106 protein-coding genes and 5 pseudogenes (1 of these 111 running past the window's edge) are annotated in these 112097 nt (G+C 65.3%); 55 read left to right on the top strand and 56 right to left on the bottom strand.

Going from position 1 to position 112097, the window contains the following annotated elements:
* On the bottom strand, positions 1–265 hold the 5' portion of the coding sequence (locus M3I54_RS15590) for a DUF1488 domain-containing protein (protein ID WP_028202589.1). The gene continues 26 nt to the left of window position 1, outside the view; 265 of the gene's 291 nt are visible here — the first part of the coding sequence; the start codon lies at positions 263–265; its stop codon lies off the left edge, out of view.
* Positions 266–608: 343 nt separating this feature from the next.
* A complete protein-coding gene (locus tag M3I54_RS15585; protein ID WP_254337292.1) occupies positions 609–830 on the bottom strand; it encodes a DUF2964 family protein in 222 nt (73 codons plus the stop codon).
* A 279-nt stretch (positions 831–1109) separates the two neighbouring features.
* Between M3I54_RS15585 and M3I54_RS15580 the strand changes: the two genes are divergently transcribed.
* The 3 genes from M3I54_RS15580 to M3I54_RS15570 all read left to right on the top strand — a co-directional run bounded on the left by M3I54_RS15580 (position 1110) and on the right by M3I54_RS15570 (position 4637).
* Complete coding sequence (locus M3I54_RS15580; protein WP_254337290.1) at positions 1110–3095, top strand: sigma-54-dependent Fis family transcriptional regulator; 1986 nt, start codon at positions 1110–1112, stop codon at positions 3093–3095.
* Positions 3096–3183: 88 nt separating this feature from the next.
* Positions 3184–4314 (top strand): VIT1/CCC1 transporter family protein, encoded by a 1131-nt coding sequence (locus M3I54_RS15575; RefSeq protein WP_254337288.1) that lies wholly within the window; start codon positions 3184–3186, stop codon positions 4312–4314.
* Positions 4311–4637 carry a 2Fe-2S iron-sulfur cluster-binding protein gene (locus M3I54_RS15570; protein WP_254337286.1) on the top strand — a complete coding sequence of 109 codons (327 nt, stop codon included), beginning with the start codon at positions 4311–4313 and terminating at the stop codon, positions 4635–4637. The genes M3I54_RS15575 and M3I54_RS15570 overlap by 4 nt, the downstream gene beginning before the upstream one ends.
* 85 nt (positions 4638–4722) lie before the next feature.
* On the opposite strand, the gene M3I54_RS15565 is transcribed toward M3I54_RS15570, so the two are convergent.
* Positions 4723–5013 (bottom strand): DUF4148 domain-containing protein, encoded by a 291-nt coding sequence (locus tag M3I54_RS15565; protein WP_254337284.1) that lies wholly within the window; start codon positions 5011–5013, stop codon positions 4723–4725.
* 390 nt (positions 5014–5403) lie between these two features.
* Here M3I54_RS15565 and M3I54_RS15560 point away from each other — a divergent pair, with 390 nt between their 5' ends.
* Positions 5404–5667, top strand: coding sequence for a DUF4148 domain-containing protein (locus tag M3I54_RS15560; protein ID WP_254337281.1), 264 nt, complete (start codon positions 5404–5406; stop codon positions 5665–5667).
* A gap of 160 nt (positions 5668–5827) precedes the next feature.
* On the opposite strand, the gene M3I54_RS15555 is transcribed toward M3I54_RS15560, so the two are convergent.
* The 4 genes from M3I54_RS15555 to M3I54_RS15540 form a co-directional block, all read right to left on the bottom strand.
* Positions 5828–6193 (bottom strand): hypothetical protein, encoded by a 366-nt coding sequence (locus M3I54_RS15555; RefSeq protein WP_254337279.1) that lies wholly within the window; start codon positions 6191–6193, stop codon positions 5828–5830.
* A 127-nt stretch (positions 6194–6320) separates the two neighbouring features.
* Positions 6321–6515, bottom strand: a complete 195-nt coding sequence (locus M3I54_RS15550; protein ID WP_254337277.1) for a YqaE/Pmp3 family membrane protein — start codon at positions 6513–6515, stop codon at positions 6321–6323.
* Between the two features lie 44 nt (positions 6516–6559).
* The gene (locus M3I54_RS15545; protein WP_254337275.1) at positions 6560–6754 is read right to left on the bottom strand and encodes a DUF1653 domain-containing protein; all 195 of its coding nucleotides are present in this window, start codon (positions 6752–6754) and stop codon (positions 6560–6562) included.
* A 115-nt stretch (positions 6755–6869) separates the two neighbouring features.
* On the bottom strand, positions 6870–7538 hold the full coding sequence (locus M3I54_RS15540) for a TetR/AcrR family transcriptional regulator (protein ID WP_254337273.1): 669 nt from the start codon (positions 7536–7538) through the stop codon (positions 6870–6872).
* Between the two features lie 79 nt (positions 7539–7617).
* Here M3I54_RS15540 and M3I54_RS15535 point away from each other — a divergent pair, with 79 nt between their 5' ends.
* Together M3I54_RS15535 and M3I54_RS15530 are read left to right on the top strand one after the other, a co-directional pair.
* Complete coding sequence (locus M3I54_RS15535) at positions 7618–8241, top strand: glutathione binding-like protein (RefSeq protein ID WP_254337271.1); 624 nt, start codon at positions 7618–7620, stop codon at positions 8239–8241.
* 90 nt (positions 8242–8331) lie between these two features.
* Positions 8332–8544, top strand: coding sequence for a hypothetical protein (locus M3I54_RS15530; RefSeq protein ID WP_069261722.1), 213 nt, complete (start codon positions 8332–8334; stop codon positions 8542–8544).
* A gap of 16 nt (positions 8545–8560) precedes the next feature.
* Here the strand turns inward: M3I54_RS15530 and M3I54_RS15525 are convergent, their stop codons facing one another.
* A complete protein-coding gene (locus tag M3I54_RS15525; protein ID WP_254337269.1) occupies positions 8561–9286 on the bottom strand; it encodes a GntR family transcriptional regulator in 726 nt (241 codons plus the stop codon).
* A 240-nt stretch (positions 9287–9526) separates the two neighbouring features.
* On the opposite strand from M3I54_RS15525, the gene M3I54_RS15520 reads away from it, so the two are divergent.
* The 10 genes and pseudogenes from M3I54_RS15520 to M3I54_RS15475 all read left to right on the top strand — a co-directional run bounded on the left by M3I54_RS15520 (position 9527) and on the right by M3I54_RS15475 (position 18701).
* Complete coding sequence (locus M3I54_RS15520) at positions 9527–10774, top strand: cyanate transporter (protein ID WP_254337338.1); 1248 nt, start codon at positions 9527–9529, stop codon at positions 10772–10774.
* A 246-nt stretch (positions 10775–11020) separates the two neighbouring features.
* The gene (locus M3I54_RS15515; RefSeq protein WP_254337267.1) at positions 11021–11353 is read left to right on the top strand and encodes a hypothetical protein; all 333 of its coding nucleotides are present in this window, start codon (positions 11021–11023) and stop codon (positions 11351–11353) included.
* Between the two features lie 412 nt (positions 11354–11765).
* Positions 11766–12458, top strand: coding sequence for an NADPH-dependent FMN reductase (locus M3I54_RS15510; RefSeq protein ID WP_254337265.1), 693 nt, complete (start codon positions 11766–11768; stop codon positions 12456–12458).
* 355 nt (positions 12459–12813) lie between these two features.
* On the top strand, positions 12814–13029 hold the full coding sequence (locus tag M3I54_RS15505) for a transcriptional regulator (RefSeq protein WP_254337263.1): 216 nt from the start codon (positions 12814–12816) through the stop codon (positions 13027–13029).
* Positions 13030–13092: 63 nt separating this feature from the next.
* Positions 13093–13583, top strand: a pseudogene (locus M3I54_RS15500) (hypothetical protein).
* Between the two features lie 98 nt (positions 13584–13681).
* Positions 13682–15136, top strand: coding sequence for an indoleacetamide hydrolase (gene iaaH, locus M3I54_RS15495; protein ID WP_254337261.1), 1455 nt, complete (start codon positions 13682–13684; stop codon positions 15134–15136).
* Positions 15137–15400: 264 nt separating this feature from the next.
* Positions 15401–15652, top strand: a complete 252-nt coding sequence (locus M3I54_RS15490) for a FeoA family protein (protein ID WP_254337259.1) — start codon at positions 15401–15403, stop codon at positions 15650–15652.
* On the top strand, positions 15649–17502 hold the full coding sequence (locus M3I54_RS15485; protein ID WP_254337257.1) for a ferrous iron transporter B: 1854 nt from the start codon (positions 15649–15651) through the stop codon (positions 17500–17502). Before M3I54_RS15490 ends, M3I54_RS15485 begins: the two co-directional genes overlap by 4 nt.
* Positions 17499–17801 (top strand): DUF6587 family protein, encoded by a 303-nt coding sequence (locus M3I54_RS15480; protein WP_254337255.1) that lies wholly within the window; start codon positions 17499–17501, stop codon positions 17799–17801. Before M3I54_RS15485 ends, M3I54_RS15480 begins: the two co-directional genes overlap by 4 nt.
* A gap of 105 nt (positions 17802–17906) precedes the next feature.
* A complete protein-coding gene (locus tag M3I54_RS15475; protein ID WP_254337336.1) occupies positions 17907–18701 on the top strand; it encodes a CDP-diacylglycerol diphosphatase in 795 nt (264 codons plus the stop codon).
* 23 nt (positions 18702–18724) lie between these two features.
* Here the strand turns inward: M3I54_RS15475 and M3I54_RS15470 are convergent, their stop codons facing one another.
* Positions 18725–19231, bottom strand: a complete 507-nt coding sequence (locus M3I54_RS15470; RefSeq protein ID WP_254337253.1) for a MarR family winged helix-turn-helix transcriptional regulator — start codon at positions 19229–19231, stop codon at positions 18725–18727.
* Between the two features lie 66 nt (positions 19232–19297).
* On the opposite strand from M3I54_RS15470, the gene M3I54_RS15465 reads away from it, so the two are divergent.
* Both M3I54_RS15465 and M3I54_RS15460 read left to right on the top strand, forming a co-directional pair.
* Positions 19298–19774, top strand: coding sequence for a carboxymuconolactone decarboxylase family protein (locus M3I54_RS15465; protein WP_254337251.1), 477 nt, complete (start codon positions 19298–19300; stop codon positions 19772–19774).
* Positions 19775–20028: 254 nt separating this feature from the next.
* Positions 20029–20775: a hypothetical protein gene (locus M3I54_RS15460; RefSeq protein WP_254337249.1), complete on the top strand. Its 747-nt coding sequence runs from the start codon at positions 20029–20031 to the stop codon at positions 20773–20775.
* 94 nt (positions 20776–20869) lie between these two features.
* Here M3I54_RS15460 and M3I54_RS15455 read toward each other — a convergent pair whose 3' ends face one another.
* The 3 genes from M3I54_RS15455 to galU all read right to left on the bottom strand — a co-directional run bounded on the left by M3I54_RS15455 (position 20870) and on the right by galU (position 24057).
* Positions 20870–22198 carry an ATP-binding protein gene (locus M3I54_RS15455; protein ID WP_254337248.1) on the bottom strand — a complete coding sequence of 443 codons (1329 nt, stop codon included), beginning with the start codon at positions 22196–22198 and terminating at the stop codon, positions 20870–20872.
* Positions 22195–22932, bottom strand: a complete 738-nt coding sequence (locus M3I54_RS15450) for a response regulator (protein WP_028202613.1) — start codon at positions 22930–22932, stop codon at positions 22195–22197. The genes M3I54_RS15455 and M3I54_RS15450 overlap by 4 nt, the downstream gene beginning before the upstream one ends.
* A gap of 180 nt (positions 22933–23112) precedes the next feature.
* Positions 23113–24057 carry a UTP--glucose-1-phosphate uridylyltransferase GalU gene (gene galU, locus M3I54_RS15445; RefSeq protein ID WP_254337246.1) on the bottom strand — a complete coding sequence of 315 codons (945 nt, stop codon included), beginning with the start codon at positions 24055–24057 and terminating at the stop codon, positions 23113–23115.
* 315 nt (positions 24058–24372) lie between these two features.
* Here galU and M3I54_RS15440 point away from each other — a divergent pair, with 315 nt between their 5' ends.
* Positions 24373–25218, top strand: a complete 846-nt coding sequence (locus M3I54_RS15440) for a helix-turn-helix domain-containing protein (RefSeq protein ID WP_254337335.1) — start codon at positions 24373–24375, stop codon at positions 25216–25218.
* A gap of 153 nt (positions 25219–25371) precedes the next feature.
* On the opposite strand, the gene M3I54_RS15435 is transcribed toward M3I54_RS15440, so the two are convergent.
* The 4 genes from M3I54_RS15435 to M3I54_RS15420 are packed head-to-tail and all read right to left on the bottom strand — an operon-like array spanning position 25372 to position 31046.
* Positions 25372–27381 carry an acetyl/propionyl/methylcrotonyl-CoA carboxylase subunit alpha gene (locus tag M3I54_RS15435; protein ID WP_254337245.1) on the bottom strand — a complete coding sequence of 670 codons (2010 nt, stop codon included), beginning with the start codon at positions 27379–27381 and terminating at the stop codon, positions 25372–25374.
* A 33-nt stretch (positions 27382–27414) separates the two neighbouring features.
* Complete coding sequence (locus tag M3I54_RS15430; protein ID WP_254337242.1) at positions 27415–28203, bottom strand: enoyl-CoA hydratase/isomerase family protein; 789 nt, start codon at positions 28201–28203, stop codon at positions 27415–27417.
* A gap of 18 nt (positions 28204–28221) precedes the next feature.
* Positions 28222–29829 carry a carboxyl transferase domain-containing protein gene (locus M3I54_RS15425; RefSeq protein WP_254337240.1) on the bottom strand — a complete coding sequence of 536 codons (1608 nt, stop codon included), beginning with the start codon at positions 29827–29829 and terminating at the stop codon, positions 28222–28224.
* 35 nt (positions 29830–29864) lie between these two features.
* Positions 29865–31046, bottom strand: coding sequence for an isovaleryl-CoA dehydrogenase (locus M3I54_RS15420; RefSeq protein WP_254337238.1), 1182 nt, complete (start codon positions 31044–31046; stop codon positions 29865–29867).
* A 194-nt stretch (positions 31047–31240) separates the two neighbouring features.
* On the opposite strand from M3I54_RS15420, the gene M3I54_RS15415 reads away from it, so the two are divergent.
* Entirely contained in the window at positions 31241–31966 is a 726-nt protein-coding gene (locus M3I54_RS15415) for a TetR/AcrR family transcriptional regulator (RefSeq protein ID WP_254337236.1), read from the top strand.
* A 21-nt stretch (positions 31967–31987) separates the two neighbouring features.
* Here M3I54_RS15415 and M3I54_RS15410 read toward each other — a convergent pair whose 3' ends face one another.
* Genes M3I54_RS15410 through M3I54_RS15395 form a run of 4 tightly spaced genes read right to left on the bottom strand, consistent with a single transcriptional unit; the run spans position 31988 to position 35638 of the window.
* Complete coding sequence (locus M3I54_RS15410) at positions 31988–32683, bottom strand: chemotaxis protein CheW (RefSeq protein WP_254337234.1); 696 nt, start codon at positions 32681–32683, stop codon at positions 31988–31990.
* Positions 32684–32694: 11 nt separating this feature from the next.
* A complete protein-coding gene (locus tag M3I54_RS15405; RefSeq protein WP_375542150.1) occupies positions 32695–33015 on the bottom strand; it encodes a hypothetical protein in 321 nt (106 codons plus the stop codon).
* Positions 33008–33904, bottom strand: a complete 897-nt coding sequence (locus M3I54_RS15400) for a protein-glutamate O-methyltransferase CheR (RefSeq protein WP_254337232.1) — start codon at positions 33902–33904, stop codon at positions 33008–33010. Before M3I54_RS15400 ends, M3I54_RS15405 begins: the two co-directional genes overlap by 8 nt.
* A gap of 15 nt (positions 33905–33919) precedes the next feature.
* Positions 33920–35638, bottom strand: coding sequence for a PAS domain-containing methyl-accepting chemotaxis protein (locus M3I54_RS15395; RefSeq protein ID WP_254337230.1), 1719 nt, complete (start codon positions 35636–35638; stop codon positions 33920–33922).
* Positions 35639–36474: 836 nt separating this feature from the next.
* Here M3I54_RS15395 and M3I54_RS15390 point away from each other — a divergent pair.
* Complete coding sequence (locus M3I54_RS15390; protein ID WP_254337228.1) at positions 36475–36873, top strand: hypothetical protein; 399 nt, start codon at positions 36475–36477, stop codon at positions 36871–36873.
* A gap of 25 nt (positions 36874–36898) precedes the next feature.
* Positions 36899–37447: a glycine zipper family protein gene (locus M3I54_RS15385; RefSeq protein ID WP_254337226.1), complete on the top strand. Its 549-nt coding sequence runs from the start codon at positions 36899–36901 to the stop codon at positions 37445–37447.
* Positions 37448–37524: 77 nt separating this feature from the next.
* On the opposite strand, the gene M3I54_RS15380 is transcribed toward M3I54_RS15385, so the two are convergent.
* On the bottom strand, positions 37525–40695 hold the full coding sequence (locus M3I54_RS15380) for a transglycosylase domain-containing protein (RefSeq protein WP_254337223.1): 3171 nt from the start codon (positions 40693–40695) through the stop codon (positions 37525–37527).
* 225 nt (positions 40696–40920) lie between these two features.
* Between M3I54_RS15380 and M3I54_RS15375 the strand changes: the two genes are divergently transcribed.
* From M3I54_RS15375 to M3I54_RS15360, 4 genes are all read left to right on the top strand, one after another.
* The gene (locus M3I54_RS15375) at positions 40921–41253 is read left to right on the top strand and encodes a hypothetical protein (protein ID WP_254337221.1); all 333 of its coding nucleotides are present in this window, start codon (positions 40921–40923) and stop codon (positions 41251–41253) included.
* Between the two features lie 207 nt (positions 41254–41460).
* On the top strand, positions 41461–41730 hold the full coding sequence (locus M3I54_RS15370; protein WP_254337331.1) for a hypothetical protein: 270 nt from the start codon (positions 41461–41463) through the stop codon (positions 41728–41730).
* Between the two features lie 433 nt (positions 41731–42163).
* On the top strand, positions 42164–43465 hold the full coding sequence (locus M3I54_RS15365) for an MFS transporter (protein ID WP_254337219.1): 1302 nt from the start codon (positions 42164–42166) through the stop codon (positions 43463–43465).
* A gap of 127 nt (positions 43466–43592) precedes the next feature.
* Positions 43593–45062: an MFS transporter gene (locus M3I54_RS15360; RefSeq protein ID WP_254337217.1), complete on the top strand. Its 1470-nt coding sequence runs from the start codon at positions 43593–43595 to the stop codon at positions 45060–45062.
* Between the two features lie 25 nt (positions 45063–45087).
* Here M3I54_RS15360 and M3I54_RS15355 read toward each other — a convergent pair whose 3' ends face one another.
* The 3 genes from M3I54_RS15355 to M3I54_RS15345 all read right to left on the bottom strand — a co-directional run bounded on the left by M3I54_RS15355 (position 45088) and on the right by M3I54_RS15345 (position 46258).
* A complete protein-coding gene (locus tag M3I54_RS15355) occupies positions 45088–45357 on the bottom strand; it encodes a hypothetical protein (RefSeq protein ID WP_254337215.1) in 270 nt (89 codons plus the stop codon).
* Positions 45358–45427: 70 nt separating this feature from the next.
* On the bottom strand, positions 45428–45862 hold the full coding sequence (locus tag M3I54_RS15350) for a DoxX family protein (protein WP_254337213.1): 435 nt from the start codon (positions 45860–45862) through the stop codon (positions 45428–45430).
* Between the two features lie 234 nt (positions 45863–46096).
* Positions 46097–46258: a hypothetical protein gene (locus M3I54_RS15345; protein ID WP_254337211.1), complete on the bottom strand. Its 162-nt coding sequence runs from the start codon at positions 46256–46258 to the stop codon at positions 46097–46099.
* 198 nt (positions 46259–46456) lie between these two features.
* Between M3I54_RS15345 and M3I54_RS15340 the strand changes: the two genes are divergently transcribed.
* From M3I54_RS15340 to M3I54_RS15330, 3 genes and pseudogenes are all read left to right on the top strand, one after another.
* Entirely contained in the window at positions 46457–47293 is an 837-nt protein-coding gene (locus M3I54_RS15340; protein ID WP_254337209.1) for a helix-turn-helix domain-containing protein, read from the top strand.
* A 234-nt stretch (positions 47294–47527) separates the two neighbouring features.
* Positions 47528–48211, top strand: a pseudogene (locus tag M3I54_RS15335) (molybdopterin-dependent oxidoreductase); the annotation flags it as partial.
* Positions 48212–49075: pseudogene (locus M3I54_RS15330) on the top strand (nitrate/nitrite transporter); the annotation flags it as partial.
* 42 nt (positions 49076–49117) lie between these two features.
* On the opposite strand, the gene M3I54_RS15325 reads toward M3I54_RS15330, so the two are convergent.
* The gene (locus M3I54_RS15325; protein ID WP_254337207.1) at positions 49118–49579 is read right to left on the bottom strand and encodes a universal stress protein; all 462 of its coding nucleotides are present in this window, start codon (positions 49577–49579) and stop codon (positions 49118–49120) included.
* Between the two features lie 860 nt (positions 49580–50439).
* On the opposite strand from M3I54_RS15325, the gene flhD reads away from it, so the two are divergent.
* Together flhD and flhC are read left to right on the top strand one after the other, a co-directional pair.
* Positions 50440–50760, top strand: coding sequence for a flagellar transcriptional regulator FlhD (gene flhD / locus M3I54_RS15320; protein ID WP_042266670.1), 321 nt, complete (start codon positions 50440–50442; stop codon positions 50758–50760).
* Positions 50761–50771: 11 nt separating this feature from the next.
* Entirely contained in the window at positions 50772–51374 is a 603-nt protein-coding gene (gene flhC, locus M3I54_RS15315) for a flagellar transcriptional regulator FlhC (protein WP_254337205.1), read from the top strand.
* Positions 51375–51509: 135 nt separating this feature from the next.
* Here flhC and M3I54_RS15310 read toward each other — a convergent pair whose 3' ends face one another.
* From M3I54_RS15310 to M3I54_RS15270, 9 genes are all read right to left on the bottom strand, one after another.
* Positions 51510–52835 carry an Nramp family divalent metal transporter gene (locus M3I54_RS15310; protein ID WP_254337203.1) on the bottom strand — a complete coding sequence of 442 codons (1326 nt, stop codon included), beginning with the start codon at positions 52833–52835 and terminating at the stop codon, positions 51510–51512.
* Positions 52836–52887: 52 nt separating this feature from the next.
* Entirely contained in the window at positions 52888–54084 is a 1197-nt protein-coding gene (locus M3I54_RS15305) for an acyl-CoA dehydrogenase family protein (RefSeq protein WP_375542149.1), read from the bottom strand.
* A gap of 78 nt (positions 54085–54162) precedes the next feature.
* Entirely contained in the window at positions 54163–54819 is a 657-nt protein-coding gene (locus M3I54_RS15300) for a methionine ABC transporter permease (RefSeq protein ID WP_254337199.1), read from the bottom strand.
* Positions 54812–55927 carry a methionine ABC transporter ATP-binding protein gene (locus M3I54_RS15295; protein ID WP_254337197.1) on the bottom strand — a complete coding sequence of 372 codons (1116 nt, stop codon included), beginning with the start codon at positions 55925–55927 and terminating at the stop codon, positions 54812–54814. The genes M3I54_RS15300 and M3I54_RS15295 overlap by 8 nt, the downstream gene beginning before the upstream one ends.
* Before the next feature lie 31 nt (positions 55928–55958).
* Positions 55959–56795 (bottom strand): MetQ/NlpA family ABC transporter substrate-binding protein, encoded by an 837-nt coding sequence (locus M3I54_RS15290; RefSeq protein ID WP_254337194.1) that lies wholly within the window; start codon positions 56793–56795, stop codon positions 55959–55961.
* Positions 56796–56986: 191 nt separating this feature from the next.
* Positions 56987–58555 carry an efflux transporter outer membrane subunit gene (locus M3I54_RS15285; RefSeq protein ID WP_254337192.1) on the bottom strand — a complete coding sequence of 523 codons (1569 nt, stop codon included), beginning with the start codon at positions 58553–58555 and terminating at the stop codon, positions 56987–56989.
* Positions 58556–58578: 23 nt separating this feature from the next.
* Positions 58579–61764: an efflux RND transporter permease subunit gene (locus M3I54_RS15280; RefSeq protein ID WP_254337189.1), complete on the bottom strand. Its 3186-nt coding sequence runs from the start codon at positions 61762–61764 to the stop codon at positions 58579–58581.
* A gap of 114 nt (positions 61765–61878) precedes the next feature.
* Positions 61879–63096, bottom strand: a complete 1218-nt coding sequence (locus tag M3I54_RS15275) for an efflux RND transporter periplasmic adaptor subunit (protein WP_254337187.1) — start codon at positions 63094–63096, stop codon at positions 61879–61881.
* A gap of 69 nt (positions 63097–63165) precedes the next feature.
* Positions 63166–64059 carry an alpha/beta hydrolase gene (locus tag M3I54_RS15270; protein WP_254337185.1) on the bottom strand — a complete coding sequence of 298 codons (894 nt, stop codon included), beginning with the start codon at positions 64057–64059 and terminating at the stop codon, positions 63166–63168.
* 188 nt (positions 64060–64247) lie between these two features.
* Between M3I54_RS15270 and M3I54_RS15265 the strand changes: the two genes are divergently transcribed.
* Both M3I54_RS15265 and M3I54_RS15260 read left to right on the top strand, forming a co-directional pair.
* Entirely contained in the window at positions 64248–65252 is a 1005-nt protein-coding gene (locus tag M3I54_RS15265) for a LysR family transcriptional regulator (protein ID WP_254337183.1), read from the top strand.
* A 212-nt stretch (positions 65253–65464) separates the two neighbouring features.
* Positions 65465–65737, top strand: coding sequence for a DUF4148 domain-containing protein (locus M3I54_RS15260; protein WP_254337181.1), 273 nt, complete (start codon positions 65465–65467; stop codon positions 65735–65737).
* 178 nt (positions 65738–65915) lie between these two features.
* Here the strand turns inward: M3I54_RS15260 and M3I54_RS15255 are convergent, their stop codons facing one another.
* The 4 genes from M3I54_RS15255 to M3I54_RS15240 form a co-directional block, all read right to left on the bottom strand.
* Positions 65916–66821 carry a cation diffusion facilitator family transporter gene (locus M3I54_RS15255; protein WP_254337179.1) on the bottom strand — a complete coding sequence of 302 codons (906 nt, stop codon included), beginning with the start codon at positions 66819–66821 and terminating at the stop codon, positions 65916–65918.
* Between the two features lie 7 nt (positions 66822–66828).
* The gene (selD, locus tag M3I54_RS15250) at positions 66829–67896 is read right to left on the bottom strand and encodes a selenide, water dikinase SelD (RefSeq protein WP_254337177.1); all 1068 of its coding nucleotides are present in this window, start codon (positions 67894–67896) and stop codon (positions 66829–66831) included.
* A 97-nt stretch (positions 67897–67993) separates the two neighbouring features.
* Positions 67994–68776, bottom strand: a complete 783-nt coding sequence (locus tag M3I54_RS15245; protein ID WP_254337175.1) for an alpha/beta fold hydrolase — start codon at positions 68774–68776, stop codon at positions 67994–67996.
* A complete protein-coding gene (locus M3I54_RS15240) occupies positions 68773–69807 on the bottom strand; it encodes a M14 family zinc carboxypeptidase (RefSeq protein ID WP_028202649.1) in 1035 nt (344 codons plus the stop codon). The genes M3I54_RS15245 and M3I54_RS15240 overlap by 4 nt, the downstream gene beginning before the upstream one ends.
* 360 nt (positions 69808–70167) lie before the next feature.
* Here M3I54_RS15240 and phnC point away from each other — a divergent pair, with 360 nt between their 5' ends.
* From phnC to M3I54_RS15220, 4 genes and pseudogenes are all read left to right on the top strand, one after another.
* Positions 70168–70995, top strand: a complete 828-nt coding sequence (gene phnC / locus M3I54_RS15235; RefSeq protein ID WP_254337172.1) for a phosphonate ABC transporter ATP-binding protein — start codon at positions 70168–70170, stop codon at positions 70993–70995.
* Positions 70996–71053: 58 nt separating this feature from the next.
* Entirely contained in the window at positions 71054–72040 is a 987-nt protein-coding gene (phnD, locus tag M3I54_RS15230) for a phosphonate ABC transporter substrate-binding protein (RefSeq protein ID WP_254337169.1), read from the top strand.
* The gene (gene phnE / locus M3I54_RS15225; protein ID WP_375542148.1) at positions 72040–72930 is read left to right on the top strand and encodes a phosphonate ABC transporter, permease protein PhnE; all 891 of its coding nucleotides are present in this window, start codon (positions 72040–72042) and stop codon (positions 72928–72930) included. The genes phnD and phnE overlap by 1 nt, the downstream gene beginning before the upstream one ends.
* Before the next feature lie 157 nt (positions 72931–73087).
* Positions 73088–73790, top strand: a pseudogene (locus M3I54_RS15220) (EamA family transporter).
* 27 nt (positions 73791–73817) lie between these two features.
* On the opposite strand, the gene M3I54_RS15215 reads toward M3I54_RS15220, so the two are convergent.
* Positions 73818–75455 (bottom strand): PLP-dependent aminotransferase family protein, encoded by a 1638-nt coding sequence (locus M3I54_RS15215; protein ID WP_254337166.1) that lies wholly within the window; start codon positions 75453–75455, stop codon positions 73818–73820.
* Between the two features lie 127 nt (positions 75456–75582).
* On the opposite strand from M3I54_RS15215, the gene gabT reads away from it, so the two are divergent.
* Together gabT and gabD are read left to right on the top strand one after the other, a co-directional pair.
* Positions 75583–76875 (top strand): 4-aminobutyrate--2-oxoglutarate transaminase, encoded by a 1293-nt coding sequence (gene gabT / locus M3I54_RS15210; protein ID WP_254337164.1) that lies wholly within the window; start codon positions 75583–75585, stop codon positions 76873–76875.
* 120 nt (positions 76876–76995) lie between these two features.
* Entirely contained in the window at positions 76996–78447 is a 1452-nt protein-coding gene (gene gabD / locus M3I54_RS15205; RefSeq protein WP_254337162.1) for an NADP-dependent succinate-semialdehyde dehydrogenase, read from the top strand.
* A 90-nt stretch (positions 78448–78537) separates the two neighbouring features.
* Here gabD and M3I54_RS15200 read toward each other — a convergent pair whose 3' ends face one another.
* From M3I54_RS15200 to M3I54_RS15170, 7 genes are all read right to left on the bottom strand, one after another.
* Entirely contained in the window at positions 78538–79155 is a 618-nt protein-coding gene (locus tag M3I54_RS15200) for a hypothetical protein (RefSeq protein WP_254337160.1), read from the bottom strand.
* A gap of 376 nt (positions 79156–79531) precedes the next feature.
* The gene (gene pcaF / locus M3I54_RS15195; RefSeq protein WP_254337158.1) at positions 79532–80734 is read right to left on the bottom strand and encodes a 3-oxoadipyl-CoA thiolase; all 1203 of its coding nucleotides are present in this window, start codon (positions 80732–80734) and stop codon (positions 79532–79534) included.
* Between the two features lie 292 nt (positions 80735–81026).
* Complete coding sequence (gene cyoD / locus M3I54_RS15190; RefSeq protein ID WP_254337155.1) at positions 81027–81347, bottom strand: cytochrome o ubiquinol oxidase subunit IV; 321 nt, start codon at positions 81345–81347, stop codon at positions 81027–81029.
* A complete protein-coding gene (cyoC, locus tag M3I54_RS15185) occupies positions 81348–81959 on the bottom strand; it encodes a cytochrome o ubiquinol oxidase subunit III (protein WP_254337153.1) in 612 nt (203 codons plus the stop codon).
* Positions 81959–83968 carry a cytochrome o ubiquinol oxidase subunit I gene (gene cyoB, locus M3I54_RS15180; protein WP_254337151.1) on the bottom strand — a complete coding sequence of 670 codons (2010 nt, stop codon included), beginning with the start codon at positions 83966–83968 and terminating at the stop codon, positions 81959–81961. The genes cyoC and cyoB overlap by 1 nt, the downstream gene beginning before the upstream one ends.
* Positions 83969–83973: 5 nt before the next feature.
* Positions 83974–84867 carry a ubiquinol oxidase subunit II gene (gene cyoA / locus M3I54_RS15175; RefSeq protein ID WP_254337148.1) on the bottom strand — a complete coding sequence of 298 codons (894 nt, stop codon included), beginning with the start codon at positions 84865–84867 and terminating at the stop codon, positions 83974–83976.
* 447 nt (positions 84868–85314) lie between these two features.
* Positions 85315–85512 (bottom strand): hypothetical protein, encoded by a 198-nt coding sequence (locus M3I54_RS15170; RefSeq protein WP_254337146.1) that lies wholly within the window; start codon positions 85510–85512, stop codon positions 85315–85317.
* Between M3I54_RS15170 and M3I54_RS15165 the strand changes: the two genes are divergently transcribed.
* Entirely contained in the window at positions 85511–86335 is an 825-nt protein-coding gene (locus tag M3I54_RS15165; RefSeq protein WP_254337144.1) for an IclR family transcriptional regulator, read from the top strand. The two genes, M3I54_RS15170 and M3I54_RS15165, sit on opposite strands and share 2 nt — an antisense overlap.
* A gap of 59 nt (positions 86336–86394) precedes the next feature.
* Here the strand turns inward: M3I54_RS15165 and M3I54_RS15160 are convergent, their stop codons facing one another.
* The 4 genes from M3I54_RS15160 to phnF all read right to left on the bottom strand — a co-directional run bounded on the left by M3I54_RS15160 (position 86395) and on the right by phnF (position 89478).
* On the bottom strand, positions 86395–87324 hold the full coding sequence (locus tag M3I54_RS15160; protein WP_254337142.1) for a LysR family transcriptional regulator: 930 nt from the start codon (positions 87322–87324) through the stop codon (positions 86395–86397).
* A 125-nt stretch (positions 87325–87449) separates the two neighbouring features.
* On the bottom strand, positions 87450–88001 hold the full coding sequence (gene phnN, locus M3I54_RS15155; RefSeq protein WP_254337140.1) for a phosphonate metabolism protein/1,5-bisphosphokinase (PRPP-forming) PhnN: 552 nt from the start codon (positions 87999–88001) through the stop codon (positions 87450–87452).
* Positions 87998–88726, bottom strand: coding sequence for a DUF1045 domain-containing protein (locus M3I54_RS15150; protein ID WP_254337138.1), 729 nt, complete (start codon positions 88724–88726; stop codon positions 87998–88000). Before M3I54_RS15150 ends, phnN begins: the two co-directional genes overlap by 4 nt.
* Positions 88723–89478: a phosphonate metabolism transcriptional regulator PhnF gene (gene phnF, locus M3I54_RS15145; protein WP_254337135.1), complete on the bottom strand. Its 756-nt coding sequence runs from the start codon at positions 89476–89478 to the stop codon at positions 88723–88725. Before phnF ends, M3I54_RS15150 begins: the two co-directional genes overlap by 4 nt.
* Positions 89479–89697: 219 nt before the next feature.
* Here phnF and phnG point away from each other — a divergent pair, with 219 nt between their 5' ends.
* The 10 genes from phnG (at position 89698) to M3I54_RS15095 (ending at position 99928) form a co-directional block, all read left to right on the top strand.
* A complete protein-coding gene (gene phnG / locus M3I54_RS15140) occupies positions 89698–90225 on the top strand; it encodes a phosphonate C-P lyase system protein PhnG (RefSeq protein WP_254337133.1) in 528 nt (175 codons plus the stop codon).
* Positions 90222–90863: a phosphonate C-P lyase system protein PhnH gene (gene phnH / locus M3I54_RS15135; RefSeq protein WP_254337131.1), complete on the top strand. Its 642-nt coding sequence runs from the start codon at positions 90222–90224 to the stop codon at positions 90861–90863. The genes phnG and phnH overlap by 4 nt, the downstream gene beginning before the upstream one ends.
* A complete protein-coding gene (locus M3I54_RS15130; protein ID WP_254337129.1) occupies positions 90863–91999 on the top strand; it encodes a carbon-phosphorus lyase complex subunit PhnI in 1137 nt (378 codons plus the stop codon). Before phnH ends, M3I54_RS15130 begins: the two co-directional genes overlap by 1 nt.
* Positions 91996–92925, top strand: a complete 930-nt coding sequence (locus M3I54_RS15125) for an alpha-D-ribose 1-methylphosphonate 5-phosphate C-P-lyase PhnJ (protein ID WP_302058965.1) — start codon at positions 91996–91998, stop codon at positions 92923–92925. Before M3I54_RS15130 ends, M3I54_RS15125 begins: the two co-directional genes overlap by 4 nt.
* Positions 92922–93692: a phosphonate C-P lyase system protein PhnK gene (phnK, locus tag M3I54_RS15120; RefSeq protein WP_254337127.1), complete on the top strand. Its 771-nt coding sequence runs from the start codon at positions 92922–92924 to the stop codon at positions 93690–93692. Before M3I54_RS15125 ends, phnK begins: the two co-directional genes overlap by 4 nt.
* Before the next feature lie 10 nt (positions 93693–93702).
* A complete protein-coding gene (gene phnL / locus M3I54_RS15115; protein WP_254337125.1) occupies positions 93703–94473 on the top strand; it encodes a phosphonate C-P lyase system protein PhnL in 771 nt (256 codons plus the stop codon).
* Between the two features lie 46 nt (positions 94474–94519).
* On the top strand, positions 94520–95653 hold the full coding sequence (locus M3I54_RS15110; protein WP_254337123.1) for an alpha-D-ribose 1-methylphosphonate 5-triphosphate diphosphatase: 1134 nt from the start codon (positions 94520–94522) through the stop codon (positions 95651–95653).
* A gap of 479 nt (positions 95654–96132) precedes the next feature.
* The gene (locus tag M3I54_RS15105; RefSeq protein ID WP_254337121.1) at positions 96133–96900 is read left to right on the top strand and encodes an ABC transporter substrate-binding protein; all 768 of its coding nucleotides are present in this window, start codon (positions 96133–96135) and stop codon (positions 96898–96900) included.
* A 244-nt stretch (positions 96901–97144) separates the two neighbouring features.
* A complete protein-coding gene (locus tag M3I54_RS15100) occupies positions 97145–98263 on the top strand; it encodes a succinylglutamate desuccinylase/aspartoacylase family protein (RefSeq protein ID WP_254337119.1) in 1119 nt (372 codons plus the stop codon).
* A 501-nt stretch (positions 98264–98764) separates the two neighbouring features.
* Complete coding sequence (locus tag M3I54_RS15095; protein ID WP_254337117.1) at positions 98765–99928, top strand: porin; 1164 nt, start codon at positions 98765–98767, stop codon at positions 99926–99928.
* Positions 99929–100087: 159 nt separating this feature from the next.
* Here the strand turns inward: M3I54_RS15095 and M3I54_RS15090 are convergent, their stop codons facing one another.
* Positions 100088–100429 carry a zinc ribbon domain-containing protein YjdM gene (locus M3I54_RS15090; protein WP_254337115.1) on the bottom strand — a complete coding sequence of 114 codons (342 nt, stop codon included), beginning with the start codon at positions 100427–100429 and terminating at the stop codon, positions 100088–100090.
* A gap of 167 nt (positions 100430–100596) precedes the next feature.
* On the opposite strand from M3I54_RS15090, the gene M3I54_RS15085 reads away from it, so the two are divergent.
* A complete protein-coding gene (locus tag M3I54_RS15085) occupies positions 100597–101013 on the top strand; it encodes a DUF6232 family protein (protein ID WP_254337113.1) in 417 nt (138 codons plus the stop codon).
* 43 nt (positions 101014–101056) lie between these two features.
* Here M3I54_RS15085 and M3I54_RS15080 read toward each other — a convergent pair whose 3' ends face one another.
* The gene (locus M3I54_RS15080) at positions 101057–103510 is read right to left on the bottom strand and encodes a glycogen/starch/alpha-glucan phosphorylase (RefSeq protein ID WP_254337111.1); all 2454 of its coding nucleotides are present in this window, start codon (positions 103508–103510) and stop codon (positions 101057–101059) included.
* A 653-nt stretch (positions 103511–104163) separates the two neighbouring features.
* On the opposite strand from M3I54_RS15080, the gene M3I54_RS15075 reads away from it, so the two are divergent.
* A complete protein-coding gene (locus tag M3I54_RS15075; protein ID WP_254337328.1) occupies positions 104164–105516 on the top strand; it encodes an MFS transporter in 1353 nt (450 codons plus the stop codon).
* A 78-nt stretch (positions 105517–105594) separates the two neighbouring features.
* On the opposite strand, the gene ltaE is transcribed toward M3I54_RS15075, so the two are convergent.
* Positions 105595–106599, bottom strand: coding sequence for a low-specificity L-threonine aldolase (gene ltaE, locus M3I54_RS15070; protein ID WP_254337109.1), 1005 nt, complete (start codon positions 106597–106599; stop codon positions 105595–105597).
* A gap of 166 nt (positions 106600–106765) precedes the next feature.
* On the bottom strand, positions 106766–107488 hold the full coding sequence (locus tag M3I54_RS15065) for a peptidoglycan DD-metalloendopeptidase family protein (RefSeq protein WP_254337107.1): 723 nt from the start codon (positions 107486–107488) through the stop codon (positions 106766–106768).
* A 277-nt stretch (positions 107489–107765) separates the two neighbouring features.
* Between M3I54_RS15065 and M3I54_RS15060 the strand changes: the two genes are divergently transcribed.
* A complete protein-coding gene (locus tag M3I54_RS15060; protein WP_028202694.1) occupies positions 107766–108086 on the top strand; it encodes a hypothetical protein in 321 nt (106 codons plus the stop codon).
* 130 nt (positions 108087–108216) lie between these two features.
* A complete protein-coding gene (locus M3I54_RS15055) occupies positions 108217–109029 on the top strand; it encodes a DUF2968 domain-containing protein (protein ID WP_254337105.1) in 813 nt (270 codons plus the stop codon).
* Here the strand turns inward: M3I54_RS15055 and M3I54_RS15050 are convergent, their stop codons facing one another.
* Together M3I54_RS15050 and M3I54_RS15045 are read right to left on the bottom strand one after the other, a co-directional pair.
* Positions 109030–109953 carry a dihydrodipicolinate synthase family protein gene (locus tag M3I54_RS15050; protein WP_254337103.1) on the bottom strand — a complete coding sequence of 308 codons (924 nt, stop codon included), beginning with the start codon at positions 109951–109953 and terminating at the stop codon, positions 109030–109032.
* Between the two features lie 17 nt (positions 109954–109970).
* Positions 109971–111698 (bottom strand): IlvD/Edd family dehydratase, encoded by a 1728-nt coding sequence (locus tag M3I54_RS15045; protein WP_254337101.1) that lies wholly within the window; start codon positions 111696–111698, stop codon positions 109971–109973.
* A gap of 205 nt (positions 111699–111903) precedes the next feature.
* On the opposite strand from M3I54_RS15045, the pseudogene M3I54_RS15040 reads away from it, so the two are divergent.
* Positions 111904–112097 (top strand): annotated as a pseudogene (locus M3I54_RS15040) (IS256 family transposase); the annotation flags it as partial.

Here is a 112097-nt window from a genome sequence, read left to right as displayed (position 1 = left end):
AACGCACGTAGCCGCTGCGCAGCACGAGACACTGCGCACGTGTTTCGGAGAGCAAACGGCGCGCGCAAGCTTCGATGCGGTCGCGATGATGGTCGAACGCGCTGAGCATATCTTCGGCGCGCGGCGAAGCCGCCCCGAAGTGATCCTCCAGCGCCGCCGCCGTGATCAGACACTCCACCCGCTCGCCATCGATCATCGCCGGAAACGCCAAGGTCAGGTCTGGGCCCGAATACTCGGGCACCTCATTCGGAAACATGATCTGCATGGGGGGTCGCCTTTGGTGGAGGGTGAAAAGGCCGCGTTCAACCTTCCTCGGGCCGCCCCAGCCTGGTGCCTGGGAACACCCCGATCCGGCACGCGCGGATCAACATCGACCATCGCGAACGACACGTTCGCGCAGGTTGATTTGATTCACTTTAGACGACTTCCTGCCGCCCGCAAGGTCGACGTTGTCACACACCTGAAATAGCCAGCGACGCCCTTGTCTGGTCCCCTTTTTGCGGATGCAGCATCCGCGTGCCGTTGCGCGCACAAACACTCTCCTACCAGCCCTGCGCCAACGCGCTGGGCCGGTTGCCGCATCGCACCATGCGCGCCGCTCGGACGCGTCAGGATTCGCGATGCCGGTGCTGATCGAGATGTTCGAGGTCTTTCGGGTGCAGGGTGAGCATCACCACGAACGCGACGATCCCAAGGGCCACGGTCACCATTCCGGACAGCACGACGTTGTTCTCGTCGAAGATCAATCCATCAATCGCATACCCGAGGCCAAAGAGCGCAACGAACGTGGCGAGCACCGCCACCAGGATCCTCAATTCGCCGTGCACCATGACGGACTCCGCTGCGGAGCGGGCGGCGCAGTTGCGAACCGCAGTTGCCAACAACGCCCGCCGCCGGGGGCGCGACACGAATGCGCCCTCACCTTCATCATGGCACCCGCGCCAGTAAACTCAAGGCGTAGTTGGGGTGGCCCCGCCGCGGCTTCAACCCGGCTTCAACCCGAATTGGCAGCCGCCGCGTATCCTGTACCATGAACTGCCCCAGAGGCGCCGCTCGCGCACTTGCCATGCTGCGCCGCAGCGTAGCGCCCAAAACGACTGGAGACACGAGTGACCCGACGCCCCGTCACGCCGCACGACGCGGCCCGCGCGGACGCCATCGCGCAGGCTCATGCGCGCTCGCGCGCACTCGGGCTGCGCGCCACCGAGGCGCCCGAATTCGACGCGCTGGCCGCCGCCGACCTGCGCGAGCTGATCGACACGAACCGCACGCTCTATCACCAGGCGCGGCCCGTCATGGACGTCCTGCACGCGCAGATCGTCGATACGCAGAGCATGGTGCTGCTCACCGATCGCAACGGCGTGATCCTCCATAGCTTCGCCGACAGTGACTTTGTCGAGAAAGCGCACCGCGTCGCGCTGCGCCCGGGCGTTTCGTGGGCCGAGCAGCATCGCGGCACGAATGCCATCGGCACGGCGCTCGTGGAAGGCCAGCCAACCACGGTGCATGCGGGCGAGCACTTTTTGCGCGCCAATCACATCCTCACTTGCTCTTGCGCGCCGATCGCGGATCCGTACGGGCGCACGCTCGGCGCACTCGACGTGAGCGGCGAGTCGCGCGGTTTTCACAAGCACACGCTCGCGCTCGTGCGCATGTCGGCGCAGATGATCGAGAACCATCTGTTCAACACCGAATTCGCCGAAGCCATCCGGCTCCAGTTTCATGCGCGTGCGGAATTCATCGGTACGCTCTACGAAGGATTGGCCGCATTCTCAGCCGACGGCACGCTGCTCTGCGCAAACCGCAGCGCCCTGTTCCAGTTCGGCGCGCCGCTCGCCGAGCTGCAGCAGCGCGAGTTCGCAGCGCTCTTCGGCCAGCCGTTCACGGCGTTCATGCAACAGCTCATGCGCGCGAGTGGCGAGCCGCTCACGCTCACACTGCCAAGCGGCGTGCGCGTGATCGCGCGTGCCACGCCCGGCGCAGCCACGTCGGGCGTCGCTACGTCGGGCGTCGCTACGTTCGCGCGCACCGCCGTACCTGAAACGTCCCGCTCGCCATACACGCCTGCGCCCGCCCAGGCGAAAGCGCCCAACGCCACCGACACCACGCCGCAACCCACGCTCGCCGAACTCGACACCGGCGACGAGCGGCTCGCCGCCGCCCTGCAGCGCGTGGCGCGCGTGCGCGGCCGCGACATTCCCGTACTCGTGCTCGGCCGCACCGGCACCGGCAAGGAATGGCTCGCACGGGCGCTGCATCGCGATTCGCCGCGCCGCGACGGGCCGTTCGTCGCGCTCAACTGCGCCGCACTGCCCGACACGCTGATCGAAGCGGAGCTGTTCGGCTACGAGGAAGGCGCGTTCACGGGCGCGAAGCGCCGTGGCAGCGCCGGCAAGATCGCGCAAGCGCATGGCGGCACGCTCTTTCTCGACGAGATAGGTGACATGCCGCTCGCGCAGCAGGTGCGGCTCATGCGCGTGTTGCAGGAGCGCGCCGTCGTGCCGCTCGGCGGGACGCGCGCGGTACCGGTGGATTTGCGCATCGTGTGCGCGACGCACCGCGATCTGCGCGCGATGATCGCCGAAGGCACGTTCCGCGAAGATCTCTACTACCGCATCAACGGCCTCGTCGTCACGCTGCCGGCGCTGGCCGAGCGCACCGACCTCGACGCGCTCGTCGCCCGCATGCTCGAGCTCGTGCGGCGCGAGGTGCCGGGCGCGCCCGCTCGTCTCACGCCGGCCGTTCGGGCGTGCTTCGCGCGCTGCCGCTGGCCGGGCAATCTGCGTCAGCTCGCGAGCGTGCTGCGCACGGCCGCGATCATGGCCGAAGGCGAGGACGCCATCGACATGGAGCATCTGCCCGAGGACCTCATGCACGATTGCGACCCCGCGAGCGAATGCGCGGAGCAGTCCGCCGGTGCCACGGCTGAAGACCAGACGGGCGACACGGAACACGAACCCGCGCGCCTTTCCGTCTGGCAATCGCGGCTCATCGAAGAGACCCTCGCGCGCCACAGCGGTAACGTTTCGGCGGCGGCTCGCGAACTCGGGCTCGCGCGCAACACGGTCTATCGGCATCTGCGTCAGCGCCGCTGAGCGCACTGGCCGGGCGGGATCGAGGCGCGGCTTCTGGCCACAGCGGCGCCAGGGTAAGCTTGACGGATCGCTTCCCGCACCGCGCCCCATGGCCTCCGCTCAGGAAATCAGCCGCTTCCGGCGCAATCTCGCCGACGAACTCGACAGCGCCGCCGTCTACGACACGCTATCCGCGGTCGAGAAAGACGACGAGCGCCGCCGCATCTTCGCCGAACTCGCCGCTTCCGAGCGCGAGCACGCGAGCGTCTGGCGCGAGAAGCTCGCGGCCAACGGCGTCACGCCCCGGCCGCATCGGCGCAGCGCAAAAACGCGCTTGCTGCAAACGCTCACGCGCACGTTTGGCCCTTCGCTCGTGCTGCCCACCGTCGCCGCCGCCGAATACGCCGACCGCGACCGCTACGCGCGCGAACCCGGAGCCGAGAAGCTTTCCGCCCAGGAGCAGCAGCACGCCACCATCGTGCAGGCGATCGTCGCGAAGAAGCGCGAGCCCGAACACGCCCACGGCGAAGCGATCGGCGCCGCCGAGTCGTGGCACAAAAGCGTGACGTCGGGCAACGACCTGCGCGCAGCGGTGCTGGGTGCGAACGACGGGCTCGTCTCGAACTTCTGCCTGATCATGGGCGTGGCGGGCGCGGGCAGCGTCAATCGCACGATCTTGCTCACGGGGCTTGCGGGCCTCGTGGCGGGCGCATGCTCCATGGCGCTCGGCGAATGGCTCTCGGTGACCAACGCGCGGGAGCTTGCGCGCACGCAACTCGCGAAGGAAGCCGACGAACTCGAGCACACGCCCGACGCCGAGCGCCACGAACTGGCGCTCATCTATCAGGCGAAGGGCATCGATCCCGAGGAAGCGCGCCGCGTGGCCGCCCAGATCATGCGCAACAAGGACGAGGCGCTCAACACGCTTGCGCGCGAGGAGCTTGGCATCGACCCTAAAGAGTTGGGCGGCAATCCGTGGTCGGCCGCTGCCGTCTCGTTTTGCCTCTTCTCGCTCGGCGCGGCGTTTCCGACCGCCCCGTTCCTGTGGGCGCACGGCGTCACGGCCATCGCGCAATCGGTCGCGCTGAGCGCGTGCGGGCTCGCCCTCGTCGGCGTGTTCACTTCGCTCTTCAACGGGCGCAGCGCAACCTTCTCGGCGTTCCGGCAGATCGTGATCGGGCTCGCCGCGGCGGCGTTCACGGCGGGCGCGGGACGGCTGCTCGGGGTGTCGCTTTCATGAGCGACATGAACCACGAAAGCATGCAGGACGACCCGCCGCACGTGCCCGTCGTCCGCGTGGAGCCGCTCGGGCGCAGCTTCGAAGCGCCGCCCGAGCTGACCTTGCTCGAAGCGGCGGCGTTCGAGGGCATCCGTCTGCCGCGCATGTGCCGCAACGGCACCTGCCGCGCCTGCCTGTGCCGAGTGGTGAGCGGCGAAGTGAGCTTCACGATCGAGTGGCCCGGATTGAGCCGCGAGGAAAAAGCCGAGGGCTATGTGCTGACCTGCGTGGCCGTCGCGCGCACGGATCTCGTGCTCGACGTGCCGGACGCGGAAGAAATGTAGCGGCTACAGGACGGGGAGCCCAAATGCGAAACGGCCCGCGAAGCAAAGTCGCGGGCCGTTTTTTATCTGCTTACTGCCGTCAGGCTTACTGACCGCCGAAATACACCGATTGCGGACCGGTGCGAGCCGCTTCCGACACGTAGCGAGCGCCCGCAACCGACGTCGAGTTGCTGACGCCACCGAACGAGCCATCGGTCTGGGCGACAGGCGCGGCCGTCTGGGTGGCGACTGCAGCCTGATTGCGGCTCGTTTGCTGGAATTCGACGAGTTGCGCGCGCACTTGCTCGCGGGTCAGACCTTGGTCGGCCTGAGCGAAAGCGGCTAGCGGAGCAGCCAGAGCAACGGTAAGGGCAACAGCCTTGAGAAGCGACTTCATGATTACAACCTCCGGAATTATTTAACGTCGATGCGCAACGACGGTGCATACCCTGTCGTGCTCGGCCGGCTCGCTGCGACTCGCCGCATCGGCTGGCTGTGAGTGGATTCTAGGCAAGCGCCCCGGCCGGATACAGACCGATTCGGGCGAATTGGAATTGCGGATTTCGCAATAATCCGATGAGAATTTAGGGCCAGGCAATCTGCGGCCTTCTCGCCTTATTGCAAGCGTGTGGCGCAATACTTCAGGAGATTTCACGCTCGATTGTTGTCCTCAGGAGAACACTGAATTCGTTTTCTAAGTATTTACCCTGACCCTCCGACCACATACATTGTTGACATGGGCCACGCCGATGCGATGGCTCCTCACAAAAAACATCGGAGGTTCGTCATGAAGTCGTTTCTGAAGGCAGCTGTGCTCGCCGCCATTGTTACCGTGCCCGCCGCTGCGTTCGCGCAGGCACAACCCCAGCAACAACCCGTGACCCGCGCCGAAGTTCGCGCCGATCTCGCGCAACTGCGCGCCGCCGGCTACGATCCGAGCGACTGGATGCACTACCCGGAAAACATTCAGGCTGCCGAAGCCAAGGTCGCAACGCAGCGCGCTACGGCTTACGGCCCTTCGACGAACGGAACGTCGCAGTCGAGCCAGTAAGTTTCGCGACAACCCCGGCTGCGACGCCGGGTTCTCGCGCAAAGCATCAGGCCCGCCCTCGTGAGAGTGGCGGGCCTGATTCGTTTTGAAACGGATTTCCCGCCTCCGCGCGGATCATGGAGCGCCACGGAACCGCGCCAGTGTGCGCGGCGAGCCCGCATCAACGGCCGCCACCCGGTCCGCCGCCACCGTGACCGCCACCGCCGGGGCCGGGGCCGCCTCCATGACTACCGCCCGGCGGCCCCCACGGTCCGCCGTGTCCACCGCCGTGACCGCCCGGACCGCCACCGTGCCAACCACCACCGCCGCCGTGCCAGTCCCCGCCGTGATAATCGCGACCGCCGCCACCGCCCCAGACGCCGATGTTCACGCTGCCATATACCGGCGCATAGCCCGGCGCGTAGCCGCTGTAATAACCGGTGGAGTACGGCTGGCCGTAGCCGCCGTAGCCATAGTCGTAGCCGGGTGCCACCGCACACCCGGCAAGAAGCGCGATGGCGCCCATCGTGAGAACGAACTTGAACATAGCCAACTCTCCTTTCCATTTGTAAGAAAGAAGAATCGGCGTTAAGTTCTTACAGAATTGTGAGCACGGGTTACCGCTGTAACGCGGAACACGCCTCTAGGCGGCGCGCAGGCGCCCACTCCGAGATTTAGCCGCGGCGACCGAGCGCGTCCTCTATTTTCCGGTCGGTCTTGTACTGGCTGAGCGAATACATGGCCCAGATCGCGGCCGGAATCCAGCCGATCAGCGTGATCTGCAGGATCAGGCAGACGATGCCTGCAATCGGACGCCCAATGGTGAAGAACAGGAGCCAGGGCAAGATCAGCGCAATCAGTAAACGCATTCGGCGAAACCTCTAAAGCGTGGAAAAGACGAGTGTGAAAAGAATCAGTTGACGGGCGCGAAGCGCGGCACGCGTCCGCCTTCATACTCGACGAGTTCGAAGAACACGGTGGAGGGTCGCGTCCAGATCGTACCGTTCGCAGCGCGATACACGATCATCGTGACGGAAGGATCCGACTCGAGCGTCGCCTCGCAAACCAGTTCGTAAATGCCACCCTTGTAGTGCCTGTAGCGCACCATCGTGTTCCCCTCTTCGAGTGCGCAAGCCGTCCCTGCGCGACTGCGCCAGTGTAACAAGGGAAAGCGGCGCGCGGACCCGTGTAGCGGACGCCAGCAGGCAATGTTCAGCGTAACGTCACTTCGCGCGCCGCCGCGCCGGACGCGTATCGGCGGCAGCCGGCGCTTCGCCGCAAATCAGCGCGACGCCCGCCATCGCCATGGCGCGAAGCGAGGCCCGCGAATCGCCGGCCCGCGCGCGCAGCGCCATGCTGTGCAATAGCGCGGAGGCGAGGCGCGCCAGCATCGGCGCGCTAGCATCGGGTGGCAGCTCGCCTTGCGCGAGCGCCGCGCGCAAGCGCCGCTCGAACGCCTTGTCGAAGGTGCGCAATCCTGCGGCAAGACGCTCGCGTACCGCGTCGTCGTTGACGGCTTCCACCGCCGCCGTGCCGATCAGCAAGCAGCCGCGCGCCGCGTCGTGCGCCGGCAAATACCAGCCGAGCGCGCCGTCGAATACACGCATCAGCGCTTCGCGCAGCGGCAATGCGCTGTCCAGCGCGGACTCCATCGCCGTGCGCCCCGCTTCCACGTAACGCTCCATGGTCTGCAGATAGAGCGCGTGCTTGTCGCCGAATGCGCCATAGAGGCTCGGCCGGTTCATGCCGGTCGCCTCGCTCAGGTCGTCGAGCGATGTGCCTGCGTAGCCATTGCGCCAGAACGTATCGCGCGCGCGGGCGAGCGCCTCTTCCGGATCGTAGGCGCGCGGACGTCCACGCGGACGGCTATCCTTTTTTGTACTGGATTGCATAAAAATATCGGATCGGCAATTTTTGTTCACTATAGTACAAAAATCAGAAAAGCCCGAAAACCCGCAAAGGAGGATGACGATGGATCTGTATTTCGCCCCGCTGGCGTGCTCGCTTGCCACGCGCATCGCGCTCTACGAGGCAGGCGCGCAGGCACGCTACATCCAGGTCGATACGCTCACGAAGCAGCTCGCCGAAGGCGGCGACTTCTTCGCCGTCAACGCACTTGGCCAGGTGCCGGTGCTGCGCGAGGAGGACGGCTGGACGCTCACCGAAAACTCGGCGGTGCTGCCGTGGGTGGCCGACCGTTATCCCGAAGCGCGGCTCGCGCCGCCAGCGGGCACGCGCGAGCGCGCGCGCCTGCAGCAATGGCTGGGCTTCATCGGCACCGAACTGCACAAGGCTGTGTTCGTGCCGCTGCTCGGCAAGGACGTGGACGATGCCGTCAAGGCCTATGCGCGCGGCAAGATCCCGCGCCGCTTCGACTTGCTCGCGCATCATCTCGACTCGCGCACCTTTCTGCTCGACGAGTTCAGCGTGGCGGACGCTTATCTCGTGACCGTGCTGAACTGGGCGCCGTACGTGGGCATCGATGTATCGCAATGGCCGGCCATCGCGACCTACGCGCAACGCGTGCGCGAGCGGCCCGCCGTTGCGAGAGCCATCGCCGAGGAGTACGAGATCTTCAGGCGCACGCGGCACTGAGGCGCGCGAGCCGGGCATTTTTGCTCGCCAGGCAAGCGCTTTTTTGTCGTGCGATAACGTTGCGGTCGCCACATTCGCCGGAGCCGCACAATGGCCACGCTCGAAGCCTTGCGCATCGTCCTCGATGACCCGCATACGCCCGAAATCATCCGCAATCACGTCATCGACTCATTGCAGTACGCACTGCGCAATCATGGCCAGGTGTTCGCCGCGAAAGAGATCGAATGGCTCGCCACGTGGGACGATGCGCGCATTCCACTCGCGGCTTCGAAGGAGTTGCGCCGGCGCGTAGACCAGGGCTGACGCGCACCGTGCACGTTCAGCCGTTCGCGAGATCCGCGAACACAGTCTTGAGATCGCGCCCGGCGCGCGCACGCGCCTGCTGCACCACCCGCTCCTCCAGCTCGGTCAGATGCGCGCGCATCGTAGCGAGCGCCGCCGCCAGGTCCCCCGCCTCGAGCGCCTCGATGATCTGCGCGTGCTCGTCGGGCGCGCACATCGACGCCTTCGACGGATCGAACAAGGCCTTGTACAGCTCCGTTTTCGCAACCAGTTGCGCCAGCGCTTCCACGAGCGCGGCGCCGCCCGCCTGCTCGGTGAGCAGCAGATGGAACTGCCCCGCGAGGCGCACCGCTTCGTCCACGCGCGCCTCGCGCAACGCCTTCTTCTCGCTGCGCACATGGGCAGCGAGCTTGCGCCGCATCGCGGCGTCGAGCGTGCCGCACAGGCTCACCATCACACCCGCTTCGGCCACCTGGCGAGCGCGGTACACGGCGCGTATGTCGTCCTCCGAGGGCGATGGCACGAACGCGCCGCGATTGGGTTCGAGCACGAGCCTGCCCTCGAAGCCGAGGCGCGCCAGCACCTTGCGCAACGCGCCGCGCGTGCAGCCGAACGCCGCCGCGAGTTCGCGCTCCACCAGTTGCTGGCCAGGCGCGAGCTTGCCTTCCAGCAGCGCGGAAGAAATCGACGCATAGACATGCGCCTCGACATCGGACGGTTCGTCGGTATCGCGGGGCGGAACGAGGCGGGAGGATGGGGCCATGGGCAGGCGCGCTAGCTGGATCGGGTCGCTGGGTCAGGTCGCATTGTAGCGAGCGGCATGGCGAGGCGATATAGACTCGCGCCCATACTCGTTCGCCCATGCCGGACATAGCGGGCCCAGCCTGATTGTTGACAATTTTTTTATATAATGGTCAACCATACAGTAGTAAAAAGGTTGACCGCATTGAACCCTCAAAACCGTTCCCTTCGTTCCCAGACGCCGTCCGGCGAGTCGGCCAGCGTGCTCGCGTGGTATGCCGCGATCGTCGCGATCGGGCTGAATCTGCGGCCGCTGCTCACCTCGATCAGTCCGCTCATGACGACCATTCGCAACGACACCGGCCTGAGCTTCTACGGCGCGTCGCTGCTCACGAGCTTGCCCGTCGTCGCGATGGGGCTCGGCGCGTTCGGTACCGGCCTGCTCGCGCGCCGGCTCGGCGAGACGCGCGGCGTCGCGCTCGGGCTCGTGGCGATTGCCGCGGCATGCGCTGCCCGCGCGTTCGCCGCCAGCGGCGGCGCGCTCATGCTCACGGCGGCCGCGGCCGGCGCGGGCGTCGCGGCCATCCAGGCGCTGCTGCCCGCCGTCATGAAGCAACGCTTCGCTGCGCGGGTGCCGCTCGCAATGGGGCTGTTCTCGGCGTCGATCATGGGCGGCGGCGGGCTCGGCGCGAGCCTGAGCCCGCTCGTCGCGCGCCTCAGCGGTTCGTGGCATGCGGGGCTCGCCGTATGGGCGTTGCCCGCGCTGGTCGCGCTCGCGATCTGGGGGGCGCTGAACGGCGGGTTCGGCGCAGGCCAGCGCGCGCAGCCGGCCGCCACAGCGCCGTCGCAGGAGCATGCCAACGCGGCAACGGTGCCAGTCTGGCGCAAACGCCGGGCTTGGACACTCGGTCTGCATTTCGGGCTCGTCAACGGCGGCTATACGAGTCTCGTCGCGTGGCTGCCTGCCTACTATCAGCAGCATGGCGCGAGCGTCGAAGCGAGCGGCTCGCTGCTCGCCGCGATGACCGTGTTCCAGGCCGCCAGCGCACTGCTCCTGCCGCTCGCCGCGGCGGCGTTCACGGACCGGCGTCCGTGGCTCGTTCTGGGCCTGTGCGGCCAGCTAGTCGGCGTGATCGGCCTCGCCGCGTGGCCCGAGGCCGCGCCACTGCTGTGGGTCGCGGCGGCGGGGGCGGGGCTCGGCGGCACGTTCTCGGTCACGCTCGTCACCGCCCTCGACCATAGCGCGGACCACCGCGTGGCCGCGCGCCTCGTCGCCTTCATCCAGGGTCTGGGCTTCGTGATCGCCGCGCTCGCCCCCATCGTGGCCGGCCGCGTGCGCGACCTCACGGGCGGCTTTACGGGCGCGTGGATCATGCTCGCCTTATCGATCAGCGCGATGATCGTGCTCACGCTCGCGTTCTCGCCGCGCAGCTACGGGCGCTGGCTCGGCGCCCACGGCCCAGGTGTGGACGGGGCGATCGCGAAAAGCCGGGCCGCGCTCGACGCCTGAGCCCCCCGCAAACATCAGATTGAGCACCGGCGCAAGCCCCGCACGGCGCCCCGCCGGAGCGCGGCGCACCCATGCAACACATCGCCCGCAGCGCGTCGTGAAACGTTTGCATAAGCGCCTGTATGAATGTACAGTGCGTGCAGCCGGCCGTCCGTGCCGCCCGGTCGCCGTACCGGGTGACGCCGCCCCATTGCGCCCCGGTGCTTGGCGCGGCCCCGGTCTGTACATCGAAACGGAGAACACGACGTGCGATTCTTCATCACGGGGACCTTGCTGGGCGTCCTCGCGTCCACCGCGATCGCCGGGGAACACTACATCGAGATATGGAATCCGCCGGAAGCGCGCACGCCCTCGGCGCATGCGAGCAATGCCGGCAAGAAGGCGCATCACGGCACGAAGCACAAGCTTGCCTCCGCAGACAAGCTCACCACACGCAAGATCGCCGAACCGGCCATGCGTGCTCCCGCACCCACGCTGCCGGCCACGCCGGGCGCCCCGGTGCGCACCGCGCCTGGCAATGGGACCCTGCCCGAAATTCCGCCGCAAATCGGCCCCGACGGCAACGTGCTGACGGTGTGAGCTAGCGCGTGGCCGCAGTAAGCGGCACAAAGCACGACACACAGCGCGGCACGACGCTGCCGCGATCACGGCCTCGAAGACCCCCGAAACGCCGCCCGTTCCCGTCTCCAGAAAAAAATAGCCCCGTCACCGGAAAAGTGCGGGGCCGAATCCCATGTCAAGGAGATGTCATGGAGGAGACGGTTTCATCTTAGCCACGGCCCGCCGCGTGTCCAACCAATGGTTTCGCATATGCATTTCGGGCCGCATGGCGCAGCGCAACGTAGCGCTGCCGGCATATGGATAGAACAAAAAGTCGTTTCGCGCCGCGCGGCGCGCTCTCTAAGATGACCCATTCCAGCCTTCCAGGCGTCGTGGCTGCGTTGCCCGATCACGCACGAGCCAGGTCTCATCGCATTTCAGGGAGCCTCCCTTGAGCATTTCCGATTCGCAACGCCGCCCGCTCGTGGTGGGCATCGGCGGCACTACGCGCGCCGCCTCGTCGACCGAGCGCGCGCTCGCTTTCGCGCTGCGCGGCGCCGAAGACACCGGCGCGCGCACGCAACTGTTCGGCGGCACGTTCCTGCACACGCTGCCGCACTACGCGCCCGAGGATCCTGCTCGCACCGACGCCCAGCTCCAGCTGATCGAAGCCGTGCGCGCCGCCGACGCCGTCATCATCGCGACGCCCGGCTATCACGGCGGTGTATCCGGGCTCGTGAAGAACGCGCTCGACACGCTCGAAGAACTGCGTGCCGACAACCGCCCATATCTGGACGGCCGCGCAGTGGGCTGCATCGTCACGGCCTATGGCTGGCAAGCCGCGGGCTCGGTGCTGACCTCGCTGCGCTCGATCGTGCACGCGCTGCGGGGCTGGCCAACGCCGTTCGGCGCGGGCATCAACACGCTGGAGACGCGCTTCGAGAGCGCGCAGCAGTGCTCCGACGCGAAGGTCGCCGAACAGCTCGCAACGGTCGGCCGCCAGGCGGCGCAGTTCGCGCTCGCGTTCGGCGGCCAAGGCCAGGAACGACACGCAGCACCGCTTGCAAGCGCCTTGAACAGCGTCGGCGGCGCGCAGGCCGCCAACGCGCCGCGCACCGAAAAGCGACTGAGCCTCGCTGTCTGACACGCTGCCGACCTCTCCGACTTGCCCACCCGCACGCCGTCGAGCGCGCGGGGCGGGAAACGTTCCCTAACCCACATTGCCGGCGTCGCGCGGCGCACATCGCGTGCGCCATCCCACAGACGCCGCATATCGGCCGGTCCACATTGAAGCCGGATTCACCCCTCGCCTCATCCGGATCATTCTGCTGACCGTTCCAGGCCACACGTGATTTGCTTGCGACGAATGATTGGTTCCATCGGCACACGGCGGCCCGTACGCTGGTCCGTGCCGGCGCACTGAGTGGACAGCAAAACACACGCGCCACTCTGAAAGAGAACTCGAGCAAATCAGCAGTAGATCAGCAGGAAGCGCGGCCATGAACACACCATTACGCTACAAAGGCTACGTCGTCGCCCCCAGCGCGCAGCAGCTCCCGAACGGCCTTTTCGCCGCCAATCTCACCATTCGCACGCAGCCGGGCGCGCAGCATTCGTTCGACGAACTCGATTACTTCTTCGAAGAAAGGCACGCGCTCGCCTACGCCTGCCGCTGGGCGCGCATGTGGATCGACCAGCAGCGCCGCTGCGCGTAAGGGCGCATGCTTCCTTACGGTTGTGACAGAATAGGAGTCATACCCCTTTCACATTAGATGCTCATGTCCGAAACCCTGACGCATCCGGACGAAGGCGCAGCCTTCATCTCCGAGCAGGACGCCGCGCTGCGGCGTTGGACTCACGACGCGCCAGGGCCCATCAAAATCGGATCGGACGAACACCGCAAGATGTTCTGCCGGATGCTGCTCGACAGTCACGATCCGTACCGCCCCGCCGTGCTCGACTGCCCAAAGCTCGCGCCCGACGCGCTCAGCCGTCTCACGTTGGGTGGCGCAGGCCGTGGCACTCCGTGCACGTGGCCGCTATCTGGTTCATGCTGGTGTGGGAGCGGCTCGCTATCGCGCGTGGCATCGACGCCAGTGGCAACGCGCGCGACTCGAACTTCCTGCCCTCGAACCGCGAGGTGCTGGGCGACTCGCTCGAACCGTGCGAAACGATCGAACTCTGCCTCGAGGAAAACGACGCGCGCCTCTTGCAGCCAGCGCTCGTGCCCACGCTCGCACGCTTTGCGCTGCGCCTCCTGAACAAGTAGCGCCACAACGCAAGACACGCGCAACCCGCGCGTAACCTGCAGCAACGCGGCGCGCGCGTTGTTAGCATGGCTTCATAGCCGCACGAGGAGAACCCTGCATGACCTGGACTGTCGACCAGCAACTGGCACTGAGCGCGACGCAAGCCGTCGAGGCCATTCAAGCGGGGCAACTGAAGGCCGCCGACTACGTCGCCACGTTGCTCGCGCGCGCGCAGGCGCTCTCCAACCTCAACGCGCTAACCGTGCTCGACGTGGAAGGTGCGCTCGCCGCCGCGCAGCGCATCGACTCGCTCGGCGCAAACGAGCGCGCGCGTCTGCCGCTCGCCGGGCTGCCCATGGTCGTGAAGGACAACATCAATACGCGCGGCCTGCAAACCTCGGCGGCCACACCCGCGCTCGAAGGCTTCGTGCCCGCACGTCACGCGCCTTCCGTGCAGCGTCTCGTCGATGCCGGCGCGATCCTGCTCGGCAAGGCCAACATGCACGAACTGGCATTCGGCATCACCAGCACGAACCTCGCGCCGCATGCGGGGCCCGTGCGTAACCCCTGGGATCCCGAACGAATTCCAGGCGGCTCCTCCGGCGGCACGGCGGCCGCCATTGCGGCGCGCATCGTGCCCGCCGGACTCGGCACCGACACCGGCGGCTCCACGCGCATTCCCGCCGCGCTGTGCGGCATTGTCGGCTTGCGCCCGAGCGTCGGCGACGGCGGCACGCAACGCCGCTATCACGACCCGCAGGCCGTCGTGCCGATCAGCCATACGCGCGACACGGTCGGGCCGATGGGGCGCACGGTAGCCGATGTCGCGCTGCTCGACGCTGTGATCACCGGGCACGGCCCGCTCTCGCCGGCCGCCGTGACGAATCTGCGCGTTGGCCTGCCCGCGCCGCTGTGGGAAGGTCTCGAAGCCGCGCTCGAAGACGTCGCGCGCGTCGCGCTCGCGAAGCTCGAAGCCGCGGGCGTCACGCTCGTGCCGGTCGAAATGAGCGAGCTGCTCGCGCTGAACGACCGCGTGAGCTACGCGATCGCGCTGCACGAGCCCATCGAAGATCTCGCCGCGTGGCTCGCTGCAAACCACGCGCCCGCTCAAACCGTGGCCGACGTCGCCGCGCGTATTGCGAGCCCCGACGTGCGCGCGGCCTACGACGCCGTGCTCGCCGACGCACGCGGCGGCGACTACCACGGCGCGATGACGGTGTGGCGGCCGCGCCTGCAGCAGCTCTATGCGCAGACTTTCGCAGCCAGCGGCCTCGACGCGCTGCTCTTTCCCACGACGCGGCTCGCCGCGGTGCCGATCGACGAACTGAACGGTTCGTCTCGCGTGTCGATCGACGGCGCGGCGCCGATCGACGAGATGGTGGCGTATCTGCGCAACACCGATCCCGCGAGCAACGCCGGCATTCCGGGCCTCGCGCTGCCGGCGGGCCTGGTCGACGGGCGCTTGCCAGTCGGGCTTGAACTCGACGGACCGGCCGGCGGCGACCGCAGGCTGCTCGCGATCGGTCTCGCGTTCGAAGCGATTCTGGGGACGCTGCCTGCGCCGGAGATTTGAGCGGACGGGGCGCCCTGGCAACGGGGAAGTCGCGCGGCGCATTCTTCCATCGCCGATCTTTTAATTAGCCATCCGGAATAAATAGCCTTTGCGCCGGACACCGTGCGCAGCCTGCGGCAAATAAGCGCACTCGCCACCGATACCCCGCCTCGGCCGTGGGTTCCCCGCCCGCATCGACGGACCCGAGGTGCAATTGCTGCCACAACTACGGCCCCGCCGTTACAATGAGAACAATTCTCATTCGTCGTGAGCAAGTCCCCACCTATGCGTCTGACCGATCTGTCCAAAGGAGCGACCGCCCTCGTGGAGCGTGTCGAGGATATCCATGCCCCCGACCCGATCGCGCAGCGTCTGCGCGACCTCGGCTTCGTTCCAGGCGAGCCCGTACGCGTGGTTGCGCGCGCACCCTGGGGCGCGGACCCGCTGCTCGTGCAGATCGGCTCGACCCGCTTTGCATTGCGCCGCGCGGAAGCGCAGCGCGTGAGCGTGACGACGAACGAGGAGAACGCGCAATGAGCCAGGCCCCTGTTACGTCGCTGCGCGTGGCGCTCGTCGGCAATCCCAACTGCGGCAAGACCGCGCTCTTCAATCTGCTGACCGGCGCGCGCCAGAAGGTCGCCAATTATGCGGGCGTGACGGTCGAGCGCAAGGAAGGGCGCTTTGCCACGCCCTCGGGCCGCAAGGTGCAACTGCTCGATCTGCCGGGCGCTTACAGCCTCGACTCGACGAGCCCCGACGAGCGCGTGACGCACGACGTGCTGCTCGGCCGCTACCCGGGCGAGGCCGCGCCGGATCTGATCGTCTGCGTGGCCGACGCGACGAATCTGCGCCTGCATCTGCGCTTCGTGCTCGAAGTGCAGCGCATGGGACGCCCGATGGTGCTTGCGCTGAACATGATGGACGCTGCGAAGCGCCGCGGCATCGAGGTGAACGTGGGCGAACTCGCCCGCCAGCTCGGCATGTCCGTGGTCGAAACCGTGGCCGTGCGGCGCGGCGGCGCGCAAGCGCTCATCGAGCTGATCGACCGCACGACGACAGAAAAACCCCAGACGCCAGCGAAGTCCACAGCGGCCAACGACGACCTGCACAGTACGGTGCGTGCAATCCTCGCGGGCGCCGTGACGATGCCGCGCGCCACCGACGCGCGCGACGACGCCATCGACCGCTTCGCGCTGCACCCCGTGCTCGGCCCGCTGATACTCGCGTTTGTGATGTTCCTCGTGTTCCAGGCCGTGTATTCGCTCGGCAAGCCGCTCACCGACGCCATCGGCGACGGCTTCACCTGGCTCGGCGCGGCCGCCGGCGCGGCGCTGCCGGACGGCCCGCTGCGCAGCCTCGTGACGGACGCGCTGTTCGGCGGCGTAGGCACCGTGCTCGGCTTTTTGCCCGAAATTCTGGTGCTGTTCTTCTTCATCCTCGTGCTGGAGGAGTCGGGCTATCTGCCGCGCGCGGCCTTCCTGCTCGACCGCATGATGGTGGCCGTGGGTCTCACGGGGCGCTCGTTCATCCCGCTGCTATCGAGCTTCGCGTGCGCGATTCCCGGCGTGATGGGCACGCGCAGCATCTCCGACCCGCGCGACAGGCTCGCCACGATCCTCGTCGCTCCGCTGATGACGTGCTCGGCGCGCTTGCCGGTTTATGCGCTGCTGATCGGCGCATTCATTCCGCACCGCCTGATCTTCGGCGTATTCAACATGCAGGGCCTGGTGCTCTTCGCGCTTTACGCCGCCGGCATCGTCGGCGCGATGGCGGTGGGCTGGGTCATGAAGAAGCTGCGCCGCGACCACCGCGAACACGCGCTGCTCATGGAGCTGCCCTCCTACCGGCTGCCGCGCGCACGCGACGTCGCTATCGGCCTGTGGGAGCGCGGCGCGATCTTCATCAAGCGCCTCACGGGCATCATCCTCGCGCTCACGGTGCTGATGTGGTTCATCTCCACGTTCCCCTCACCGCCCGCAGGCGCGACGCTGCCCGCCATCGATTACTCCATCGCCGGCTATCTCGGCCGCGCGCTGCAATGGCCGTTCGCGCCGCTCGGCTTCAACTGGCAAATGAGCCTTTCGCTGATCCCCGCGTTCGCCGCGCGCGAAACGGCGGTGGCCGCCCTCGCCACGGTGTACGCGGTGGCGGGTGGCGACGCGGATACCGCCGCGCTCGGCCACACGCTCGCGCAGAACTTCTCGCTCGCCAGCGCCCTCTCGCTGATGGTGTGGTTCGCATTCGCCCCGCAATGCATGTCCACGCTCGCCGTGATTCGCCGCGAAACGCGCTCGTGGCGCGCCGTCGTGATTTCGTTCGGTTACATGTTCATCGTGGCCTACGCGGCGTCGTTCGTCACGTATCAGATCGCGAGGCACTTCGTATGAACGCCGGACTCGTCGCGCAATATGCGGTGATCGCGCTGCTCGTGGCCGCGAGCTTCGTCTATACGCTGCGCAAGCTCGCGCCGAAAACGGCCACGCGCGTGCAGGCCGCCGTGGCCGCCACACTGTTGCGCCCGCAACGTAGTGCATTCGCGCAGCGCCTAGGGCGTTTTGTGCAGCCGAAAGGCGCAACCGGCGATTGCGGCGACGGCTGCGGCACCTGCGGCACGTGCGGACCGACGCCTGCGGCAACGAACGCATCGAACGCGCAACCGGTCACGTTTCATCCGCGCCGCAAATGAGTCGCGACAACCGCGCGCAAGCGACTGTCACGGGCATTGCGCTACACTGCGCGCTGCGTCGCGCCGCGGCGCGTTTGATCGAATGAATCCAGACACTTCGTGCCGATGCGATCCTTGCGCCTTGCCCCTTTCATGCGGATGTCCCGGCTTGCCGTAGCCACGACGGCAATCGTTGCGCTCGCCGCCACCGGCGCCTGCGTGCGCCTCTCCGCGGTCGACTCCAACGGTCTCTGGAAAGTCGTCGGCGGCCAGTGCGTGCCGAACATGCGCGACAAGGGCCAGCCCGGCCCCTGCACCACCGTCGACTTCCAGAAGCGCTATGCCGTGCTCAAGGACATCGCAGGGCGCGCGCAGTATCTCGTGATTCCCACGGACCGCGTGGCCGGCATCGAGAGCCCCGAAATTCTTTACGGCGGCGCGCCGGAGTACTGGGTAGGCGCATGGGGCGCGGGGCGCCTCGTGGAGGCGAAGCTCGGCATGCCGCTCGCCGGCGATCAACTCGGCATCGAGATCAATTCCTCGGAGCGCCGCACGCAGAATCAACTGCATATCCACGTCGATTGCATGCGACCCGACATTACGAAGGCACTCGCGCCGTATGGCGACATGGCGCCGGGCACGTGGCGCTGGACCACGCTCGACGGCTCGCGCTACCGCGTCACGCGCGTGACGAGCCTCTCGGATAGCAACAATCCGTTTCGCGTGGTCGAGCGCGATCTCGGGCCGAACCAGACCATGGCCGTGCAGACGATACTCGTGACAGGCGCAGGCCCCGATGCCCAGCGCAACGGCTGGCTCGTCGTGAACAGCGGGCTCGATGTCGATGGCGGAACCGGCACGGCGGAAGGCCTGCTCGACCATTCGTGCAGCCTCGCGCAAACGAAGAGCGCTTCAAAGTAACGCGTAGTCGCGCCGGGATGCATTCAGCCCGCGTCGTCCTCGCGCGCGACGCTCACTAACCAGCGCCGTATCACCTGCTCCTCTTCGGCCGTGAAGCCCGCGGCCATGCGCGCCTCCAGCTTCTTCACGCGCGCGCGGCACCGCCTGAGCAGCGCCTCGCCCTCATCGGTCACGTCGATCTGCTGAATGCGCCCATGCACCGCGTGGGGACGACGCGCGATCGCGCCGCCGCGCTCCAGATTCGCGACGATCACGCTCACCGTTTGCGGCGTGAGCGCTGCGAGCCTCGCGAGATCGGCGCCCGAAATGCCGGGGTAGGCGGCCAGCATGGTCAGCACGACGAATTGCGGCGGCGTAATGCCGAGATCGTCGAGCGCGCGCTCCATGCGCAGACGATGCGCCGCACCCGCCTGGCGCAGCAGGTAGCCGAAATAGCCCGCCTCGCCACGCTTGCCCTCGCCGACCTCGGGAATGGCACTCGCGTGCTCGCCCCTCCTCGAAGCCGGGTCTTTCCTCGCAGTCCTGTGCATGATGTCAGAGTTCGAATATGATGTTCGTGCTCTGATATTAACGGCCAAACTTCGCGAGGTCCAGTCATGTCCAGCGCTTCTACCCGCATTACTTACGAAACCTTCGTGCGCGACGCCGCCCCGGTTGCGGCCGCGCTCTCCGCCATGAGCAAGGCTGTCGACGCTTCCGGGCTCGAAAAGCCGCTCACCGAACTGCTAAAAATTCGCGCCTCGCAAATCAATGGCTGCGCGTTCTGTATTCAGTACCACCTCAACATTGCGCGCGAGAAAGCCGTGCCGCGGGTCAAGCTCGATCTCGTGGCCGCATGGCACGAGGCGCCGGAATGCTTCAGCGAGCGCGAACGCGCTGCGCTGGCTTACACGGAAGCGCTGAGCGCGAAACTCCATGAAGGGGTGAGCGACGCGCTCTACGAGGAAGTGGCGCTGCAGTTTCCCGGCGAGCAGATGGCGTTCTTGACCGCCGCCGTGGCAAATATCAATGCGTGGAACCGCATTGCCGTGGCGCTGCGCTTCGCGCCGCCGGTGCGCGACGAAGCAGGCTGAGGAAAGGTAAGGTAAGGATCGCGCGAGTTCCTTACCTGAACTCTTTCCTCGAATTACAAAGCCGCCTCCCACAGCAAAAGACGGCATACGATTGCGCCGACTGAGTGGCCTGACCAGCCTTCTCGGTCGGGCATCGACCATATCGCACATTCACCGGGGGGTTAAACATGTCGATAAGCGCGTTATCCAACTCAAACTCACTGTTTTCGACCTGGGCCGCTTACCAGGCAGACGGGCAAACCACAAGCAGCCAGATGTCGGGCATGCCCATGGCTTCGGACGCCTCGTCGGACTCGAACAACGTCAATCCGCTTGCTGCCGCCATCGCCTCGGCGCTCTCGTCGCTCGGCTTCACGACGGACAGCACGGCCAGCGCCTCCGCGAGCACCGCCAGTTCCGATTCTTCGTCGAGCACTTCCGGTTCGACGTCGAGCACGTCATCCACGTCGCCCGATGCGCTCGCCGCCGCGCTTCAGCAATTCCTCGGCGCGCTGTTCCAGGCCGCCGCGCAACAGAGCGGCGTCACCACGACGGGCACGGACGAAAGCAGCGACAGCAGCGCGGTTACGTCGGCAAGCGCTACATCTGCGACGACCGCGGCTTCCAGCTCCAGCACGTCGTCCACGTCGAGCGATACGAGCACGACGACCAATGCGGCAGCGATGATGCCCCCGCCGCCGCCTCCGCCGCCCTCGTCGGCAGGCGGTTACGGCAGCGATCTCGCTTCGGCGATCTCGAACCTCGCGCAGTCGCTTTCGTCGGCTTCGAGCAGCACGTCCTCCGATTCGAGCACGGCAAGCAACTCATCGAGCAGCAGCAGTTCGGATAGCGAATTGACGTCTGACTTCCAGAACCTGTTGACGGCCATGGGCGCCTCGTCGAGCAGTTCGTCGAGCGACACGACGTCCGAGCTTCAGCAATTCCTCACGACGCTCGCGAGCAACCTGCAGCAGCAGGGCTCGGGCGCCGCGAGCGGCCTGTTCGTTAGCACGACGGCCTGACCCGCTACGTCCACAAGCGCCCGCTTTTTTAAGCGTTGGCACGTTTGCGCGCCGGTCCGCGAAGGCTCGGCGCGCTTTTTTTCGTGGTGGCGTATCAGCCGTGAGTGACAGGAAAGCTGAGCCGCACGAGCAGGCCGCCATCCGGATGGTTCTCGACGTCGCATTGGCCGCCGCTGTCGCGCGCGAGCCGCGCGACGATGGCAAGCCCAAGGCCGCAGTGGCCTTCGCCGCCACGCGCCGCATTCAGGCGTACGAACGGCCTCATGGCAGCGGGAATGCGCTCCGGCTCGATGCCGGCGCCGTGATCGCGTACGCGTATCAGGCACGATCCGTTTTCGATCGCCGTCGAGATTTCGACCGGCGGGGCGCCATACTCGAGCGCGTTATCAACCAGATTCGTGACGAGCCGGTCCAGCGTGACCTGCGGTAGCTTGAACCGGGGACCGGCACGCAAATCGAGCACGAACAGCGGTCCGTTACCGCCCTCGATTTCATCAGGATTGCCAAACTGGCTTTGCAAAAAGCCGTCGACGCTCAATAGCCTGCCCGCGTCGGGCGACTGTTGCGCGAACTCCAGAAACTGCTGGACGATGTGGGTGAGCGAATCGACGTCGCGCAGCATGCCGTTGCGCTCCGACTCCTCGTCCATCAGGGTCGCGCGCAGCTTGAGCCGCGTAAGCGGTGTCTTCAGGTCGTGCGCAATGCCGCTCAGCATCACCACGCGGTCGTCTTCGGCCTCGTTCACGCAGCGCATCATGTCGTTGAACGACGCGCTCACGTCGCGCAGTTCGCGTGGCCCCTTGCCTTCGAGCGGCGCAATGCGCTCGCCGGTGCCGAACCGCCGCGCGGCCTGTGCGAGGCCCGCGAGCGGCTTCTGGATCTGCCAGGCGGCCAGGAACGACAGCGTGAGCGCAGCCAGCAGCATCGAAATCCCTTCGATGACAAAGCGCGGCGGCGGCGGAATATCGACCGGCACGACGACCCAGCTCGTGCTGCCTGGAAAACGCACCCACAGTTGGGGCGGGCGCCCGTCATCCACGGCGAACTGCGTGCCGGGCGGCAATTGTTCGCGCAGATGACGCGTCAAGTCGACTAGCGGCCTGCGCGTCGGCTCGTGCAGGTGGACGTCCTTGGGCACGTTCCACACCGGCACGCGGTGCACGCGCAACACGTCGCTCAGGTCGCGGTCCTTCGGCGGCTCGAGCGAACCGCCGAGATGCACCGGGGGCGGCAGCGTACCGCCGCCGACGTGCTCTTCGCTGGCCACGCGCAGCGCGAGCAGGACACCACGCGCGAAGCCATCGACTTCATGGCGCGGCGGCTGGCGGGCAAGCAGCAAAAACCAGCCGAGCTGCATGGAAAGCAAAACAGCCGCCGAGAGCAACGCCATGCGCCCGAACAGCGTATTCAACGGACTTCTCACTGAATTGCTGCGCCGTGCGCCTCCGAATAATTCGCCGGATCCGGCACGAATACATAGCCCTTGCCGCGCACCGTCTGGATATGGCGCGGATTCGACGGATCGGCCTCGATCACGCGGCGCAGGCGCCAGATCGGCACGTCGAGGCTGCGTTCGTGGAACTCGCGCTCGTCGCGATGCACGATATCGTGGATCAGCGTGCGCGAAAGCACTTTGTAGGGATGCGTGGCGAATACCTTCAGCAACGCGAATTCGCTCTCCCTCAGCGGGATTTGCGTGTCGCCGCAGGAGAGCGTACGCATCGTGAAGTCGAGCTCGAAGTCGCCGAACCGGTAGCGCCGGCGTGCCTCGGGTGCGCTGGCGGTAGACGGGCCGCGCCGCCGCAGGATGTTCTGGATGCGCACGAGCAGTTCGTGCGGATCGAAGGGCTTGGGCAAATAGTCGTCCGCGCCCAGCGAGAGCCCGCGAATGCGGTCGCTCACGGCGCCGCGCGCGGTGACGAAAATGACGGGAATGTCGTCGCCGGCCGCGCGCAAGGCGGCAATGGCCTCGAGGCCGTCGGTCTCCGGCATCATGATGTCCAGCACCACAATGGACGGACGTTCGCGCTCGAGGCGGCGCTGGAGGTGGACGCCGTCGTGCAGCACGGCCGTATCGAAGTTATGCGAGCGCAAGAAGCGGCTCAGCAGATCGCGCACGACGGGATCGTCGTCGACAATGAGGACGCTGGGGTTCATGCCGCGATTTTAAAGCAGTGGGGCGGGCGGAACCTTCCACCGTTTCTTACCAGTCCTTTCCTCGCATCACCCTTGAAAAAGGGCGGAATCATCATGTCCCGCCCAATCAAAACGACGTCTTGCTAGAGAGGCCGCACGTTCACGGGCATCGTTCAATTCTCCTATGCAATTGGCATGGCATCAATGTGCGAGCCCCGGCGCGCCCGGAGCCGGTTGGTTCAGCATCGAACCCGTTGCCCACGTACCCACTTGCGCCGCGCCAACGCGCTCGCGCAGCCATGCGTCGAAGGTCTCCTGCAATTCTGCATGCCGCAGGGCGAAGTCGACCGTCGCCTGAACATAGCCGAGCTTGGTTCCGCAGTCATAGCGCTTGCCAACGAACTCGTAGGCCAGCACCTGCTCCTCTTCGCGCATTGAATGAATGGCGGGCGTGAGCTGAATCTCGCCGTTCGTGTCGGGTTTCAGCGAGCGCAAATGCCGGAAGATGCTCGGCATGAGCACATAACGCCCGGCCACGCCGAAGCTCGACGGCGCCTGCTCGGGCGTAGGCTTCTCAATGATGCGGCTGACGCTGATCACGCGCTCGTCCCAATGCCGGCCGTCAATCACGCCATAACTCGCCGACTCGCTCGACTCGAATTCTTCTACGGCGAGAACCGAGGAATCATAATGGCTGAAGATATGGACCATTTGCGCGAGAACCGGAGGCTTGCCGTCGAGCAGATCGTCGGCGAGCACGATCGCAAACGGTTCGTCGCCAATCAGCTTTTCCGCGCAAAGCACGGCGTGCCCGAGACCGAGCGGTTCGGCTTGCCGGACATAGACGCACTCGACATTGGCCGGCTTGATGCTCTGCACGAGTTCGACGAGATTCTGCCTGCCGCGCGCCCTCAGCACGTGTTCGACCTCGTACGACCTGTCGAAATGATCTTCAATGACGCGCTTTCCGCGGCCCGTCACGAAGATCAGTTCGGTAATGCCTGCACCGATGGCTTCTTCAACGGCATATTGAATGAGCGGTTTGTCGATGATCGGGAGCATTTCTTTCGGGCTCGCCTTCGTTGCCGGCAGAAAGCTCGTATCGATTCCCGCCACCGGAAACACAGCTTTACGAACACCAAGCATGATGACCTCACCTGTCTGGTAGAGCGGCGGTACGACCATGACAACGGGTGCGGGATTTGCATTCCGACCCCGGATATCTCCCCATGTGGCGAATCAGCTCGGCGACAAATTCCCAAGTTTCGGCCGGAAAGGTCTGCCGAAAAGCCAAACCCAATGATCGCACTGTTTTTGCTCGGAGTGCGCGTGAGTGAAAGCGGCCAGACGCAAGGCGCGCAGTTCCTGGGCCGCGCGGCGATTACATCGCATGTAATTGGCGAGCCGCGCGTGAGCGCCTATCCTCAACACACAATCGCCAGCACCCAACCTGGAAAGCCGATGAACCCCACGCGCCCCGACCCAAACGCACCGCAAAGCGAACTTGGCACCCTGCTGCGCTATTGGCGCGATGCCCGCGGAGTGAGTCAACTCGATTTGTCGCTGGACGCCGGGATTTCCCAGCGGCAAATCAGCTTTATTGAAAGCGGCCGCAGCGTACCGGGCCGTGACACGCTGCTGACCCTTGCACAGACGCTCGACGTGCCCCTGCGCGAGCGCAACGCCCTGCTGCTCGCCGCCGGCTACGCGCCCGTCTATTCGGAAGCACCCTGGAACGCGCAGGAAATGCAGCACGTCGTGCAGGCGCTCGAGCGGGTCATTCGCCAGCACGATCCGTTTCCGGCCATCGTCATGGACCGGCACTGGAACGTGCTGATGACCAACGACGCCGCGCCGCGCTTTTTCGACCACTTCATCGACATGGCCGCACGCCCAAGCCCGCGCAACATGCTGCATTTGATGTTCGATCCCAAGGGCATGCGCCCATTCCTCGCAGACTGGGAGAACGCTTCGCGAAGCCTGCTGCAACGCGTGTATCGCGAAGCCGTCGGCCGCGTGATCGACGATGAAACACGCACGCTGCTCGACGAATTGCTTGCGTACCCCGGCGTGCCTCGCGACTGGAAAGCGCACCACGGATCGACCGGCACGCCCACCGTGCCGGTCATTCCACTGAGTTTCATCGACGACAGCAGTGTGCTTCGCTATTTCTCGATGGTGACGAGCGTGGGGACGCCGCAAAACGTCGCCGCCCAGGAATTACGCCTCGAATGCATGTTCCCCGCCGACGACGCCACCGAAGCGCGACATCGGGAGCTGCTCGCGGCACATGCGAAGGCACGCTGAGCGGTTCTCATCCGCAAGCGCGAAAAAAAAGGGCGCTCTGCTATAGCAGAGCGCCCCATGGCAAAACTCTCACGTCGTTCTCCGGCTACAGGGAAGCCGGAAGGAACTGATTAGCCCTGCAAGTCAAACCGCCTGGAGCGGCTTCAAGCGGCTTCAAGCGGCTTCGAGCACAAGCAATTGCGCGCCGTCGGCCACCTGGTCGCCTACGCCATACAATACTTCGGTTACCTTACCAGCCGCAGGCGCGCCGATCGTGTGCTCCATCTTCATCGCCTCCATGACGATGAGCGGCGTGCCCTTCTCGACCACGGCGCCCGGTTCGACCAGCACGGCGATCACCTTGCCCGGCATGGGCGCAGTCAGACGGCCCTCGCCGTGCTCCGTGTCGGCCGCGTGCGCGAGCAGGTTCTGCCACTCGAACGCCATCGCCGTGCCGAGGCAGAACACATGAAACACGTCGCCGTCGATGAATACGCGGCCCGTCACGCGCTTGTCGCCGATGGTCGCGCCGTATTCGTTCGCGCCCTCGCTACGCCACCACGTGTAGCGCGCCTCGTGCCCCGCATAGGCCAGAGTTTCCTCACCGCCGTCATGCGTATGCGCCACCGTGAACGCGGTATCGCTTTCGACATCGCGCCAGGAGAGCGATTGCGCGAAGCCGCTATTCAAGCGCCAGTGCGAAAGCGACTGCCACGGCGAGGCGCCATGCATCGCGCCGCCCTCACGGCCAAGCAACGCCGCACACGCGAGCGCAAGCGCTTCGCGAACCGGCTTCTGCTGCGGTGAGAACAACGCGTCATGGTTACGCTCGATCAGGCCCGTGTCGAGATCGGCGCTTGCAAATGGCTCACAGGTCACGAGCCGGTGCAGAAACTCGACGTTCGTATGCGGCCCCACCACCTCGCACGCTTCGAGCGCACGTTCCATACGCGCAAGCGCGTCCTCGCGCGTGGCACCGTGCACGATCAGCTTCGCGATCATCGGATCGTAGAACGGCGTAATGGTGTCGCCTTCGCGCACGCCGCTGTCAATGCGCACGCTCGCGCGCTGGCCCGCGTCGCCGAGCCGGAACTCGACGCCCTCTGGCATGCGCAGATGCTTGAGCGTGCCCGTGGAGGGCAGGAAGCCGCGCGCCGGATTTTCCGCGTAAATGCGTGCCTCGAGTGCATGGCCCGTGATCGAAAGCTGCGACTGCCCGAGCGGCAGAGGCTCGCCCGCCGCAACACGCAACTGCCATTCAACGAGATCGAGGCCCGCGATCATCTCCGTTACGGGGTGCTCGACCTGCAGACGCGTGTTCATCTCCATGAAGTAGAAGTCGGCATCCGTCATGATGAATTCGACGGTGCCCGCGCCCTCGTAATGCACCGCGCGCGCCGCGGCCACAGCCGCCTCGCCCATGGCGCGGCGCACGCCGTCTTCGAGGCCCGGCGCGGGCGCTTCTTCGAGCACTTTCTGGTGACGGCGCTGCACCGAGCAGTCGCGGTCGAACAGGTAGACCGCGCCGCCATGTTTGTCGGCAAACACCTGGACTTCGACGTGACGAGGCCGCGTGAGGTACTTCTCGATCAGCACGCGGTCGTTGCCGAAACTGCTGGCCGCCTCGCGCTTGCACGAAGCGAGCGCCGCCGCGAAGTCCTCGCTGCGCTCGACCACGCGCATACCCTTGCCGCCGCCGCCCGCGCTCGCTTTGAGCAGCACGGGGTAGCCCATTGCATCGGCTTCGCGCTGCAGGAGCGCGAGGTCCTGGTCGTCGCCGTGGTAGCCCGGCACGAGCGGCACGGCCGCCGCATGCATGAGCGCCTTCGCGGCGGCTTTCGAGCCCATGGCGGCGATCGCCTCGACCGGCGGCCCGATGAAGACGATGCCGGCCGCTTCGCACGCGCGGGCAAAGTCTTCGTTCTCCGAAAGAAAACCGTATCCGGGGTGAATGGCTTGCGCACCCGTGGCGCGCGCGGCTTCGATGATGCGCTCATAGCGCAAATAGCTTTGCGCAGCCGCCGCTTCGCCGATATGCACGGCTTCGTCGCAGGCCGCGACGTGCTTGGCGTTCGCGTCGGCGTCCGAGTACACGGCCACGCTCTTCACGCCAAGCCGCCTGCACGTAGCCGCAACCCGGCATGCAATTTCGCCGCGGTTGGCGATCAGGATTTTGTTGAACATGTGCTGTCCTCGCTTCGTTGCCTGCTTCATGCCTTATTGATCGCGCCAGCGCGGCGTACGCTTTTCAAGGAACGACGACACGCCGTCGCGCCCCTCCTCGCTCGCGCGAATACGCGCGATGCGAACGGCGGTGTCTTCGATCAGAGCGTTGTCGATCGTCTGGCCGGCGACGTCCTGCACGAGCTGCTTGCACTCGCGCACGGCATTCGGGCTGTTTGCGCAGAGCGTTTCGGTCATGCGTTGCACGGTGGCGTCGAGAGCTTCGGCACTCACGGCTTCGCTCACGAGGCCAAGCCGCTGCGCGGTGGCGCAGTCGAATGCTTCGGCGGTGACGAAGTAGCGGCGCGAAGCCTGCTCGCCCAGCGCGCGGATCACGTAAGGTGCGATCGTGGCGGGTATGAGGCCGAGGCGCGCTTCGGAAAGGCAGAAGTGCGCGGTCTCCACGGCCACCACGATGTCCGCCGCACACACGAGGCCCATGCCGCCCGCGTAGGCGTCGCCATGCACGCGTGCGACGACCGGCTTCGGGCAGCGATAGACAGCCGAGAGCATATGCGCGAGACGCATGGCGTCCGCGCGATTCTCTGCGTCGGAGTAGCCGGCCATCTTGCGCATCCAGTTCAGGTCCGCGCCTGCACAAAAGGCCTTGCCGTTGCCGGCGAGCACGATTGCGCGCACGTCGTCGCGCGCGCCGAGCGCGGTGAACGCAGCCGTTACGTCCGCGATCATCGTTTCGTTGAACGCGTTACGCACTTCGGGGCGATTGAGCGTGACAGTCGCCACGTGGCCGACGAGTTCTACCGTGAGCGTTTCGTATTGCATTGTCTGGTCCTCAATGCATCACATGCGGAACACGCCGAAGCGCGTTTCCTCGATCGGCGCGTTCATCGTGGCGGAGAGACCGAGGCCGAGCACGTCGCGCGTTTGCGCCGGGTCGATCACGCCGTCGTCCCACAGGCGTGCGCTCGCATAATACGGATGGCCCTGCAGCTCGTATTGATCGCGAATCGGCTGCTTGAACGCATTTTCTTCTTCGGCACTCCACGTCCCGCCCTTCGCTTCGATGCCGTCGCGGCGCACCGTGGCGAGCACGGATGCGGCCTGCTCGCCGCCCATCACCGAGATGCGTGCGTTCGGCCACATCCACAGGAAGCGCGGCGAATACGCGCGGCCGCACATGCCGTAGTTGCCCGCGCCGAACGAACCGCCAATGATGACCGTGAATTTCGGCACCTTGGCCGTTGCCACTGCCGTCACCATCTTGGCGCCGTTGCGCGCAATGCCCTCGTTTTCGTACTTGCGGCCCACCATGAAGCCCGTGATGTTCTGCAGGAACACCAGCGGAATCTTGCGCTGGCAACACAGTTCGATGAAATGCGTGCCCTTCAACGCCGATTCGGAAAACAAAATGCCGTTGTTCGCGATGATGCCGACCGGGTGGCCCCAGATGTGCGCAAAGCCGGTCACGAGCGTGGTGCCATAACGCGCCTTGAATTCGTCGAAAGCCGAGTCGTCGACGATGCGGGCGATCACCTCGCGCACGTCGAAGGGCTTACGCGTATCCACGGGAATCACGCCGTAAAGGCTTTTCGCGTCGAAGCGCGGCGGCAGCGGCTCGCGCAGCACCACGGGCGGCGTTTTGGTGCGGTTCAGATTGCCGACGATCGAACGCGCAATGGCCAGTGCATGCGCATCGTTCTGCGCAAGATGGTCGACCACGCCGGAAAGGCGCGTGTGGACGTCGCCCCCGCCCAGGTCCTCGGCGCTCACTTCCTCGCCCGTCGCCGCTTTCACGAGCGGCGGGCCGCCGAGGAAAATCGTGCCCTGGTTCTTCACGATAATCGACTCGTCGCTCATGGCCGGCACATACGCGCCGCCCGCAGTGCACGAGCCCATCACCACCGCGATCTGCGGAATACCCTGCGAAGAGAGATTCGCCTGGTTGTAAAAGATGCGGCCGAAGTGATCGCGGTCCGGAAACACCTCGTCCTGATTCGGCAGGTTCGCTCCACCCGAATCGACGAGGTACACACAAGGCAAGTTGTTTTCCTGCGCGATTTCCTGCGCGCGCACGTGCTTCTTCACCGTGACCGGATAGTACGTCCCGCCTTTCACCGTGGCGTCGTTGCAAACGATCACGCATTCTTGCCCCGCAATGCGGCCGATGCCCGTGATGATGCCCGCGCCCGGCGCGTCGTCGTTGTACATGCCGTAAGCCGCGAGCTGCGAGAGCTCCAGAAACGGCGTACCCGGATCGACCAGCTGCGCAATGCGATCGCGCGGCAGCAGCTTGCCGCGCGAGAGGTGCTTGTCGCGCGCGGCCTCGCCGCCGCCCAGCGAAAGCTTCTGGATCTTCTCGCGCAGGTCCGCGACGAGCGCTTCAAGTGCCGCGGTATTGGCCTTGAAGTCTTCCGAACGCGGATTGAGCTTCGATTCGATGACCGGCATCCCGTCCTCCCTTCGTTACCGTGAGTTGCTTAGGATTACATTGTTTCCGCGAACAACTCGCGGCCGATCAACATGCGGCGAATCTCGCTCGTGCCCGCGCCGATTTCGTAGAGCTTCGCGTCGCGCCAGAGACGCCCGACCGGATACTCGTTGATATAGCCATTGCCGCCGAGGATCTGGATAGCTTCGCCCGCCATCCACGTCGCCTTTTCCGCGGTGTAGAGAATCACGCCCGCGCAGTCCTTGCGCACCTGGCGCACGTGATCCTTGCCCAGCGTGTCGAGCTGGCGGCCAACCGCGTAGAGATACGCGCGACACGCCTGGTAGGTCGTATAGAGGTCCGCGACCTTGCCCTGGATGAGCTGGAATTCGCCGATGGCCTGGCCGAACTGCTTGCGGTCGTGGATGTACGGCACGACCGCGTCCATGACCGCGGCCATGATGCCGGTGGGACCGCCCGCCAGCACGGCGCGCTCGTAGTCGAGGCCGCTCATCAGCACTTTCACGCCCCCGTTGAGCTGGCCGAGGATGTTCTCTTCGGGCACTTCCACGTCCTGGAACACCAGCTCGCCCGTGTGCGAGCCGCGCATGCCGAGCTTGTCGAGCTTCTGCGCAACCGAAAAGCCCTTCATACCCTTCTCGACGATGAACGCCGTAATGCCGCGCGAACCCGCTTCGGGGTCGGTTTTCGCGTAGACGACCAGCGTGTCGCAATCCGGGCCGTTGGTGATCCACATCTTCGTGCCGTTGAGCACGTAGCGGTCGCCCTTCTTTTCGGCGCGCAGCTTCATGCTCACGACGTCCGAGCCGGCGTTGGGCTCGCTCATGGCGAGCGCGCCGATGTGCTCGCCGGAAACGAGCTTCGGCAAATATTTGCGCTTTTGCGCCTCACTGCCGTTGCGGTGGATCTGGTTGACGCACAGGTTCGAATGCGCGCCGTACGAAAGGCCGACCGATGCGGACGCGCGCGAGATTTCCTCCATCGCGACCATGTGCGCCGTGTAGCCCATGTTCGCGCCGCCGTATTCCTCCGAGACCGTCATGCCGAGCACGCCCAGGTCGCCGAACTTGCGCCAGAGGTCCATCGGGAAGTGGTCGGTGCGGTCGATTTCGCCCGCGCGCGGTGCGATTTCCTTCGCCGCGAAGCCGGCGATGCTGTCGCGCAGCATTTCGACTTCTTCGCCTAGCGGGAACTGCAAACCGGGTACGTTGCTCATGTGTGTCTCCAGGGAATCTCGAACCGGGCGTTGCTTCGCCCCATGGACGCACATTTCACGCCAGATTTACGTTAACGTCAATAGGTATTTCTGAGTGACGCTCAAGTTGTCGTACAGATGAAATTCCCTTGTCTGGCGGCGTTTCTTTCATGGATAATGAATTCCACTTTGACGTAAATTGAATCAAGCTCAATATGGAAGCCGTGGCCCAGAAAGCCGTCCTGCCCGCGTCGCGCCGCCAGCCGGCGGGCCGCAAGTCGCAGCAGCGCGTGCGCGAGATCCTGCAGGCGGGGCGCGAAGTGTTCTCGGAAAAAGGGTACACACGCGCCACCACGGCCGAGATCGCCCAGCGCCTGGGTGTATCCGAGGCGACGGTGTTCAGCTACTTTCGGGGCAAGCGGGAGTTGTGTGCGCGCGTGATCGGCGACTGGTATGACGAATCGATCGCCGCGATCGAAGGCGGCCTGCCGCGCGACGCCACCGTGCGCCAGCAGTTCGCATTCATCGTGCGCATGCATCTGCAGTTGATGCTGGAGAGCGGTACCGGCATCTGCGAACTGGTGCTCTCGGAAGGCCGCACGCGGCACCACGATCTGAGCGAAGCGCTCACGGAAATGCAGCGCCGCTACACGGCGCCGCTCATGCGCGTGCTCGCGCGCGGCCAGGAAAGCGGACAGATCCGCAACGACCTGCCGCTGCGGCTACTGCGTTCGCTGGTGTTCGGGCCCATGGAGCATGTGCTGTGGGACGCAACGCTCGCCAACCGCCGCACCGACATCGACGCCACCGCCGAGCGCCTCGTGGACGCACTCTGGTCTGCGCTGCAGCCGCCCAATCTTGAACTCGCCGCGCTCGCGCAGTTCAGCCAGGACGTGGGCGAAGCCGTGCGCCGGCTCGAGCGCGAACGCGCCGCGCGCTAGCCGGCGCGCCCTGGCCGGCAATCAGACCGCCGCTTCCTCGGCCACGCGCGCACATAGCGAAGCAGGGTCGAGCAGCATCAGCGTGCCCTTGCCCGGCAGTTCCACGGCTTCGCGCATATCGTTGTGCACGCGCATGCCTTCGTTGCGCGTGAACGCCTGCGGCAAGGTAAGCTGGGCCGAGCCGGTCAGCGTCACAATATCCTCGATCGAATCGACAAGCAGTCCGTACTTCTCGCTCTCGTATTCGACAATGAGCATCTTCGCAACCGCGAGATCCTCGTACGGCGGCATGCCGTACATCGCCCGCACGTCGATCACGGTCACGAGCACGCCGCGCAGGTTCAGCATGCCGCGCACGACGCCGGGCAGGCCTGGCGTATGCATGATGTCGTCGCGATAGTCGATCACCTCGCGCAGTTGGGCGATCCGCACGCCGATCAACTGGCCGATGCGGAACGTGACGAGCGTTTGCCGCGTGCCTGCGCCGCGTTTTTGCGCCGCCTGCGCAAGTGCGTTTCGATACAGATCGCGATGACCCCCAGCCAGCGCAACGACGCGCTCGTTGGCAAACAGCGCATCCGCGTTCACAGTGAGCGTCTCGGGCGGGTTGACGACTTCCTGCAAGGCGGCCACCGGCAGCGCCAGTTCGGTGCCCGCCAGATGGAACGAACCGTACAGCTCGACGTTCGGACCGGCGGCAAGCGTGCGTAGACTCATCGGGTGACTCCTTATCCTCGCAACTGCGAGGGCGTAGCTGACGACTGCGGCTCGAGCGACCGCGAGAAATGGCGTACGGCGTAGTGATGCTGCTCGCAGTCGATGGTCAACTGGCGTCCGCACTCGCCGCCCACGTCGACGTGCACGAGCTTCAGGCGTGCGTGCGCCAGCATTTGGCGCGCGATGCGAACGTTCAGTTCTCCGATCGGTTCGTGGATCGTCGTGCGATGGTGCATCATGTTCGCGCCGCCCGCGAGCACGGCCTCGATATCGCCTTCGCGGGCCTCGTCCGCGTGCATCATGGCGAGCAGTTTCGGCAAGGCTTCAATCACATACTTCGCGCCGTTGCCGGCCTGCGAAGCGCCGGCGGCCGGCGCGCCTCCTACGGGCTCGGGCAGCAGACAGTGCGCGAGCCCGTATGTCCCACGCGAGCGCCACAGGAGAGGCCGTGACACGGCTCAACGATTCGGACTCGCCCACGATCAGCACGGCGCCTGGCCGCATCGCGCGCCGAACGTTGGCGAGCACGGCCTTCTGGCCTTCGAGATCGAAATAGATCAGTACGTTGCGCAACAAGACCAGATCGAACGGGCCCAGATCGCGCGGCACGTCGTAAAGGTTGTGACGGCGAAAGCTCACGTGCGAGCGCAAAGCCTCGTTCACGCTGATTGCCGCCGAGTCGCCACGGAAATACCGCGGCACGAGTTCCGGCCGCTGTTGGCGCAGGCTCTCCATGCTGCGGCCGGCGTAGTTGCCGGCACGCGCGTTCGCAAGAATGCCGTCCGAGATATCGGTGCCGACGATCGCATAACGCAGCGCGGGATGCTGCAAACGGAACTCCTCGCAGAGCATGGCCGTCGTCCACGCTTCCTCGCCGCTCGAGGCCGCCGCCGACCAGACGCGCAAGGGCTCGCCCATTCGCTTCGCAGCCCATCGCGGCAGGAATTCGCGCGCGAGATACTCCCAAATGCGCGGCGTGCGAAAGAACGACGTCTCGTTCGTCGTCACGAGATCGATGAAGTCGCGCACCTCGTCCGTGCTACCGTCGAGCACGCGCAAGTAGTCGCGATAGTCGGGCAGCCCGAGCGTCATGATGCGGCGGCGCAGGCGGCCTTTGAGCATGGTCCACTTGCGCTCGTTCATCGCAATGCCGGTATGTCGGCGCACCTGATCGAACAGCGCGTTACGCACCGACAATTCGGCATCCTGATCGATATCCACTACAACCTCCGGACTTCACACCACGAAGCGCGCCACCGTCGTGTCGAGACCCAGCGCTCCGCCCTTGAGCGACGCTGCCGCGCGCGCGATCGTGTCGCACGCGCCCGCCGACTTCTCGGTTTCCTCGGCCACCTGCTGGATCGCGGTGCTCACTTCGCGGGCCGCAATGAGCTGCTCGTCCGCGCCGCATGAAATTTCCGAAATGGCCTGGGTCGTGCGGCTCACGCCAGCCACGATCTTCTCGAACGCCTCGCCTGCCTGCTTCGAAATTTCGCTGCCCTGCGCCACGCGTTTCACCGACTCGTTGATGAGCTTCGAGATTTCCTTTGTTGCCTGCGAAGAGCGTTCAGCGAGCTTGCGCACTTCGTCGGCGACCACGGAGAAGCCGAGGCCGTGTTCGCCCGCGCGTGCGGCCTCGATCGCCGCGTTGAACGCGAGCAGATTGGTCTGACTGGCGATCTCGCCAATGACCTTGATGATCTCGCCTATGACCTTGATGATCTCGCCGATATCCTCAGACGAGCGGTTGATCAGCTCCATGGCCTCGATCGAACGCGTCACGGCCTTCGCGCCGCGCTCCGCTTCCTGTTGCGTGTCCTTGGCGAGCTGGTCCGCGCCGCGCGAGTTGTCAGCGATCGAGTTGATGGAAGCGGTGAGTTCCTCGATCGACGCGTTCATTTCCTCGACCGTCGCGCCGAGCAATTGCGCGCCGCTCGCCACGGTGTCCGCGCGCGCGGCGATGTCCTGCGAAGAGTCCTTGAAGGTGCCCGCCGATTCGACCACCTTGCCGATCACGCTCGCGAGGTCGCTCATCATGCCCTTGATGCCGGAGGCCAGCTGGTCGATCGGCTCCTCGCCATGCACCTCGACGTCGCCCGTCAGGTCGCCGGCGGCCGCGCGGCTCACCACGCCAAGCAGTTTCTCGACCTTGCGTTGATCGTCTTGCGCGCGGCGCTGCACGCTCTCTTCGAGTTCGACCTGGGCGGTCACGTCATTGGCGAACTTGATGACCTTGTAGAGGCGGCCATTCACGTCGAAGATGGGGTTATAGGTCGCCTGGATCCAGACCACGCGGCCGCCCTTGGCGATGCGCTTGTAACGGCCCGCGTCGAACTCGCCGCGATTGAGCTTGGCCCAGAACTCGCGATAGTCGGGGCTGGCTGCGTACGGCTCCTCGCAGAACAAACGGTGGTGCTTGCCGAGAATTTCTTCGAGGCGATAGCCCAGCGTGTCGAGGAAGTTCTGGTTCGCGTGCAGCACGATGCCGCCCGTGTCGAACTCGATCACCGCCTGCGCCTTGTCGATGGCGCGCAGGCGTCCTTCGTATTCCGCGTGCTGCTGCTTGACGGCAGTGATATCGGTGGCGAACTTGATGACCTTGTAAGGGCGGCCGCTTTCGTCGATCACCGGGTTGTACGAAGCGTTGATCCAGATCTCACGGCCGCCGCGCCCCACGCGCCGGTATTCGCCGCGGTCGAACTCGCCGCGGCCAAGCCGCTCCCAGAACTGGCGGTAAGCCTCGGTACGAGCATAATCAGGATCACAGAACATCCGGTGATGCTTGCCGCGCACTTCCTCGAGCGTATAGCCGAGTGTCGCGAGAAAATTTTCGTTGGCGTGAAGAATGGTGCCCTGAAGGTCGAATTCGATTACAGCCTGCACACGATTTAGCGCCGCATTGACTGCGCTTAATTCGCGTAATTCGATCTGACGATCCGGTGTCGATTGTTCCATAGTCTTGCCCTCGTATTGGTCTCGCTTTCGATGCAAATCGGATTGCGGCGTGCCGCCGTCAGGCTCGGGCGATTTCTCTCGGATTTTTTTGTAGTGCTCGTGGCGCATGGATGCTGCGCCTCTTCCTGTGCTTTAACGGCTCACTATTTGGGTAACTTGACCAGTGGTTTGTGCTAAGGCAAACGTTTTCGTTTGGGCACTCACTCGCAATTGCGTGACGATTTTTCCATGAGACGCAAGCGCTTCAATCCGAATCCCCATTTAATGATAAATTCGTAAATAAAATGCCATTTCATGCAATGGACATTGAAAACGTTTTAGATCCGACTTATTCGACTTTTTTAAAAAAAACGCACTTTACAATGCGCTTTCGTCTCGGATATTGCTCGTGCGACTCGCGATCCATGCACGCCGCATAGCCGCCGACGCGCGGCCCGCGCCATGAGCAGCGACATCGCGACGAGACAAGCAAGACCCTCATTCATGTCGGATTCCTTATTAATTATAAAAGCGCACGGCGGCGCGCTATAGCGGTGAGGCGCGAGGAGTCCATGACAATCTGACGAAAAGCCTACATCTATCCAATTATTACAAACGGGCGACGTACGCGCGTGCCGCATTGCGCGCATTTCTGTGAAATATGGGCCGCGAAGCGTGCCGTTGCGCGCCGTACGCGCTCCGGGCGCCCTTTGCGCCCCGCCAGCCATGCGCCTTCTGTAACAACTCGAAAAATCGGTGCAACTCCCGTAATTGCATTGGTTCCGCCAATGTCATAGCGTTCGATAATTGGCTGGCGCACGCCGTTGCCCCAGCCTGCCCGTTTCTGGAGATCGTGTGTGAGAAGGTCGAAACTGTTTCTCGGGGCCGCTGCGGCCGCGCTTATCGGCGTGTGCGGCGTAGCACAGGCGGCGCGTGTCGGCGTGTATTTCGGCGCCGGCGTGCCGTATTACTACCCGGTCGCGCCCGCGCCCTACTACTACGGGCCGCCGCCCGTCATCGTCGCGCCGCCCCCGCCGCAGGCGCCCGACTACATCGAGCAGGGGCAAGCCGGCGCCCCCGCAATGGACCCGCAGCAGGGCCCCGTCAACGCCCCGCCTGGCGATGCAGCGGGCGACCAGCAGGCAAACGCCGACACCTGGTATTACTGCGACGAGTCGAAAACCTACTATCCCTATGTAAAGCAATGTGCGTCGGGCTGGCGCGCGGTTCCCGCCCAGCCGGCGCCTTCGAACTGAACCCCTTGACGATATCGAGCCGCAAATGAAATACACGTATCTCGCGCTACTCGCCACCGCGGGGCTGCTGAGCGCATGCGCCGTGACGCCCACGGGGCCGAGCGTGATGGCGCTGCCTGGCACGGGCAAGACTTTCGATCAGTTCCGCGCCGACGACGCGAATTGCCGCCAGTTCGCCTTTCAGCAGGTAGGCGGCGTCACCACGAACCAGGCCGCAACCGGCGCCGGCTTGGGCAGCGCCGTGGTCGGTACGGCGCTCGGCGCGGCCGCGGGCGCCGCATTTGGCGGTGGCCAGGGCGCGGCCATTGGCGCGGGCGCGGGCCTGCTAGCGGGCAGTGCGGTCGGCATGGGCAACGCACAGGGTTCCGCGTGGGACGTGCAGCGCCGTTACGACTACGCTTATCTGCAATGCATGTACGCCACCGGCAACCGCATACCGGCGCCTGGCAACATGACGATGTCGCAGCCCCAGCAGTTCCAGGCGCCACAGCAGCAGTTCCAGACAGCGCCGCAACCGCGCTATTTGCCGCCGCCCCCGCCGGGGTCGCCGCCTCCGCCGCCTAGCGGATATTGACCGCACAAAGAAGAACGCGAGGCTTGGCGCATCTGCGCGAAGCCTCGCGTTTTCCTTTGGATTCCGAATAACCTGAATCAGCGCGGCTCGAGTTCGAGCGCATTGCCGTTCCACACCACACGGCGCATTTCGCCCGATTGCGGGTCGATGAGCGTCATCTGCTGCGCGGCGTGGACAGGATCGGGTTTCGCATCGCCGCCCGTGCCGGACCTGGATTCGAGCAGCGGCTGCAACACGGGCGCGAGCGACTTCAGCAGTTGCACGGACAGCGCACTCGTGAACGTATAGCGCGCCGCATACGGCTCATGCACCCATGCCGTGAGCGTGCCGTAGAAACGGTTGCCGATCACGAACACGAAGGTCGCGCTCCGGTTCACCTTGCGCGATTCGATGAGGCGCGCGCCCGGCGCGTACACGTTGAAGCGCTGGTCGCCGGTGCCGGTCTTGCCGTAGACCGGCAGCGTCTTGCCGTCGGGGAGCGTCATGCCGTCGGCGAGGCGCTTGGCCGTGCCGCCCTCCACCACCGACGTCAGCAGCTCGCGCACCACTTGCGAAATATCCGGCGAAACGAGCGCTTGCGGCGGCGTGGATGCATGAACGAAGTGCGTCTCGTAAGGCGTGCCGCGCGCGAAGTCGAGCGACTCGAAGCTGTGCGTCGGCAGCTTTTCGCCATTGCTCGAAATCAGGCCGATGAGCTGAGCGAGCGCCGCGGGCCGGTCGCCCGAAGCACCGATCGCGGCGCCAAACGACGGCGTGATGCTGTCGAACGGATAACCGACCGCGCGCCAGGACTTGCCGATCGCGTCATACGCGCGCAACTCGATCATGTGGCGAATCCGCCGGTTCTGGGTAGCGTGATACTTCGTCTTGAAGAGCCAGCTATAGGTGTAAAGGCGCGTGTCGCGGCTCACCTGCTGGACCTGCGCGAGCGTCGCATCTGGATGCGCGCGCAAGTAATTCAGCAGCCACAGTTCGAGCGGATGAATGCCCGCAATATAGCCGCGATCGTTGAGATTGAATTTGTTGATTGCGTATTTATCGTAGTAGTGCGCGAGGTCTTCGTCGTCGAGCCACTGGAACTTTGTGTTCTTTAGTTGCGCGCGCATCTGTGCATCGAACCACGGCAGTTTGCCGTCGGGGTTCACACTGCGCAGCACGGTCGCAATGCGCGCCGGGCCCTTGCGCGTGTGCTGCAGCAAAATCGCCAGCGCTTCGTCGCTGCTCTTGCCCGCGTAGCGCGTGTAGAAGCGCTTCATGTAAACCTGGCTCTCGCCATCGGAAAACTGCGTGAGAAAACCCGTGCGCACGACAGGATCGTCGAGCCATTGCGCGGGTGGCCCCGAAGTCTGGATCATCTCGTAGTGAACGATGTCGCGCATGAGCCGCACGAACACCAGATTCACCGAATGCTGGAACGCGCGGTGCACGGTGAGAATTTGCGCGTTGTCGCTCGACTCGAAATTATTGAAACTCTGCGCGCCGCCGCCGGTGTAGAACGTCTCGCCCGGGTTGGCCGAGTACTTGCGCTCGACGGCCGCTTCCAGCATGGAATGCAGCGAGCGGTCGGACGTCTTCGAAAGATAGTCGATCGCCCAGCGCGTGAGCGCGTCGCTCGGATCGACTTGCGGCAGCATCGCGCGCAGCGACTTGGCGTCATCGGCCGCGTAGCGCGCGTGCAGCGCGCTCACGATCTGCAGATACGTCACGAGCGTGCGCAGCTTCGCCGTCGACCCCAGATTCAGGCGTGCGCCCGAATTGATGTCGAACGGCTGGTTCACGCTGTCCGTTTGCACGCGCACGAGGTTCTCGCCGTTGCTGCGCTCGAACAGCGTGAAGCTATACGCGATCTTCGATGGATCGTCGGAAGGGCGCAGCATCTCGAAGCCGACCAGACCCGCCTGGCGCGCGCCGTCCTTCGTCGCGGCGTCGGCAAGGCGGTCGCCCACGGCCTGCTGCACGCTGTCGACGAGCGTGGCCGTGGCAGTGAGATCGAGGCGGTCGAGGTCGTAAAGCGTCGTCAGGCCCAGCGCCTGCATGAGCTGGGTGCGCAGCGTCAGCACCGCCTTGCGCTCCACGAATGAAACCGGCACGCGCTGCGACGGCTTCGAGCGGTCGAGCGTGAGCTGCGTGGCGAGCGCGGCGTCGCGCAGCGCCGGCGTAATCACGCCGCCGGCGCCGAGCAGGCGGATATAGCTGTCGGTCAGCTTCGCGAGTCCGTCGTTGTTCTTTTGCAGGAAGTACGAAGGCGCGCGCTGAGCGATCAGCAGCGAGAGCACCTGGCGGAACGCCAGCGCCTGCGCGTCGAGCGTCTCGGGCGTAAGCGGCGCGCGCAGGATACGATTGACGTCGCGGAAGTCGCGCCCATACCAGGCGGCAAGGCCGTCGCCGAGACCGTTGACTTCGCCCACACCCGGCTTGGCGGAAAGTGGCACCGAATTCAGGTAGTGCACGAGAATCTGCTGGCGCGCGGGCATGGTCTGCGGGCCGTCCAGATAAGCGCGCAGCGAAGCGGACGCGATCTGGCGCAGCTTCTCCGGCGGCGTGGAGGTGCGGCCGCCCGCCGAGTGCCGGAACTTCTCGATCTGCGTGGCGAGCGTGCTGCCGCCCGGCGTTTGCTGATGCTGGTTCACGAGGCGCGCACCCTGGTCGACGAGCGCGCGGCTAAAGCGCCCCCAGTCGATGGCCGGGTTGCGGTTCGGTTGGTCCTGGGCCAGCAGGTATTTGTCTTCGATGAAAAGCAGCGAGTCGCGCACCACGGCCGGCACCGCGTCGAAATTCTCGTACGCGCGCTGCGGATAACGCGTATGGAAGAGCGTCGCACCCGACGCGTCGCGCAGCACGATCCCGGCCTGATCTTTTTCATCGAAGGGCAGGAAAAGCCCCTCGTCGGCCACGGCGATCATGCGGTCCGAATCGCGCGCCTGTGCCGCGATCGCGAAACCGCGTTCCGCAAGCCGGTTCTCGAAGGTGGGCAGTTGCGCATAGCCGAGCCGCACGTCGTATGGCCCGTTCGTGGTGGGAAAGCGGATGCTGTGACTCGGCCCGTTCTCGACCGTAAAGCCTATGTCGCGCGTGAGTTCGGAGAGGTAGCGGGCTTGCAGGCGCGACGTATCGATTTCGATCTGAACGATGCGCGCGATGATGACGAGGGCGGCGAGAAACGCGACGACGAATCCCCACTTGACCCACCGGAAGAGTGAGCCAGCGCCAGCGGCGCGAGCAGGAAAGCGTACCGATGGGCGGTTCATGCGTATTCTCCTGACGTCACGTCAGATTTCCAGACGGCACCCCTCAGATAGTCTATCTCGCTCCGTAGGTTCTTGCGTGCCGGTGTGTAGGGCTCCGCACGCACGTCGCACTGCCGCAACACCTATGCCAGGCGCGTGACAGTTTTGCGGCATTTTGCGCCAGCCCCGTGGCACGGGACATGCTGCCGATATAATGATTCGCTATTTCGTTGGATACCGAGAAATATGAAGAAGCTTGCCGTGCCCCTTGCCCTTTCGCTCACGCTCGGCGCGTGCGCGTGGTTTCAGAGCAACCCGGACGCTGGTCAGCCGGTCATCGATTCCACAACCAACCGGTCGGTCCAGGACGTGATCTCGTGCCTGACCGTGGAAGCCTCGCGTCACGGCGCCAGCTTTACCACCTCGCCGCTGCCGCAAGGCCAGATGCTCGAGTTCGGCGACTCGAACGTCATCAAGGTTCGCACCGACAATGGCGCGACGACCTACCGCTATTACGCCGGCAAACGCCACGTCTCGAACCTGTGGATCGAGGGTGCGAGCAAAACCTGCGCGCCTTGAGCCTTTGACGGGCCGTTTTTGCCCGGCAGCAGCCGCGCGGCGCTTCGCACCCTCTATTACGGACTTTTACATAAATGCGCGCCGTGTAGCGCGATGACACATTTTCGCCGGGCGTTTTAAGAATCGCTTAAGTCTTCGTCCGCATCATCGCTTCACCCAGAAGAAACGAACGCTGCAGGAGGTCCCGTGAAACAGCAAGATCCGCAAATCCAGGCGACAAGTCAGGTCGACAGCGAGGCAACGCCCGGCGCGAAGCCCGCTCGCCGCACCTTGTTGCGCCGGTTGCTGAGCCACCACGAGCTTGCGACCCTCCTGTTGCTGCTGCATGCGCCGATCGACGCGCACGCCAAACCGGAGATTCCGATGCTCAAGGAAGCCGGCCTCGTCGAGCAGGTGCAGGACGACGCCGGTGCCCCGAGCATCCGCCTCACGACGGAAGGCAACGCCGTGCTGCAAGGACTCGGCCTCGCGCGCTGAGGTTGCCGCGCGCAACGCATCAAACAATGAAGACGGCGGCACGCATGGCGTGCCGCCGTCTTTTTTTATCGAACTACAGAATCGGAGCGCTTCGCCTCAAGCCGACTCGAGCTCCGCGCCTTCGGCGGCGAGCGCCTCACCCCGCTTGATCGTTTTCCCACAGCGGCGCGTCAGCGTTCTGACGCTCGCGTATCTGGCGCGCCTCAGGCAGCTTCCAGGCTTCCTGTAGAATCGCGCTCTGGCCTGAAGTCGTCGCACGTCCGCCCACCCTCGCAGACCTGTTGCGGTGCCCCACCCTTGCACCCGCTTATCCGACGACCGCCGCCCCCGCGCCACGCGCGCACCAGGCAAATTCGGCCATCACGGACGTCCAGACGCGTTCCGCACGCGCTACATACAACGTCGTACATAACAACATCCTGGTTTTTCGGAAATGCAAGCAACAGAAATTGGCGTGCGCACGCCTGTCGCTGCGCGCGCGCTCACCCGCAGCGACTACAAGACGCTCGGGCTCGCCGCACTCGGCGGCGCCCTCGAGTTCTACGACTTCATCATCTTCGTGTTCTTCGCGCCGGCTATCGGCCAGTTGTTCTTCCCCGCAACGATTCCCGACTGGCTCCGCCAGCTGCAGACTTTCGGTATCTTCGCGGCGGGCTACCTCGCGCGGCCGCTCGGCGGCATCGTCATGGCGCACTTCGGCGACCTGCTCGGCCGCAAGCGCATGTTCACGCTCTCCGTGCTGCTGATGGCGCTGCCCACGCTCGCCATGGGCTGCCTGCCCACCTACGCGACGATCGGCGTGCTCGCACCCGTGCTCCTGCTCGCGCTGCGCGTGCTGCAAGGCGCAGCCGTGGGCGGCGAGGTGCCGGGCGCGTGGGTGTTCGTTTCCGAGCACGTGCCGCGCCGCCATACCGGCTATGCATGCGGCACGCTCACGGCGGGCCTCACGTTCGGCATCCTGCTCGGCTCGCTGATTGCCGCGGCCGTCAATCATCACTACGCCCCGAGCGACATCGCCGCGTATGCCTGGCGCATTCCGTTCCTGATTGGCGGGCTGTTCGGCATGTTCTCGGTGTATCTGCGCCAGTGGCTGCACGAAACGCCCGTGTTCGCGGAGATGAAGGCGCGTAAGTCGCTCGCCGACGAAATTCCGCTCAAGGCCGTGCTGCGCGACCACGGCCGCGCCGTGATCGTCTCGATGCTGCTCACGTGGATGCTTTCGGCCGCCATCGTCGTCGTGATCCTCATGACGCCGCCGCTACTGCAGAAGCAATTCCATCTCGACGCCACCACGTCGCTCCTCGCGAACTGCGTGGCGACGCTCTTCCTCACGGTGGGCTGCGTGAGCGCGGGCGCGCTCGCGGACCGCTTCGGCGCGCGCCGCGTTCTGGCCATCGGCGGTATTGCCCTCGCGATCGCGTACCACGCGCTGTTCCGGCAGATCGCCGTGGACACCTCGATGCTCATGCCGCTTTATGCACTCTGCGGGCTGCTGGTCGGCACGATCGGCGCGGTGCCCTATGTGATGGTGAACGCGTTCCCGCCCGTGGTGCGCTTCTCGGGCATCTCGTTCTCGTACAACGTGGCGTACGCCGTGTTCGGCGGCCTCACGCCGATCGTCGTCGCGCTGCTGATGAAGTCCGCGCCGCTCGCGCCCACCTGGTATGTGGCCGCGATTTGCGTACTCGGTGCGATCACGACGCTGTTCTTCAAGGACGCGCATCGGGAGCAGTAAGTGCGCGGCAGTGCGCACTGAATGCACACTGGACGGTCGCCACTGGTCCGGCACCATTTTGCCGGCGGCTTCGACGATTCACCTCGCGCTGAAACGTCGAAGCCGGCGAGCGTCCTACCATGGGCGCATGAATACCTCACACCCCACCCCCGTCCGTTTCACGCCTGCGCTCACGCGTATCGTCGCGACCGTCAGCGTTGGCTTCGTCGTCACGCAGCTCGACGTCACCATCGTCAATATCGCGCTCGCGCGCATCGCAACCGATCTCCATGCGAGCGTCGCGGGCCTGCAATGGATCGTCGACGCCTATACGCTCGCCTTCGCCGTGCTGATGCTCTCGGGCGGCGTGCTCGGCGACCGCTACGGGGCGCGACGCCTCTACGCCGCCGGGCTCGTGGTGTTCGCCTTCGCCTCGCTGGCCTGCGGGCTCGCGGCCAATCCGTTCATGCTGATTGCCTCCCGTGCGCTGCAGGGTGCGGGCGCCGCCGCCATGTTGCCCAATTCGCTCGCGCTGCTCAACGAAGCGTGCCGCCACGACCGGGCGCTCAGGGCGCGCGCAGTGGGTTTCTGGACCGCCGCCGGCGCCGTCTCGATCGCCGCCGGCCCGGTGGCGGGCGGTCTGCTGATCGCGGCGTTCGGCTGGCGCAGCATTTTCCTCGTGAACCTGCCGCTGTGCGCGGCGGGCTTCTGGGCCGCGCTCGCCTGGATTCCCGCGCCGCGCCGCCATGCACACGATGCCAACGCCGCCGGCGCGCCCGCCGTGCGTAGCCTCGACGTGCGCGGCCAACTGCTCGCCATCGTGGCGCTCACGGCCTCTACGGGCGCCGTGATCGAATGGCGGCCGCTCGGCTTCATGCACTGGGCCGTGGCGGGCGGCTTTGCGCTCGCGATCGTCGCGGGTTCCGCGTTCGTCTCGCTCGAAGCGCGCGCACGCGACCCCATGGTGCCGCTTGCCATGCTGCGCAACCGCACGTTCAGCGCGGCGGTGCTGTTCGGTATCTGCGTGAATCTTACGTATTACGGCACTGTGTTCGTGCTCGCGCTCTATCTGCAGCATGCGCGGGGCGAGACGCCATTGCAGGCGGGCCTCGCGTTCATCCCGCTCACCGGCGGCTTCCTGCTCTCGAACATCGTGAGCGGCCATGTGGTGGCGCATTACGGCACGCGCCGGCCGATGATCGTCGGCGCGCTGATCGCGGGTGCGGGCTACGCTCTGCTGATCAGCGTGGATGCCTCGACGCCGCTCGCCTTCGTGCTGCTAGCCTTCCTGCTGATTCCCTCTGGCATGGGTCTGGCCGTGCCGGCGATGACCACGGCCGTGCTCTCCTCGGTCGAGCCGGCGCGCGCAGGGACGGCCTCGGCGCTGCTCAATACGGCGCGTCAGGCGGGCGGTGCGGTAGGGGTGGCGGCGTTCGGCGCGCTCGCGGGCGGGGCAGGCGCGGCGCAGGTGGTGGCCGGCCTGCGTGCCGAAACCACGGTCTCGACGGCGCTCCTGCTCACGGCGGCCGGGCTGGCCTGGTTCGTGAGAACCGAGCCGGCGCATGTGGGCGTGCGCCGCGTCGAGCCGGCACGGATGAACGAATCGGAATCGCGCTGACGCAATAGCGAGCCGGCCTGACGAACTACAGCGACGCCTCCTGGATCGCGCCGGAGTCGATTGCGCGGGCGATCAAGCCATCGTGTTGCGCCTTGCGGATGGCGTGAGCGATCAGCTGGTCGGGCTCCTCGAGGTCTGCCTTGAGCGCGCCGATGAGCCCGGTAGCGTCGAGGATCACCAGCGTCTTCGCGGAATCCGCGTAGCTGATGAACACGCGCCGCGTGCCGTCTTCCGCAAGACTCGCGCAGAACTGCTCGGTCTTGCCTGCCACGTTGAAGTCGAAGTTCTGTATCAAGGCCTGCTCCCTCTACACCCGGTTGCCCGGTGGTTGTGATTCAACACTCGCGCCTCGCCACGCGAAGGCGTCAGCCTCGCAGGCCGCCGCCGCGCGGTGCGCGCATGCCATCAATGGAAGCACGTCCCGCGCCCGTCACGGTCAGCAGCAGGAAGCCGCCCGCGATCGCTACGTTCTTCCAGAAGTGAATGACCGCGTCCTGTTGCGCGGTGGCCTGGGTCATGTTCCAGAAGTCGTGGCCGAGTATCGCCGTGACGATAGCGTACACGGCCAGCAGGAACGCAACCGCGCGCATGCGCACGCCCAGCACGAGCGCAATGCCGCCGAGCAGTTCGATAGCCGTCGCCACGATCGCGCCATACGAGGCATACGGCACACCCTTCGAATGGAGGTAGCCGACGAACCCCGCGTATCCCAGCAGCTTCAAGGCACCGCCCCAGAGAAACAGAATGGCGAGCGCGATGCGGGCGATGAAGATGATGAAGGAATCGGCGGGACGGGTCATGGAGGGCTCCGGTATGCAATATCGGAATGACCGCGAGGCGCACGCTCAGTTCCCTCGACGTGAAGTGGGAATGGCAGACGAGGCGGTACGCACAAGAGCGCGCCATGCGCCGGAGCGAGACGAATTAATTCAGGAATTGATTCGGAATGCTATGAAATCTGCCTCGCGAACCATGTCGCGATCCGTTCGCGATGCACTCGAACCATCGCGCAAACCACCGCGGCGCTGGCACGCTCAATGCTTGTGACGCATGCCGTGCGGCCGATGCGCGTCGAGCCAGCGAGTCAGGCGCGCCTCGAGCGTGCCTCTGCTGCGGCGCGACACGGCCCACATGGCCGCACACACCAGCAACATGACGCCTGGCCCGATCAGATAAGCAGCAACGGTTTCCCTCATGGCAGTCTCCTCTGCGCGACGCCACAGTCCGTGAGACTTTTCATTCTAGGCGATAGCGCGGCACAGGGTAAACGTCGTACACGAATGCAGCAGGGACATAAACCCGAGGTTTTCATATATCCGTTGTCGGCCGCGCTCCACTGTTTCTTTACCTCAGACGTAATCGCCTTCCTCACGCGTTTCGCTAGAATCGGCAGCATGAACACGATTGCTTCCATCCTCCCTGCCGCGCCGTCCGGCACCGGGCGCCGCAGCGTCGGCGAGATGCTGCGCGACTGGCGCATGCGCCGGCGCATGAGCCAGTTGCTGCTCGCAACCGAAGCCGAGATTTCGACGCGCCATCTGAGCTTCGTCGAATCGGGCCGCGCGCTGCCGAGCCGCGAGATGGTCATGCATCTGGCCGAGCAGCTCGATGTGCCGCTGCGCGAGCGCAACGCGCTGCTCGTGGCGGCGGGCTATGCGCCGCTCTATCGCGAGCGGGCGCTCGACGATCCGCAGCTCGCCGCCGCGCGTGAGGCTGTCGATCTCGTACTGCGCGGTCACGAGCCTTATCCCGCCGTGGCCGTGGACCGCCACTGGAATATCGTCGCCACGAACGGCGCGCTCGCGCCGCTCATCGGCGACGCTTCGCCTGCGTTGCTCGCCGCGCCCATCAATGCGCTGCGGCTTTCGCTGCATCCCGAGGGCATGGCGCCGCGGATCGTCAACTGGCACGCGTGGCGCGCGCATCTGCTCACGCGCCTGCAACGTCAGATCGACGCGAGCGCCGACCCCGTGCTCGCCGCGCTGCACGAGGAACTCGCGGCGTATCCCACGCCACCGGGCATAGCGAACGCGAGCGCCGAGCCGATCGCCCATCACCATCACATTGCCGTGCCGCTGCGCGTGCGCACCGTGCTTGGCGAACTGGCGTTCTACAGCACGACCACCGTCTTCGGCACACCGGTCGACATCACGCTTTCCGAACTGGCAATCGAAGCGTTCTTTCCCGCCGATCCGCAAACCGCTCAGGCATTGCGCGACCACGCGCGTTGATGCGCGGAAGCCGACCGCGCCGAGTGCGCCGGAAAATATGTCGGGCTCGTGAAACGAGCGGGAATAATCATTCTAGATTCATGCGCACGCAACGATTGTGATATTCAGCGTGCAGCAAAGTATTACGGCGGCGTAAATCTCAATCAATTACAAAAAATCGCGCTTCTTTTTGCACCTGATTTACGAGTCGTTCCTGACTCGACAATGCAATCCAGAAAAAGCCGCGCCGCCTCGCACGGGCCGGTGCTGAGCCGCCGCATCGGCGTGCGGCGCGTGGCGACACCCGCCGGCGAGCGACTCGTGGCCACCGTCTACGATCTCTTCGTGGCGAACTACGGGCTCGACCAGGGCCTGGGCGGCAAGGACCTCGCGCACAGCTACGACGACGACGTGCCCTACACGCCCGCGTGGCAGGAAGCGATTACGGGCGTGAAGCGCGCGGACGTCATCAACGTCGCGCGTCAGTTCGCGGAGAACGCCGACAAGACCGAAGGCCGTTCGATGGTGATCATCGGCGCCGGCATCAATCACTGGTTCCACATGGACATGGCGTATCGCGCCATCATCAACATGCTCGTGATGTGCGGCTGCGTCGGCAAGTCCGGTGGCGGCTGGTCGCATTACGTGGGCCAGGAAAAGTTGCGCCCGCAAACAGGCTGGACTGCACTCGCGTTCGCACTCGACTGGAGCCGCCCGCCGCGCCAGATGAACGCCACGCCGCTCTTCTACGCGCACACCGACCAGTGGCGTTACGACCCGATGAACCCCACGGACCTGCTTTCGCCGCTCGCGAACAAGGCCGACTACCACGGCGCGCCGATCGACTACAACGTGCGCGCCGAGCGCATGGGCTGGCTACCTTCGGCTCCGCAACTCATGAGCAATCCGCTGGAGCTTGGCCGCTCGCTCGAAGACCCCGTCATGACCACGCTGCTCGTGGTCTGCGCCGTGCCCGTGTATCTCGTCAGTTACGCGAGCGAGCTGTGGCAATTCCTGCTCATCGGCCTCTTTCTCGGCTGCGTGGGCGCCTCGTTCGCGGTGGGTACGCCGTATGTCGCGCGCTTTTTCCCGCCCAGCCAACGCGGCTTCGCCATGGGCTTTTTCGGCGCCGGCAAGTCGAGCGGCTCGCTGCTCGACTCGTTCAAGGTGCTGGCGGACCCGCGCGTGTGGCGGCTGTGCCAGTACTACTCGATCACCTTCGGCGGCTTCACGGCGCTCTCGCTGTGGATTCCGCAATACCTGAAGGCCGAGTACGGCATGTCGCTCGTCATGGCTTCGGCCTTCGCCGCCGGCTTTTCGCTGCCGGGCTCGATCCTGCGTGCCGTGGGGGGCGTGTTCGCCGACAAGCTCGGCGCCCACAAGGTCACGTGGTGGGGCCTGTGGGTGGCGTGGATCTGTCTCTTCATACTCTCGTACCCGCCCACGGACTTCGTGATCCACACGATCGACGGCCAGGCGGCGCTGCATATCAGCATGCCGGTGTTCGGCTTCGTTGCGGTGGCCTTCGTGCTGGGCGCAGTGTTCGCGTTCGGCATGGCCTCGACATTCAAGTATGTGGCCGACGACTTTCCCACCAACATGGGCATCGTGACCGGCATTGTCGGGCTAACGGGCGGCCTGGGCGGCTTTCTGCTGCCGATCCTGTTCGGCATCTTGCTCGACTGGCTCAAGATCCGTTCGAGCTGCTTTATGCTGCTCTACGGTGTCGTGTGGGTCTCGCTGATCCTGCTCTACATCTCCGAAGTCAAGCGCACACCGATTCTTGGCCAACTGAACGCCTGAGCGCCACAGTGGTTACCTGTGCATCTCGGGCGTCGTGGCGGCTCAGGCCGCCGCTTTCGCGGGCTCCGGATCCGGCGCGGTGACAACCAGCACGCTGCACGACACGCGGTCGAGCAGCAGGCGATCGTCGCGCCCATCCCACCAGCGCTTGAACGGCCCGCGCCGGTGGTGGCCCACCACGATGAGGTCGGGCAGGAGTTCCGCGAAGTAACTCGCAATCACGTCGATCGGCCGGCCCACCACGAAGTGCCCCGTTGCCGCGAGCCCTTTGTCTTGCAGGCACGCCACCCCCTCACGCAGAATCTCGCGCGCCGCCTCTTCCGCGGCTTCGAACGGCACGGCGGACGCGATATCCGTCCCCCATTGCAGCGGCGCCTGGTCGAGCACGGCCAGCAAATGCGTTTGCGCGTGGCATTCGCGCGCAAGGTCGGCGCCCTCACGCAAAGCCCGGCGGCCTTCGCGCGTTGCGTCGTAACACAGCAGAATCCTGTTGAACGAGGCCATGATTCCTCCCCCGATGATTCCCGGCGCCGGACGGGCAAATGCGCCGTACCCAAAATGCCGCTTTCATTATCCCACTTATATCATGACATGATATAAGTGGGATATCGGCCCTCGCCGTATACGGTATAGGAGGCGCGATGGTTGTTGACAACGACTTTGAAATCGCCTGGCTACTCGCAGCGCTCATCGAAGCGGCGTCCTTGCTGAACTGAATCGGGGCAAAAAAATCCGGCCCGACCTGGATTGCGCCTCGCCAGCGGATCGCAAACGTTTCACAAGCGCGATCTCTGCGCAATATCCAGCCTGCATATTTTCCAAAAACCAACGGCGTCTGCCGCCATCCGCACTCGTAACATCTCAGTTACACATTGCCCTGTTACAGGTCGCCTGGATCGAAACACCTGTTACAACTTAATCGTCATAGGTATTAATCCGCAGGCCCGCATTTTTTACCTGTCAACCCAACTCCTTTCTAAACGTTTATTCCACCGGGCGGTGTTTTCCGTCGCTCGGCGATTCGTCGGGCATGCATCGACGATCTGGCGGAAACCCCGATAAACCAAGGTCCTACGGCCTGTTTGCCCGACCCGATCAGAGTCGCGGCGACTTGCCGCAACCCAGGTATCAAATTGCAGCAAAACTTACCGAAAATAATTTACAACAGTACGATTATTTTTGATCCGAGGGATTGATTTCTAAGATAAGCCCTCATACAATTCCCTCCAAGGTTGTTACGAGATGTAACAACCTGTATCAAAGAGTCAGATCGAGCCAAAGAGCGAAGATCGACCACAAGAGCAGAAAAGATACAACGGCGAAAAAGCCGGGGGGTTAAATTCGGGGCTTCGGAAACTAGAGAAATGGACCGTAGCAGCGAGACGCTGGAATCTATCCGCGAAATTAATTTGTCGTATCTGATGCTCGCACAGCGCATGCTGCGCGAGGACAAGCCGGTCGGCATGTTCCGACTGGGACTGTCGTCGGAATTGGCCGATCTGCTTGGCGCTCTGTCGCTCGCGCAGATCGTCAGGTTGGCCTCTTCCGACCAACTTCTCTGTTTTTTCCGCTTCGACGATCATGCGATGTTGTCCGCGCTTACGCAGACTTCCAGGCATGCCGACGTGGCGGCTACCCATGCGGCCATCCTGCTTGCGGGACAGCCGGCTGGTCAATTCGCCTGAGGGTGACGTCCATGACTACGCGGCGCAGCCTCACCGAAGACGCTCAGGAAGTATTCCGGGCGATCGCACTGATCGAGCTGGGCGCGCGCATGCAGGTGCTCGAAAGCGAACTCACGCTCTCGCGCGACCGCATGATCCGCCTGTATCGCGAGATCCGTGGCGTATCGCCACCCAAAGGTATGCTGCCGTTCTCGGCGGACTGGTACATGACGTGGCTGGCCAACATCCACGCCTCGCTGTTCTATAACACGTACCTGTTCCTCAAGAACGAAGCGCGTTGTTCGCATCTCGACGCGCTCACCAAGGGGTTCCGGCTGTATCTGGAACACTGCCGCCACAGCGGGGTCGAGCCGGCGCTCGACCTGACGCGTGCGTGGACCCTGGTGCGATTTTTCGATGCCGATATTCTGCAGATGACGCCTTGCTGCCGTTGTGGCGGTAAATTCGTCGCGCATCGCCACGACCTTCAGCACAACGTCGTGTGCGGCGCATGCCAGCCTCCTTCGCGAGCCGGCAAGACGAAAAAGGCGGCTGCAGCGCGACGGGGCGCCGAGCAGACCGAGAGCGACCTTCCGGCAGTGGTAACGTCGGATGGCATTGCCGAGGCTGCGTAAGCGTAGGAGAGCAGATCCGGACTAACCGGACGAGAGACCAAGACGCGAAACCGTCCGGTGCCTGAACGCACCGGACGGCGAAGCGCTTTCCACTTGCCGCCTTCGTGGCGCGCGCCTGTTACATCTTTCCCGCTTCTAGTTTCCGCTGAACGTCTGCCAGACGAGCCACAGGTTCGCCGCCGAAATCACGACGAACAGGAACCACGCTAACAAGCGCGTGGGGAGCCGGTTGACGAACTCGCCCATCAGCGCACGGTCGTTCGTCATGCGGATGAGCGGCCAGAGCGCGAACGGCAGTTGCAGACTCAGAACCACCTGGCTCGCCACCAGCAGCTTGCCCACCGCGCCGTTGCCGAGCAGCGCGACGCCCGCGAAGGCGGGGATCAGCGCGAGCACGCGCGTAATGAGCCGCCGCTGGTAGCACGGAATCTTCATCTGCAGGAAGCCTTCCATGATGACCTGGCCCGCCACGGTGCCCGTGAACGTCGAGCTTTGCCCGGAAGCAAGCAGCGTGATCGCGAACAGCACTGCCGCCGCGCCCGTGCCGACGACCGGCGCGAGCAGTTTGTACGCTTGTTCGATATCGGTGACCTGGGTGTGCCCGTTGGCGTGAAAAGCCGCCGCGGCCAGAATCAGGATGGCCGCGTTGATGAGCAGCGCGATCAGGAGCGAGACGATCGTGTCGAGGCGCGAAAGGCCGATGGCCTGCGCGAGGCTTGCATGGTCGCGCTTGACGGCGCGCGTCTGCACGATCGACGAATGCAGGTAGAGGTTGTGCGGCATGACGGTCGCGCCGAGAATGCCGATCGCCAGATACAGCGGCTCCACCGAGGAAATCGCGTGCCACGACGGCACCGCGCCCGCGAATACCGAGGGCCAGTGCGGCTTCACGAGCGCGAGCTGGATCACATAGCCCAAGCCTATTGTGGCGATGAGCCCGGCCATGATCGCCTCGAGCGAGCGGAAATTCTTGCCCTTCAAACCCAGCACAATGAGCGTGTCGAAAGCAGTGAGCACTACGCCCACCATCAGCGAGCAGCCCAGCAGCAGGTGGAACGCGAGCGCGCCGCCCAGTACCTCCGCAAGATCGCAGGCGATGATCGAAACCTCGGCGAGCACCCACTGGCCGAGCGCCACGGGCCTTGAATAGCGCTCGCGCGAAAGCTCCGCGAGATCGCGTTGCGTGACGATACCAAGGCGCATGGAAAGGCATTGCAGCGCGATCGCCGCGAGGCTCGAGAGCACGACCACGAACAACAGGCTGTAACCGTAGCGCGAGCCCGCCTCGATGTCGGTGGCCCAGTTGCCCGGGTCCATGTAGCCGATCGACACCAGCAGGCCGGGACCCGCGAATTGCCAGAACTTCTTCCAGAACGGCGCGCGCGGCGAAACCTCGATGCTGCCCTGCACTTCGGACGGGCAAAACGGCGCCGTTGCCGTGGTCGGTAGTCGGAAGTCCAACGGTTCGATCCTCAAGGGTTGACGCGTCGCGGCACGTGACGCGATCGGGCCCTCAAGTGTACAGCGTCGGCTGCGGCACTTCTCTCAAGAGCGTATAGCGGCCCACGTCGCGAAGCCGGTAGTCGAGCGGATCGTGCAGCGTATGCACGCGCGCATTGCGCCAGAAACGGTCGAGAGCGAGCGCCGCGCCCGTCGCGCGCGCGCCGCACGCCTCGAAGAGCTGCTCGCCGCCCTGGAGCGCGGCGCGATGCGCGACGATCTTCGCCTCCGAAATCGCGAGCGAGACTTCGGCGCGCGTGGCCGTGCTCAAAGCCTCGCCTTCGTCCCACGCGGCGTCGAAGAGCGCGCCCGCACGATCCGCCAACACCGCCGCCGCGAGCGACTGCACGCGCATTTCGCCAAAGCGCTGCTGCAGGAACGGGTCGTCGGCCACGTGCTGCACACCCGAATTGACCCACGGCCGGGCGTTCGCGAGCACGTAGGCGCGCGCTTCTTCGAGCGCGCCTTCGGCGAGGCCCACGAAGAGATTCGTCAGCACGCCTTGCGAGACCAGCGTGCGCAGCGTGGCGCGCGGCGAGTCGGGGCGCTCCATCACCTCGGCGGCGCGCACCTCCACATTCTCGAACGATACCGTACCGCTATCGGTCTGACGCTGGCCGATCGGGTCCCAGTCGTCGTGTACCGTGATCCCGGCACGCGTGGTAGGCACGACCGCGAACACTGGGCTACCCGTGGCGGGATCGTGCGCGCTCACGGTCATCATCTGCGAACCGTAGGTGCCCGAACAGAATCCCTTCTTGCCATGCAGACGCCAGCCGCCTTCCCTGTCCGGCTGTGCGACGAGCCGCGTGTCGATGGGGTTCACGGCATTGCCCCACCACCAGCGATGCTCGACGGTCCCTTGCAGCCAGTTCGCGCGCTGCGCCGCGCTGCCCCACAATTCGACGCTCGCCACCTGCAGGCACTGGAAGCCGAGCAGATGCGCAAGCGCGCTGTCGACGCGCGCGAGCGCGCGGATCGTCGCGTAGATGCCGCTCCAGCGCACGCCGTCCTGGCCGAACTGCCCGCCGAATTCGCGCGGCACGGCGAGCGTGAGCAGCCCGGCGTCGGCAATGCGCTGCTTTTCGGCGGCAGCGTGACCGCCTGCGAGATCGCGTTGCGCGGCGTTCGCGCGCAGCGCTTCGAGCAGCGCGGCGAAACGCGCGTCCTGTTCCTGCCCGCGTGGGCGCTGTGCTTCGTTCATACCCATATTTCCCGAATGTGATGCCCTGAAAGCGAAGCGCGCAGCAAGCGGGCTGCGCGCGTCATGTCGAGCGGCTTACGCCTCTCAGATTCGCCGCAAAAGACGCCGCACCAGCACGTCGCCCGTGAATTGCACCGTCGCGACGATCGCGATCAGCAGCACGATCACGGTGACCATGACCGTCGTGTCGAAACGCTGATAGCCGTAGCGTATCGCGAGATCGCCGAGACCACCCGCGCCGACGGCGCCCGCCATCGCCGAAGAGCCGATCATCGCCACCACGGTGATCGTGAAGCCGCCGAGCATGCCGGGCAGCGCCTCGGGCAGCAGCACATGCCACACGATATGGCGGCGCTGCGCGCCCATGGCCTGGGCCGCCTCGATCAAGCCGCGATCGACTTCGCGCAAGCTGACTTCGGCGACGCGCGCGAAGAACGGAATGGCCGCGATGGAAAGCGGCACCACGGCAGCCCACACGCCGATCGTCGTGCCCACAAGGAAGCGCGTGAGCGGCAGCAACGCGACCAGCAGGATGATGAAGGGCGTGGAGCGGAACGCATTGACGAGCGCGCCTAGTGTGGTGTTGAGCGCCGGCCGTTCCAGAATGCCGCCGCGCGCGGTCGTGACGAGCAGCAGCGCGATGGGAATACCAATCAGCAGTGCGAATACCGCCGATACGCCGACCATCAGCAAAGTGTCGCGTATGCCTTCGAGGAGTTCGGTGATCCACACGTCAGACATAGCCCAGCACCTCCACGCGGCTCGCATACCCACGCGCCCGCTCGGCCAGCGACGCGGCCTCGGCGGCGTTTAGCACCGGCGCGGAAACGACTAGCCGCCCTTGTGCGCGCCCTTGAATCCGCTCGATACCGCCATGCACGAACCGCACGCCCTGCGCGCCGAACGCCTGCGCGAGCGTCGCGAGTTCGGGCTCTTGCGCCGCTTCGCCGGTGAAGCGCACGTCGAACAGCGCGTGCGCGCCCCCTTGCGGCGAAGCGTGAATACGCGCCGCCAGGTCGTCGGGCAACTCGTGGCCTGGCGTGTGCAAGAGCGCGCGCGTCGCTTCGTGCTGGGGATCGCCGAACACGCGCCACACGGGCCCCTGCTCCACCACCTCGCCGCGCTCGATCACCGCGACCGTGTCGCAAACGTCGCGTATCACCTCCATCTCGTGGGTGATGAGCACGATGGTGACGCCGAGCCGCTGGTTGATATCACGCAGCAGCGCGAGAATCGCGCGCGTGGTTTCCGGGTCGAGCGCCGAAGTCGCCTCGTCGCACAGCAGGATGTCGGGCTCGTGCACGAGCGCGCGTGCAATACCCACGCGCTGCTTCTGGCCGCCGGAAAGGCGCGCTGGCCAGGCGTCGCGTCGTTCGCTCAAACCGACGAGATCGAGCAGCACGTTCACGCGCGCCTCGATATCGGCCTTCGGCACACCCGCGATTTTCAGCGGCAGTGCGATATTGTCGTGCACCGTTTTCGCGGATAGCAGGTTGAAGTGCTGAAACACCATGCCGATGCGCCGCCGCAGCGCCACCAGCGCGCGCTCGTCGAGTGCACCCACGTCCACGCCGTTCACGCGCACGCCGCCGCTCGTGGGCTTTTCGAGCCCGTTCACGAGCCGCAGCAGCGTGGACTTGCCCGCGCCGCTGCGCCCGATGATGCCGAACACTTCGCCGCGCGCCACCCGCAAGTCAACGCCCGCGAGCGCCGCCTGCGCGCCTGGCGCGTAAGTCTTGCCGACGTTTTCGAACACCACCGCAGGCTGCGATGCATCGGCATCGCGTGCCGCCTCACCCGCCGCCGGCCCCGCCTCGATAAAGCGCGCCGCCCCGAACCATTTCATCATCGCTGCTCCTCGTGCGTGAATTGCGCGCGCTTTACCAGGCGACCGCGTAGAGGTTGCCGAAGGCCTTGTCGAGTTCCTTGCGCACGGCCGGCGAATGCTGGTAGATGTCGATGAACTTGCGAATGCGCGGATCGTTCACGCTCTCGGGCCGCACGACGAACTGGATCGCAAACGCCTTGTTCTCCACGCCGTCAAAGAGCAGCGCGCTATTTGGATCGGTAGTGCCCGCGAGCTTGATGAAGCTCGGGTAGCCTTGCGCGAGATCGACGTCGTCGAGCGACCGCGCGAGTTGCGAGGCTTCGAGCTGCACGATCTTGAGGTGTTTGGGATTGGCAACAATGTCGAGCGTCGTGGCGCGATAGTCCACGCCCGGCTTGAGCTTGATGAGGCCCGCGCGCTGCAGCAGCAAGAGGCCACGGCCGCCGTTCACGGGATCGTTCGCGATGGCGACCGTCGCGCCATCCTTCAGGTCTTCGAACCGTTTCACTTTCTTCGAATACAGTCCGATCTTCATGATCGTACCCGGCGCGATGGCGACGAACTTGTAGCCGCCCTGCTGTTCGGCGTTTTCCAGAAACGGCGTGTGCTGGAAGTAGTTGACGTCGATGTCCTTGTTCGCGAGCGCGGCGTTGGGCGTGTTCCAGTCGGTAAATTCGATGATCTTCACGTCCACGCCCTGCGCCTTCGCCTCGCGCGCCGCCTCCTGGAGCGCGGGCGTTTGCGGCGTGGTGGCAATGCCGATCTTGAGCGTGGAGGTGTCAGCGTGCGCGTTGAGCGCCGCCGCCGCAAGCGACAGGGCGATTGCCGTCAGCAGACCGAAGCGCTGGAAAAAGGAAGGGCGCCCCACGGCGCGCACGGCACGGATCATCGCGTTCCTCGAATGGAAGTTGGACTTCGCTCAGTGAGGAGCGACGCGATGAGGGCCCATCGCGTTGGCTCCAGATGGGTCCAGACGATGATAGGGGCGCGGCGGGGCCGGGTCTACGAAGCGATTGCGCAAAGGAAATCGCCGCCTGCGATATGCACAGGCGGCGAGCGTTTCGGCTTTTTACGCGGGGTTTAACGCGCCGCGAGCGGTGCCGGCGGTGGCGGCGTACCGTCGCCGGGCTTCGCGTCGCCCCAGCCGCCGCCGAGCGCGCGGATCAGGTTGACGGTCGCCACGGCCTGCGAGCCCTGCAGATGGCTGGCCTGCAATTGCGACACGAGCACCGTCCGTTCGCTGTCGATCACGTTCAGATAGCTGACCTCGCCTTCCTCGTACTGCGTGCGCGAAAGGTGCGCCGACTGCTGCGAAGCGCTTACCGCGTCGTTCTGCTCGCGGATCTGATCGTCGAGCAGGCGCAGGTCGGAGAGATTGTCCTCGACGTCGCGGAAGGCCACGAGCACCTGCTGGCGATATTGCGCAACATCTTCTTCATACTTCGCGCGCGACTGTGCGAGATTCGCCCGGCGCCGGCCGCCGTCGAAAAGCGGCAGCGTGAGCGCCGTACCCGCGAGCGGCCCAAGCAGAAACGCGCGGCTCGACCACATGAACAGGTCGCCGAGCGTGGCCGACTCGAAGCCCGCCGCACCCGTGATGTTGAGCTGCGGGAAGAACGCCGACTTCGCGAGCCCCACGCGTGCGTTCGCGGCTGCCATGGCGCGCTCGGCGGCGGCCACGTCGGGGCGGCGCTCCAGCAGCGTGGAAGGCAGCCCCGGCGGCACTTGCGCCAGCACCGGCGCGAGCGGCGTTTCGGGGAATGTGAAGTCCGCGGGCGCCTTGCCGAGCAGGATCGCGAGGCTGTGCTCCGAGGCCGCGCGCTGACGCGCGACGCCCACCGCGTCGGCGCGTGCGCTCGCGAGCTCGTTGCGCGCCTGTGCCACGTCCAGCGCGCTGATGTCGCCTTCCTTGAAACGGCGCTCGACGAGCTTGAGCGCGTCTTCTCGCAGCGCCACCGTGCGGCGGTACAGATCGACGTCGGAGTCGAACTGGCGCAGCTGGAAGTAGTTCTGCGCGACGTCGGCCTGCAAGGCGAGCTGCACCGAGAGGAACAAGGCTTCGCTTTGCTGGGCGTCCGCCTGCGCGGCATGCACGTTCGAACTCACGCGGCCGAACAGATCCACCTCGTAGCTCGCCGTGGCCTGCGCACGCCACAGGGTTTGCGCGGGCACATTGGCGTTCTGCGGCAGATACAGCGAAGCCGGCGAGGCGCGCTCATAGGTCGGGCCGAAGCCCGCATCGATCGACGGGAACCACGAGGCGCGCGCGGCCTGCGTCACGGCGCGCGCCTGCTGCACGCGCGCGGCGGCCGCCTTGAGGTCCTGGTTCGCTTCGAGCGCCTGCTGCTCGAGCTTGTCTAGCGTCGGGTCGCCGAACACCGTCCACCATTCGCCGCGATGGGTGTCGTCGGCGGGCTGCGCGGGCGTCCACGTGCCCACGTCGTGCGGATTCGTGCTCTGCGTTTGCTGCGGCGCTTCCTTGTAGGCGGCGGGCACGGCGGCGTCGGGCACCTTGTAGGTCGGCTCGACCGAGCATGCCGCGAGCCAGGCAAAGAGCGCGACGCTCGCCGCGATTCGTGTGATACGCGCGAAGTGCCCGCCTCCCGGCGTGGCATCTCCGCTATAGCGCAAGCTGGATTCGTTAGTCATGTTGATCATTTTCCCTTGTCGCCTTACGCGTCGACCATCGACTGCGGCTTGCGCGCATTGTCCTTCTGCGCGACGTGAATCTTGCCGCCCGCGAGCGTGCGCAGTACCACATAGAACACCGGCGTGAGCAACAGGCCGAATGCGGTCACGCCGAGCATGCCGAAAAACACGGCCACGCCCATTGCATGACGCATTTCCGAACCCGCGCCGCTGGAGAGCACGAGCGGCACCACGCCCATGATGAACGCGATGGACGTCATCAGGATCGGGCGCAGACGCATGCGGCTCGCCTCGATGGCAGCGGAAAGCGGCGTGTGTCCGTCATGCTCCAGCTCGCGCGCAAACTCGACGATCAGGATTGCGTTCTTCGAAGCCAGCCCCACCAGTACCATCAAGCCGATCTGCGTGAAGATGTTGTTGTCGCCCTGGGTGAGCCACACGCCCGTTAGCGCACACAGCACGCTCATCGGCACGATCAGGATCACCGCGAGCGGCAGCGTCAAGCTCTCGTAAAGCGCCGCCAGCACGAGGAACACCAGCAGCACACTGATCGGGAAAACCCAGACGCCCGCATTGCCCGCCAGCACCTGCTGGTACGTGAGGTCGGTCCATTCGAACTTCACGCCGCGCGGCAGCACTTCAGCCGCGATGCGTTCCGCCGCCGCCTGCGCCTGGCCCGACGAATACCCGGGCGCCGGGCCACCGTTGATGTCGGCAGCGGTGTAGCCGTTGTAGCGCACCACCATCTCGGGGCCATACGTGGGCGTGACCGTGACGAGCGACGAGAGCGGCACCATTTCGCCCGCGGCGTTGCGCGTCTTCAGTTGCAGGATGTCGTCGCCCCTCTGGCGGAACGGCGCATCGGCCTGCACGCGCACCTGATACACGCGTCCGAAGCGGTTGAAGTCGTTCACGTAGAGCGAACCCAGATAGATCTGCATGGTGTCGAACACGTCCGTGACCGGCACGCCAAGCTGCTTCGCCTTCGTGCGGTCGAGATCGACGTTCAGTTGCGGCACGTTGATCTGATAGTTCGTGAACGTCGGGCCCAGTTCCGGCGTTTGCGCCGCGCGCTTGACGAAGTCCTGCGTCGCGCGGTTGAGCGCCTCATAGCCGAGCGCGCCATGATCCTCCAGCTGCATCTTGAAGCCGCCCAATGTACCGAGGCCGAGCACCGGCGGCGGCGGGAACACGGCGATGAACGAATCCTTGATACTGGCGTACTGCTGGTTCAGCGCACCCGCAATCGCACCTGCCGAAAGCGCCTTGCCCTTGCGCTCCTTGAACGGCTTGAGCGTGACGAACACAATGCCCGCGCTCGAACTGTTGGTGAAACCGTTCACCGAAAGGCCCGGGAACGCCACGGCACTTTCCACGCCGGGCTGTTTGAGCGCAATGGCGCTCATGTCGCGAATCACGTTCTCGGTGCGGTCGAGCGCAGCGCCATTGGGCAGTTGCGCGAACGCGATCAGATACTCCTTGTCCTGCGCGGGCACGAAGCCGCCCGGCACCACACGCGCCATCAGCACCGTTGCGGCGATCAGCACCACGTAGACCGCAAGCATCGCGCCCTTGTGGCGCAGCACGCCGTTTACGCCGCGCCCATAGCTTTCCGAGCCGCGATGGAACACCCGGTTGAAGCGGCGAAAAAAGCCACCGAGCACGAGGTTCATCCCACGCGTGAGCCAGTCTTCCTTCTCGCCGTGACCGCGCAGCAGCAGCGCCGAAAGCGCAGGCGAAAGCGTGAGCGAGTTGAACGCCGAGATCACCGTGGAAATAGCGATGGTCATCGCGAACTGCTTGTAGAACTGGCCGGTGAGACCGCTCATGAACGCGAGCGGCACGAACACGGCCACGAGCGTGAGCGCAATGGCGATGATCGGCCCGCTCACTTCCTGCATGGCCTTATACGTCGCATCGCGCGCGGATAACCCGCTGGCGATATTGCGCTCCACGTTTTCCACCACCACGATCGCATCGTCCACCACAATGCCGATCGCGAGCACCATACCGAACAGCGATAGCGCGTTGATCGAGAACCCGAACGCAAGCAAGAGCGAGAACGTCCCGACGATCGACACCGGCACCGCGATCAACGGAATGATCGAGGCGCGCCACGTTTGCAGGAACACGATCACCACGATCACCACGAGTGCGATCGCTTCGAGCAGCGTATGCACCACGGCTTCGATACTGGAGCGCACGAACTGCGTGGGGTCGTAGACGATGCGATAATCCACGCCCGCCGGCATGTCCTGCTTGAGTTCCTTCATTGCCGCGCGCACCTGGTCCGAAATCGCGAGCGAGTTCGCGCCCGGCGCCTGGTTGATGGCGAGCGCAACGGCCGGCTTGTTGTCGAGCAGCGAACGCAGACCGTATTCGGAGGCCGCCAGCTCGATACGCGCGATATCGCGCAGGTACGTCACGCCGCCATCGGGATTCGTCTTGACGATGATGTTGCCGAACTCGCTTTCCGTGCGCAGACGGCCCTGGGCATTCACGTTGAGCTGGAACGGCGTGCCAGGCACGCTAGGCGACGCGCCGATCACGCCCGCCGCCACCTGCACGTTCTGCTCGCGAATCGCGTTGACCACGTCGTTCGCGGTGAGATTGCGCTGTGCCACCTTCTGCGGGTCGAGCCAGATGCGCATGGCATAGTCGCCCGAGCCCCACAGCTGCACCTCGCCCACGCCCTGGATGTTCGAGAGGCGGTCCTTCACGTTGAGCAGCGCGTAGTTGCGCAGGTAGGTCATGTCGTACCGGTTGTCCGGCGAGATCAGGTGCACCACCATCGTGAGCGTGGGCGAGCTCTTGATGGTCGTGATGCCGAGGCGCTGCACGTCTTCCGGCAAGCGCGGCAGCGCCTGGTTCACGCGGTTCTGCACGAGCTGCGTGGCCTTGTCCGGGTCGGTGCCGAGGCGAAACGTGACCGTGAGCGTGAGATTGCCGTCGCTATTGGCTTGCGACTGCATGTACAGCATGTTCTCGACGCCGTTGATCTGCTCCTCGAGCGGCGCAGCGACGGCTTCGGCGATCACCTTCGGGTTCGCACCCGGATACTGCGCGTGGACCACCACCGAAGGCGGCACGACCTCGGGGTACTCGGAGATCGGCAACTGGAACAGCGCGATCACGCCGGCCAGCAGGATCAGCACGGACAGCACGCCCGCGAAGATCGGCCGGTCGATGAAGAATTTCGATATGTTCATGGGTTGCTCTTTTTCATGACGCTCAAGTTGACGCGAATCTTGCTGCTATCTTACTGCTTAGGCATCCTGACTGATGCACAGGCGTAGGCTGCGATTGCCTACGGCCGCCGCTCGTCAGGACGTCTTCGCTGTCTTGGCGCCGGGGTTCGCTGCGGTGTTGGACGAATCGGCGTCGGGGTCGCCGTTCATCGGCACGATGTGCGAGCGCACGGCTTCACCGGGACGCACGCGCTGTGTGCCGTTCACCACCACGTGGTCGCCTGCCTTCAGGCCGCCCAGAATCACGCGCAGGTTGCCCTGCTGCCCGCCCGTTTGCACGGTGCGGTACGCGATCTTGCCGCTGTTATCCACGACGTACACAAACTTCTTGTCCTGGTCGGTGCCGATGGCGGCGTCGTCCACGAGCAGCGCCGGGTGCGGGGCGCTCCCGCCCACCTTGATGCGCGCGTACAGCCCCGGCACCAGCGCGCCGTCGGCGTTGTCGAAGCGCGCGCGCACACGGATCGTGCCCGACGTGGTGTCGAGGCGGTTATCCACCGACTCGATCGTGCCCGTGCGCGAATAGCCCGATTCGTTCGCAAGACCCAGTTGCACCGGCACCTTCGAACCATCCTTCATGCGGCTGATGTAGTCGAGATAGGTCTGCTCGTCGGCGTCGAATTCGGCGTAGATGGGCGAAACGGAAACGAGCGTCGTGAGCGGTGCGGCGCTCGCCCCAGCCGATACGACGTTGCCCACCGTGATCTCGGCGCGCGACACGCGCCCGGCAACCGGCGCGACGATGCGCGTGTAGCCCAGATTGATCTGCGCAGCTTCGAGCGCGGCCTGCGCGGCCTTGAGATTCGCGTTCGCTTCGCGCGAGGCGTTTTGCTTCTCGTCGTAATCGCGCTTTGCGATGGCGTTGTCGCCAATGAGGCGCTGCGCGCGCTCCCAGTCGCTTTGCGCGTAGCCCGTGCGAGCCTGTGCGGCGGCGAGCTGCGCGGCGGCTTGATCGACGGCCGCCTGGTACGGGCGCGGGTCGATCACGAACAGCGTTTCGCCCTGCTTCACGAGCGCGCCGTCACGGAAGTTCACGGACACGATCGTGCCGGAAACCTGCGGACGTATCTCCACTTTCTCGACGGCGGCCATGCGGCCCGAATAGCTCTGCCAGTCGGTGATGGTGCGATTGAGCACGGCTGCGACATCGACCTCGGGTGCGGGCGGCGCTTCAGCGGCAACGGCAGGGTGCGAGTCGAGGCGGATGGCGCCGAGGGTGCCGAGGCCCGCTACCACGAGCGCGCCAATGACCGCTAGCGCGATACGGGTTCGGGATTGCGAAAAAAGTGACATGTCGGACTCCAGAAATAATGGTTGATTGTTCTTCACTGGTTCGGCAGCACCGCCGCAAGGATGCTTCGCTTATGACGCGCCCGCGTCGAAGCAACATTGGAAAAACCGTACGGCTTCGCTGAGCGCGGCCGGATGCGCCGCGAGGTTCGCGTGCGAGACGCTCGGGTAGCGCACCACCTGGGTGCGCACGCCCGCGTCGATCAGGCGGCTCGCGTACTTTTCCGCTTCGATGTGCAGCACGTCGTTCTGTGCGGTCACGATGAGCGTGGGCGGCAAGCCCCCAAGACGCAGCGATTCGAGCGGCGCGGCGTACGGATGCATGCGCTGCGTCGCATCGGGCAGATACGCGCGATAACACGCCGCGCATTCGCTTGCGGTGATATCCGAGCCAAGGCGCGCCTCGTCGCCAAGACGCGTGAGGCTCGGGTCGAGCATCGGCGCAAACAACGCCTGCGCCGCGAGCTTCACGTCGCCCCGATCGCGTCCCATGAAGGCGAGCACGTTGGCGATCTGGCCGCCCGCGTCGTGGCCCGCCGCAATCACGCGCTTCGGATTGCCGCCGAAGGCGCGGGCCCGCGTAAGCGCCCACAGTGCCGCGCGATGCGCATCTTCGGGCGCGGCGGGAAATGGGTGCTTTGGCGCGAGCGAATACCCCACGCTCACCACGAGCGCTGGTAAGCGTTCTGCGAGAAAACGACCGATAGCATCCGCTTCATCGATCGACCCGCGCACAAAGCCGCCGCCGTGGAAATACAGCAACACCGGTAGACCATTCGCGGCTTCCGGTCGGTACAGGCGCAGCGGAATCTGCTGAGCGTAGCCTTCGATTACCGCGTCGGTCGTGAGCAGCGCGCGCGCCTTGCCGGGCTTGGCGGGCGCGGTAACAGGCAAGGCCGCAGGCACTTCGGCGAGCGGCGCTTCCTCCGCGGAGGACCAAGACGTTGAGCGTTTAAAGACATCCATGTCAAATCGGCGCAATGCGCGAGAGTAGATTCGAATGGAGCGAATTGTGGGTTCGGCAGACTTGCAAATAAATGCCTATAATCCGGCAACACAATTCGGCGCATCTGAACAATCTGTCTCCTCTTTCTGCGCGGGCGTTTCTTTCGAACGCCGCGCGCCGTGCGACCGAAGCTTTTTGGAGAGTGGCAATGGACCGCCTTCAGGCCATGCAGGTGTTCACCCGCGTCGTCGATACCAACAGCTTCACCCGCGCTGCCGAAACGCTCGACATGCCGCGCGCATCGGTCACGACGATCATTCAGAATCTCGAAGCGTTTCTCGGCGTGCGCCTCATGCACCGCACCACGCGCCGTCTGTCGCTCACGCCGGATGGCGCCGCGTACTACGAGCGCTGCGTGCGCATTCTCGCGGACGTCGAGGAAACGGAAACCACATTCCAGGATCGCAACCGCAAGCCGCACGGCAAGCTGCGCATCGATATGCCCGGCTCGATCGGGCGGCTCATCGTGATTCCATCGCTGTGCGAGTTCCACGGGCGCTATCCGGACATCGACCTGCAACTCGGACTATCCGATCGCCCCGTGGACTTGCTGCAGGAAGGCGTGGATTGCGTGGTGCGCGTGGGTGCGCTGCAGGATTCGTCGCTGGTCGCGCGGCGCATTGGCATTTTCGAAGGCGTATCGTGCGCGGCGCCGTCGTACCTGGAGCACCACGGCACGCCGCAAACGCTCGAAGAACTGGCCGAGCATCGCGCCGTGAATTACTTCTCGTCGCGCACGGGGCGCGTGATGGACTGGGCGTTTCTCGTCGACGGCAAGGAAGTGGAAATCAAGCTCAAGAGCATGGTCTCGGTGAACGACGCGGACGCTTATGTGACCTGCGGCATCGAAGGCTTCGGCCTGATTCAGGGGCCACGCTACATGGTGCTGCCGCACCTGAAGTCGGGCGCGCTCGTCGAAGTGCTGCCCGACTACAAGCCGCTGCCCATGCCGATTTCCGCCGTCTATCCGCACAGCCGCCATCTGTCACCGAAAGTGCGCGTGTTCGTGGACTGGATCGCCGAAGTGTTCGACCGCTGCCCGCTCCTGAGCGGCCGCGCCTCGCTCGACAAGGCCTGCACGATGCGCACGCTCGAAGAGCGTGAAAACGCGCCGGCGCTCGAAACGCCCGTTATTTCGGAATGGGCCGCATAGGCTGGGCCGCATAGGCTGGGCGGCGTAACGCCGTCGCGCTGCGCCAACCCTGGAAGCCGCGCCCGCAGAGGCTTCCGCGGGCGCGGCGCAGCGATTGTTCCAGATTTTCGACAATTGCTTTCGCGTTCCGGCCGTTTATCGCAAACGGCTGCGCAACTACATTTGCTCCTGTCGCCGCGACCCACGTGGCACCAGTACAAAAGGAGCAGATCATGAAACGCACTCTCGCAACCGCCATTGGCGCCACGCTCGTTTTCTCGCTCGCCGCTAGCGTTTCCGCCTTCGCGCAGGACAACAGCGCTCCAAAAACCCGCGCCGAAGTGAAGGCGGAAATCGCTGCCGCGTATCGGGACGGCACGCTGCCCTCGCTGAACAAGACGAGCTACCCCGAGCAAAGCCTGATCGGCCGCACGCAAGCGCAACGCATCGCGCTGCAGGAAAGCCGCGCGAACAACGCCCAGCGCGTTGCGCAGGCTGGCGAATAAGCCCGCACGACGAAAAACGTAGGAGTCCAGCATGAATTCGACCGTACCTTCCGAACTCGAGCAGTGGGACAACACCACGCCCGTGTGGACGCCGTTTCGGCATTGAAATTTGAAGCGCGCGTGAAGATGTGAAAAGTGTGAAAAGGCCCGGCGATTTTGCAACCGTCGGGCCTTGGCGTTATCGATTCACGAAATCCGGCTCGAAAAACACCCAGCGCACGAGAGGAAAGCGCGCCTGCAGATCGGCTTCGATCTCGTTGATCGTTTCGACCATGGTGCGGCTGTGCTCGTAGTCGAGCATTTCGCACTGCACTGCCACCATCACCTCCTTGCCCCATTGCAGGGTAATGAGGCTGATGATGCTGCGAATCTCGGGCCGCGCGCGCAGGAACGATTCGATATCGCGCCGCATTTCCGGGCTTGCCGATTCGCCGACGATCATCGACTTCACTTCGCGCGCGATGAACCACGCAATCAGCATGAGCAGCACGCCCACGCCAATCGAGCCGCATGCATCCCATACCGGATTGCCCATGATGACCGTGAGCAGCACGGCGGCGAACGCAATGGCGAGGCCCGCCAGCGCGGCGATGTCCTCGCCCGCCACGACGAGCAGGTCGGAATCGCGCGTTTCGCGCGCCCAGCGCCACAGCGATTTCGTGGGCGCGCCCTTGCGAATCTCACGCATCGCGCCGTAAAGCGAAAACGCTTCGAGCACCACGGAAATGCCGAGCACGACGAGCGCCACATACACGAATCGCAACGGCTCGCGCGCAATCAGCCGATGTACGCCCTCGTACACCGAGAACGCGCCGCCCACGAAGAACAGCAGCAGCGCCACGAGCAGCGAGTAGAAGTTGATCGCGCGGCCCGTGCCCATGGGATGCAGCGGCGTGGGCGGCTCGCGCGACTGGCGCAGGCCGAAGAGCAGCAGCAGTTGATTGCCGCAGTCGGCCGTGGAGTGAATCGCCTCCGCGAACATCGATCCCGAACCCGTGAACGCCGCGGCAGCGTACTTGCAGACCGCTATGCCGAAGTTCGCAGCGAGCGCGTAGAAGATGGCTTTCGGCGATTCTCCGCTCATACGGCCCTCATGCGACGTCCACGCGCGCCGGGCCTGCGCTCAGTTCGCCGATCACGCGTGCGTCGTTGAAGTTTTCTGCGCGGAAGATCGCCAGCACTTCGTCCACGTTTTCCGGCGCGCAGGCCACGAGCAGGCCGCCCGAGGTTTGCGGGTCGGTGAGCAGCGTGCGGGCGCTTTCAGGCAGGCTGGCCGCGAGCCCGACGGCGTCGCCGTACGAGGCCCAGTTGCGGCCCGAGGCGCCCGTGTACACACCGTCATCCACGAACTTCTGCACGCCCGGCAGCCACGGCAGGTCGGCGTAGTGCACGCGCGCCGTGAGATTCGCGCCACGCGCGATTTCGAGCATGTGGCCGAGCAGGCCGAAACCTGTCACATCCGTCATGGCGTGCACGCCGGGCAGTTCTGCGAGCGTCGCGCCCGGCTTGTTGAGCATGGTCGCGGCGGTCACCATCGCCTGGTAGCCTGTGTCGTTGAGCAGTTCCTTCTTGAGCGCGGCGGAAAGCACGCCCACGCCCAGCGGCTTGCCGAGCACGAGCACGTCGCCGGCTTTCGCCGACGCGTTGCGCTTCACGCGCTCGGGATGCACCACGCCGAGCGCCGCCAGGCCGTAAATGGGCTCCACGGAGTCGATCGAATGGCCGCCCGCCACGGGAATGCCCGCCGCCGCGCACACGTCCTCGCCGCCGCGCAGCACCTGCGCGATCACGTCGTGCGGCAGCACGTTGATCGGCATGCCCACGAGCGCCAGCGCGAGGATCGGCTTGCCGCCCATGGCGTAGACGTCCGAGAGCGCGTTGGTCGCGGCGATGCGGCCAAAGTCGTACGGATCGTCGACGATCGGCATGAAGAAGTCCGTCGTCGCGACGATGGCCTGCTCGTCGTTGAGCTTGTAGACGGCGGCGTCGTCGGCGGTCTCGGTGCCGACCAGCAGGTTCGGAAACGCGGTGGTGAGCGGCGTGCTGCGGGCGAGCAGCGCGGAAAGCACGCCCGGCGCGATCTTGCAGCCGCAGCCGCCGCCGTGCGAAAGGCTCGTGAGGCGCGGCACGGCGGCGCCAATGGCGGGTTTGTCGTTCATGTCTGGAAATCGTCCTGAAAGTGCCGGATGAGTGTTCGTATTATGGAGCAATCGCCGGACGGGCGATGCGGGCGGCGCGCACGCGCCGCGGCACCGTTCAGCCGCGCCCGGCGGCCTGGCCCGCGGCGTTCGCGGTGAAGTCGCCCGCGTGGAGCGTATCGACGAGCCATTGCGGATCGTCGTGCGGCAGATCGTGCCCCGCCCACGGATGCTCCACGTGCGGCGCGCCCCAGGCGCGCGCGAGCCGCGCCGAGCAAACGGGGTTCACGAGCCCGTCGCCTTGCGACGACACCACGAGCACCGCACAGCGCGGCGCGGCGCACGCCTTGAAGCGCGCGGCGGCGGCTAGCTGGCGCAGCGCGTTCGCGCGGCTCACGTGGGCGCTCGCGCGGATCGCCCGCCACGTTTCGAGGTCGGCAGCGAGCGTGTCGCGGCGCGCGCAAGTGAGCCCGTGGATCAGCGTCTCGGCAATGTCGCCGCTATCGCCGCCATCCCAGTGCCGCGCCACGCGCACGAGCGCGGGCCACGCCGAGGGCCGCAAGCGCTCGTGAATGTGGCTAAAAGGCCGCATGCTCGTATTTACGAGCGCGAGCCGGTCTATTTCTTCGGGGTAACGCAGCGCCCACGCCGTCGCCACCATGCCGCCCAGCGACATCGCCAGCACGCGGTATGGCGCGCGTGCGCCGTGCCGCTGCGCCTCGGCGCGCAGCGCGTCCACGTAGTCGTCCACCGCGAGCGGCGAGCGTACGTGCGCCGCGGTGCCGTTGCCCGGCAGGTCGATCGGCAGCACGCCGTCGCGCGCCGCAAGCCGCGCGGCGAACGCGCCCCAGTGGCGCGATTCACGCGTGAGGCCGCGCAGCAGGATCCACGGTTCGCTCATGTGCCCGGCTTGCGATACCAGTGCCCGATCGCGCTTTTCAGCACCTCCTCGCGTATCACGCCCTCGGGCAGCCAGCGCTGCGCGGAATACGCGGCGCGCGTGAGGAATTCGAACAGATTCGCGTGACGCCGCAACACACGCGCCGTGCGATGCTGCAAGAGCGGATTGAACATGCCCTGGCGCGAAAAAATCTGGCGCGGGTTCTTCTTGATCCACAGCCACGAGCCCAATTCGAGTGTGAGCGGCAGAAAGATGTTGCTGTCGGGCGCGCGATCGTACGCGCAATCCCACAAGTCGCCGTGCAGCAAATATTGATGGCTCTGCGGCTCGAAGGTGTAGCCGTGATGCGGATGCGCGCGCTCGAACATCGTCTTGAGTACGTACATTTCGGGCAGATGGCGTATGAGGCGGCGCGTGCGCGCGTACGGAAACCAGATGCTGTCGGTCCAGCCGTACCCCGAATGGCAGTCGAGTGCGAAGGAAAGCGGGCGCCGCGTGAGCTCTTCGTCGACGATCTTCAGGAGCGCCTGCGCCTCGATCTCCATGGCCGCGCCGCGCCGCCCCCGATACCACGGCAGCCACGAGCCGACGCGCTGGCCGCCCGCGAGAAAGGGCACGCGCTCGTCGGCGTCCTGCGGCGCGTTGCGCATGAGGTCCACGCCGTTCGGATTCGCACGCGTGGCGAGCCACATGCCACCGGGATTGAGGATCGGCGCGAACACGATGCGCACGGACTCGAGCTGGCGCAGGAGCAGTTCGTCCCAGGCAAGACGCCCCACCAGTGCGCGCATGTAGTCGAGCACGAGCTGCGAGCCAATGCGCTCGAGCCCATGAATGCCCCCGAAAAAACCAATGCCGGGCGCGGCCGGATCGCGCGAGCCGATTGCCGCCACATAGAGAGGAAACGTGCGGCCGCGCACCTCGACTTCGCCCTCGCTGCGAATGTCGAGCCAGCGTGCGCCGGCATCGAGGATCATCTTGAGATCCTCGTATTCCTCGAAGCTGTCAGGTAGGAAGCTCAGTGCCTGCATATGGCGCCGGGTTTCGTCGCTCGTTTGGATGGGGCCGCCTAGGTGGGGCCGCCCAGGTCGGGGCCGCGTTGTGCGGCCGCATTGTCTACAACTGCCTTGCACCCGCCGCCCCTGTCGACAATGAGTCACCAACAAGTCAGGAAAACCAGGGACAGCAAGTACGTTGCCCATCAATATAGCCGCTTCCCGTGATATTGAGCGTGACAGATGTTTGGCGTCATGCCTCTGTCACATCCATCGCGTTTTTTCTGCGCCAGGAAGACCGTAAAACATGTAGTCGTCTAGACGTCGCGACACCTTCACTCAACCGTCACAGTCGCTTCCTAGAATGAGCCCTCGACTACACAGCGACGGATTGTTATGGACGCCATACGCATCGAACGCCTCTCGAAAAGCTTCGACAGCGGCCGCAAGGCACTCGACGAAATCAACCTGCGCGTAGGCGTTGGCGAGATGGTCGCGCTGATCGGCGCATCGGGCTCGGGCAAATCGACCTTGCTACGCCATATTGCGGGCTTCACGGCTTCCGACCCGCAGCCTTCGCGCATCGAGATTCTTGGTCGTCCTATTCAGCAGGACGGCCGCATCGTGCGCGAAGTGCGCCGCATTCGCCGCGACATCGGCTTCGTGTTTCAGCAGTTTAATCTCGTGCATCGCCTCACCGTCGAAACGAACGTGCTGATCGGCGCGCTATCGCGGCTGCCGTTGTGGCGACGCCTCACGGGCCGCTTTCCGCGCGCCGAGCGCGAGCTGATGCTTGCCGCGCTCGGCGAAGTCGGCATCGCGCACAAGGCCGCTGAGCGCGCCTCGAATCTCTCGGGCGGCCAGCAGCAGCGCGCGGCGCTCGCCCGCGCGCTCGTGCAGCGCGCGCGCCTCATTCTCGCAGACGAACCGATCGCCTCGCTCGACCCCACATCGTCGCGCCGCGTGATGGACATGATGCGCATGCTCAACCGCGATCACGGCTTGACGGTGGTCGTCTCGCTGCATCAGGTCGACATCGCCATGGAGTACTGCCCGCGCACCATTGCGCTGCGCGACGGGCGCGTGGTGTACGACGGCGCTTCGGCAGCGCTCACACCCGCCCTGCTGCAACAGCTGTATGGCAACGCCGCGCGCGAACTGCTCGAACCCGATGCTGCACCGTCCGCGGCAACGCGCTTCGGCGCGCAGCCTCGCGCGGCCTGATGACGCAACCCAACCCTTATTCAACCCGCAACGTTTCCCCTCATCACGGACCGCCCCAATGAAACTGTTCCGCTCCATGCTCTCCTGGTGCGCCGCCGGCGCCGTCGCGTTTGCCTCGCTCGGCAGCGCGGCCGCGCACGCGGAAGACCTCAGCTTCGGCATCATCTCGACCGACTCGTCGGCGGTGCTCAAGCAACGCTGGCAACCGTTCATCGACGATCTGAACAAGCAGACCGGCCTGCACGTGAATGCGTTCTTCGCCACCGACTACTCGGGCATCATCGAAGCGATGCGCTTCAACAAGGTGCAGATCGGCTACTTCGGCAATGCTTCGGCCATGGAAGCCGTGGACCGCTCGAATGGCGAGATCTTCGCGAAGGTGCTCTACGCGAACGGCGACACGGGCTACAAGTCGGTGCTCATCACCAACGTGAACAGCCGCGTGAAGACGATCGACGATGTGTTCAAGAATACTAAGGATCTCACGCTCGGCTGGGGCGACCCCAATTCGACCTCGGGCACGCTGATTCCGGGCTATTACCTCTTCGCGAAACACGGCATTTCGGTGAACGCGACGAACTTCAAGACCGTGCTGCCGTCGAGCCACGAAGCGAACCTGCTTGCCGTGGTGAACAACAAGGTGGATATCGCCACCAACAACACCATCGAGCTTTCCACGCTTGAACAGAAGCACCCGGACCGCTTTGCCCAGGTGCGAGTGCTGTGGACCTCGCCGCTCATTCCGTCCGATCCGCTCGTGTATCGCAAGGATCTGCCTGAAGCCACGAAGCAAAAGCTGCGCGACTTCTTCTACCACTACGGGAAGACCGATCCGCGCGAGAAGAAGATCATGGCCGATATCACCGGCTATGCAGGCTTCGCGCCCGCCAGCGACGCGCAACTCCTGCCGATCCGCCAGGTCGCGCTGTTCCAGCAGAAAGAGAAGATCACAGCCGACACGCATCTCTCCGACGACGACCGCAAGAGCCAGATCGCGGCCATCGACGCGAAGATCGGCGCGCTCGCCGCACCTGCGAAGCAGTAATGGGCGCAATGGATTTCGACAGCTCACGCGCCGTGCCGCAGGCAGAAGTCGCGAGGCCCGTTGCCGGGCCGGCGGCGGCGCCAGACGTCGCCGCCGCGCCGCAAGCGGCCGCCCTTGCTGCGAGCAGGCTGGCAGGCAAGCGCAGCTGGTCCTCGCTCGCGCTCTGGGCCATCGTGTTCGTGCTGCTCGGCGTGGCGTGGCGCGGCGCCGACATGCGCCCGCTCGACCTCTTCTCCGACTCCGCGAACATGGGCACGTTCGCGCGCGGCTTCTTCCCGCCGGACTTCACGGAATGGCGCACGTATGCCCAGGAGATGTGGGTCACGGTCGCGGTGGCGCTGTGGGGTACGGCGCTCGCCATCGTCTGCGCGGTGCCGTTCGGGCTCATGTCGGCGCACAACCTCGCGCCCGCGTGGGTGCTGCATCCCGTGCGGCGATTGATGGACGCGTGCCGCGCCATCAACGAGATGGTGTTCGCGATGCTCTTCATCGTGGCCGTGGGCCTCGGGCCGTTCGCGGGCGTGCTGGCCTTGTGGGTGCACACCACAGGCGTGCTCGCGAAGCTCTTTGCGGAAGCGGTGGAAGCCATCGACCCGCGCCCCGTGGAAGGCGTGCGCGCGACGGGCGCCTCGACGCTCGACGAGATCATCTACGGCGTTCTGCCCCAGGTCATGCCGCTGTGGATCTCATACGCGCTCTACCGGTTCGAGTCGAATGTGCGCTCGGCGATGGTGGTAGGCATGGTGGGCGCGGGCGGCATCGGCGTCGTGCTGTATGAGGAAATCCGCTCGTTCGATTATCAGCAGACCAGCGCCGTTCTCATCATGGTGATCGTCGTCGTCACGGCCATCGATCTCATCTCCGCAAGACTGCGTGCGCGCGTGATCTAACGCATTCCCCAACAGCCGCGCAAGCCGAATCGAAACACAACGACGGCTCGCGCGGCTTTTCTCTGTTTCTGGCCGCCACGCGCGTTCGCTGGAATAATCACACGATTGCGGCCGCAACGGCCCGCGTCTCCAACAAACCATTCGATTCGCAATCCCAATGGCCAGTTTCGTCGTTCTGCTGGTCCTGCTCTCGGCACTCATGCACGCGAGCTGGAACGCCTTCCTCCATCTATCGGGCGACCGCCTCTGGCTGCTCGGCATGTTCTCGGTGCCGTACATCGTCGTGAGCGCGATCGCCGTGTGCGTGCTGCCGCTGCCCGCGCAGGCGAGCTGGCCGTAGATCGCCGCTTCGGTGGTGCTGGAGTTCGTATACTGCTTCACGCTGATCCGCGCCTATCGCAGCGGCGACTTCGGGCAGATCTACCCCATCGCGCGCGGGCTTTCTCCGCTGCTCGTATTCGCGGGCGCGCTCGTGTTCGCGCACGAAGACCTGCATGCGCTCGCGGTCACGGGCGTCGCGCTCGTTCCGCTTGGCATCATGTCGCTCGCCTTCCGGCGCGGCATGCGCTTTTCGGGCGAGAGCGTGCCGTATGCGCTGCTCACGGGCCTTTTCATCGCGATGTATTCGGTCGTCGACGGCCTCGGCGCGCGCCTGTCCGGCAACGGCCGCGCTCACGGCGTATTGCCTCGTGATCGAGGCGTTCCGTTATTTGCCAATCGCGATGGTTTCCGCGCTGCGCGAACTCTCGTCGGTCTTCGCCGTGCTGATCGGCTGGCTGTTCATGAACGAGAAGCTCACGGCGCGCCGCATGGTGGCATGCACGCTCGTGACTTGCGGGGCCGTGCTGATCCGGCAGTGAGCGGCCTGTGCGTAGCGACTGCTTCGCTCACACGAACGCGGGTAACGTCGTATCGATCGCCTCGGCAAGCGTGTCGAACGCGGGCGCGATCTCCTCGTCGGGCACGCAGGCATAGCCGATCAGCAAGCCCGGGTTCGCGCGCTCGCGCGACGAGTAATACCCCGAAAGCGGCCGCACCACGATATTGCGCGCGAGCGCGGCTTCGGCCACGGCGCGGTCGTCGCTGCCTTCGGGCAGCTGCATCACGACGTGCAGGCCCGCGTCGCCGCCTATGGCGGGCAACGCGTCGCCGTAGCGGCGCGAAACCGCGTCCAGCAGCACCTGGCGGCGCTGGCCGTAGAGCGCGCGCATCTTGCGGATATGCGAGGTGAAGTGCCCTTCGGCGATGAACTCCGCGAGCACGGCCTGCTGCAGCAATTGCCCCTCGCGATACAACTCCGCGCTCGCGGTCGCGAAGCTTTCCGCCAGCGCTTGTGGCGCGACGAGATAGCCCACGCGCAAGCCCGGAAACAGCGTCTTGCCGAAGCTCCCCACGTAGATCACCTGCCCCGCCGTATCGAGCCCCTGCAATGACGCGAGCGGGCGGCTGCCGTAACGGAACTCGCTGTCGTAGTCGTCCTCGATGATCCAGCACTGATGCTGGCGCGCGTACTCGAGCAACATGCGCCGGCGCGCGAGGCTCATCACCATGCCGAGCGGATACTGGTGCGAAGGCGTGACGAGCATGAGGCGCGGCGGCGGCGCGGCGAAGTCGTCGGCCGACGGGTTGAGGCCTTCGCTGTCCACGGCGATCGGCCGCGTACTGAGGCCTGAGACGTGCAGCACGCTGCGCACGCCCCAGTAGCACGGGTCTTCGGTCCAGATGGTGTCGCCGGGGTCGGAGAGCAGACGCACGGCCAGGTCGATGGACTGGTGAATACCCGTCGTGATGATGATCTGCTCCGGCGAGCAGCGCACCGAGCGAGAGGTGCGCAGATAGTCGGCCAGCACGTGGCGCAGCAGCGCGAGCCCGCCGCCGGGCGCGTAGGTCAGCAGGTCCGGGCGCAGGCTGCGCCAGTACTTGTTGTGCAGACGCGTCCACACGCGCGCGGGGAAGCGGGAGACGTCGGGCACGCCGGGCATGAACGCGCCGCCCTGACGCTTCGATACGCCTGCGCTGGTAATCAGGCGCGTGCCGCGTGCCGAGAGTGCGCGCGCCGTGGGGCGCTGCGGGTGCTTGGCGGCTTCCAGTCCGCTTGCCTCCGCGGTTCCAGGTGCCGCCGCGGCAAGCGTTTCCGCGCCCTGCACGCTTTGGCGGTTAGTTGCAACACGTCCTGCAGCCGGCGCGGCTCCTGGTAGTTCAGTATTTTTCCGCGGTTGCATAGAGCCAATTTCCGTCGCGCCCACGATCTCGTCGGGCGACGTGTCCGCCACGAAAGTGCCGCGCCCCGTCGCCGACGTGACATAGCCTTCGAGCACCAATTGTTCGTAGACCTGCGTCACGGTATTGCGCGCAATCCCCAGCTCCGCCGCCAGCAGCCGCGACGACGGCACCCGCGCCCCGGCCGGCAGCTCGCGCGAAAGGATCGCCTGCTGCAGCAGCTTGTGCAGTTGCCGGTACACCGGCTGGGCGCTTCCGCGGTCGAGCCGTTGGGCCAGCCAATCGGACAGAACACTCGCACGCATCGAAATTGGCTCCTAAATATTGCACTGAATGGCTCTGAAAATTAGAGCCAAACCTGAGTATAGTCGCGACATGGACTGCTTGCTGGTCCGCCAACCAACCTCAGAACTGACACCGATTCCACAGGAGATGAACGTGAGCAAGAACGCCGATCTGCAAAGCCGCAAGAACGCCATTACCCCGCGCGGCGTGGGCGTGATGTGTGACTTCTACGCCGAGCGCGCCGAAAACGCCGAGCTGTGGGACGTGGAAGGCCGCCGCTTCATCGACTTCGCCGCCGGTATCGCCGTGTGCAACACGGGCCACCGCCATCCGAAGATCGTCGCCGCGATCAAGGCGCAGCTCGACCAGTTCACGCACACCGCCTACCAGATCGTGCCGTACGAGTCGTACGTCTCGCTGGCCGAAAAGGTCGCCCAGCGCGCGCCGGGCAGTTTCGCCAAGAAGGCCGCCTTCTTCACGACGGGCGCCGAAGCCGTCGAAAACGCCGTGAAAATCGCACGTGCCCATACGGGCCGTCCGGGCGTGATCGCCTTCGCGGGCGGCTTCCACGGCCGCACGATGATGGGCATGGCGCTCACGGGCAAGGTCGCGCCGTACAAGCTCGCGTTCGGCCCGTTCCCGGCCGACGTGTACCACGCCCCGTACCCGAACTCGGTCCACGGCATCAGCACGGCCGACTCGCTCAAGCACATCGACATGCTGTTCAAGGCCGACATCGATCCGAAGCGCGTCGCCGCGATCATCTTCGAACCGGTGCAGGGCGAAGGCGGCTTCTACCAGGCACCGGCTGACTTCGTGCGCGGCCTGCGCAAGATCTGCGACACGCACGGCATCCTGCTGATCGCCGACGAAGTGCAAACGGGCTTCGCGCGCACCGGCAAGCTGTTCGCGATGGAACACTACGACGTCGCGCCGGACCTCATGACGATCGCCAAGAGCCTGGCAGGCGGCATGCCGCTCTCGGGCGTGGTGGGCCGCGCGGAAGTCATGGACGCGGCAGCGCCCGGCGGTCTCGGCGGCACGTACGCGGGCAATCCGCTGGCTGTGGCGTCGGCGCATGCGGTGATCGAGATCATCGAAGAAGAAAAGCTCTGCGAGCGCGCCACGAAGCTCGGCGACAAGCTCAAGGCCAAGCTCAGCGCGATGAAGGCCGACGTGCCGCAAATCGCCGACGTGCGCGGCCCAGGCGCGATGAACGCGGTTGAGTTCTGCAAGCCGGGTACGAACGAGGCCGACGCCGACTTCACGAAGCGCGTGCAGACCGCCGCGCTGAACCGCGGCCTGCTGCTGCTCGTGTGCGGCGTGTACTCGAACGTCGTGCGCTTCCTGTTCCCGCTGACGATCCAGGACAACGTGTTCGACGAAGCGCTCGCGATCCTCGAAGAGTCGATCAAGGAAGCTGTGGGCGTGCCGGCGTAAGCCTCCACCGCATTCTGGCCCGTGAGCGGCGGGCCATCCGCGAAACGGCACACCGGCGTTTGCCGCTGTGCCGTTCGTCGTTCTAAAAGAATCGAATCAACGCCTACCTGGAGTTCAGGAATGAACCTGAAAGACGCATCGCTGCTGCAACACAACGCCTTTATCAATGGCGAATGGCAAGGCGCCGAAGACGGCGCCACGCTCGAAGTCAAGAACCCCGCCACCGGCGCGGTCATCGGCACGGTGCCGCGCATGGGTGCCGCGGAAACGCGCCGCGCGATCGCCGCCGCGAACGCTGCATGGCCCGCATGGCGCGCGAAGACCGCGAAGGAGCGCAGCGTTATCCTGCGCAAGTGGCATGACCTGATGATGGAAAACGCCGACGACCTGGCACTCATCCTCACCACGGAACAAGGCAAGCCCCTCGCCGAGGCGAAGGGCGAGATCGGCTACGCTGCGTCGTTCCTCGAATGGTTCGCGGAGGAAGGCAAGCGTATCTATGGCGACACGATCCCCACGCCCGCCAACGACAAGCGTATCGTCGTGACGAAGGAACCCGTGGGCGTGTGCGCCGCGATCACGCCGTGGAATTTCCCCGCCGCGATGATCACCCGCAAGGTCGGCCCCGCGCTCGCGGCAGGTTGCCCGATCGTGCTCAAGCCCGCCGAAGCCACGCCGTTCTCGGCGCTCGCGCTGGCCGTGCTAGCCGAGCGCGCGGGCGTGCCGCGTGGTGTGTTCAGTGTCGTGACGGGCGACCCGAAGGCGATTGGCGGCGAGCTCACGAGCAACCCGACCGTGCGCAAGCTCTCGTTCACGGGCTCGACGCCGGTGGGCCGCCTGCTCATGGGCCAGTGCGCCTCGACGGTCAAGAAGGTCTCGCTGGAACTGGGCGGCAACGCGCCGTTCATCGTATTCGAAGACGCCGATCTCGATGCGGCCGTAGCCGGCGCCATCGCCTCGAAGTATCGCAACAGCGGCCAGACCTGCGTGTGCACGAACCGCTTCTACGTGCACGACGCCGTGTACGACGCGTTCGCGGCCAAGCTGCGCGACGCGGTGGAAAAGCTCAAGGTCGGCCTCGGCACAGAGGCTGGCGTGACGCAAGGCCCGCTCATCAACGAAGCGGCCGTGCTGAAGGTGGAATCGCACATCGAAGATGCGCTCGCAAAAGGCGCCCAGGTGACCACGGGCGGCAAGCGCCACGCGCTCGGCCACGGCTTTTTCGAGCCGACCATTCTCACCGGCGTCACGCCCGCGATGAAGGTTGCGCGCGACGAAACCTTCGGGCCGCTCGCGCCGCTGTTCCGCTTCTCGTCGGATGAAGAAGTGATCAGGATGGCGAACGATACCGAGTTCGGTCTCGCCGCCTACTTCTACAGCCGCGACATTGGCCGCGTGTGGCGCGTGGCCGAAGCGCTCGAATACGGCATGGTGGGCATCAACACCGGCCTGATCTCGAACGAAGTCGCGCCGTTTGGCGGCGTGAAGCAGTCCGGCCTTGGCCGCGAAGGCTCGCACTATGGCGTGGACGACTACGTAGTGATCAAGTACATGTGCATGGCGGGCATGTAACGACCAGACGAAAAACGGGCGCCTTCTCAGGCGCCCGTTCGGATCGTAAAAGGGAGCCGGCGCCGCAATGCGCCGGCTTTTTTTACGTGCTTACTGCGCGGCGCCGACCGGCGTCACCTGTGTCGCATAAGCGGAAACGAACACAGCGTGGATCGTGTCGCCGACCTTCAAAGTCTTGAGGTCGATATCCGGCGTGGCTTGCAGCGTGACAGTCTGATACGCGCCGCGCAGCGTCACTTCGCGCTTCTTCACGTTGATATGCTGCACCGTGGCCTGGACTTCGACCTGGCGCGCGGCGTCGTAGCCCGACGACGCGGGCAGATAAACATTGGTATCCACACGCTTGCGAATACCCTTGTCCTTGCCCGTTACCTTTTCGGCTGTCACGAGGAGCGCATTCTTGTAGAGCACGTCGACGGTGTCGCCCACGTTGAGCTGATCGAAGTTGCTGACCTGCTGGCTGAGCGCGATATCGACATCATTACCGCGCGGCCCCCGCAGCGTGACGACGCGCGCGGCGCGATCGATGCCGACGATCTTCGCCTGGATATGGACCGGCTCCGCGTTGGCAATCACTTCCTGCGCCGCGCTGGCGAGCGCGCTTTGCCCCTGCGGCGCCGAAGCGGGCGCATCGTTTTGTGCAAACGCCACCTGCGAAATGCCAACGCCCACCACCCATGCCGCCGCCAGAATCGCTGCCTTCGTCATTCACATTCTCCTCGTCAAACGGGTTTGAACTGATTGCCGTATTTGCATCGGCGTGTGGCGCCGAAGTGCGACCGATTCTACGCGCGGGCTTTAAAACGAGGCCGCTACCTGGCCGGAAGCGAGTCAAGTTATCGCCAACAAATACGGCTCATGGCCGAGGGATTTGCAGAGGCTCAAATTCCTGTGCGACTACACATTGAAACGAATTGCGCAATTGTTGCGTAGATCGAAATTCTTTTTTTGCACGGCTTTGCTGTGTGCATCGGCATATGCGCAGTACCAGGCCCCTGAAGGTGTGGGCGTTGGGCACGCAGCAAGACAAAAAAGCCGCGGATCAAATCGATCCACGGCTTTTTCAATTCAGAGCGACCAAAAATCAGACGCGCTCGATCGCGATAGCAATCCCCTGCCCCACGCCGATACACATCGTGCAAAGCGCAAAACGCCCTTGCGTGCGATGGAGCTGATACATGGCGGTCGTCACGAGCCGCGCGCCGCTCATCCCGAGCGGATGGCCAAGTGCAATTGCTCCGCCGTTAGGATTGACACGAGGATCGTCATCGGCGACGCCGAGCATGCGCAGCACGGCGAGCCCTTGCGATGCAAACGCTTCGTTCAACTCGATAACATCGAACTGGTCGATGGTCATGTTCAGACGCGCGAGGAGCTTCTGCGTAGCGGGCGCGGGACCAATGCCCATCACGCGCGGCGCGACGCCAGCCGTCGCGATACCGAGCACGCGCGCACGCGGCACGAGCCCAAAACGCCTGGCGGTTTCCTCATTGGCGAGGAGCAGCGCGCAAGCGCCATCATTCACGCCCGAAGCGTTGCCAGCCGTCACCGAGCCATCCGGACGCACGACGCCCTTGAGCTTGGCGAGCGCTTCGAGGCTCGTCTCACGCGGATGCTCGTCGCGCGAGAAAACAATCGGATCGCCCTTCTTCTGCGCAATCGTCACCGCGACGATCTCCTGCGCAAGCGTGCCATCCGCCTGTGCGCGAGCTGCCTTCTGCTGGCTGCGAACCGCAAACGCATCCTGATCGGCGCGGCTCACGTTGTAGTCGACGGCGACGTTTTCGCCCGTTTCCGGCATCGAGTCCACACCGTACTGCTGCTTCATCAGCGGATTGACGAAGCGCCAGCCAATCGTCGTGTCGTAAATCGCGGCGTCGCGAGCGAAGGCGCTCGCCGACTTGCCCATGACGAACGGCGCGCGGCTCATGCTTTCCACGCCACCCGCAATCATCAGCCCGGTTTCGCCGGACTTGAGCGCGCGCGCGGCAATGCCCACGGCATCCATGCCGGAGCCGCACAGGCGGTTCACCGTCGAGCCCGGCACGGCCTGCGGCAAGCCCGCCAGCAGCGACGACATGCGCGCGACGTTACGGTTGTCCTCGCCCGCCTGGTTCGCGCAGCCGTAGATGACGTCGTCGATCGCCGTCCAGTCCACGTCCTTGTTGCGCTCCATGAGCGCCTTGAGCGGAACGGCGCCGAGGTCGTCGGCGCGAACCTGGGCAAGGGCGCCCGCGTAGCGGCCGATAGGCGTGCGAATCGCGTCGCAGATGAATGCTTCCGTCATGTGAGTCTCCTTTCGATCGCAGGCACTTGATGCGATCCCATGCAAAGATGATTGAGATTGACGGACTGCGCGGGCGAAAATGGGAGATCGAACGCGCACGTCCTCGTGCGATTTGTTCGACTGTCGAACCGATGATCGTTAATCGAACAATTTGATGGCCATAATAGGCGTGTCCCGGGACGGGTGTCAAGCACGCGGACCTGGCTCCAAAAGTGAAAAGCCGCACAGGACGCTGCCCGTGCGGCTTCGCGAGTTCAGGCGCGCGCGAGGCGCCAGCCAGTGAGGCGAACGCTTAACGCGACATCATGAGCATGCCGACGTTGTGCATGACCCAGATCGTGCCGAAGATCAGGAACGCGGCGGCCAACACCGTGTACGCGAGCGACAGCACATTCCAGCCCTGCCCCGGCGACGTGTTCAGATGCAGGAAGAACACGAGGTGCACGACCACCTGGACGAAGGCGAGCACCGCGATCACGATCATGGCCGTGGTGGCATCGAGCGTGCCGTGCAGGACAACGGCGAATGCGCCCGCGGTAAGCAGCACCGAAAGAATGAAGCCCGCCACATAGCTGCCGAGGCTGCCGTGCGACTCTGCATGAGATTGAGCCATTTAGAGCACGCTCCCCAGATAGACAAAAGAAAACACGCAGATCCACACCACGTCGAGAAAGTGCCAGAAGAGGCTCAGGCACGTGAGACGGCGGATTTCCTGCTCGCCCAGCTGCTGTGCGCGCACCACCTGGATCATCATCACGAGCATCCACAGCAGGCCGAAGAACACGTGCAGGCCGTGCGTGGCGACAAGCGTGAAGAACGACGAAAGGAACGCGCTGCGCTGCGGGCCGGCACCATCTGCGATCAGGTGCGAGAACTCGCGCAGTTCGAGCACGAGGAACGACGCACCCAGAATGAAGGTGACGGCGAGCCAGCCGAGCACCACGCCGTTCTTGCGCTGGTGCGCGCCGAGCATCGCAAAGCCGTACGTGATGCTCGAAAGCAGCAGCACGGCCGTTTCGAGCGCGACGCCCGGAATGTCGAACAGGTCCTTGCCCGTGGGGCCGCCCGCGAACTGGTGGCCCAGCACGCCAAACGTGGCGAACAGCGCCGCGAACAGCAGGCAGTCGGTCATCAGGTAGACCCAGAAGCCGAATACCGAGTGCGACTGCGGGTGATCGTGGTGATCGAGTTCGGCAAGGGTTGCCGCATTGGTTTTCTGTAACATCAGACTGCCTCCTCGGCGACCAGGTCACGCTTGGCCACGGCGGCGCCGGTGCCAAAGCGCCGTTCTTCGATCTCGCGGACCTTCGCGGCCGGAATGTAATAACCGTCGTTGTTGCCGAAGCTCTTCAAGATGACCGTCAGCGCGACGCCAACGAACCCGAGCACCGCAAGCCACGTGATGTGCCACACGGCCGCGAAACCCAGCACGAGGCTGAACATGCCGATGACGAAGCCCGCCGACGTGTTCGACGGCATGTGGATGTCGCTATATTTCGCGGCGAGCCCCGGACCGCGGCCCGCTTCCTTCATGTGCGCGAAAGCGTCGATCTCGTCCACGTGCGGAATGACCGCGAAGTTATAAACCGCCGGCGGCGACGACGTTGCCCATTCGAGCGTGCGACCGTCCCACGGGTCGCCCGTCACGTCCTTGCATTCGGCCTTGTTGCGGTTTACGAAGGCCATGACCCACAGCAGGACCTGGAACACGATGCCGACCGCGATGATCGCAGCGCCAATTGCGGCGACGACGAAGTACGGATGCCATTCGGGCACGTCGTAGTGGTTGGTACGGCGCGTTGCGCCCATGAAACCGAGCACGTAGAGCGGCACGAAGGCCACGTAGAAGCCGACGAACCAGCACCAGAACGACGCCTTGCCGAGCTTTTCGCTGGGCTTCAAGCCGAACACCTTCGGGAACCAGTACTGCAGGCCCGCGAGGTAACCGAACACCACGCCGCCGATAATCGCGTTGTGGAAGTGAGCGACCAGGAAGAGCGAGTTGTGGAGCACGAAGTCCGCACCCGGAATCGCGAGCATCACGCCGGTCATGCCGGCGATCGAGAACGTCACCATGAAGCCGACGGTCCAGAGCACGGGCGCGGTGAAGTGCACACGGCCGCGATACATCGTGAACAGCCAGTTGAAGATCTTCACGCCGGTGGGAATGGCGATAATCATCGTCGCGATACCGAAGAACGCGTTGACGTCGGCGCCCGAACCCATCGTGAAGAAGTGGTGCGCCCACACGAGGAACGCCAGCACCATGATCGCGCACGAGGCGTACACCATCGTCTTGTAGCCGAACAGCGGCTTCTTGCAGAACGTGGCCATCACTTCCGAATAGATGCCGAACGCAGGCAGCACGAGGATGTACACCTCGGGGTGACCCCACGCCCAGATCAGGTTCAGATACAGCATGGCGTTGCCGCCAAGCTCGTTCGTGAAGAAGTGCGTGCCGACGTAGCGATCGAGGCCGAGCAGCGCCACGGCGATCGTGAGGATCGGGAACGTGGCCATGATGAGCACGTTCGAGCACAGCGCCGTCCACGTGAACACGGGCATCTTCATGAGCGTCATGCCGGGCGCGCGCATCTTGAGGATCGTGACGAAGAAGTTCACGGCCGTGATCAATGTGCCGACACCTGAGAGCTGGACCGACCAGATGTAGTAGTCCACCCCCACGTCTGGACTGAACTGCAGTTCAGAGAGCGGCGGATACGCGAGCCAGCCCACCTTCGCGAACTCGCCGATCACGAGCGAGAGGTTGATGAGGATCGCACTGATCGCCGTCATCCAGAACGAAAGCGAGTTCAGGAACGGGAACGCCACATCGCGCGCGCCGATCTGCAGGGGCACGACAAGGTTGAAGAAGCCGACCATGAGCGCCATCGCCATGAAGAAGATCATGATGACGCCATGCGCCGTGAAGATCTGGTCGAAGTGATGCGGCGGCAGATAGCCGGGCGAATCGAACGCCATGGCCTGCTGGATACGCATCATGACCGCGTCGGCGAAGCCGCGCACGAGCATGAGCACCGCCACGATCATGTACATCACGCCGATGCGTTTGTGGTCCACACTCGTGAGCCACTCGGTCCAGATGTACTTCCACTTGCCGGTCACGGTGACGAGACCGAGCACGCCGAGGACGATCAGTGCCATGAACGCCGCCGCGCCCATGATGATGGGCTGATCGAACGGGATCGCCTCTAATGTGAGTTTTCCGAACATGCTGCTTACCCCTTGGTCACGCAAGACGGGTCGAAAATCGTGACGTGCCCGTTGTTGTACTTCGCGATGATGTTATTGAAGAGCTTCGGGTCGACGGTCGAGAAGTACTGCACCGGCGCCTTCTCCTGCGGCTTCGAAACCGTTGCGTACTCGTCCATCGAAAGCTGGGTGGACGACGTCTTCACCTTCTGCACCCACGCGTCGAAGTCCTGCTGGCTCGTGGCGAGCGTGCGGAACTTCATGTCCGAGAAGCCCTTGCCGCTGTAGTTGGACGAGAGACCGTCGAAATCGCCCGCTTCGTCGGCGATCAGGTGCAGACGCGTTTGCATGCCCGCCATGGCGTAGACCTGGGTGCCCAGCTGCGGGATGAAGAACGAATTCATCACCGAGTCCGACGTGATGCGGAAGTTGACCGGCGTGCCCACCGGCACCGCGAGCTGGTTCACCGAGGCAATGCCGAGGTCGGGGTAGATGAAGAGCCACTTCCAGTCGAGCGCGACGACCTCGACGTTGATGGGCTTCACGCTCGACTCCAGCGGCTTGTACGGGTCGAGCTCGTGCGAGGTGCGCCACGTGAGGATGGCGAGGAACAGGATGATCGCGGCCGGAATGGCCCAGACCACCACTTCGATCGCCGTGGAGTGGGCCCACTTCGGCGCGTAGGTCGCGTTGCGGTTCGAGGCGCGGTAGCGCCACGCGAACAGGAGCGTCAGGATGATGACGGGCACCACGACCAGCAGCATGGCCCACGTGGCCGTGAGGATGAGCGACTTCTCGGCCGCGCCCACGCTGCCCTTCGGGTCCAGCACGGCAAAATTGCCGCTGCACCCCGCAAGAGAAACGAGCAGCCCGCTGCCGAGGGGGATTAACCACCTTTTAAAGGCTTTTCTGTCTTTCATGTTTGCCTGTTCTTCCGTTGTCCACCAAAACGCGTAACACCCAACACATTTGCATCGCAAATTCGCCACGCAAAATGCACCCGTATCGTATTCAGCGCGATTCTACGGAAAGCACCAATCTCAAAATTTGATCTTTGCTAAGGATTCACCAGCGGGACAAAGCTCGCCAAGGCAAGCGCGACGGAAAGCCGCAATTATCTTTCCAATAGCTTTCATCCAGAAAACCCCCACTGCGTGGCGGTTTCAGCGTGAGAGCCAGCGCGCGCGCAAGCGAAGTGGCGGACGGAGACACGCGCGGCGTAATCGAAGAATCGTCAGGAAATGCGCCAATTCTTTCGAATTTCGACTTCACCTTTTTCTTTTTTAATTTCAGGCCGCGCCGATATTCAGCTCTAAATGATCAATTCATTCGCCAATCACTTTTCGACCGCAATTAATTGACTGGAATCAATATCTGAATACCAAATGATTTGGTGTGCGCATTTGACGCGTGTCATGCCACGCCACACTCTCGATGTTGACTCGGGCGCCCTGCCCCGAAAGTTTGCGCCCGCCTCGCCCTCGCCGCTTGTTGGCGAAACCGATCGCTTGGGTTATCTTGATAGGTTCTTCAAGCGCCGCAGCAAGATCGAACGCCACGCCCATGAATTCTGCTTCCAGTGCCTCGCCAGACCGCTCCACCGACCAGCAGGAGATTCCCGAAAAGCCGGGCGACTCCTATGTGCAGTCATTCGCGCGTGGGCTTTCGGTGATCCGCGCGTTCAACGCCGAGCATCCCGAGCAGACCCTCACCGACGTCGCCGCCGCCACGGGCCTCACGCGCGCCGGGGCGCGCCGCATTCTGCTCACGCTGCAGACGCTCGGCTACGTCGAAGCCGAGGGGCGGCTCTTTCGCCTCACCCCGCGCATTCTCGACCTGGGCTTCGCGTACCTCACGTCGATGCCGTTCTGGAATCTCGCCGAGCCGGTGATGGAGGAGCTGTCGCAGGAAGTGCATGAGAGCTGCTCGGCGGCCGTGCTCGACCGCACCGAGATCGTCTACGTGCTGCGCGTGCCCACGCATAAGATCATGACGATCAACCTCTCGATCGGCAGCCGCCTGCCCGCATACTGCACCTCCATGGGGCGCGTGCTGCTCGCCTCGCTCGACGACGCCGCGCTCGACGAAACGCTCGGCTCCTCGCCGCTCTATGCGCATACGGCGCGCACGGTCACCGACGTCGGCGAACTCAAGAAGATCATCGGCCAGGTGCGCCAGCAGGGCTGGGCCATTGTCGATCAGGAACTGGAAGGCGGCCTCATCTCGATCTCCGCGCCTATCCGCAACCGGCAGGGCCGCGTGATCGCCGCGATGAACATCAGCGGCAACGCGCAGCGCACGTCGGCCAAACAGATGGTGAAGACCTTCCTCGATCCGCTTCAGCAAGCCGCGGCGCGTGTGTCCGGCATGGTCGCGCGGCGCACGTAAAGACGACTGATCGCAACCGGGCGCGACTGATCAAGCCGCCCCGGCGCGCTCAAGCCATCTCAGGCAACCTCGGCAAATACCTGCACGAGCCAGTCGGCGAAAGCGCGCACGCGCAGCGACAACTGGCGGTTCTGCGGGTACAGCACCGAGACCGGCAAGGGCGGCGGCGGATGCGCGGGCAGCACGACGCACAGCTCGCCGTTGGCGAGCAGTTCGCGCACGCGGTAGCGCGGCACCTGAACGATGCCGAGCCCCGCCAGCGCGCCCGCCGTGTAGAGTTCCGCGCCGTTCACGGCCACCGGGCCCGGCAGCGTCACGTCGGCGATACCGTCAGCGGTCGTGAATTCGAGTGGGAGCGCGCGGCCCGTGGACGGCGAAACATAGTTCACGGCCCGATGGCCGGGTCTACCCAACCGCCCCGGATTTCCCGTGTGCGTGCCGGCGAGCGCCTCGATCGATTTCGGGTCGCCATGCCGTTCCAGATACGCGGGGCTCGCGCAGGTCACCTGCTCCAGCAGCGCCACGCGCCGCGCAATCATCGAGGAGTCGGCCAGTTCGCCCGCGCGCAGCACGCAGTCCACGCCCTCGCGCACGAGATCGACAAAGTGGTCACCCGAGCCGATGAAGAACTCGATCCGCGGATAGCGCGCGAGAAAGTCGGGCAGGCGCGGCATCACGAAATACTGCGTGAGCGTCCCCTGCATGTTCACGCGCAAGCGCCCCTGCGGATCGGTGTCGCGAAACGCCTCCTCGGTTTCCTCGAGGTCGGCGAGCAGGCGCAGGCAGCGCTGGTAGTAGGCGTCGCCGTCGAGCGTCGGCTTGACCTGACGCGTGGTGCGTTCGAGCAAACGCACGCCAAGGCGCGCTTCGAGGCGCTTGATCGAATTGGTGACCGTCGCCCGCGGCAAGTTCAGATCGTCGGCCGCCTGCGTGAAGCTGCGGCGGTCGACGATGCGCGTGAAAATCTGCATCTCCTGGAAACGGTCCAAGGGCATTCTCGTTGAGTTCTCGGGTCGCCAGCATCTTCTCACGGCAACCGCACCCAACCAAAAATCCCCCAGGCCGTTCGAGCCCTTAAGCGGCTGTTAAGCGGCGGTTAAGGACGACGCCGCGACTATCCGGCCGCCACCTGCCGTACGAGCTTGACGAACGCCCCGCCCGCCTCCTCCAGGTGCCCCGAGTTGTCGATGCGCGCGAACGCCGCGCCCGACGGCACCTCGAATGGCGCGCGCCGCGCGAGACGCAACGCGACCTGCTCGGGCGTTTCGCGCGCCCGGGAAGCGAGGCGCGCGGCCAGGACGTGCTGCGCGGCTTCGATGTGCACGAGCGTCATGCGTGGGTAGCGCGCGAACGCCTCGCCCGCGTAGGCGCGCGAACCGTTCACTACGACGGTGCAGCCAAGCGCCATCCATTGATCGATCTCCACGCCCACGCCGTAGCGCAGCGCGTGGCTGCGCCATTGCAACGCGAAGAGGCCGCGCTGCGAACGCGCCTCGAATTCGGCCTCGGTGAGCGCGACGTGGTTCTCGCCGCCGCTGTCTTCGCGCGTGATGTAGCGATGCGCGAAGACGACGTCTTCGCCGGACAGGCGCTCACGCGCGTAACGCAGCAGCGTGTCCTTACCCGCGCCCGAAGGGCCCATTACGTAGATCAGGCCGCCCTTCATGCGCGAGCCCCCGCGAACGGCAAGCGGCGCCACAGCGTGAACGGCGCGCCCGGCCCGGGCTCGACGAAGAGCGCCGCGCCCTCCACCGGCAGCGGGTTTGCAACGCGCATCTGCGTGTTCCAGGCATCGACGAGTTGCGCGCACGTTTGCGCGTCGTTCAGCGAATCGGATAGCGTCATGTGAAAGCGGAATTCTTCGAACACGTACGGGTAGCCCCACTCTTCGACGTAAGCGCGCTGACGCTGCGTGAGCGGCGCGTCCAGGCGCTTCGCGAGTTCGGCGGGCGTTTGCGGGGCACGCAGCGAGCCGAGCGCACGCAGTGCGTTGGCAGCCAGCTCGCGCAGCGCGGTTTCGCCGGCATCGTCGGCGGGGCGCAGCGCCACGAAGCGGCCGAGCAGCGCCGCCTCGACGTTGGCTTCGAAGCGCGCCTGCTCCTGCGCCCACTGCTGCGCGCCGGCGAGCAGCGCCGCGGGCGTCACGCCCCGCGCGAGACGGAACGGCGGCACGAGGGTGCCGTGCCAGCCATAGCGGCGCGGCGCGACCGTGAGCGTTTCCAGCGGCTGCGGCAGGCCTGCGAGCCAAGGCGGCGGCGCAAGGGTGTCGCCCGTCTCCGGGTCGCGGCCAAGCCACGCGCAGCCCGCCTGCCACCACGCCGACTCGCGCGGCGGCGCATAGTAAAGTGCGAAGCGCGCGACGGAGCGGAAGGCTTCGTGCAGCACGCTCATATGTCGTGCTCCACCATCAGTTGCACGCGGTCGGCGGCGAAGTGCGTGATGCCGTACTTGATCGGCACGCCTTCGAGATCGACGTCGACGTTTTCCACCCACAGCACCGGCTGCTGCCGGTTGATGTTCAAGCGCCGCGCCACCTCGGCCTCGGGCAGCACGCTGCCGATACGGCTCCACTTGCGCAGATAGTCGGTCACGCCGTATTCGGCGAGGGCCTTCGATGTGCTGTCGACGCGCTCCATGACAACCGGCAGATCGGCGAAGCGTGCGGCGGGATACCAGCTGCGCGCGTAAGTGAGCGGCACGCCGTCCGACTCGTGCAGCGTTTCGAGCCGGTACACGAGCGCGCCCGCGCGCAGGCCGAGCGCCTTGGCGACCGTGGGGTCCGCCTTGCCACGCGACGACGCGAGCAGCTTGCCCACCGCCGAATGCTGATGGCGCTTCAGGTTCTCGGTAAAGCGCGTGCGCTTGCCGATGGTGTAGTCGATCGCGCCGGGCTGCACGAAGGTGCCACGCCCCTGCTCCACGCTCACGAGGCCCAACGCCGCGAGGCCCAGCATCGCGCGCCGCACGGTGTGGCGGTTCACGTCGAAGCGGCGCGCAAGCTCGCCCTCGCTAGGCAGCCGGCCGTCTTCCCCGAAGCCCTTCGCGGCGATCTCGGCCGCGAGGATCTGCTCGATCTGCCGCCACACCGCCACACCCGCGCCGCGCTCAAGCAGGCTGGACGGCGCCTCGTCGTTCGATGTCATGGTGCTGTCATTCCTCTCGGTTCCAATAGCGTTTTGTGCATTGTAGTGCGCAGGGCGTGATGGAAATATGAAAACCTCCATTGCGCTCGGGCTAGACGACTGTACCACTAAACGTCTAGACGTTTAGATGAATAGATGGTTCAATTGAGGTCCAGACAAGGTTGTTCGCAGGTGCAGTTGCCATGTCCGTTCTCCCCCGTTCACGACACAGGAACTCCGATGAACGCTTCCTCCACCCCATCTTCCGCATCGGCAACCCGGCGCGCATGGATGGCCGTTCTCGCGCACACCCCACGCGCCGAGCTTGAAGCGGCGTTGAGCGTCGCGCTCGCCGGTGCGCCCGAGCCCGCTTACGACTGGCTGCGTCCGCCACAAACCGGACTGGCCATGGTACGCGGGCGCATTGGCGGCACCGGTGACGCCTTCAACCTGGGCGAAGCCACCGTCACGCGCGCCACGCTGCGCCTGCGCGCCTCGGGCACCGAGGACACCAAAGGCACCGACGCCGCCGATGCAAGCCAGCCCGGCCCGGTCGGCGTGGCCTGCCATCTGGGCCGCGACAAGCGCCGCGCCGAGCTGGCCGCGCTCGCCGATGCGCTGCTGCAACTCCCCGCGCGCCACAACCAGTTGCATGCCCGGTTGATCGAGCCGCTTGCCGCGCGTCTCGCCGCACAACGCGACGCGCGCCGCGCCGACGCCGCCAGCACGCGGGTCGAGTTCTTCACGATGGTTCGAGGTGACGCATGAGCGACCAACGCAATGTCATGGCGCCCGATTTGCTTGCGGCGCTCGCGCCCGGCTTCGGCGATCCGGTTCACGACACGCAGACCGTGTTCCGCACGCTGCTCGACGCGCTCGCGCGCCCCGGCACGATCGGCGTGATCGAAACGCCGCTGCCGGCAGCCACGGCGGCGGATGCCTCGCCCGCGCGCGCCGGCCTTGCCGCCTTCGCCTCGCTGCTCGCACTCGCAGACTACGCCACGCCAGTGTGGCTCGCCCAGCCCGACGCCGCACTCGCCGCCGCGCTGCGCTTTCACGCAGGCGCGCCGCTTGCACAGCAAGCGTGCGAAGCCGCGTTCGCCTATGTGCACGACGCCGCCGCACTGCCTCCGCTCGAAGCCTTCGCGAGCGGCACGCCCGAGTCGCCGGAGCAGTCAGCCACGGTGTTCGTGCGTGTCGATTCGCTCGCCGGCGGCGCACCGCTCACGCTGCGCGGCCCCGGCATCGAAACGACCTGCTGCATCGCGCCCGTCGGCCTGCCCGAGCGCTTCTGGCGCGAACGCGCCGCCCTCGCGCCGCACTTCCCGTGCGGCATCGACTTCTATCTCGTGTGCGGCGACCGCCTGATGGGCCTGCCGCGCACCACTCTCGTGGAGATGCACTGATGTACGTCGCCGTCAAAGGAGGAGAGCGCGCGATCGAAGCGTCGTGGCGTCTGCTCGACGAGGCGCGCCGCGGAGATACGCGCGTGCCCGAGCTGAGCGTCGCGCAGATCCGCGAACAGATGCGTCTGGCCGTGGCGCGTGTAATGGCCGAAGGTTCGGTCTACGACGAAGAACTTGCCGCGCTCGCGATCAAGCAGGCCGCGGGCGATCTCGTCGAGGCGATCTTTTTGCTGCGCGCGTATCGCACCACGCTGCCGCGTTTTGGCTATACGCAGCCGGTCGAAACGGAAAACATGGTGGTGGAGCGCCGCATTTCCGCCACCTTCAAGGACGTGCCCGGCGGCCAGGTGCTCGGCGCGACCTACGATTACACGCAGCGCCTGCTCGACTTTGCGCTGCTGGCCGAAGGCGACGATGCGCCGAGCGCCACGCCCCTGGCGCCGCGAGCAACCCCGCCCGAAGAAGCGATGCCGCGCGTGGTCTCCCTGCTCGACAAGGAAGGCCTGATCGAGCAGGAAACGCGCTCGCCGCAGGCGCGCGAGCCCGGCGACCTCTCGCGCGAGCCGCTTGCGTTCCCCGCCGACCGCACCGTGCGCCTGCAAAATCTCGCACGCGGCGACGAGGGCTTCCTGCTCGCGATGGGCTATGCCACGCAGCGCGGCTACGCGCATTCGCACCCGTTCGCGGGCGAGATCCGCTTTGGTTCGGTCTGCGTAGAAATGATGCTGGACGAACTCGACGAAGCCGTAGAAATCGGCGAGATCGACTTGACCGAGTGCCAGATGATCAACCAGTTCGCGGGCGCGAAAGACGTGCCGCCGCAATTCACGCAAGGCTACGGTCTCGCGTTCGGCCACGCGGAACGCAAGGCGATGGCGATGGCGCTGGTGGATCGCGCGCTGAGAGCCGAGGAGCTGGGAGAGACGATCGCCTCGCCGACTCAGGACATCGAATTCATGCTCTCGCACAGCGATAACGTGGAAGCCTCGGGCTTCGTTCAACACCTGAAGCTGCCGCACTACGTGGACTTCCAGGCTGAGCTCGAACTCGTGCGCAAGCTGCGCGCGCAGCACGAAAACGGCACCGACGCCGATGCTGACGCCGATGCGGACACAACCGACAAGGAGGCCGCATGAACGCGCCCGATACCTTGCAATCCACCGCAGCCGAAGTCGCGTCGCACGAAACGCAGGCCGTCTCGGGCTACAACTTCGCGTACCTCGACGAGCAGACCAAGCGCATGCTGCGCCGCGCGCTCCTCAAGGCCGTGGCCGTGCCTGGCTACCAGGTGCCGTTCGCCTCGCGCGAAATGCCGCTGCCGTATGGCTGGGGCACGGGGGGCATTCAGGTGACCGCGGCGATCATCGGCGCGAAGGACACGCTCAAGGTGATCGACCAGGGCTCGGACGACACCACGAACGCCGTGAACATCCGCCGCTTTTTCGCGCGCACCACGGGCGTGGCCACCACGCGCCGCACGAGCGAGGCGTCGATCGTCCAGACGCGGCACCGCATTCCCGAAACGCCGCTCACGAACAAGCAGATCCTCGTGTACCAGGTGCCGATGCCCGAGCCGCTGTTCCGGCTCGAGCCGCGCGTGGCCGAATGCAAGAAGCTGCATGCGCTAGCCGACTATGGCCTCATCAGCGTGAAGCTTTATGAGGACATCGTGCAGCACGGCAGCATCGCCACGACCTACGACTACCCGGTGACCGTGAACGGCCGTTATCTCACGTCGCCCTCGCCGATTCCGAAGTTCGACAACCCCAAGCTGCATATGAACGCCGCGCTGCAGTTGTTCGGCGCGGGCCGCGAGCGCCGCATCTACGCGATTCCGCCGTACACGCTGGTGAAGAGCCTCGACTTCGACGACCATCCGTTCGAAGTGCAGCGCTGGGAGCATGCGTGCGCATTGTGCGGCTCGCGCGAGAGCTTCCTCGACGAGATGATCGTCGACGACGCGGGCAAGCGCATGTTCGTCTGCTCGGACAGCGACTATTGCCACGATCGGCGCGAGCAGTTCGATGCGCACGCAATGAACGAAGCAGGAGAGAAAGCATGACGCCGCTGCTAAGCGCAAGATCGCTCACGAAGCAGTATGGCGGCCGCAACGGCTGCCGCGACGTGAGCTTCGACCTGTATCCCGGCGAGGTGCTGTGCATCGTCGGCGAATCGGGCTCGGGCAAGACCACGCTGCTCAACACGCTCGCACTGCGCACCGAGTCCGACTCGGGCGCGCTGCACTACACGAGCGCGAACGGCGAAACGCTCGACCTGCGCACGCTTTCCGAGCCGCGCCGGCGCCTGCTTGCGCGCACCGAATGGGGCTTCGTGCAACAGAATCCGCGCGACGGGCTGCGTGCGGGCGTCTCGGCCGGCGCCAATATCGGCGAGCCGCTGATGGCCGTGGGCGCGCGCCACTACGGGCAAATCCGCAACACGGCGCAGCAATGGATGCAGCGCGTGGAGCTCGACGCCTTGCGCATCGACGAATTGCCGTCGGCGTTTTCGGGCGGCATGCAGCAGCGCCTGCAAATCGCGCGCAATCTCGTCACGGGTCCGCGCCTCGTCTTCATGGACGAGCCCACGGCGGGTCTCGATGTGTCCGTGCAGGCGCGCCTGCTCGACCTGCTGCGCACGCTCACGGGCACGCTGCATCTTTCGGTGCTGATCGTCACGCACGACATTGGCGTGGCGCGCCTGCTCGCGCATCGCTTGATGGTGATGCAAGGCGGCACGGTGGTCGAATCGGGCCTGACCGACCAGGTGCTGGACGACCCGCAACATCCCTATACGCAGACGCTGGTGGCATCCGTGCTGCCGGTCTAGGATGAAAGACATGACCCTGAACTCATCACCGGGCACGCGCGCGTTCCTCGAAAGACCGGCGCTCATGCTGCGCGCCGAAGACGTGCGCAAGACCTTCACGCTGCACGGCCAGGGCGGCATCGGCATCGAAGCGCTCGCGGGCGTTTCGCTCGACGTCGAGCGCGGCGAATGCATCGTGCTGGTCGGACCCTCGGGCGCGGGCAAGAGCACCTTCTTGCGCTGCCTGTACGGCAACTATCTCGCAAGCGGCGGGTCGATTGCGATCCGCGACGAGGGCGCGCCGCTCGAGCATCTGGCGATCACAGGCGCTGCGCCTCACGACATCCTGCGCCTGCGCCGCAACGTGGTGGGCTACGTGAGCCAGTTCCTGCGCGTGATTCCGCGCGTGAGCGCGCTCGACATCGTGGCCGCGCCGCTCGTTTCGCGCGGCGTAGAGGAAGACGAAGCACGCGAGCGCGCGCAAGCTCTGCTTGCACGCCTGAACGTGCCGCAGCGCCTCTGGCCGCTCGCGCCAGCCACGTTTTCGGGCGGCGAGCAGCAGCGCGTGAACATCGCGCGGGGCTTGATCGCGCAGCACCGCGTGCTCTTGCTGGACGAACCCACGGCCTCGCTCGACGCGGAAAACCGCGAAGTCGTCGCGAGCCTGATTGGCGAAGCGCGAGCGCGCGGCGCAGCGATCGTCGGCGTATTCCACGACGAGGACACGCGCGAGCGCGTCGCCACGCGCTTACTCGAACTCACCGCGCCGCGCGCGCAAGCGTCACTCAGCGCCGCAGCCTGAATACCGCCTGAACGGCGCAAACCGATAACTGATACGGAGCCTGACGATGTTGATCAAAAACGCTCGCATCGTGACGCGAGACGACGTTTTCACCGGCACGCTAAGCGTGGAAGACGGCAAGATCCGCGACATCTCGCGCGGCTCGACCGCCGCGCCCGAAGCCGAAGACTGGGAAGGCGACTTCCTGCTGCCCGGTCTCGTCGAACTGCACACGGACAACCTGGAAAAGCACCTCGCGCCGCGCCCCGGCGTGCACTGGAACACCGACGCCGCATTCGTCATTCACGACGCGCAGATCGCCGCCGCCGGCATCACCACGGTCTTCGACGCGCTAGCCATCGGCACGCGCCTGGCCGTGGGCGTGCGCGGCCGCGACGTGCAACTCGCGAGCGCCAACGCGCTCAAGCGTTTTTCCGAGCGCAACCTGCTGCGCGCCGAGCACTTCCTGCACTTGCGCTGCGAAATCGCCACCGAAGACGTGATCGAGCTGTTCGACACGCTCAGCGACCACCCGCTGCTGCGCCTCGCCTCGGTGATGGACCACACGCCGGGCCAGCGCCAGTGGCACGACCGCGAGCAATGGCGCCGCTTCCAGGAGCGCCACGGCAAGTGGACCGACGAGCAGACGAACACCATGCTCGCCGACATGGCCACCGAGCAGGAGCGCTACGCCGACGCGCACCGCCTCGAAATCGTGCGGCGCTGCCGCGCGCGCGGCATCCCGCTCGCGAGCCACGACGACACGCTCGTGGAGCACGTCGAGCAGGCCGCCGCCGAAGGCATCGTGCTCGCCGAATTCCCGACCACGCGCGTGGCCGCCGAGGAAGCGAAAAAGCGCGGCATCGCGACGATCATGGGTGCGCCGAACGTGGTGCGCGGCGGCTCGCACTCCGGCAACGTCTCCGCGCTGGATCTCGCGCAGGCCGATTTGCTCGACATCCTCTCGTCCGACTACGTGCCGTCGAGCCTGCTGACCGCCGCGTTCGACCTCGTGACCAAGGCCGACTGGACGCTGCCGCGCGCGCTCGCCACAGTCTCGTGGGAACCGGCCAGCAAGTCGGGCCTGCACGACCGCGGCGCGATCGAGGCGGGCCTGCGCGCGGACTTCGTGCGGGTGACGATGCTCGATACGCTGCCGGTGCCGCGCGCGACGTGGCGCGCGGGCGTGCGCGTGGTCTGACGTCATCCACGCGGTGCAGCCGATACATCTGCTGCACCGCGACAAAAGACGGCGCGCCGGATGACCCCATTCGGGCCGAAAACCAACAGCGCGCCGTCGATTCGATTTCAATTTCCCTTCATATCGTTGACGATGCCGCGACCGTGCGGCACCGCATTCTTCCGACTGTTGCGGCAGAGCATCGCGCAGCCCATCCCAGGCACCCCGCAACGGCCCCTCCGCATTGACCTGCGCGCCTTGTCTGACAAGGCTTTGCGTTAAATCGTACAAGCGCACGGGCGTACACTTAGCGGGTCCCGTTCCCGCTATCCGGTATTACACTAGCGACGCAGCAATTTTGACCTGGTAAGCTTGCGCGCGCTTTGCTGGCCGCAGGCTGGCGGGTCCAACAATAATCCGGCGCGAGCCGCGCCGGAAAATGCGCCATGGCGGCACAACCGCACGCGGCGCGCCCTGAACCATCTCGAGGAGTACCCATAGTGAAGAAACTGCTTGCCACCCTCACGGTTGCCCTGCTCGCCGTCTCGGCTGGCGTCGCCCATGCGAAGGACTGGTCCACCATGCGTTTCGGCGTTGACGCCAGCTACGCACCGTTCGAATCCAAAGCACCCGATGGCAAGCTGGTCGGCTTCGACATCGACCTCGGCAACGAAATCTGCAAGCGCCTGAACGCCAAGTGCGTGTGGGTCGAGCAAGACTTCGACGGCATGATCCCGGGCCTGAAGGCCAAGAAGTTCGACGGCGTGCTCTCGTCGATGACGATCACCCCGCAGCGCGAGCAACAGATCGCCTTCTCGGCGAAGCTGTTCAACACGCCGACGCGCCTCGTCGCCAAGAAGGGCTCGAGCCTCGCCCCGACGGCTGACTCGCTCAAGGGCAAGTCGGTGGGCGTGGAGCAAGGCACGATCCAGGAAACCTACGCGAAGGAAAACTGGGCGCCGAAGGGCGTGAACGTCGTTCCTTACCAAAACCAGGACCAGGTCTATGCCGACCTGATCTCGGGCCGTCTGGACGCTGCGCTGCAGGATGAAGTGCAAGCGGATCTGGGCTTCCTGAAGACGCCGCGCGGCGCTGGCTTCCAGTTCGCCGGCAAGGAAATCCCGACGGGCGCCGCCGCTATCGGCCTGCGCAAGGAAGACGCCGACCTGAAGGGCAAGATCGACAAGGCTATCGCCGACATGATCAAGGACGGCACGTACAAGAAGATCGAAGCCAAGTACTTCGACTTCGACGTGTACGGCGGCTAAGCACCGCATCGCGCCGGCGCTGCATGACGGCGCGCGAAGCCCGGGCGTTGCGTCCGGGCTTTTTCTTTTCCGGAATTTTATTTCGGATTCCCTATTTTATGACGACGCCGCAGGCGCGCGCGGGCGCTCCGGTTCCGGCGGCGCGTCGAATCAGCTAAGATCGGGCTACGGCCCTTGCGTTTTCTTACGGGGCCATCGTTCACTCCAACACCTTTTGCGGGCCGCCGCGCCTCGCGCATCCATCATGCAAACCCGAAATCACCCGTTGATCGCGCCCGCCCTCGGTACCGCGCGGGAACTTGCCAGTTTCCACTACGGCAAAGCCGGCGGTAACCAAAAGGTCTACATCCAGTCCTCGCTGCACGCCGACGAGCTGCCGGGCATGCTCGTCTCGTGGGTGCTGCGCCGCAAGCTGGCGGAGCTGGAAGCTGCGGGGCGCCTTCGCGGCGAGATCGTGATCGTGCCGGTGCCCAACCCCGTGGGCCTGAATCAGCACTGGCTCGGGCATATGATCGGCCGCTTCGAATCGAACACGGCGCAGAACTTCAACCGCAATTTCCACGAGCTCACCGCGCTCGTGCTGCCCAACATCGAGGCGCGCCTCGGGTCCGACGAAGCCGCGAACCGCACGGCCATCCGCGCGGCCATGGGCGAAGCGCTGGCCGCGCAGCAGCCCAGGAGCGAACTCGATTCGATGCGCCTCGCGCTCCAGCGCCTTTCGTACGACGCCGACATCGTGCTGGACCTGCATTGCGACTGGGAAGCCGCCATGCACATCTACACGAACCCCGAACTGTGGCCCGAAGTCGAGCCGCTCGCGCGCTATCTCGACGCCAAGGCGTCGCTCCTCGCGCTCAACTCGATCGGCAATCCGTTCGACGAGATTCACAGCTTCTGCTGGTCGGAGCTGCGCGAGCACTTCGGCACGCGCTTCCCCATTCCGTACGGCTCGATTTCGGTAACGGTCGAGCTGCGCGGCCAGCGCGACGTCTCGCACGAGCTCGCCGAGCACGACGCTCAAGCCATCGTCGACTATCTGATCGGGCGCGGCGTCATCGAAGGCACGGCCGCGCCGCTGCCGCCACTCGCCCATGCGGCCACGCCCCTCGCGGGCACGGAGCCGATCGTGGCGCCTGCCAGCGGCGTGCTCGTGTTTCGCGTGGATTGCGGCACGTGGGTGGAACGCGGCGCGGCAATTGCCGATGTCATCGACCCGCTCGCCGACACCGTGACGACGCTGCACGCGGGCGTGAGCGGCGTGATGTACGCGCGCCATAGCGCGCGCTTCGCCACGGCCGGCATGGAAGTCGCGCGCATTGCCGGCGAAAAGCCCATTCGCAGCGGCTCGCTTCTCTCGCTGTAACGGCAACGCCTCACCGTCAAAGGGCTCGCATCCTGGGGGCGAGTCCTTTTTTTATGGGCGTTTCCCGCTATTTCGATTATTTCGGGTAACTAATTTTCCACTTTCATGAATCGGTGGCAATCAACCATGTAAAGCGCGCATTGATCGGCCGTTAATGCGTTCTTGGGATTAATCACACTCAGCTTGAAGCCAGATTCAAAAGATCGATTAACCCCGCAAATAGAAGAAAGCTTAGAGAAAAATCTTATATGGCCGATTGTCGCAGTCCGGCCTTTCAAATTGACAGGAAAATCGCCCGCAAATCCAATAACGGCGGGCTTCAGGCGCCGTTCTCCCGGCCTGCAACCCGTATGTCGCATCCACACAACAGAATGGCGACATTTACCCTACAAAACCTTACTGTCACATTCTTTTCGTGATCGACCCTTAAATTGCAGCCCGTCACATTGACCGGCCCATAAGAGGCCGGAGTAGTCATCTTTCCTTTACCCGGAGCAACAGTTGAAAAAGAAAATTCTGACCACCGCTATTCTTGCCTCGATCGCAGGCGTTGCCCACGCACAAAGCAGCGTGACGCTGTACGGCATCATCGACGCGGGTGTGAACTACATCAGCAACGTGAAGAACGCGACGGGCGGCAGCTCGCACCAATATTCGTACGGTGACGGCGTAGCTCAAGGCAGCCGTTGGGGCCTGCGCGGCACGGAAGACCTGGGCGGCGGCCTGAAGGCGATCTTCGTGCTCGAAAACGGCTTCAACAGCGGTAACGGCACGGCAGGCCAGGGCGGCGCGATGTTCGGCCGTCAAGCGTTCGTCGGTCTGACGCAATCGAACATCGGCTCGCTGACGTTCGGCCGTCAATACTCGTTCAGCACGGACATTCTCGGCTCGCAGTACTCGACCGGTGGCAACACGGTTTCGGGTAACTGGGCATACCACTTCAACGACGTCGACCAGCTTACGTCGAGCCGCATCAACAACGCGGTCAAGTTCCAGAGCGTGAACTTCTCGGGCTTCACGTTCGGCGGTCTGTATGGCTTCTCGAACTCGACGTCGTTCGCCGGCGCGCCGACAACGGCTTCGACGGCTTCGTCGCGTGCCTACAGCTTCGGCGCGAACTACGGCTACGGCCCGTTCAGCCTCGGCGCCGCGTACACGAACATCACGTACCCGGCCAACACCACGCAGTCGACGACCTCGATCGCCAACCTGCCGGCGACCCAGACCAGCGTCGCGCTGCACGGCCTGCGCTCGTTTGGCGTTGGTGGCCGTTACATCGTCGGCCCGGCAACGCTGTGGGCCCTGTGGACCAACACGCTGCTCTCGCCGATCGCCGGTTCGTCGACGCTCTACAACGCGTACGAAGCAGGCGGCAAGTACGCCTTCACGCCGGCTCTCACGGCTGGCCTCGGCTACACGTACTCGCGCACCTCGGGCAGCCAGACGGCTCACTGGAACCAGGTCAACGCATCGGTTGACTACGCGCTGAGCAAGCGCACCGACGTCTACGGTCTCGTGTCGTACCAGGACGCATCGGGCACGCTCCCGAACGGCCAGAAGGTTCAGGCGCAGATCGGCGACTCGAACTCGAGCATCTACCAGCCGTCGGGCACGGGTTCGCAGGATCAAGTCGCGGTTCGCGTCGGTATCCGCCACAAGTTCTAAGCAGCGTAACTTGCGCAACAGCGGCAGCCGGCGACTCATAGCGCCGGCTCTGCTCGGCGCGCCGCAGCCCAGGCTGCACGCCGCGCCTTACCGGACGGGGCATCCCTTGGGATGCCCCGCTTTTTTTGGTTCATCCCAGTTGATGCACGACGCCCTTCGTCACGCCTTCTTGACGAATTCCGATTTGAGACTCATCGCGCCAAAGCCATCTATCTTGCAATCGATATCGTGGTCGCTGTCCACCAGCCGGATATTTTTCACTTTGGTGCCCATCTTGATCACGCCACCCGAACCCTTGAGTTTCAAGTCCTTGATGACCGTGACGGCATCCCCGTCCTGAAGGACATTGCCGGCCGAATCGCGATACACCTTGCCCGCTGTTTCGGCCGGCGCGGTGGCTTGCCCCGACCATTCATGCGCACACTCCGGGCAGATGTAGACGCCCCCGTCTTCGTAGGTGAACTCGGAATTGCATTTCGGACAGCGTGGCAGTGCGCTCATGGGGAATCCTTGGTGCTGACGGGGGCAATAAAAGCGCGCAAGTATAGCGGCATCGGCACGTTGCCCAACCTGCGATGCGTCCGGCCTGCGGCGTTATGTCCGCCGCGGCCCCGCCCTGGCCCCGCTTCTGGTACGCTGCGCTCTCTCACCCCGCCGCTATCGAACCGATGGAACTCCCTTTCAACGAAGCCGCCGTCTCGGTCACGCGCAACGCGCTCTCCGCAGCCGGCCAGGTGTTCCCCATGCGCGACATCGAGGACGTGCGCATCGTCATCGGGCGGCGCAGCCGCGTCGTGCCCATCGCGATTAGCCTGGTCGGCGCCGCAGGCGCTGTCGTGGGCGGCGTGCTCGGCTCGGCGACCGGTCTCGCGTGCGGCGTGATGGTGATCGTGGTGGGCTGGCTCGCGTGGCTCTGGCAGGAAGCCGTGCATCGGCTCTATGTCGTGACGGGCGGAGAATCGCGCGAGGCGGTCACGAGCCTCGACCCTGCATTCCTCGAACGCGTAGAAAAAGCGGTGCGCGCCGCCAAGGCCGCGCAAGCGGCGCAGGCCGAGGGCGGCACGACGCGGCCCGCAGCGCCCTGATACCGCCTCAAGCACCGCCGCAAGCACCACGGGCGCTTGCCCCTCACTCCATCTCGATCGACTTAACGTGCCAGATATCGCGGGCGTATTCCGCGATCGCACGGTCCGAAGAGAATTTCCCCATCCCCGCCACATTCTCGATCGCGCTCGCGGTCCACGCCGGCACGTCGATGAAGCGCTGGTCGGCGGCGTCCTGGGCCTCGATGAAGGCCGAGTAGTCGGCCAGCACGAGGTAGTGGTCGCCCCAGTCCACGAGCGTGTGGAAGATGTCCGTGTAGCGTGCCGAATCGTGTGGCGAGAAGAAGCCCGTGCGAATCTGGTCGAGCGCGCGGCGCAGTTCGGCGTCTTCCTCGTAGACCTGGCGCGGCCGGTAGCCCGCGCAACGCAACTGATCGACCTGGTCGGACGTGTGCCCGAAGATGAAGATGTTGTCCTGGCCCACGGCCTCGCCGATCTCGATGTTCGCGCCGTCCAGCGTGCCCATGGTGAGCGCGCCGTTGAGCGCGAGTTTCATGTTGCCGGTGCCCGACGCTTCGGTGCCCGCCGTCGAGATCTGCTCGGACAGGTCCGCCGCAGGAATCAGCACCTCGGCCACGCTCACGCCGTAGTTCGGCACGAACACCACCTTGAGGCGATCGCCCACCACGGGATCGTTGTTGATCTTCGCGGCCACGTCGTTGATGAGGTGGATGATCATCTTCGCCATGCGGTACGCCGACGCGGCCTTGCCCGCGAACAGCACGACGCGCGGCACCCAGTCGCGCTCCGGCGCTTCGAGAATGCGGTTGTAGCGCGTGATCACGTGCAGCACGTTGAGCAACTGGCGCTTGTACTCGTGAATGCGCTTGACCTGCATGTCGAACAGCGCATCGGGATTGAAGACGATGCCCGTACGCTCCAGGGCGCGATGTGCGAGGCGCACCTTGTTGCTGCGCTTGGCGGCGCGGAACGCGGCTTCGAACGAAGCGTCGCCGCGCAGCTTGCGCAGCGCGCCCAGCTCGAAGAGATCGCTGCGCCAGCGCGGCCCGATCGCTTCGTCCACGAGACGCGCGAGCGGCGGGCTCGCCTGTGCGAGCCAGCGGCGCGGCGTGATGCCGTTGGTCACGTTCGTGAAGCGGTCGGGAAAGAGGCGCGCGAAGTCGGCGAAGATATCGCGCGTCATCAGTTGCGAGTGCAACTTCGAGACGCCGTTCACCTTGTGGCTTGCCACGATCGCGAGATAAGCCATGCGCACGCGGCGCTGGCCGTATTCGTCCACGAGCGAGATGCTGCGGATCAGTTCGAGGTCGTGCGCGCCGCGGTCGCTCGCTTCGCGCAGGAACGCCGCGTTGATGTCGAAAATAATTTCGAGGTGGCGCGGCAAGAGGCGCGCCAATAATTCGATGTCCCAGGTTTCCAGCGCTTCTGGCATCAGCGTGTGGTTGGTGTACGAGAACACGCGGCGCACGTGGCCCATCGCCTCGTCCCACGGCAGATGATGCACGTCGACGAGCAGGCGAATCAACTCGGGAACGGCCAGCACCGGGTGCGTGTCGTTCAGGTGCACCGCGACCTTTTCGGAGAAACGCCCGAACGTGCTGTGCGTGCGCAGGTAGCGGCGAATCAGGTCCTGCATCGTCGCGGAAACGAAGAAGTATTCCTGGCGAAGACGCAGTTCGCGCCCGGCCATCGTCGAGTCGTCAGGATAGAGCAGCCGCGAGACGTTCTCGGAGATATTGCGCGCTTCCACCGCGCGCTGATAGTCGCCCTGGTTGAACGCCGAGAGGTCGAGTTCTTCATCCGCGCGCGCGGACCACAGCCGCAGCGTGTTGGTCGCGCTCGTCGCGTAGCCGGGAATCACCGTGTCGTAGGCCATGGCGTTCACATGCTGCGTGTCGACCCATTCCACCTGGCCATTGCGCTGCATGGTGCGCCCGCCAAAATGCACGGGATACTGGACCTCGGGCCGCGGAAACTCCCACGGGTTGCCATAGCGCAGCCAGTAGTCGGGCGCTTCGACCTGTTCGCCGTTCACGATCTGCTGACGGAACATGCCGTAGTCGTAACGAATGCCATAGCCGAAGCCCGGAATGCCGAGCGTCGCCATCGAATCGAGAAAGCACGCCGCGAGACGGCCGAGACCGCCGTTGCCGAGCGCCGCGTCGGGCTCGTAGTCGAGCACCGTGTCCATGTCGACGCCTACGCTCGCCAGCGCCTCTTTCATCTGATCGTGTATGCCGAGCGCGATCAGCGCGTTCGAGAACGTGCGGCCGATGAGAAATTCCATCGACAGGTAATAGACGCGTTTGACGTCCTGGTCGTACTGGCGGCGCGTGGTGATCATCCAGCGCTCGACGAGCCGGTCGCGCACGGCGAGCGCCGCGGCGTGCAGCCAGTCTTGCGGACGGGCCGTCACGGCGTCCTTGCCGACACCGTACATCAGGCGATTGGAGAGGGAACGGCGCAGCGCTTCGACGCTGCTTTGCAACTGATCGAACTCGAGACCGATGGCTGTCATCAACTGACTCCTGTCGACCGCGCCTGGCGCTTAAGCTGTCGGCCGGAGTTAGTGCTTTAGCACTTACTCCGGCCCCACGCAGAGCGCCTGGTGCGGTCCCACGCAAAGCGCTGGAAATGGCGGCGCGCCCATAAAAGGTGCAGGGCGCGCGGTTGTTCTGGGCCTGCGCCGCACGTGGCGGAACGGGACGATGGCGCATCGGCGCCGCGGCGCAAAAGGCCGGCGCCGCTCGCCAGCGAGCGCAGATCAATTTGCAGAGTAGTGCATTTTCAAATGGCGTGCGGCGGCGCGCCATCCGGGCGCGGAGCACGGCCGCCAGGCACGCGGAACCCGCCGGCCGTCTCGAGCCCTTGCCGTGCGGACGGTTGCGCGCGCGTCGCGCGCCGCCACGCTTGCGCGTGATGGGCTTGGCGGTTAGTTGCGATATGACGACGCACGATGGCGATTGAGTGCCACCCGAAGCCTTACAGTCAGCCCACGCTTTGAAGCGCCTCCTGCAAAACCGGGCGGGCTCTGTAACAATCGCAAAATTCGTCCACGCGGCCCGCGCCGCAGCCTTCATCGTCCACCCGCTCGAGACTGTCTTGTCCGAAACCTTTTCCGCGGCGCGCGAAACCCGCAATCCCAGCAATACCGAGCCCCCCGACGCGCCCATGTCCGCGAAGAACCGCCGCGCCATGGGCGCGGTGATGCTCGCCGTCGCGCTCGCGACGCTCGACACCGCCATCGCCAACACCGCGCTGCCCGCCATCGCCACCGACCTGCACGCGGCCCCCGCCGCCTCGGTGTGGATCATCAACGCGTACCAGCTCGCGATGGTCGCCACCTTGCTGCCGCTCGCCGCGCTCGGCGACATCATCGGCCACCGACGCATCTATATCAGCGGCCTCGCGATCTTCACAGTCGCTTCGCTCGCCTGCGCGCTCGCGCCCACGCTCACCGCGCTCGCCGGGGCGCGCGTGCTGCAGGGGCTGGGCGCAAGCGCCATCATGAGCGTGAACACGGCGCTGATCCGCTTTCTCTACCCGCCGCACCGGCTCGGGCGCGGGCTCGGCATGAATGCGCTGATCGTGGGCGTTTCGTTCGCCGTGGGTCCGACCATGGCCTCGCTGATCCTCTCTGCGGGCACCTGGCCGTGGCTCTTCGCGATCAACGTGCCGCTCGGCGTGCTCGCGCTCGTGTTCGCGCTGCCCGCGCTGCCGCAGACGGCGCGCGGCAAGCACGCCTTCGATCCCGTCGCGGCGGTGCTCAACGTGATCACGTTCGCGGCGCTGATCTTCGCGCTCGGCGAAGCCGCGCAGCGCGCGCCTGGCATGGAAGTGGGCATTGCGGCCGTCGTGGCGCTGGTATTCGGCGCATTGCTGATCCGGCGTGAGGCCGGGCATCCCGCACCCATGCTGCCCGTGGACCTGTTTCGCCGGCCGGTTTTCGCGCTTTCGTCGGTCACCGCGATCTGCTCGTTCGCGGCGCAGGGCCTCGCGTTCGTCTCGCTGCCGTTCTATTTCGAAACCGTACTGATGCGCAGCCAGGTGGAGACGGGCTTCCTGATGACACCCTGGCCCGTGGTCGTGGCCGCCGCGGCGCCCATTGCGGGGCGCCTCTCCGACCGCTATCCACCGGGCCTGCTCGGTGCGATCGGGCTCGCCATTCTCTCGGTGGGCATGGCGTCGCTGGCGCTCCTGCCCGCGCACCCAACGGTGACGGATATCGTCGTGCGGATGGCGATCTGCGGCGCGGGCTTCGGCTTTTTCCAGTCGCCCAACCTGCGGGCGATCATGGCGAGCGCGCCGCCCGAGCGCAGCGGCGGCGCGAGCGGCACCGTCGCGGTCTCGCGTCTGCTCGGGCAGACCACGGGCGCGGCATTGGTGGCGCTGTGCTTCGGGATCGTGGGCCGGCACGGCCCGACGCTCGCCCTGGGCCTTGGCTGCGCCTTTGCGGGCGCGGCGGCCATTGCGAGCGGGCTGCGGCTTTTCGCGCCGTCGCACCGGGCGGTGCAGCGCGGGTGATGCGGGGTGATGTGTGCGGCTAAGGTCTGAGGCAAAGGCGCGCTGGAAAAGCGCGCCTTTGCCAGCCCGGCAACCGGTTTATCGCGCGAAGTAACCCTTCACCGCCGCCACGAACGTGTCGATATCGGCGGCCGTCACGTCGAGGTGCGTGACGAAGCGCGACGCGTACAGCATCTGCGTGAGGATGCCGCGCTCCTTGAGATACGCCTCGAGCGGCGCGCAGTGTTCCTGCGGGAACTGCACGAACACCATGTTCGTGGCCTGCGACATCACCTTCACCTGATCGATCTGCGCGAGACCGGCGGCTAGACGCGCGGCGTTCGCATGGTCGTCGGCGAGACGCGCGACGTTGTGATCGAGCGCGTAAAGGCACGCGGCCGCGAGCACGCCCGACTGGCGCATGCCGCCGCCCAGCACCTTGCGCCAGCGATGCGCAGCGTCGATGAGCGCGCGGCTGCCCACCAGCACCGACCCCACCGGCGTGCCCAACCCCTTCGAAAAGCAGATCGACACCGAGTCGAAACCCGCCGTGAGCGCCTCGAGCGGCTGGCCCGAGGCGACCGCCCCGTTGTACACGCGTGCGCCGTCGAGGTGCGTGGCGAGCCCGCGCTCATGCGCGAGCTGCGTGGCCTTCGCGACGTAATCCGCCGGCAGCACCTTGCCGCCAATGGTGTTTTCGAGCGCGAGCAGACGCGTGCGCGCGAAGTGATCGTCGAGCGGCTTGATCGCGGCGGCGATGCGCTCGAGCGGGATCGAGCCGTCTTCGGCGTTGTCGAGCGGCTGCGGCTGGATGCTGCCCAGCACCGCCGCGCCACCACCCTCGTACTTATAGGTGTGGGCCGCCTGGCCGACGATGTATTCGTCGCCGCGCGCGCAATGCGCCATCAGCGCGGCGAGGTTGCTCTGCGTGCCGCTCGGGAAGAAGAGTCCCGCTTCCTTGCCCGCCTCTTGCGCGACGCGCGCCTGCAGGCGCAGCACGGTCGGGTCGTCGCCCCATACGTCGTCGCCGGTTTCGGCGCGGGTCATGGCGGCGAGCATGGCTTCGCTCGGACGGGTGACGGTGTCGCTGCGCAGGTCGATCATTGCGATGAAATCCTCGTGGTTAAAGCACGCGCGGGACGGGCGCGCGCCTTGTCGGGCGCGCGCTATGCGGCGTGAGAATCATCGAGTGTATTTTCAAACGGCGGCCCAGCGCAATGCCAGGCCCAGCGCAATGCCAGGCCGGGCGCAAGGCGCGCTTGCGCCGTGGCTAGTGCGCGAGCAGCGGCAGCGGATCGACGGGCTTGCCGTCGCTACGGACTTCGAACTGAACGCCGCCGGTGCCCATTTCCGCGATCGGCTGGCCTTGCGAGACGGCGTCGTCTTCCTTCACGAGCAGCTTGCCGTTGCGGCCATAAGCCGTCACGACCTGGTCGTTGTGCTTGATGATCACGAGCGGCCCGTACGCCTCAATTCCCGTGCCCGCGTAGACCACCCGGCCAGCGGCAGCGGCCTTGACCTCCTCACCTGGCGTCCCGCCAATCACGATGCCGGTCGACTTGCCCGGCACGAAACGCTGCAGGATCGGCCCGCGCGCGGGCCACGCGAGCGCGATGGTGGGCGCGACGGGCGCTGGCATGGCTATGCCGGCGGCGGCGGGCGCGCCGCCAGGCATCTGCGCCTGAGGCGCAGCCGGTGCGTAGTTGGGCGGGGGTGCTACGCGCAGCACCTGGCCTGGCAGGATCTGGGCGTTGGCCGAAGGCAACTGGTTCCAGCTCGCGAGGTCCTGGGGACGCTGGCCGAACGCGCCGGCGACGCGCGAGAGCGTGTCGCCCGGATTGACGCGGTAGTAGCCCGCGGGCACGCCGCTCGTGGACATGGGGGGCGCGCTTGGGGACTCCCAGGGCGCGAAGGTGCTGCTACAGGCGCTGCAGACGAGCGTGAGGGCGGCCAGCGCCGCATAGGCGCCCGGATTTCGCCGTTGTCGATTCATCTTGCTGTTCCTCGCTTGGTCCTCGCGTATGACGAAAAATACGCATATGGGATGCGCGGCGGGCCGCAGGCGTTCGCTTGCGCGCCACATTCCGCGAATTAAGCCGGAAATGGCGAACGTCCCCCATTATATCGTTCAAGCTCCAGCCGCCTTTTTTCGCCGCCATGCTCGCCCGGCCTGCGTTTGCGCGGGTCAACGCCTATACTGATTCACGCGTCACCCGATAATCAGATGAAAGGCCTCTCGCTGCAGTCCCATGGCCCTGAGGGATCCGAGAATGAACAAAGCCACCTTTCTTTCGCTGCAGCTCAACGTCGAAGATGTCACGTCGTCGCCGGGCCTCGTCGAATTGTTGAACAACCATCTCATCTTTGCGGCCGACGTGGCCGAGGCCGCCGACGAACTGGTCCAGCACGCCAGCATCGCACGGCTTTCCGGCGCCACCCAGGCGTCCGTGGAAATTCCCGCCGTCGTCATCGAGCGCTTGCGCGATGCGCTCGACACGCTGAGCGGCTATGACGAAACCTGGCTTTTCGCGCTCGAACCTGGCCGTGCGCTCTTCGACGACATTGCACGCCGGCCTCGCCTGCTTCACTAGTACGCGAATCCGGAGCGGACGGCGCCCTACCCGCATCGCCCGCCCCATTTGCCTGCGCGCCGGCGCCTGTGTGCCACGCTGCCGCGCGCGGAGCGCCATGGTTTCGGCGCGCCAAACTGGGGGAACCGCTGTGAAATCCATTCTGAACCGCCGTAACGCCGCGCTCTCTGGCGCTCCATCAAGAATCCTTGCCGTGGCCCATGATGCCGCCACGCAACGCGCCGCCGCAAGCGAAGCCGCCAGCCGCGTCCAGCAATCCGCAGTCGAGCCCACCGTTGCGCCGTCTGAGACCACCGTCGAGATCGAGTCTCGCGCGGAACCCGCAGCGGGCGCGGCCGCGCTGCCCGAAGGCGCCGGCGGCCCTCGGCCGGTCTCCACGCTTCATCCGGTGCCGGTCATGCCCGCGCACCTGAACGGCCGCCCGGTGCAGATCGCCGACGGCGCCGCGTTCGAAGCGCTCCACGCCGCCGACGAGTTGATGACCTTCCGCGTCTTTCGCTGCTTCGCCTATACCGTCAGCCTCTTCTTCCATCCGCCCACGCTCGGCTACTTCGTCGCGCTGCATCAGGAAAGCGTACTGTGGCGCGCGCTGAAAGCCAACGACCTCGACGCGGCCGGCTCGGCGTTTCACCTGATGCAGGAGCAAGCCACGCGCCTCGCCGACGGCGAAACGCGCCGGCTGCAACTCGTCGCGCAAAACGCAGAGCTCACGCGGCAGATCGAGGAGTCGGAAGCCCAGGCCGAACGCCTGCGCGTGGACCTGCAGCGCCATGCGGAACAGGAGCAGACGGTGACGGGCCGCCAGCACCAGATACGCAAGGACGTCGCTCAGCTGGAGGCGCAGCGCATTGCCGCGCAGGCCCAGCTGAACAAGGCGCACCGGGCCCTGCATCAGCTCAAGGTCGCGACGAGCGAGGGCGTGCCCCATCTGCATGCGCGGTGATCACGCAAGCGGACCCAGTTGCCGCGCGAATCGCCGGGCGGCTTCGAGGCCGAAGCGGCTCGGCGCCAGCTTCACGTCGCGCTCATAATCGACGTCGATGCCCATGCGCCACGCCGCAATGCGCTTGCCGTAGCAAATCAGCGTATCGAGCGACTGCATGACGAAGACGACGGCGGGCAACACCTGCTGGTACAGGCCTTGTGCGCGCTCGATATCGCCGCACCGGTAAGCCGTGTAAATCTGCTGCTGCCAGTCGAAGCAATCGGGCGCGACGATCATCCCTGCGCAGCCGGCGCGCAGGTTGTCGAGCAACTCCATGCCGCCGCGGCCGTTGAGCACGGGCATCAGGTCGCCGATCTGCGCGATCGTTTCAGCGATCGTCACCGCAGGGCCTTCGCCCTTGAGCACACGGAAGTTCGGGCACTGCGCGGCAAGCGTGCGCAAACTGCCCGGCGAGAGCCCGACGCCCAGATACTCCGGTGCATTCTGTATGCCGACCGTCACGTCGAGCCCCGCCATCACGCCAGCGAAGAAGTCGAAATAGAACGATTCGGGTTGCGCAGGCTCGCCTTGAGCGCGCGCGGGAGGCTGGAGGATCAGCCATGCGGCGCCGCGCTCGATGGCGTGTTGCGCGAATTCGCGCTGCGCCTGCACCGTGGGACCGCTTACCGTGACGGCAAGCGGCAGCGCGGCGCCGCTGTCCTCCTGCGCCCAGTCGATCACCTGCTCGCGTTCGATGCGCGAGAGCTTGTTGACCTCGGTCGCGAGCCCGAGCACCGCGATGCCCGGCGCGCCGCCGCGCACGGCTGCTTCAACCTGGCGCCGCATGGCGGCGCGGTCGAGGTGGTTATCGCGATCGAAGAACGCATAGAGGATCGGGTAGATGCCGGCGATTTCGCCGGCGGCGCTGGCTGGCGCGCTCATCGCGTGCTCCGGCACGATCAGTGGGAGTCGCGCGGCACGGCCGCACCGCTCGCGCCGACAAGAAAGTCCAGGTCGGCGCCCTTGTCGGCCTGCAGCACGTGCTCGACGTAGAGCCGGTAATAGCCGCGCTCGGGCAGCTCGGGCGCCTTCCACTCAGTCTTGCGGCGCGCGAGTTCTTCGTCGGAGACTTCCAGATGCAGCCGCCGCGCCGCGACGTCCAGCTCGATCATGTCGCCGGTGCGCACGAGCGCGAGCGGACCGCCAGCAGCCGCTTCGGGCGACACGTGCAGCACCACCGCGCCATACGCCGTGCCACTCATGCGGCCGTCCGAAATGCGCACCATGTCGGTGATGCCCTTTTGCAGCACCTTCTTCGGCAGCGGCATGTTGCCGACCTCGGCGAAGCCCGGATAGCCCTTGGGCCCGGCGCCTTTGAGGACCATGATGCAATGCTCGTCGATATCGAGCGATGCATCGTCGACCTTCGCGTGCAGTTCCTCGACGTTCTCGAACACCACCGCGCGGCCGCGATGACGCAACAGCGCCGGCGTGGCGGCAGAAGGCTTGATGACCGCGCCGTCGGGCGCGAGGTTGCCCTTGAGCACGGCGATGCCGGCTTTGGGCTTGAACGGCTGCGCAAACGAGGTAATGACTTCGGCGTTGTAATTCAGCGCGTCGGCCACGTTTTCCCAGATGGTTTTACCGTTGACCGTCAACGCATCCCGATGCAGCAGCCCTTGCTCGCCGAGTTGCCGCAGCACCGCAGGCAGGCCGCCCGCGTAATAAAAATCCTCCATCAGATAATGGCCCGAAGGCTGCAGATTCACGAGGCAAGGTACATCGGAGCCGAGTTCCCAGTCGTCGAGCGAAAGTGGCACGCCAATGCGCCGCGCGAGTGCGATCAAATGCACGACGGCGTTGGTCGAGCCGCCGATGGCCGCGTTGGTGCGGATCGCGTTTTCGAACGCCGCGCGGGTGAGGATCTGCGACATCGTGAGGTCCTCGCGCACCATCTCGACGATGCGCCGCCCGGCGAGTTGCGCGAGCACCTGGCGGCGCGCATCGACAGCGGGAATGGCCGCGTTGTGCGGCAGCCCCATGCCCAGCGATTCGACCATCGAGGCCATCGTGGAAGCCGTGCCCATGGTCATGCAGTGGCCACGCGAGCGGTTCATGCACGACTCCGCCTCGACGAATTCGGCCTGCGACATCGTCCCCGCGCGCACTTCCTCCGACATTTGCCACACGCCCGTACCCGAGCCGATCTCATGGCCCCGGAAGCGCCCGTTGAGCATCGGGCCGCCCGAGACGGCGAGCGCGGGCAAGTTGCACGACGCCGCGCCCATCAGCAAGGCAGGCGTGGTCTTGTCGCAGCCGACGAGCAAAATCGTGCCGTCGATCGGATTGCCGCGAATCGACTCCTCGACGTCCATGGAGGCGAGGTTGCGAAACAGCATCGCGGTGGGCCGCAGATTCGATTCGCCCAGCGACATCACGGGAAATTCGAGCGGCAGACCGCCGGCTTCGTACACGCCTTTTTTCACGTACTCCGCGAGTTCACGAAAATGCGCGTTGCACGGCGTGAGTTCCGACCACGTATTGCAGATGCCGATGACGGGGCGGCCGTCGAACGCGTCGTGAGGGATGCCCTGATTCTTCATCCACGAGCGGTGAATGAAGCCGTCCTTGTCGGCTTTGCCGAACCAGGCCTGGCTGCGCAAGGGCTTGCGGGTGGAGCGGGTCATGGCGGGGCGTCTCCTGTAGCGAGGCAACTCTCAGGGAAACTGCCGCCCGATCATAGAAGTGACGTTCGGACCCGTCAATGTTTGATAGGGCGTCCTTGGATATGGACAAAACGCGCCACCAAAAAGTACGGGCCGGTGGAGAACCGGCCCGGGGTCTGTCATAGATTTTGTGTTCAAGGCATAACATGTAGCTCAAGGAGCATGTATGCCACGCAAACCCAAGACAACTACCGAAGCGCAGACAGCGTTACCGTCCATTCCGAAGGAGCTGATCGACCAGTTCGTGAAGGGACCCATGACCGCCGAAGCGGTGCACGCCGCTTCAGCCGCGTTCAAGAAGGCGCTGATCGAGCGGGCGCTGGGTGCCGAACTTGGACACCATCTGGGTTATCCGGCGGG

The sequence above is a fragment of the Paraburkholderia sp. CNPSo 3274 genome (assembly GCF_024206475.1).
Lineage (GTDB): Bacteria > Pseudomonadota > Gammaproteobacteria > Burkholderiales > Burkholderiaceae > Paraburkholderia.
This window is presented reverse-complemented; position numbering and strand designations above follow the sequence as displayed.

Excerpts from the sequence above, each read along its gene's own strand:
- M3I54_RS15395 (WP_254337230.1), bottom strand. The coding sequence starts at position 35,638 with ATGGAACAATCGACACCGGATCGTCAGATCGAATTACGCGAATTAAGC.
- phnF (WP_254337135.1), bottom strand. The coding sequence starts at position 89,478 with ATGACATCGAACGACGAGGCGCCGTCCAGCCTGCTTGAGCGCGGCGCG.
- M3I54_RS15275 (WP_254337187.1), bottom strand. The coding sequence starts at position 63,096 with ATGTCACTTTTTTCGCAATCCCGAACCCGTATCGCGCTAGCGGTCATT.
- M3I54_RS15285 (WP_254337192.1), bottom strand. The coding sequence starts at position 58,555 with ATGACTAACGAATCCAGCTTGCGCTATAGCGGAGATGCCACGCCGGGA.
- pcaF (WP_254337158.1), bottom strand. The coding sequence starts at position 80,734 with ATGACGGAAGCATTCATCTGCGACGCGATTCGCACGCCTATCGGCCGC.
- M3I54_RS15080 (WP_254337111.1), bottom strand. The coding sequence starts at position 103,510 with ATGACAGCCATCGGTCTCGAGTTCGATCAGTTGCAAAGCAGCGTCGAA.
- M3I54_RS15555 (WP_254337279.1), bottom strand. The coding sequence starts at position 6,193 with ATGTTCAAGTTCGTTCTCACGATGGGCGCCATCGCGCTTCTTGCCGGG.
- cyoA (WP_254337148.1), bottom strand. The coding sequence starts at position 84,867 with ATGAAAGACAGAAAAGCCTTTAAAAGGTGGTTAATCCCCCTCGGCAGC.
- ltaE (WP_254337109.1), bottom strand. The coding sequence starts at position 106,599 with ATGATCGACCTGCGCAGCGACACCGTCACCCGTCCGAGCGAAGCCATG.
- gabD (WP_254337162.1), top strand. The coding sequence starts at position 76,996 with ATGAACCTGAAAGACGCATCGCTGCTGCAACACAACGCCTTTATCAAT.
- M3I54_RS15125 (WP_302058965.1), top strand. The coding sequence starts at position 91,996 with ATGAACGCGCCCGATACCTTGCAATCCACCGCAGCCGAAGTCGCGTCG.
- M3I54_RS15585 (WP_254337292.1), bottom strand. The coding sequence starts at position 830 with ATGGTGCACGGCGAATTGAGGATCCTGGTGGCGGTGCTCGCCACGTTC.
- M3I54_RS15485 (WP_254337257.1), top strand. The coding sequence starts at position 15,649 with ATGAGCCAGGCCCCTGTTACGTCGCTGCGCGTGGCGCTCGTCGGCAAT.
- M3I54_RS15385 (WP_254337226.1), top strand. The coding sequence starts at position 36,899 with ATGAAATACACGTATCTCGCGCTACTCGCCACCGCGGGGCTGCTGAGC.
- galU (WP_254337246.1), bottom strand. The coding sequence starts at position 24,057 with ATGCTTGGTGTTCGTAAAGCTGTGTTTCCGGTGGCGGGAATCGATACG.
- M3I54_RS15090 (WP_254337115.1), bottom strand. The coding sequence starts at position 100,429 with ATGAGCGCACTGCCACGCTGTCCGAAATGCAATTCCGAGTTCACCTAC.
- gabT (WP_254337164.1), top strand. The coding sequence starts at position 75,583 with ATGAACGTGAGCAAGAACGCCGATCTGCAAAGCCGCAAGAACGCCATT.
- iaaH (WP_254337261.1), top strand. The coding sequence starts at position 13,682 with ATGACCTGGACTGTCGACCAGCAACTGGCACTGAGCGCGACGCAAGCC.
- M3I54_RS15065 (WP_254337107.1), bottom strand. The coding sequence starts at position 107,488 with ATGAATCGACAACGGCGAAATCCGGGCGCCTATGCGGCGCTGGCCGCC.
- M3I54_RS15255 (WP_254337179.1), bottom strand. The coding sequence starts at position 66,821 with ATGAGCGGAGAATCGCCGAAAGCCATCTTCTACGCGCTCGCTGCGAAC.
- M3I54_RS15305 (WP_375542149.1), bottom strand. The coding sequence starts at position 54,084 with ATGGGTATGAACGAAGCACAGCGCCCACGCGGGCAGGAACAGGACGCG.
- cyoC (WP_254337153.1), bottom strand. The coding sequence starts at position 81,959 with ATGTTACAGAAAACCAATGCGGCAACCCTTGCCGAACTCGATCACCAC.
- phnN (WP_254337140.1), bottom strand. The coding sequence starts at position 88,001 with ATGAAGGGCGGCCTGATCTACGTAATGGGCCCTTCGGGCGCGGGTAAG.
- M3I54_RS15260 (WP_254337181.1), top strand. The coding sequence starts at position 65,465 with ATGAAACGCACTCTCGCAACCGCCATTGGCGCCACGCTCGTTTTCTCG.
- M3I54_RS15375 (WP_254337221.1), top strand. The coding sequence starts at position 40,921 with ATGAAGAAGCTTGCCGTGCCCCTTGCCCTTTCGCTCACGCTCGGCGCG.
- M3I54_RS15270 (WP_254337185.1), bottom strand. The coding sequence starts at position 64,059 with ATGGATGTCTTTAAACGCTCAACGTCTTGGTCCTCCGCGGAGGAAGCG.
- cyoD (WP_254337155.1), bottom strand. The coding sequence starts at position 81,347 with ATGGCTCAATCTCATGCAGAGTCGCACGGCAGCCTCGGCAGCTATGTG.
- M3I54_RS15575 (WP_254337288.1), top strand. The coding sequence starts at position 3,184 with ATGGCCTCCGCTCAGGAAATCAGCCGCTTCCGGCGCAATCTCGCCGAC.
- M3I54_RS15170 (WP_254337146.1), bottom strand. The coding sequence starts at position 85,512 with ATGGGCGTGGCGTTCGATCTTGCTGCGGCGCTTGAAGAACCTATCAAG.
- M3I54_RS15345 (WP_254337211.1), bottom strand. The coding sequence starts at position 46,258 with ATGAGGGAAACCGTTGCTGCTTATCTGATCGGGCCAGGCGTCATGTTG.
- M3I54_RS15550 (WP_254337277.1), bottom strand. The coding sequence starts at position 6,515 with ATGCGTTTACTGATTGCGCTGATCTTGCCCTGGCTCCTGTTCTTCACC.
- M3I54_RS15265 (WP_254337183.1), top strand. The coding sequence starts at position 64,248 with ATGGACCGCCTTCAGGCCATGCAGGTGTTCACCCGCGTCGTCGATACC.
- M3I54_RS15360 (WP_254337217.1), top strand. The coding sequence starts at position 43,593 with ATGAATACCTCACACCCCACCCCCGTCCGTTTCACGCCTGCGCTCACG.
- M3I54_RS15200 (WP_254337160.1), bottom strand. The coding sequence starts at position 79,155 with ATGACGAAGGCAGCGATTCTGGCGGCGGCATGGGTGGTGGGCGTTGGC.
- M3I54_RS15295 (WP_254337197.1), bottom strand. The coding sequence starts at position 55,927 with ATGATGAAATGGTTCGGGGCGGCGCGCTTTATCGAGGCGGGGCCGGCG.
- M3I54_RS15245 (WP_254337175.1), bottom strand. The coding sequence starts at position 68,776 with ATGAGCGAACCGTGGATCCTGCTGCGCGGCCTCACGCGTGAATCGCGC.
- M3I54_RS15075 (WP_254337328.1), top strand. The coding sequence starts at position 104,164 with ATGTCCGCGAAGAACCGCCGCGCCATGGGCGCGGTGATGCTCGCCGTC.
- M3I54_RS15085 (WP_254337113.1), top strand. The coding sequence starts at position 100,597 with ATGGAACTCCCTTTCAACGAAGCCGCCGTCTCGGTCACGCGCAACGCG.
- M3I54_RS15365 (WP_254337219.1), top strand. The coding sequence starts at position 42,164 with ATGCAAGCAACAGAAATTGGCGTGCGCACGCCTGTCGCTGCGCGCGCG.
- M3I54_RS15570 (WP_254337286.1), top strand. The coding sequence starts at position 4,311 with ATGAGCGACATGAACCACGAAAGCATGCAGGACGACCCGCCGCACGTG.
- M3I54_RS15470 (WP_254337253.1), bottom strand. The coding sequence starts at position 19,231 with ATGCACAGGACTGCGAGGAAAGACCCGGCTTCGAGGAGGGGCGAGCAC.
- flhC (WP_254337205.1), top strand. The coding sequence starts at position 50,772 with ATGACTACGCGGCGCAGCCTCACCGAAGACGCTCAGGAAGTATTCCGG.
- selD (WP_254337177.1), bottom strand. The coding sequence starts at position 67,896 with ATGAACGACAAACCCGCCATTGGCGCCGCCGTGCCGCGCCTCACGAGC.
- phnG (WP_254337133.1), top strand. The coding sequence starts at position 89,698 with ATGAACGCTTCCTCCACCCCATCTTCCGCATCGGCAACCCGGCGCGCA.
- phnD (WP_254337169.1), top strand. The coding sequence starts at position 71,054 with ATGAAACTGTTCCGCTCCATGCTCTCCTGGTGCGCCGCCGGCGCCGTC.
- M3I54_RS15560 (WP_254337281.1), top strand. The coding sequence starts at position 5,404 with ATGAAGTCGTTTCTGAAGGCAGCTGTGCTCGCCGCCATTGTTACCGTG.
- phnE (WP_375542148.1), top strand. The coding sequence starts at position 72,040 with ATGGGCGCAATGGATTTCGACAGCTCACGCGCCGTGCCGCAGGCAGAA.
- M3I54_RS15505 (WP_254337263.1), top strand. The coding sequence starts at position 12,814 with ATGAACACACCATTACGCTACAAAGGCTACGTCGTCGCCCCCAGCGCG.
- M3I54_RS15110 (WP_254337123.1), top strand. The coding sequence starts at position 94,520 with ATGTTGATCAAAAACGCTCGCATCGTGACGCGAGACGACGTTTTCACC.
- M3I54_RS15565 (WP_254337284.1), bottom strand. The coding sequence starts at position 5,013 with ATGAAGTCGCTTCTCAAGGCTGTTGCCCTTACCGTTGCTCTGGCTGCT.
- M3I54_RS15440 (WP_254337335.1), top strand. The coding sequence starts at position 24,373 with ATGAACCCCACGCGCCCCGACCCAAACGCACCGCAAAGCGAACTTGGC.
- M3I54_RS15435 (WP_254337245.1), bottom strand. The coding sequence starts at position 27,381 with ATGTTCAACAAAATCCTGATCGCCAACCGCGGCGAAATTGCATGCCGG.
- M3I54_RS15450 (WP_028202613.1), bottom strand. The coding sequence starts at position 22,932 with ATGAACCCCAGCGTCCTCATTGTCGACGACGATCCCGTCGTGCGCGAT.
- M3I54_RS15425 (WP_254337240.1), bottom strand. The coding sequence starts at position 29,829 with ATGCCGGTCATCGAATCGAAGCTCAATCCGCGTTCGGAAGACTTCAAG.
- M3I54_RS15460 (WP_254337249.1), top strand. The coding sequence starts at position 20,029 with ATGTCGGGCATGCCCATGGCTTCGGACGCCTCGTCGGACTCGAACAAC.
- M3I54_RS15535 (WP_254337271.1), top strand. The coding sequence starts at position 7,618 with ATGGATCTGTATTTCGCCCCGCTGGCGTGCTCGCTTGCCACGCGCATC.
- M3I54_RS15130 (WP_254337129.1), top strand. The coding sequence starts at position 90,863 with ATGTACGTCGCCGTCAAAGGAGGAGAGCGCGCGATCGAAGCGTCGTGG.
- phnL (WP_254337125.1), top strand. The coding sequence starts at position 93,703 with ATGACCCTGAACTCATCACCGGGCACGCGCGCGTTCCTCGAAAGACCG.
- M3I54_RS15525 (WP_254337269.1), bottom strand. The coding sequence starts at position 9,286 with ATGGCCCCATCCTCCCGCCTCGTTCCGCCCCGCGATACCGACGAACCG.
- M3I54_RS15350 (WP_254337213.1), bottom strand. The coding sequence starts at position 45,862 with ATGACCCGTCCCGCCGATTCCTTCATCATCTTCATCGCCCGCATCGCG.
- M3I54_RS15465 (WP_254337251.1), top strand. The coding sequence starts at position 19,298 with ATGTCCAGCGCTTCTACCCGCATTACTTACGAAACCTTCGTGCGCGAC.
- M3I54_RS15410 (WP_254337234.1), bottom strand. The coding sequence starts at position 32,683 with ATGAGTCTACGCACGCTTGCCGCCGGTCCGAACGTCGAGCTGTACGGT.
- M3I54_RS15060 (WP_028202694.1), top strand. The coding sequence starts at position 107,766 with ATGAACAAAGCCACCTTTCTTTCGCTGCAGCTCAACGTCGAAGATGTC.
- M3I54_RS15240 (WP_028202649.1), bottom strand. The coding sequence starts at position 69,807 with ATGCAGGCACTGAGCTTCCTACCTGACAGCTTCGAGGAATACGAGGAT.
- M3I54_RS15215 (WP_254337166.1), bottom strand. The coding sequence starts at position 75,455 with ATGCGTGCGAGTGTTCTGTCCGATTGGCTGGCCCAACGGCTCGACCGC.
- M3I54_RS15050 (WP_254337103.1), bottom strand. The coding sequence starts at position 109,953 with ATGAGCGCGCCAGCCAGCGCCGCCGGCGAAATCGCCGGCATCTACCCG.
- M3I54_RS15430 (WP_254337242.1), bottom strand. The coding sequence starts at position 28,203 with ATGCAATACGAAACGCTCACGGTAGAACTCGTCGGCCACGTGGCGACT.
- M3I54_RS15540 (WP_254337273.1), bottom strand. The coding sequence starts at position 7,538 with ATGCAATCCAGTACAAAAAAGGATAGCCGTCCGCGTGGACGTCCGCGC.
- M3I54_RS15490 (WP_254337259.1), top strand. The coding sequence starts at position 15,401 with ATGCGTCTGACCGATCTGTCCAAAGGAGCGACCGCCCTCGTGGAGCGT.
- M3I54_RS15325 (WP_254337207.1), bottom strand. The coding sequence starts at position 49,579 with ATGGCCTCGTTCAACAGGATTCTGCTGTGTTACGACGCAACGCGCGAA.
- M3I54_RS15480 (WP_254337255.1), top strand. The coding sequence starts at position 17,499 with ATGAACGCCGGACTCGTCGCGCAATATGCGGTGATCGCGCTGCTCGTG.
- M3I54_RS15380 (WP_254337223.1), bottom strand. The coding sequence starts at position 40,695 with ATGAACCGCCCATCGGTACGCTTTCCTGCTCGCGCCGCTGGCGCTGGC.
- M3I54_RS15150 (WP_254337138.1), bottom strand. The coding sequence starts at position 88,726 with ATGAGCGTGCTGCACGAAGCCTTCCGCTCCGTCGCGCGCTTCGCACTT.
- M3I54_RS15415 (WP_254337236.1), top strand. The coding sequence starts at position 31,241 with ATGGAAGCCGTGGCCCAGAAAGCCGTCCTGCCCGCGTCGCGCCGCCAG.
- M3I54_RS15045 (WP_254337101.1), bottom strand. The coding sequence starts at position 111,698 with ATGACCCGCTCCACCCGCAAGCCCTTGCGCAGCCAGGCCTGGTTCGGC.
- phnH (WP_254337131.1), top strand. The coding sequence starts at position 90,222 with ATGAGCGACCAACGCAATGTCATGGCGCCCGATTTGCTTGCGGCGCTC.
- M3I54_RS15545 (WP_254337275.1), bottom strand. The coding sequence starts at position 6,754 with ATGGTGCGCTACAGGCACTACAAGGGTGGCATTTACGAACTGGTTTGC.
- M3I54_RS15100 (WP_254337119.1), top strand. The coding sequence starts at position 97,145 with ATGCAAACCCGAAATCACCCGTTGATCGCGCCCGCCCTCGGTACCGCG.
- M3I54_RS15420 (WP_254337238.1), bottom strand. The coding sequence starts at position 31,046 with ATGAGCAACGTACCCGGTTTGCAGTTCCCGCTAGGCGAAGAAGTCGAA.
- M3I54_RS15290 (WP_254337194.1), bottom strand. The coding sequence starts at position 56,795 with ATGATCCGTGCCGTGCGCGCCGTGGGGCGCCCTTCCTTTTTCCAGCGC.
- M3I54_RS15475 (WP_254337336.1), top strand. The coding sequence starts at position 17,907 with ATGCGATCCTTGCGCCTTGCCCCTTTCATGCGGATGTCCCGGCTTGCC.
- cyoB (WP_254337151.1), bottom strand. The coding sequence starts at position 83,968 with ATGTTCGGAAAACTCACATTAGAGGCGATCCCGTTCGATCAGCCCATC.
- phnC (WP_254337172.1), top strand. The coding sequence starts at position 70,168 with ATGGACGCCATACGCATCGAACGCCTCTCGAAAAGCTTCGACAGCGGC.
- M3I54_RS15165 (WP_254337144.1), top strand. The coding sequence starts at position 85,511 with ATGAATTCTGCTTCCAGTGCCTCGCCAGACCGCTCCACCGACCAGCAG.
- flhD (WP_042266670.1), top strand. The coding sequence starts at position 50,440 with ATGGACCGTAGCAGCGAGACGCTGGAATCTATCCGCGAAATTAATTTG.
- M3I54_RS15280 (WP_254337189.1), bottom strand. The coding sequence starts at position 61,764 with ATGAACATATCGAAATTCTTCATCGACCGGCCGATCTTCGCGGGCGTG.
- phnK (WP_254337127.1), top strand. The coding sequence starts at position 92,922 with ATGACGCCGCTGCTAAGCGCAAGATCGCTCACGAAGCAGTATGGCGGC.
- M3I54_RS15340 (WP_254337209.1), top strand. The coding sequence starts at position 46,457 with ATGAACACGATTGCTTCCATCCTCCCTGCCGCGCCGTCCGGCACCGGG.
- M3I54_RS15530 (WP_069261722.1), top strand. The coding sequence starts at position 8,332 with ATGGCCACGCTCGAAGCCTTGCGCATCGTCCTCGATGACCCGCATACG.
- M3I54_RS15300 (WP_254337199.1), bottom strand. The coding sequence starts at position 54,819 with ATGTCTGACGTGTGGATCACCGAACTCCTCGAAGGCATACGCGACACT.